The sequence below is a fragment of the Campylobacter suis genome, assembly GCF_905120475.1.
GTDB lineage: Bacteria > Campylobacterota > Campylobacteria > Campylobacterales > Campylobacteraceae > Campylobacter_A > Campylobacter_A suis.
This window is the reverse complement of record NZ_CAJHOE010000001.1, coordinates 115344-230686: the sequence shown is the minus strand read 5'-3', so window position 1 is coordinate 230686 and position 115343 is coordinate 115344. Positions and strand designations below refer to the sequence as shown.

Annotated in this window: 120 protein-coding genes and 1 pseudogene (2 of these 121 cut by a window edge); 64 read left to right on the top strand and 57 right to left on the bottom strand. The window is 37.6% G+C overall.

Annotation, left to right across the window (positions count from 1 at the left end):
* The 3 genes in view from tupC to LQV35_RS01175 are tightly spaced (at most 30 nt apart) and all read left to right on the top strand, a layout consistent with a single transcriptional unit that may run on beyond the window.
* A protein-coding gene (gene tupC / locus LQV35_RS01185) for a tungstate ABC transporter ATP-binding protein TupC (protein ID WP_230056044.1) crosses the window boundary here: on the top strand, positions 1-788 show its 3' portion. It extends 175 nt beyond the left edge of the window; only the last 788 of its 963 coding nucleotides appear in the window; its start codon lies off the left edge, out of view; the stop codon is at positions 786-788.
* 30 nt (positions 789-818) lie between these two features.
* Complete coding sequence (galU, locus tag LQV35_RS01180; RefSeq protein ID WP_230056043.1) at positions 819-1649, top strand: UTP--glucose-1-phosphate uridylyltransferase GalU; 831 nt, start codon at positions 819-821, stop codon at positions 1647-1649.
* A complete protein-coding gene (locus LQV35_RS01175; RefSeq protein WP_230056723.1) occupies positions 1636-2850 on the top strand; it encodes a glucose-6-phosphate isomerase in 1215 nt (404 codons plus the stop codon). Before galU ends, LQV35_RS01175 begins: the two co-directional genes overlap by 14 nt.
* 26 nt (positions 2851-2876) lie before the next feature.
* On the opposite strand, the gene mnmC is transcribed toward LQV35_RS01175, so the two are convergent.
* From mnmC to LQV35_RS01105, 14 genes and pseudogenes are all read right to left on the bottom strand, one after another.
* Positions 2877-4760: a bifunctional tRNA (5-methylaminomethyl-2-thiouridine)(34)-methyltransferase MnmC2/FAD-dependent 5-carboxymethylaminomethyl-2-thiouridine(34) oxidoreductase MnmC1 gene (gene mnmC / locus LQV35_RS01170; protein ID WP_230056042.1), complete on the bottom strand. Its 1884-nt coding sequence runs from the start codon at positions 4758-4760 to the stop codon at positions 2877-2879.
* Between the two features lie 8 nt (positions 4761-4768).
* Positions 4769-5566, bottom strand: a pseudogene (locus tag LQV35_RS09185) (N-acetylmuramoyl-L-alanine amidase family protein); the annotation flags it as partial.
* Between the two features lie 607 nt (positions 5567-6173).
* Positions 6174-7271, bottom strand: a complete 1098-nt coding sequence (locus LQV35_RS01160) for a nitronate monooxygenase (RefSeq protein WP_230056040.1) — start codon at positions 7269-7271, stop codon at positions 6174-6176.
* Positions 7271-8476: a tyrosine--tRNA ligase gene (gene tyrS, locus LQV35_RS01155; RefSeq protein ID WP_230056039.1), complete on the bottom strand. Its 1206-nt coding sequence runs from the start codon at positions 8474-8476 to the stop codon at positions 7271-7273. Before tyrS ends, LQV35_RS01160 begins: the two co-directional genes overlap by 1 nt.
* Before the next feature lie 11 nt (positions 8477-8487).
* Entirely contained in the window at positions 8488-10677 is a 2190-nt protein-coding gene (locus LQV35_RS01150) for a RelA/SpoT family protein (RefSeq protein WP_230056038.1), read from the bottom strand.
* Positions 10664-10879 carry a DNA-directed RNA polymerase subunit omega gene (locus LQV35_RS01145; RefSeq protein WP_230056037.1) on the bottom strand — a complete coding sequence of 72 codons (216 nt, stop codon included), beginning with the start codon at positions 10877-10879 and terminating at the stop codon, positions 10664-10666. The genes LQV35_RS01150 and LQV35_RS01145 overlap by 14 nt, the downstream gene beginning before the upstream one ends.
* A 17-nt stretch (positions 10880-10896) precedes the next feature.
* Positions 10897-11613, bottom strand: coding sequence for a UMP kinase (gene pyrH / locus LQV35_RS01140; RefSeq protein WP_230056036.1), 717 nt, complete (start codon positions 11611-11613; stop codon positions 10897-10899).
* Positions 11614-11673: 60 nt separating this feature from the next.
* The gene (locus tag LQV35_RS01135) at positions 11674-12912 is read right to left on the bottom strand and encodes a murein hydrolase activator EnvC family protein (protein ID WP_230056035.1); all 1239 of its coding nucleotides are present in this window, start codon (positions 12910-12912) and stop codon (positions 11674-11676) included.
* A 1-nt stretch (position 12913) separates the two neighbouring features.
* Complete coding sequence (locus LQV35_RS01130) at positions 12914-13714, bottom strand: cell division FtsX domain-containing protein (RefSeq protein ID WP_230056034.1); 801 nt, start codon at positions 13712-13714, stop codon at positions 12914-12916.
* The gene (locus LQV35_RS01125; RefSeq protein WP_230056033.1) at positions 13701-14372 is read right to left on the bottom strand and encodes a cell division ATP-binding protein FtsE; all 672 of its coding nucleotides are present in this window, start codon (positions 14370-14372) and stop codon (positions 13701-13703) included. Before LQV35_RS01125 ends, LQV35_RS01130 begins: the two co-directional genes overlap by 14 nt.
* The gene (trmB, locus tag LQV35_RS01120; protein ID WP_230056032.1) at positions 14360-15544 is read right to left on the bottom strand and encodes a tRNA (guanosine(46)-N7)-methyltransferase TrmB; all 1185 of its coding nucleotides are present in this window, start codon (positions 15542-15544) and stop codon (positions 14360-14362) included. The genes LQV35_RS01125 and trmB overlap by 13 nt, the downstream gene beginning before the upstream one ends.
* Positions 15544-16014 carry a fibronectin type III domain-containing protein gene (locus LQV35_RS01115; protein ID WP_230056031.1) on the bottom strand — a complete coding sequence of 157 codons (471 nt, stop codon included), beginning with the start codon at positions 16012-16014 and terminating at the stop codon, positions 15544-15546. The genes trmB and LQV35_RS01115 overlap by 1 nt, the downstream gene beginning before the upstream one ends.
* Before the next feature lie 64 nt (positions 16015-16078).
* The gene (locus LQV35_RS01110; RefSeq protein WP_230056030.1) at positions 16079-16747 is read right to left on the bottom strand and encodes a fibronectin type III domain-containing protein; all 669 of its coding nucleotides are present in this window, start codon (positions 16745-16747) and stop codon (positions 16079-16081) included.
* Positions 16638-17651, bottom strand: coding sequence for an RluA family pseudouridine synthase (locus LQV35_RS01105; RefSeq protein ID WP_230056029.1), 1014 nt, complete (start codon positions 17649-17651; stop codon positions 16638-16640). The genes LQV35_RS01110 and LQV35_RS01105 overlap by 110 nt, the downstream gene beginning before the upstream one ends.
* A 49-nt stretch (positions 17652-17700) precedes the next feature.
* On the opposite strand from LQV35_RS01105, the gene LQV35_RS01100 reads away from it, so the two are divergent.
* The gene (locus tag LQV35_RS01100; RefSeq protein WP_230056028.1) at positions 17701-18807 is read left to right on the top strand and encodes an FtsW/RodA/SpoVE family cell cycle protein; all 1107 of its coding nucleotides are present in this window, start codon (positions 17701-17703) and stop codon (positions 18805-18807) included.
* A gap of 36 nt (positions 18808-18843) precedes the next feature.
* On the opposite strand, the gene LQV35_RS01095 is transcribed toward LQV35_RS01100, so the two are convergent.
* From LQV35_RS01095 to LQV35_RS01050, 10 genes are all read right to left on the bottom strand, one after another.
* Positions 18844-20496 carry a formate--tetrahydrofolate ligase gene (locus LQV35_RS01095; protein ID WP_230056027.1) on the bottom strand — a complete coding sequence of 551 codons (1653 nt, stop codon included), beginning with the start codon at positions 20494-20496 and terminating at the stop codon, positions 18844-18846.
* 1 nt (position 20497) lies between these two features.
* Entirely contained in the window at positions 20498-20914 is a 417-nt protein-coding gene (gene rimP / locus LQV35_RS01090; protein ID WP_230056026.1) for a ribosome maturation factor RimP, read from the bottom strand.
* Positions 20907-21272: a 30S ribosome-binding factor RbfA gene (gene rbfA, locus LQV35_RS01085; RefSeq protein WP_230056025.1), complete on the bottom strand. Its 366-nt coding sequence runs from the start codon at positions 21270-21272 to the stop codon at positions 20907-20909. The genes rimP and rbfA overlap by 8 nt, the downstream gene beginning before the upstream one ends.
* Positions 21269-23911 carry a translation initiation factor IF-2 gene (infB, locus tag LQV35_RS01080; RefSeq protein ID WP_230056024.1) on the bottom strand — a complete coding sequence of 881 codons (2643 nt, stop codon included), beginning with the start codon at positions 23909-23911 and terminating at the stop codon, positions 21269-21271. The genes rbfA and infB overlap by 4 nt, the downstream gene beginning before the upstream one ends.
* The gene (locus LQV35_RS01075) at positions 23898-24149 is read right to left on the bottom strand and encodes a DUF448 domain-containing protein (protein ID WP_230056023.1); all 252 of its coding nucleotides are present in this window, start codon (positions 24147-24149) and stop codon (positions 23898-23900) included. Before LQV35_RS01075 ends, infB begins: the two co-directional genes overlap by 14 nt.
* 22 nt (positions 24150-24171) lie before the next feature.
* On the bottom strand, positions 24172-25056 hold the full coding sequence (gene thrB, locus LQV35_RS01070) for a homoserine kinase (RefSeq protein ID WP_230056022.1): 885 nt from the start codon (positions 25054-25056) through the stop codon (positions 24172-24174).
* 8 nt (positions 25057-25064) lie between these two features.
* Positions 25065-25319, bottom strand: a complete 255-nt coding sequence (locus LQV35_RS01065; RefSeq protein WP_230056021.1) for a glycoprotease — start codon at positions 25317-25319, stop codon at positions 25065-25067.
* A 188-nt stretch (positions 25320-25507) separates the two neighbouring features.
* Positions 25508-26392 (bottom strand): UDP-3-O-acyl-N-acetylglucosamine deacetylase, encoded by an 885-nt coding sequence (gene lpxC, locus LQV35_RS01060; protein WP_230056020.1) that lies wholly within the window; start codon positions 26390-26392, stop codon positions 25508-25510.
* A 26-nt stretch (positions 26393-26418) separates the two neighbouring features.
* Complete coding sequence (gene pgp6 / locus LQV35_RS01055; RefSeq protein ID WP_230056722.1) at positions 26419-27792, bottom strand: peptidoglycan metallopeptidase Pgp6; 1374 nt, start codon at positions 27790-27792, stop codon at positions 26419-26421.
* A gap of 68 nt (positions 27793-27860) precedes the next feature.
* Entirely contained in the window at positions 27861-28691 is an 831-nt protein-coding gene (locus tag LQV35_RS01050; RefSeq protein ID WP_230056019.1) for a prephenate dehydrogenase, read from the bottom strand.
* An 81-nt stretch (positions 28692-28772) separates the two neighbouring features.
* Here LQV35_RS01050 and bamA point away from each other — a divergent pair, with 81 nt between their 5' ends.
* Together bamA and polA are read left to right on the top strand one after the other, a co-directional pair.
* The gene (bamA, locus tag LQV35_RS01045) at positions 28773-31010 is read left to right on the top strand and encodes an outer membrane protein assembly factor BamA (protein ID WP_230056018.1); all 2238 of its coding nucleotides are present in this window, start codon (positions 28773-28775) and stop codon (positions 31008-31010) included.
* A gap of 75 nt (positions 31011-31085) precedes the next feature.
* On the top strand, positions 31086-33725 hold the full coding sequence (gene polA, locus LQV35_RS01040) for a DNA polymerase I (RefSeq protein WP_230056017.1): 2640 nt from the start codon (positions 31086-31088) through the stop codon (positions 33723-33725).
* Positions 33726-33729: 4 nt separating this feature from the next.
* Here the strand turns inward: polA and flhB are convergent, their stop codons facing one another.
* The gene (gene flhB, locus LQV35_RS01035; protein WP_230056016.1) at positions 33730-34803 is read right to left on the bottom strand and encodes a flagellar biosynthesis protein FlhB; all 1074 of its coding nucleotides are present in this window, start codon (positions 34801-34803) and stop codon (positions 33730-33732) included.
* 175 nt (positions 34804-34978) lie between these two features.
* Here flhB and LQV35_RS01030 point away from each other — a divergent pair, with 175 nt between their 5' ends.
* From LQV35_RS01030 to LQV35_RS00905, 26 genes are all read left to right on the top strand, one after another.
* Positions 34979-36013 (top strand): cytochrome-c peroxidase, encoded by a 1035-nt coding sequence (locus tag LQV35_RS01030; protein ID WP_230056015.1) that lies wholly within the window; start codon positions 34979-34981, stop codon positions 36011-36013.
* Between the two features lie 147 nt (positions 36014-36160).
* Positions 36161-36472 (top strand): 50S ribosomal protein L21, encoded by a 312-nt coding sequence (rplU, locus tag LQV35_RS01025; RefSeq protein ID WP_230056014.1) that lies wholly within the window; start codon positions 36161-36163, stop codon positions 36470-36472.
* A gap of 10 nt (positions 36473-36482) precedes the next feature.
* Complete coding sequence (gene rpmA / locus LQV35_RS01020; protein ID WP_230056013.1) at positions 36483-36743, top strand: 50S ribosomal protein L27; 261 nt, start codon at positions 36483-36485, stop codon at positions 36741-36743.
* 165 nt (positions 36744-36908) lie between these two features.
* Positions 36909-37958: a GTPase ObgE gene (obgE, locus tag LQV35_RS01015; RefSeq protein WP_230056012.1), complete on the top strand. Its 1050-nt coding sequence runs from the start codon at positions 36909-36911 to the stop codon at positions 37956-37958.
* Positions 37959-38052: 94 nt separating this feature from the next.
* Complete coding sequence (locus LQV35_RS01010) at positions 38053-38883, top strand: hypothetical protein (RefSeq protein WP_230056011.1); 831 nt, start codon at positions 38053-38055, stop codon at positions 38881-38883.
* Positions 38880-39791, top strand: coding sequence for a methionyl-tRNA formyltransferase (gene fmt / locus LQV35_RS01005; protein WP_230056010.1), 912 nt, complete (start codon positions 38880-38882; stop codon positions 39789-39791). The genes LQV35_RS01010 and fmt overlap by 4 nt, the downstream gene beginning before the upstream one ends.
* Positions 39775-40407, top strand: coding sequence for a biotin--[acetyl-CoA-carboxylase] ligase (locus LQV35_RS01000; protein WP_336245975.1), 633 nt, complete (start codon positions 39775-39777; stop codon positions 40405-40407). The genes fmt and LQV35_RS01000 overlap by 17 nt, the downstream gene beginning before the upstream one ends.
* Positions 40404-41183, top strand: coding sequence for a ParA family protein (locus tag LQV35_RS00995; protein ID WP_230056009.1), 780 nt, complete (start codon positions 40404-40406; stop codon positions 41181-41183). The genes LQV35_RS01000 and LQV35_RS00995 overlap by 4 nt, the downstream gene beginning before the upstream one ends.
* An 8-nt stretch (positions 41184-41191) precedes the next feature.
* Positions 41192-42061: a ParB/RepB/Spo0J family partition protein gene (locus tag LQV35_RS00990; protein ID WP_230056008.1), complete on the top strand. Its 870-nt coding sequence runs from the start codon at positions 41192-41194 to the stop codon at positions 42059-42061.
* Between the two features lie 92 nt (positions 42062-42153).
* Positions 42154-42576 carry a FoF1 ATP synthase subunit B' gene (locus tag LQV35_RS00985; protein WP_230056007.1) on the top strand — a complete coding sequence of 141 codons (423 nt, stop codon included), beginning with the start codon at positions 42154-42156 and terminating at the stop codon, positions 42574-42576.
* A gap of 8 nt (positions 42577-42584) precedes the next feature.
* Complete coding sequence (locus LQV35_RS00980) at positions 42585-43091, top strand: F0F1 ATP synthase subunit B (RefSeq protein ID WP_230056006.1); 507 nt, start codon at positions 42585-42587, stop codon at positions 43089-43091.
* Positions 43091-43621, top strand: a complete 531-nt coding sequence (locus LQV35_RS00975; RefSeq protein WP_230056005.1) for a F0F1 ATP synthase subunit delta — start codon at positions 43091-43093, stop codon at positions 43619-43621. Before LQV35_RS00980 ends, LQV35_RS00975 begins: the two co-directional genes overlap by 1 nt.
* A 13-nt stretch (positions 43622-43634) precedes the next feature.
* Entirely contained in the window at positions 43635-45152 is a 1518-nt protein-coding gene (atpA, locus tag LQV35_RS00970; protein ID WP_230056004.1) for a F0F1 ATP synthase subunit alpha, read from the top strand.
* 9 nt (positions 45153-45161) lie between these two features.
* Positions 45162-46049 (top strand): ATP synthase F1 subunit gamma, encoded by an 888-nt coding sequence (gene atpG / locus LQV35_RS00965; RefSeq protein ID WP_230056003.1) that lies wholly within the window; start codon positions 45162-45164, stop codon positions 46047-46049.
* A gap of 17 nt (positions 46050-46066) precedes the next feature.
* Entirely contained in the window at positions 46067-47464 is a 1398-nt protein-coding gene (gene atpD, locus LQV35_RS00960; protein WP_230056002.1) for a F0F1 ATP synthase subunit beta, read from the top strand.
* An 18-nt stretch (positions 47465-47482) separates the two neighbouring features.
* The gene (gene atpC, locus LQV35_RS00955; protein WP_230056001.1) at positions 47483-47872 is read left to right on the top strand and encodes an ATP synthase F1 subunit epsilon; all 390 of its coding nucleotides are present in this window, start codon (positions 47483-47485) and stop codon (positions 47870-47872) included.
* Positions 47873-48442: a MotA/TolQ/ExbB proton channel family protein gene (locus LQV35_RS00950; protein ID WP_230056000.1), complete on the top strand. Its 570-nt coding sequence runs from the start codon at positions 47873-47875 to the stop codon at positions 48440-48442.
* A gap of 10 nt (positions 48443-48452) precedes the next feature.
* Entirely contained in the window at positions 48453-48845 is a 393-nt protein-coding gene (locus tag LQV35_RS00945) for a biopolymer transporter ExbD (RefSeq protein WP_230055999.1), read from the top strand.
* A gap of 1 nt (position 48846) precedes the next feature.
* A complete protein-coding gene (locus LQV35_RS00940) occupies positions 48847-49764 on the top strand; it encodes a TonB C-terminal domain-containing protein (protein ID WP_230055998.1) in 918 nt (305 codons plus the stop codon).
* A gap of 17 nt (positions 49765-49781) precedes the next feature.
* The gene (tolB, locus tag LQV35_RS00935) at positions 49782-51047 is read left to right on the top strand and encodes a Tol-Pal system protein TolB (protein WP_230055997.1); all 1266 of its coding nucleotides are present in this window, start codon (positions 49782-49784) and stop codon (positions 51045-51047) included.
* A 52-nt stretch (positions 51048-51099) separates the two neighbouring features.
* Positions 51100-51606: an OmpA family protein gene (locus LQV35_RS00930; protein WP_230055996.1), complete on the top strand. Its 507-nt coding sequence runs from the start codon at positions 51100-51102 to the stop codon at positions 51604-51606.
* A gap of 5 nt (positions 51607-51611) precedes the next feature.
* A complete protein-coding gene (locus LQV35_RS00925; protein WP_230055995.1) occupies positions 51612-52481 on the top strand; it encodes a tetratricopeptide repeat protein in 870 nt (289 codons plus the stop codon).
* A gap of 57 nt (positions 52482-52538) precedes the next feature.
* Positions 52539-53201 carry an FKBP-type peptidyl-prolyl cis-trans isomerase gene (locus LQV35_RS00920; protein WP_336245974.1) on the top strand — a complete coding sequence of 221 codons (663 nt, stop codon included), beginning with the start codon at positions 52539-52541 and terminating at the stop codon, positions 53199-53201.
* A gap of 8 nt (positions 53202-53209) precedes the next feature.
* A complete protein-coding gene (fabD, locus tag LQV35_RS00915) occupies positions 53210-54133 on the top strand; it encodes an ACP S-malonyltransferase (RefSeq protein ID WP_230055994.1) in 924 nt (307 codons plus the stop codon).
* Positions 54130-54813: a 5'-methylthioadenosine/adenosylhomocysteine nucleosidase gene (locus LQV35_RS00910; RefSeq protein WP_230055993.1), complete on the top strand. Its 684-nt coding sequence runs from the start codon at positions 54130-54132 to the stop codon at positions 54811-54813. Before fabD ends, LQV35_RS00910 begins: the two co-directional genes overlap by 4 nt.
* A complete protein-coding gene (locus tag LQV35_RS00905; RefSeq protein ID WP_230055992.1) occupies positions 54810-55580 on the top strand; it encodes a tRNA 2-thiocytidine biosynthesis TtcA family protein in 771 nt (256 codons plus the stop codon). Before LQV35_RS00910 ends, LQV35_RS00905 begins: the two co-directional genes overlap by 4 nt.
* Before the next feature lie 21 nt (positions 55581-55601).
* Here LQV35_RS00905 and LQV35_RS00900 read toward each other — a convergent pair whose 3' ends face one another.
* From LQV35_RS00900 to uvrA, 4 genes are read right to left on the bottom strand one after another with little or no spacing between them, the layout of a single operon-like run.
* Positions 55602-56054, bottom strand: coding sequence for a pyrimidine dimer DNA glycosylase/endonuclease V (locus LQV35_RS00900; protein ID WP_230055991.1), 453 nt, complete (start codon positions 56052-56054; stop codon positions 55602-55604).
* Positions 56054-56815: a DNA-methyltransferase gene (locus LQV35_RS00895; protein ID WP_230055990.1), complete on the bottom strand. Its 762-nt coding sequence runs from the start codon at positions 56813-56815 to the stop codon at positions 56054-56056. Before LQV35_RS00895 ends, LQV35_RS00900 begins: the two co-directional genes overlap by 1 nt.
* A complete protein-coding gene (locus LQV35_RS00890) occupies positions 56812-57510 on the bottom strand; it encodes a BsaWI family type II restriction enzyme (protein WP_230055989.1) in 699 nt (232 codons plus the stop codon). The genes LQV35_RS00895 and LQV35_RS00890 overlap by 4 nt, the downstream gene beginning before the upstream one ends.
* Positions 57507-60347, bottom strand: a complete 2841-nt coding sequence (uvrA, locus tag LQV35_RS00885) for an excinuclease ABC subunit UvrA (protein WP_230055988.1) — start codon at positions 60345-60347, stop codon at positions 57507-57509. Before uvrA ends, LQV35_RS00890 begins: the two co-directional genes overlap by 4 nt.
* 139 nt (positions 60348-60486) lie before the next feature.
* Here uvrA and LQV35_RS00880 point away from each other — a divergent pair, with 139 nt between their 5' ends.
* The 6 genes from LQV35_RS00880 to LQV35_RS00855 all read left to right on the top strand — a co-directional run bounded on the left by LQV35_RS00880 (position 60487) and on the right by LQV35_RS00855 (position 63814).
* A complete protein-coding gene (locus LQV35_RS00880) occupies positions 60487-60771 on the top strand; it encodes a 4Fe-4S binding protein (RefSeq protein ID WP_230055987.1) in 285 nt (94 codons plus the stop codon).
* A gap of 99 nt (positions 60772-60870) precedes the next feature.
* Complete coding sequence (ndk, locus tag LQV35_RS00875) at positions 60871-61284, top strand: nucleoside-diphosphate kinase (protein WP_230055986.1); 414 nt, start codon at positions 60871-60873, stop codon at positions 61282-61284.
* Positions 61285-61298: 14 nt separating this feature from the next.
* The gene (locus LQV35_RS00870) at positions 61299-61655 is read left to right on the top strand and encodes a hypothetical protein (RefSeq protein ID WP_230055985.1); all 357 of its coding nucleotides are present in this window, start codon (positions 61299-61301) and stop codon (positions 61653-61655) included.
* A 12-nt stretch (positions 61656-61667) separates the two neighbouring features.
* Positions 61668-61814: a 50S ribosomal protein L32 gene (gene rpmF, locus LQV35_RS00865; protein ID WP_212140143.1), complete on the top strand. Its 147-nt coding sequence runs from the start codon at positions 61668-61670 to the stop codon at positions 61812-61814.
* Between the two features lies 1 nt (position 61815).
* Entirely contained in the window at positions 61816-62805 is a 990-nt protein-coding gene (gene plsX, locus LQV35_RS00860) for a phosphate acyltransferase PlsX (protein ID WP_230055984.1), read from the top strand.
* 4 nt (positions 62806-62809) lie between these two features.
* On the top strand, positions 62810-63814 hold the full coding sequence (locus LQV35_RS00855) for a beta-ketoacyl-ACP synthase III (RefSeq protein ID WP_230055983.1): 1005 nt from the start codon (positions 62810-62812) through the stop codon (positions 63812-63814).
* Between the two features lie 76 nt (positions 63815-63890).
* Here the strand turns inward: LQV35_RS00855 and LQV35_RS00850 are convergent, their stop codons facing one another.
* Positions 63891-64691, bottom strand: a complete 801-nt coding sequence (locus LQV35_RS00850) for a M48 family metallopeptidase (RefSeq protein ID WP_230055982.1) — start codon at positions 64689-64691, stop codon at positions 63891-63893.
* A gap of 102 nt (positions 64692-64793) precedes the next feature.
* Here LQV35_RS00850 and LQV35_RS00845 point away from each other — a divergent pair, with 102 nt between their 5' ends.
* From LQV35_RS00845 to LQV35_RS00825, 5 genes are read left to right on the top strand one after another with little or no spacing between them, the layout of a single operon-like run.
* Positions 64794-65249: a DUF411 domain-containing protein gene (locus tag LQV35_RS00845; protein WP_230055981.1), complete on the top strand. Its 456-nt coding sequence runs from the start codon at positions 64794-64796 to the stop codon at positions 65247-65249.
* A 4-nt stretch (positions 65250-65253) separates the two neighbouring features.
* Positions 65254-66051, top strand: coding sequence for an ABC transporter substrate-binding protein (locus tag LQV35_RS00840; protein ID WP_230055980.1), 798 nt, complete (start codon positions 65254-65256; stop codon positions 66049-66051).
* Positions 66052-66055: 4 nt separating this feature from the next.
* The gene (locus LQV35_RS00835; RefSeq protein ID WP_230055979.1) at positions 66056-66667 is read left to right on the top strand and encodes a riboflavin synthase; all 612 of its coding nucleotides are present in this window, start codon (positions 66056-66058) and stop codon (positions 66665-66667) included.
* Positions 66668-66669: 2 nt separating this feature from the next.
* Positions 66670-67362 (top strand): peptidoglycan editing factor PgeF, encoded by a 693-nt coding sequence (pgeF, locus tag LQV35_RS00830; protein ID WP_230055978.1) that lies wholly within the window; start codon positions 66670-66672, stop codon positions 67360-67362.
* A 9-nt stretch (positions 67363-67371) separates the two neighbouring features.
* Positions 67372-67587: an acetyltransferase gene (locus LQV35_RS00825; RefSeq protein ID WP_230055977.1), complete on the top strand. Its 216-nt coding sequence runs from the start codon at positions 67372-67374 to the stop codon at positions 67585-67587.
* 1 nt (position 67588) lies between these two features.
* Here LQV35_RS00825 and recO read toward each other — a convergent pair whose 3' ends face one another.
* From recO to LQV35_RS00790, 7 genes are all read right to left on the bottom strand, one after another.
* Positions 67589-68203 (bottom strand): recombination protein RecO, encoded by a 615-nt coding sequence (gene recO, locus LQV35_RS00820; RefSeq protein ID WP_230055976.1) that lies wholly within the window; start codon positions 68201-68203, stop codon positions 67589-67591.
* Positions 68203-69123 carry a tRNA dihydrouridine synthase gene (locus LQV35_RS00815; protein WP_230055975.1) on the bottom strand — a complete coding sequence of 307 codons (921 nt, stop codon included), beginning with the start codon at positions 69121-69123 and terminating at the stop codon, positions 68203-68205. The genes recO and LQV35_RS00815 overlap by 1 nt, the downstream gene beginning before the upstream one ends.
* A complete protein-coding gene (locus LQV35_RS00810) occupies positions 69120-70121 on the bottom strand; it encodes a LapA family protein (RefSeq protein WP_230055974.1) in 1002 nt (333 codons plus the stop codon). Before LQV35_RS00810 ends, LQV35_RS00815 begins: the two co-directional genes overlap by 4 nt.
* A 10-nt stretch (positions 70122-70131) precedes the next feature.
* Positions 70132-70488, bottom strand: a complete 357-nt coding sequence (dksA, locus tag LQV35_RS00805) for an RNA polymerase-binding protein DksA (RefSeq protein ID WP_230055973.1) — start codon at positions 70486-70488, stop codon at positions 70132-70134.
* Positions 70489-70496: 8 nt separating this feature from the next.
* Entirely contained in the window at positions 70497-70955 is a 459-nt protein-coding gene (locus LQV35_RS00800; protein WP_230055972.1) for a 23S rRNA (pseudouridine(1915)-N(3))-methyltransferase RlmH, read from the bottom strand.
* Between the two features lie 9 nt (positions 70956-70964).
* Positions 70965-71807, bottom strand: coding sequence for an acetyl-CoA carboxylase, carboxyltransferase subunit beta (gene accD, locus LQV35_RS00795; RefSeq protein ID WP_230055971.1), 843 nt, complete (start codon positions 71805-71807; stop codon positions 70965-70967).
* A gap of 127 nt (positions 71808-71934) precedes the next feature.
* Positions 71935-73605 (bottom strand): 4Fe-4S binding protein, encoded by a 1671-nt coding sequence (locus tag LQV35_RS00790; protein ID WP_230055970.1) that lies wholly within the window; start codon positions 73603-73605, stop codon positions 71935-71937.
* A gap of 124 nt (positions 73606-73729) precedes the next feature.
* Here LQV35_RS00790 and selA point away from each other — a divergent pair, with 124 nt between their 5' ends.
* From selA to nspC, 4 genes are all read left to right on the top strand, one after another.
* Positions 73730-75067, top strand: coding sequence for an L-seryl-tRNA(Sec) selenium transferase (selA, locus tag LQV35_RS00785; protein WP_230055969.1), 1338 nt, complete (start codon positions 73730-73732; stop codon positions 75065-75067).
* Positions 75058-76875: a selenocysteine-specific translation elongation factor gene (gene selB, locus LQV35_RS00780; RefSeq protein WP_230055968.1), complete on the top strand. Its 1818-nt coding sequence runs from the start codon at positions 75058-75060 to the stop codon at positions 76873-76875. Before selA ends, selB begins: the two co-directional genes overlap by 10 nt.
* 62 nt (positions 76876-76937) lie before the next feature.
* Positions 76938-77651 carry a thioredoxin fold domain-containing protein gene (locus tag LQV35_RS00775; protein ID WP_230055967.1) on the top strand — a complete coding sequence of 238 codons (714 nt, stop codon included), beginning with the start codon at positions 76938-76940 and terminating at the stop codon, positions 77649-77651.
* Positions 77652-77737: 86 nt separating this feature from the next.
* Positions 77738-78871, top strand: a complete 1134-nt coding sequence (nspC, locus tag LQV35_RS00770) for a carboxynorspermidine decarboxylase (protein WP_230055966.1) — start codon at positions 77738-77740, stop codon at positions 78869-78871.
* Positions 78872-78891: 20 nt separating this feature from the next.
* On the opposite strand, the gene LQV35_RS00765 is transcribed toward nspC, so the two are convergent.
* Positions 78892-80187 carry an MFS transporter gene (locus LQV35_RS00765; protein WP_230055965.1) on the bottom strand — a complete coding sequence of 432 codons (1296 nt, stop codon included), beginning with the start codon at positions 80185-80187 and terminating at the stop codon, positions 78892-78894.
* A 96-nt stretch (positions 80188-80283) separates the two neighbouring features.
* On the opposite strand from LQV35_RS00765, the gene LQV35_RS00760 reads away from it, so the two are divergent.
* The 6 genes from LQV35_RS00760 (at position 80284) to LQV35_RS00735 (ending at position 84183) form a co-directional block, all read left to right on the top strand.
* Positions 80284-80898 carry a non-canonical purine NTP pyrophosphatase gene (locus LQV35_RS00760; protein WP_230055964.1) on the top strand — a complete coding sequence of 205 codons (615 nt, stop codon included), beginning with the start codon at positions 80284-80286 and terminating at the stop codon, positions 80896-80898.
* A complete protein-coding gene (locus tag LQV35_RS00755; RefSeq protein WP_230055963.1) occupies positions 80895-82052 on the top strand; it encodes a BaiN/RdsA family NAD(P)/FAD-dependent oxidoreductase in 1158 nt (385 codons plus the stop codon). Before LQV35_RS00760 ends, LQV35_RS00755 begins: the two co-directional genes overlap by 4 nt.
* Positions 82053-82130: 78 nt before the next feature.
* Positions 82131-82274 carry a hypothetical protein gene (locus LQV35_RS00750; RefSeq protein ID WP_230055962.1) on the top strand — a complete coding sequence of 48 codons (144 nt, stop codon included), beginning with the start codon at positions 82131-82133 and terminating at the stop codon, positions 82272-82274.
* Between the two features lie 174 nt (positions 82275-82448).
* Positions 82449-82940, top strand: coding sequence for a ribonuclease domain-containing protein (locus tag LQV35_RS00745; RefSeq protein ID WP_230055961.1), 492 nt, complete (start codon positions 82449-82451; stop codon positions 82938-82940).
* Positions 82937-83560 carry a barstar family protein gene (locus LQV35_RS00740; RefSeq protein WP_230055960.1) on the top strand — a complete coding sequence of 208 codons (624 nt, stop codon included), beginning with the start codon at positions 82937-82939 and terminating at the stop codon, positions 83558-83560. The genes LQV35_RS00745 and LQV35_RS00740 overlap by 4 nt, the downstream gene beginning before the upstream one ends.
* A gap of 2 nt (positions 83561-83562) precedes the next feature.
* Positions 83563-84183, top strand: a complete 621-nt coding sequence (locus LQV35_RS00735) for a LysE/ArgO family amino acid transporter (RefSeq protein WP_230055959.1) — start codon at positions 83563-83565, stop codon at positions 84181-84183.
* A 5-nt stretch (positions 84184-84188) separates the two neighbouring features.
* Here the strand turns inward: LQV35_RS00735 and LQV35_RS00730 are convergent, their stop codons facing one another.
* A complete protein-coding gene (locus LQV35_RS00730; RefSeq protein ID WP_230055958.1) occupies positions 84189-85388 on the bottom strand; it encodes a molybdopterin molybdotransferase MoeA in 1200 nt (399 codons plus the stop codon).
* A 148-nt stretch (positions 85389-85536) separates the two neighbouring features.
* On the opposite strand from LQV35_RS00730, the gene yedE reads away from it, so the two are divergent.
* Positions 85537-86598: a YedE family putative selenium transporter gene (gene yedE / locus LQV35_RS00725; RefSeq protein WP_230055957.1), complete on the top strand. Its 1062-nt coding sequence runs from the start codon at positions 85537-85539 to the stop codon at positions 86596-86598.
* A gap of 59 nt (positions 86599-86657) precedes the next feature.
* Here the strand turns inward: yedE and LQV35_RS00720 are convergent, their stop codons facing one another.
* Genes LQV35_RS00720 through LQV35_RS00710 form a run of 3 tightly spaced genes read right to left on the bottom strand, consistent with a single transcriptional unit; the run spans position 86658 to position 88155 of the window.
* Complete coding sequence (locus tag LQV35_RS00720; RefSeq protein WP_230055956.1) at positions 86658-87092, bottom strand: molybdopterin synthase catalytic subunit; 435 nt, start codon at positions 87090-87092, stop codon at positions 86658-86660.
* 1 nt (position 87093) lies between these two features.
* Positions 87094-87321 (bottom strand): MoaD/ThiS family protein, encoded by a 228-nt coding sequence (locus LQV35_RS00715; RefSeq protein ID WP_230055955.1) that lies wholly within the window; start codon positions 87319-87321, stop codon positions 87094-87096.
* A 3-nt stretch (positions 87322-87324) separates the two neighbouring features.
* Complete coding sequence (locus tag LQV35_RS00710; protein WP_230055954.1) at positions 87325-88155, bottom strand: peptidyl-prolyl cis-trans isomerase; 831 nt, start codon at positions 88153-88155, stop codon at positions 87325-87327.
* Between the two features lie 72 nt (positions 88156-88227).
* Here LQV35_RS00710 and gltX point away from each other — a divergent pair, with 72 nt between their 5' ends.
* The 4 genes from gltX (at position 88228) to luxS (ending at position 92222) form a co-directional block, all read left to right on the top strand.
* Positions 88228-89607, top strand: a complete 1380-nt coding sequence (gene gltX, locus LQV35_RS00705) for a glutamate--tRNA ligase (RefSeq protein WP_230055953.1) — start codon at positions 88228-88230, stop codon at positions 89605-89607.
* Positions 89604-90857 carry a malic enzyme-like NAD(P)-binding protein gene (locus tag LQV35_RS00700; protein ID WP_230055952.1) on the top strand — a complete coding sequence of 418 codons (1254 nt, stop codon included), beginning with the start codon at positions 89604-89606 and terminating at the stop codon, positions 90855-90857. The genes gltX and LQV35_RS00700 overlap by 4 nt, the downstream gene beginning before the upstream one ends.
* 150 nt (positions 90858-91007) lie before the next feature.
* Positions 91008-91637 carry a uracil phosphoribosyltransferase gene (upp, locus tag LQV35_RS00695; RefSeq protein WP_230056719.1) on the top strand — a complete coding sequence of 210 codons (630 nt, stop codon included), beginning with the start codon at positions 91008-91010 and terminating at the stop codon, positions 91635-91637.
* 72 nt (positions 91638-91709) lie between these two features.
* On the top strand, positions 91710-92222 hold the full coding sequence (luxS, locus tag LQV35_RS00690) for an S-ribosylhomocysteine lyase (protein ID WP_230055951.1): 513 nt from the start codon (positions 91710-91712) through the stop codon (positions 92220-92222).
* Between the two features lie 10 nt (positions 92223-92232).
* Here luxS and thiE read toward each other — a convergent pair whose 3' ends face one another.
* The 6 genes from thiE to LQV35_RS00660 form a co-directional block, all read right to left on the bottom strand.
* Positions 92233-92841 carry a thiamine phosphate synthase gene (gene thiE, locus LQV35_RS00685; RefSeq protein WP_230055950.1) on the bottom strand — a complete coding sequence of 203 codons (609 nt, stop codon included), beginning with the start codon at positions 92839-92841 and terminating at the stop codon, positions 92233-92235.
* Positions 92834-93577 (bottom strand): bifunctional hydroxymethylpyrimidine kinase/phosphomethylpyrimidine kinase, encoded by a 744-nt coding sequence (gene thiD, locus LQV35_RS00680; protein ID WP_230055949.1) that lies wholly within the window; start codon positions 93575-93577, stop codon positions 92834-92836. Before thiD ends, thiE begins: the two co-directional genes overlap by 8 nt.
* 65 nt (positions 93578-93642) lie before the next feature.
* Positions 93643-94359: a basic amino acid ABC transporter substrate-binding protein gene (locus tag LQV35_RS00675; RefSeq protein ID WP_230055948.1), complete on the bottom strand. Its 717-nt coding sequence runs from the start codon at positions 94357-94359 to the stop codon at positions 93643-93645.
* A gap of 18 nt (positions 94360-94377) precedes the next feature.
* Positions 94378-95094, bottom strand: coding sequence for a transporter substrate-binding domain-containing protein (locus LQV35_RS00670; RefSeq protein WP_230055947.1), 717 nt, complete (start codon positions 95092-95094; stop codon positions 94378-94380).
* A 43-nt stretch (positions 95095-95137) separates the two neighbouring features.
* Positions 95138-95866, bottom strand: coding sequence for an amino acid ABC transporter ATP-binding protein (locus tag LQV35_RS00665; protein WP_230055946.1), 729 nt, complete (start codon positions 95864-95866; stop codon positions 95138-95140).
* Positions 95859-96527 (bottom strand): amino acid ABC transporter permease, encoded by a 669-nt coding sequence (locus tag LQV35_RS00660; RefSeq protein WP_230056718.1) that lies wholly within the window; start codon positions 96525-96527, stop codon positions 95859-95861. The genes LQV35_RS00665 and LQV35_RS00660 overlap by 8 nt, the downstream gene beginning before the upstream one ends.
* Before the next feature lie 204 nt (positions 96528-96731).
* On the opposite strand from LQV35_RS00660, the gene putP reads away from it, so the two are divergent.
* The 6 genes from putP to LQV35_RS00630 all read left to right on the top strand — a co-directional run bounded on the left by putP (position 96732) and on the right by LQV35_RS00630 (position 102195).
* Positions 96732-98219, top strand: coding sequence for a sodium/proline symporter PutP (gene putP, locus LQV35_RS00655; protein ID WP_230055945.1), 1488 nt, complete (start codon positions 96732-96734; stop codon positions 98217-98219).
* Between the two features lie 445 nt (positions 98220-98664).
* Positions 98665-99582, top strand: a complete 918-nt coding sequence (locus LQV35_RS00650; protein WP_230055944.1) for an SIR2 family NAD-dependent protein deacylase — start codon at positions 98665-98667, stop codon at positions 99580-99582.
* 9 nt (positions 99583-99591) lie between these two features.
* Positions 99592-100392 (top strand): SIR2 family NAD-dependent protein deacylase, encoded by an 801-nt coding sequence (locus tag LQV35_RS00645; RefSeq protein WP_230055943.1) that lies wholly within the window; start codon positions 99592-99594, stop codon positions 100390-100392.
* Positions 100393-100420: 28 nt separating this feature from the next.
* Positions 100421-100855, top strand: coding sequence for an Rrf2 family transcriptional regulator (locus LQV35_RS00640; protein ID WP_230055942.1), 435 nt, complete (start codon positions 100421-100423; stop codon positions 100853-100855).
* Between the two features lie 381 nt (positions 100856-101236).
* Positions 101237-101857: an AzlC family ABC transporter permease gene (locus LQV35_RS00635; protein WP_418884437.1), complete on the top strand. Its 621-nt coding sequence runs from the start codon at positions 101237-101239 to the stop codon at positions 101855-101857.
* Positions 101854-102195 carry a branched-chain amino acid transporter permease gene (locus LQV35_RS00630; protein WP_230055940.1) on the top strand — a complete coding sequence of 114 codons (342 nt, stop codon included), beginning with the start codon at positions 101854-101856 and terminating at the stop codon, positions 102193-102195. The genes LQV35_RS00635 and LQV35_RS00630 overlap by 4 nt, the downstream gene beginning before the upstream one ends.
* On the opposite strand, the gene LQV35_RS00625 is transcribed toward LQV35_RS00630, so the two are convergent.
* From LQV35_RS00625 to LQV35_RS00585, 9 genes are all read right to left on the bottom strand, one after another.
* Positions 102192-103202, bottom strand: coding sequence for an oxidoreductase (locus tag LQV35_RS00625; RefSeq protein WP_230055939.1), 1011 nt, complete (start codon positions 103200-103202; stop codon positions 102192-102194). The two genes, LQV35_RS00630 and LQV35_RS00625, sit on opposite strands and share 4 nt — an antisense overlap.
* A 156-nt stretch (positions 103203-103358) precedes the next feature.
* The gene (nifJ, locus tag LQV35_RS00620; protein ID WP_230055938.1) at positions 103359-106937 is read right to left on the bottom strand and encodes a pyruvate:ferredoxin (flavodoxin) oxidoreductase; all 3579 of its coding nucleotides are present in this window, start codon (positions 106935-106937) and stop codon (positions 103359-103361) included.
* 108 nt (positions 106938-107045) lie between these two features.
* Complete coding sequence (locus LQV35_RS00615) at positions 107046-107693, bottom strand: HAD family hydrolase (RefSeq protein ID WP_230055937.1); 648 nt, start codon at positions 107691-107693, stop codon at positions 107046-107048.
* A 67-nt stretch (positions 107694-107760) separates the two neighbouring features.
* Entirely contained in the window at positions 107761-108771 is a 1011-nt protein-coding gene (locus LQV35_RS00610) for an OmpA family protein (RefSeq protein WP_230055936.1), read from the bottom strand.
* A gap of 267 nt (positions 108772-109038) precedes the next feature.
* Positions 109039-109428, bottom strand: a complete 390-nt coding sequence (rpsI, locus tag LQV35_RS00605) for a 30S ribosomal protein S9 (RefSeq protein WP_230055935.1) — start codon at positions 109426-109428, stop codon at positions 109039-109041.
* Between the two features lie 2 nt (positions 109429-109430).
* Complete coding sequence (rplM, locus tag LQV35_RS00600; RefSeq protein ID WP_230055934.1) at positions 109431-109856, bottom strand: 50S ribosomal protein L13; 426 nt, start codon at positions 109854-109856, stop codon at positions 109431-109433.
* A gap of 113 nt (positions 109857-109969) precedes the next feature.
* A complete protein-coding gene (locus LQV35_RS00595; protein ID WP_230055933.1) occupies positions 109970-112741 on the bottom strand; it encodes a RecB-like helicase in 2772 nt (923 codons plus the stop codon).
* Entirely contained in the window at positions 112738-115095 is a 2358-nt protein-coding gene (locus LQV35_RS00590) for a PD-(D/E)XK nuclease family protein (protein WP_230055932.1), read from the bottom strand. The genes LQV35_RS00595 and LQV35_RS00590 overlap by 4 nt, the downstream gene beginning before the upstream one ends.
* A protein-coding gene (locus LQV35_RS00585) for a FixH family protein (RefSeq protein WP_230055931.1) crosses the window boundary here: on the bottom strand, positions 115092-115343 show its 3' portion. Its footprint extends 234 nt past the window's final position; 252 of the gene's 486 nt are visible here — the last part of the coding sequence; its start codon lies beyond the right edge, outside the window; it ends in the stop codon at positions 115092-115094. Before LQV35_RS00585 ends, LQV35_RS00590 begins: the two co-directional genes overlap by 4 nt.

Below are 115343 nucleotides of genomic sequence, written 5' to 3'. Positions count from 1 at the left end.
AAATTTGGGGTAAACCTGTATCTAAAATGAGTCAAAATGAGCTAAAAAGCATAGCCATCATGCTACCAGAGCCAAGCCTTTTAAAAAGAAGTGTGAGAGAAAATTTTAAATTTGCCCTAAAAAGCGCAGGAGCACAGGATAAATTTAATGAGAGAACGCAAGAAACGCTATCGCTTGTAGGGCTTGATGAGAGTTTTTTAGACAAGAGGCACTTTGAGCTAAGCTCAGGGCAAAATAAACGCGTGGCATTTGCTCTGCTTTTAAGCCTAAGAGCAAGATTGAATTTACTTGACGAGCCTACAAATGCCGTTGACCTAAGCACGGCTCGTCTTTTTAGTAAAGCCATCGAATACGCTAAAAAGGAGTGGGGGTCAAATTTCATCATCGCGAGCCATGATGAAAAGTGGTTAAGTGCGATAAGTGATGAGAGTGTATTTTTACACAATGGGCGGGTTAGTGAATTTGAGTTAAAAAATATCTATGAAGCAAGCAATGGTGTTATAAATTTTGGCGAATTTAGCCTTGTTTTGCCACAAAATTTACAAAATTCAAAAAAGGTTGCCATAAATCAAAATTTAGTCCACATAAACCAACCAAATGCAAATTTTAGCGGTATATTACATTCAGTATCTCTTTACTACGGCAAAAACGCCCTTGTTAAGATAAAGGCTGGCGACTTTTTGATTAAATGTGTTATAGAGGCTACTCGTATCAAAAAAGAGGAGCTTACAACTGGTAAAATAGTAAATTTTAACATCGATGAGCGGGCTTTTTTAAGCATAGAATAGTAAAATAATAAAAAACAAATAAGGATAAAAATGATACAAACTTGCCTTTTCCCAGCCGCAGGATATGGCACTCGCTTCTTGCCAGCGACTAAATCTTTACCAAAAGAGATGCTTCCTATACTCACAAAACCTTTAGTGCATTACGGTGTTGATGAGGCTCGCGAGGCTGGCATGGATAGTATGGCATTTGTTGTTGGGCGTGGCAAGAGAGCTTTGGAGGATTATTTTGACATTAGCTATGAGCTTGAACACCAAATAGCTGGCACAAGCAAAGACCCACTACTTGCTGATATTCGCGCCCTTATGGATAGCTGCAAATTTTCATTTACTAGACAAAATGAGATGAGAGGTCTTGGGCATGCTATATATACTGGAAAAACACTTGTGCGTGACGAAGCCTTTGGTGTGATACTAGCAGATGATCTTTGCATAAATGAACACGGGGAAAATGTCCTTTCTCAGATGGTTAAAATTTATGAGCGCTACCGATGTAGTATAGTTGCAGTAATGGAAGTTCCTATGGAAGCAACAAAAAGTTACGGAGTTATAAGTGGGCGAAATATCGAGAATGATCTTATGATGGTTGATGATATGGTTGAAAAGCCTGAGCCCGCTAATGCTCCAAGCAACTTAGCGATAATTGGCAGATATATCTTAACACCAGATATTTTTGATATATTAGAAAGAACAGAGCCAGGAAAAAATGGCGAAATTCAAATCACTGACGCACTAAAAATACAGGCAAAACAGGGTATGGTTTTAGCATACAAATTTAAAGGTAGGAGATTTGACTGTGGCTCTATAGAGGGCTTTATAGAGGCAACAAATTATTTTTATGAGAGAGAATATGGTAAAAAATAACTTTTTCTTTAACCTTGCTAAAAGTGCTGACATATCAGCTTTTGCTACTCGCATAAACGATGAGTTTGCAAGTGGTGAGGTTGGATACTATCATCTTCCATCAATCGCAGCTGAAATTTTAGAACAGACAAAAAAGTATGAAAAAAACCTTTATAATATAAAAAATATCGTACTTGTAGGCATTGGCGGAAGTAGCCTTGGAGTAAAAGCTATACATACTATGCTTGATGTAAAAGAGCCAAAAAGAGAGCTTTTTTTTCTTGATAATGTAGATCCACATACATTTTTAAGCGTTACTAGCAAGATTAATTTTAGTGAAACTCTATTTATCATAAGCTCAAAATCAGGCACCACAATAGAAACCATAAGTTTGTTTAAATGTCTACTAGAGCTTTATAAGCCAAGCGATATGTCTAAAAATTTTATGGTCATAACAGATCCAAATACAAGCCTAGAAGCTTACGCAAAAAGTAAAAACTTACCAGTTTTTAACATCCCAGAAAATGTTGGTGGTCGCTTTAGTGTGCTAAGCGCGATTGGCATAGTGCCACTTATGCTTTGTGGATATGATGTAAGGGCTATTTTAGATGGTGCAAAGGCATGTCAAACACGCTATATAGAGCAAGGTGATGATAGTCTAGTCGCAAAGGCTTATCACTACGCTATACACCGAAATGCTGATATAAATGTCATCTTTAGCTACTCTGATCGCTTTTTTGAATTTAATGACTGGTATGTCCAGCTTTGGGCAGAAAGCCTGGGCAAGAAAAAGGGATATAAGCGTATTGGACGAACTCCTATTGGGCTTATTGGGAGTCGCGACCAGCATAGCTTTTTGCAACTCATAATGGACGGAATGAAAGATAAAACAATAACTTTTATAAAAATAGCACAAAATGAGGCTATAAAAATTCCAAATATCTCACTTTCTGGACTTGAAAGCTGTGACTTTGTGGCTGGACTTGAGCTTGCAAAGCTACTTAATATGCAGTGCGATTCGACTATAAAAGCTCTTGTACAAGAGGGTTTAAGTGTCGATGTTATAGAGCTTGACAGGCTTGATGAGTGGCACATAGGATATCTCATCTACTACTATGAGCTACTAACTTCAGCTACTGGAATAATGCTAGGCATAAACACCTACGATCAGCCAGGTGTTGAGATTGGTAAACGCATTTTAAAAACAATGCTTTTAAAGTAATTTTTCTTAAAAGTAAGGTGGTAAATTTACCCCTTTATCCCTTTTTTTAACTTTCGCACTAAAAATCTAGCCGAGTGTAGCTCGTTAAATAGGGACTTTTCTATGCAAAGAGGTCTACCGGTTATTAGATCGCAAAGCAGTGTCGCCCCAAGAACAGCCGTGCCAAGCCCTCTTGAACCATGAGCAAAATTTACAAAAACATTTGGCTCATAGCTAGCTCTTAAGGCACTTGGTTTTTTCTTGCTCCAAAAAAGATCACCAAAATCACGCATATAAGCTGCTTCATCATGCAATGCTCCTATGATAGGAAAACGATCTGAACTATAGCTTCTATACCCTACTCTTGAGCCTAAAATCTCTACTTTGCTAAGGTCGTTTTTTTGTATTTTTTGGGATAAATCTTGAATTAAAAGCTCGCTTATTTTTTCTAAATTTTCAGTATCATCACTATCTCTTGGCAGGTCATAAATTTCATTTCTAGAGTATGTTGCGCCTACTACTTGAATGCCATCTTTAGCTGGCGTGATATAACCTTTTGCACTCAGTGCAGCCGATATATCAAGTATCTTATCAACATGAGTTACTTGACCTCGCACCGAGCTTATGGGTAGGTTTTTGAAAATTTGCACACTATGACTACCTGTTGCAAAGATCAAAATATCTGTTTGCACGCTTTTTTGTCCATCAAACTTAACGCTTATTTTACCACTTTTAAGGTGTTTATGGCTTATGTATCGGTGCTTAAAAAGTATATTTTGCCCGCGGGCTGCTTTTTTGCACATCTTTTTAGGGCGAGCAGTCGCTCCATCTTTTATAAATACCGCTGGATAGGGTCTTGCCATCATATCAAAAGAAAAAATTTCATCATTGATGCCCTTATGTAAAAAATATCTACCTTTTAGCATATCATCAAAAGCAAATTCCCAAGCGCCGCTAAATTCTATCTCTTTTTTACTCATCGTATTTTTATAAAAATTTACGGCTTGCAAAAAGGCATTTATATGCATACGACCAAGATTTACATCTGGTTTTGTTAAAAGCGGAACAAGTATGCCGCAGTGATTACCAGAGCCGTTTGTAGCTAGCTCTTCATGCATCTCTGCGATAGTAGTTTTAAAACCAAGAGCACTAAGCATAAACGCGCTCACACACCCAGCAACACCAGCGCCTATTATCAGTACATTTTTACCATTTGAAGGCTTAGGGCGGCTAAAATACGGCTCTTTGATAAGCTCGCTCTTTTCATTTAACACAGCATGACTCATCTGACGCTTTTTGGCATAACCTTTACGAAGCTCTAATAAAAAACCAGATAAGGCAAAATTTTCACGCACGATTTTTGCACAAGAGTATGTTCTGGCAATAGCTTTTAATCTACTAAGGCGAGCTATCTGATTAAAAATTTCAGTGCTCCACATAGTTTCATTTTTACTTGGTGCAAATCCATCTAAAAACCAAACATCAGCTTGAAAATCAAGCTCATTAAGCATTAAGCTTGCATCGCCAAGGCAAAGATCAAGTGTTATATTTGAAGCAAAATTTATACGATGTATGCCAGCAACACGAGGTGGTAAAAGTTTTGCAAGGCGAGTTGCATCTTGTTTTAGCGTGCCAAGTTTAGCATAGATTTTAACCATATCCTTAGCATCCATTAAAAATGCCTCTACGCTTACAAAGTGTAGCTTTTTAGAGCTATTTTTAAATTTTTGACAAAGATTTAAAAAATTTAGTCCAGCCCCAAAGCCAAGCTCAGCTACAATAAAGCTATCTTGGTTATCCCAAATTTCATCAACTGCACTAGCAAAGACATATTCACTCTCAGCCCTTGCGCCGTCAGTATTAAAATAAATGTCGTTAAAATCCTCACTATAAGCTGTATCGCCCTTAAAACTTAGCCGTGGCTTTTTCATCTTTGTGTCTAAAATTTGTTGTTTCTAAAATATGCCGCTACACCGTCAGCTATACCCTTTGCAAGGGCATTTTGATATGCATCCTCATACAACCTAGGTCCTTCAACTGGATGTGTGATATAGCCTATCTCTACTAAAACTGCCGGCATAAGCGCGCCCACAAGCACCCAAAAAGGCGCCTCTCTTACTCCACCATCACTCACGCCCTTATATCTTGCTCTAGTGTTTTTTAATAACTCACGCTGAACATCGATAGCCAGCTTATTTGAAGCGATAATCTTTTCACGGTTTAAGAAATTTAAAAATGTTTGTTGAGAGAAATAGTTCATCTCTTCGATATCAGATTTATTTTCAAGTGCGGCGGCATTTTTACTACGCTCAGAGCGTGCTGGTGATAGGAAAAATGTCTCGATACCATCCATAGTTTTAGCCTTAGCGGCATTTGGGGCGGCATTTGCATGTACTGAGATGAAAAGATCAGCCATTTTGTCATTTGCAAATTTTGTCCTTGAACGAAGATTTATAAAAATATCTGTGTTTCTAGTAAAATAGACCTTGTGTCCTTGCTTTTGAAGCTCCTTAGCAAGTTTTTTTGAAACTGCTAAGACGGCTATTTTTTCCTTTAAATTTCCATTTACTGCACCAGGATCATTGCCCCCATGCCCAGGGTCTATGACAACCACAAGAGAAGGTATCTTTTTGTTTGAATTTACGGCTAAAGGAGCTTGTTTTGTCTGGCTTTGCTGCTTTGGTTTTGTTGTAGCTTTGTCCTTTATGGAGCTGCTTTGCTTTGCGTTATTTACAAATTTTTTATTTGTTAAGATAAGCATATTTCCAGCAACTTGTATATCGATATTGCTTTGAGATGTATCACTAAATACTATACGAACCGTGCTTTTATCAAACTGACCTATGCGTATCTCATCAACTAAAAAATTTTTATAAGTAAGGCCCTTGCCATTTAAAACGCCTTTTATGTCTATGACATTTCGGTATTTATTGTTGTTATTTAGGGTAAAAATTTTAAGCTCATTTGAAGAAATTTCTTGATTGAATTTTAGGTTTAAAACATTATCACCTTTACTAGCGCTAAGTAAATAAAGCCGACTAGAGTTAGATGGCTTACTTTGGCTAGAGTTTTTTGTGCCACTTATGCGACCACCTAGTTTTTTTAGGTCATTTTCATATCCACTGGAGTTTAGCCCAAGTGCCTTTGAGCTTTGAATAAGGCGGGTAAGAGTTTGCATTTTTAAAGCATTATCACTCTTTAAAATGGCGTTCATATAAAGCTTTTTAAGATCCTCATGAATTTTTGTCTTTACATTTTTTGAGCCACCATCAAAACTAGTATCAAATCTCTCAATGGCAGAGCTAGCAAATAGCGACAAAGCCATTAGCAAAAGGATAAAAATTTTACGCATTTTCACCATGAGTAAGCTTTTTTATAAGCTCTTTTACGCTTATAATCTCTTTTAGTTTATATCCATTTGCCCCGGTAAAAAATAGCCCTGTTTCTTTTACGCCACTAAAAGCATCAAATAAGCGGTCCGCGATACAATACCCAACCTCTTTTGCCTCTTTGCCACGCTGGCATGGGGCTACGCAGTTGCTGATACATTGAATTTTTGGCGCTAGTTTCTTTTCTATAAGGGAAAATAAATTTGTATTTATACCACGAGCTGGGTAGCCAACTGGGCTTTTTATCAGCTTTATATCCTCTTGCTTTGCCTCTATTAGCATTTGTTTTAAATTTTCATGCGCATCACACTCATGTGTACCTATAAACCTTGTGCCCATTTGAACGCCATCTGCACCAAGCTCAATAGCCTTTTTGATATCTTCTTTATCCCAAATTCCACCCGCTGCAAACAATGGAAAGTCGCCCCACTCTTTTATCTCAGCTTTTACTTGAGGGATTAACTTTTCAAGCTGATACTCAGGATCTAGGCACTGTTCATATGTAAAGCCCTGATGACCGCCACTTAGCGGACCTTCAAGCACAACTGCATCTGGTAGGCGGTTATAGCGTTGCTGCCAGCGTTTGCAAATGATTTTAAGGGCTTTTGCAGAACTTACTATGGGGACTAGCGCTACATGTTTAAAATTTTGCGTAAATTCAGGTAAATTTGTAGGAAGACCTGCGCCTGAGATGATGATGTTAAAACCAGCCTCACAGGCATCTTTTACAACCCTTGCATAATCATTTGCCGCATACATGATATTTACTCCTAGCGGCATATCCCCACACTTTTTGCGAGCATTGTCTATGATAGCTTTTAAGCCTTCACGAGAGTAAAAATTTTCACTGCCTAGGGGTTTTAAGTTTAATTCTTTGCTGATATGAGCACGGTTTTCATAATGTCCAGTACCTACCGAGCTTATAACACCAAGCGCGCCTTCCATACTAACTGCTGAAGCAAGCTTGTCCCAGCTGATACCAAGCCCCATGCCACCTTGAATGATTGGAATTTTTATCTCGTATTGACCTATTTTTACTGGCTGAAGTTGCATTATTTTACCTTTAATTTTGCAAATTTTTTCTTGCCTACTTGCAAGACATATTCGCCTGCCTCAAGCTTAAGCTGCTCATCTTTTATCTTTTGTTGATCTATGCTAACGGCGTTTGCTGCGATATCTCTGCGAGCTTGTGAGTTTGTTGGAGCTAGCTTGCAAGTACTAAGAGCCTCCACTATCCAAGCAGGTGCGCTCATCTCAAAGCAAGGCATATCACTTGGCAATTCGCCACTTGCATGCACGCTGTTAAACTCATCTCTTGCCTTTTGAGCCGCCGCTTCATCATGATAGCGAGCTGTGATCTCAAAAGCAAGGTCTTCTTTTGCCTTTTTAGGATGATACTCGCCTTTTTCAACGGCTGTTTTAAGGGCTAAAATCTCATCATTTGACTTTGCACTAAGTAGCTCATACCAGCGCCACATAAGCTCATCTGATATGCTTAAGGTTTTAGCAAACATATCATTTGCATTATCTGTCACGCCGATATAATTACCTAGACTTTTACTCATCTTATTTACGCCATCAAGCCCTTCAAGAAGTGGCATCATGATGACAGCTTGCTCTTTGCCGACATTATAAACGCGCTGAAGGGTGCGCCCCATGAGAAGGTTAAATTTCTGATCCGTTCCGCCCATCTCGATATCGCACTTCATCGCGACACTATCATATCCTTGAAGTAGCGGATACATAAACTCGCTTATGCTTATCGGAGTGCCCGCTTTTAGTCGCTTTTCAAAATCATCGCGCTCTAGCATTCTAGCTACTGGAAAAGTGCTAGTAAGCTCTATAACGCCAGCAGCGCCTAGCTCGTTAGACCATGTTGAGTTAAACATTATCTTAGTTTTGCTTGGATCTAAAATTTTAAAAACCTGCTCTTCGTAAGTCTTGGCATTTTTCATAACAGTTTCGCGATCTAGCTTTTTTCTAGTTGCTGACTTGCCACTTGGATCACCGATCTGCCCTGTAAAATCGCCTATTAAAAACTGGATAATTGCTCCGTGCTTTTGCAAAAGTGCCATTTTAGCTAAAACAACAGAGTGCCCTAAATGAAGGTCTGGAGCCGTTGGGTCAAAGCCCGCTTTGACATAGAAATTCTCACCCTTTTCATAAAAATTTTTTATTAAATTTTCTACGCGTTCCTCATCTATCATCTCGGCAACACCGCGTTTTATCTCTTGCATTATCTTAGCCAAGTCAGCCATTTTCTCTCCTTTTAGTTATTATGATAGGGATCATTTAATGACACAAAGTCAATAACCTTAAAACGATCTCTAAGCTTATCGCGAACATCGTTTGCATCGATATTTTCAGCAATCTCAACACTCATTACAAAAAGCTCGCCAGCTACATCAGTACTCTCATTTAGCTTAATGGTCGCTAAATTTACATCAAGCCTTGCTAAGTAGGTTAAAAACTCAGCCAACGCACCCTTGCGATTTTCTAAATTTAAGATGATTTTGTAGCGATGTGGGGCATTTCTTGTCCATTTTACAAATATCATCGGTACGCGTTGCTCCATCAGTTTTGCTGAACGCTCACAAAGCTTATGATGTACGCTCACGCTATGTCCATACTGAAAACCTATGATACTGTCTCCCCTTTTTGGGTTGCAACAATAATCAAACTCGACACTAGAAATTTTATGGTTTGAGTATATCACAATATTTTCAAATTTTTGTTTTTTTACCTCATATTTATCACCAAGTCCTAGTAAAAATGGGCGTTCTTTACGCACATTTTTTTTAAGCATACTTACAACATCTTTTAAAAATACCGAATCCGTAGCTATCTTGTGCAATTTTTTAGTTAAATTTTCACTCTCACACCATTGCAAAACTTTTGCCTTTGGCACATCAAATATATTTACCAAAATATCAACGGCGGCATTGTGATTAATATCTTTTATCTTTTGCTTACAATACGAACGAATGGTAGCCCTAGCCTTTCCTGTGCGAACGCTACTTATCCACGAACATCGGTATTTTGGCTCATCATCAGTTACTATACGAACTATGTCGCCATTTTTTAGTTCAGTCAAAAGGGGCATTTTCACTCGGTTTATGTAAGCCTCTTTTGCATAAAGTCCAATCTGAGTATGCACCTCATAGGCATAATCAAGCGCAGTCGCACCTCTTGGCAGGGTAAATATCGTACCTTTTGGCGAATAAACAGCTATATCTTCTATATAAAGGCTATCTTTTGCATACTCATAAAGCTCTTCTGGGTTATTCTCAGCCTCATTTTGCATACTTATGTCGCTTAACCAGTCAAGCTTTGGATTTAACAAGCCCTCTTTTCCGTTTTTATACTTCCAGTGGGCGGCGACACCGTATTCTGCTGTTTTGTGCATATCATAGCTTCTGATTTGTACTTCAAATATACTTTTATCATCAAATATCGTTGTATGTATCGTCTGATAGCCGTTTTGCTTTGGAAGCGCCACATAGTCTTTAAATCTTGATATGAGAGGACTAAAATTTATATGCAAATTCCCAAGCGCAAGATAACAGCTTTGTGGGTCATTAACCAAAATTCTAATCGCCAACAAGTCAAGCACCTCTTCGATAGAGATACCCTTGCGTTGCATTTTTAGATAGATAGAGTAGTGGTGTTTTATGCGTTTTTGTATCTCAAAACTACCGTCACTAAAACCATTTTGTAGTAAAAGTACTGAGACTTTGTCGTAAAATGCGTTAAGTTTAAGTGCAAGTTGCTGCTTATGCTCATTTAAGTAACTATCTATTTTTTCATACTCTTGCGGCAAAACATATCTAAAACTCAGATCTTCAAGCAAATTTTTTATCGATGAAATTCCAAGTCTATGGGCTATGGGTGCATAAACCATGAGCGTCTCTTCGGCTATACGCTTTTGTTTTTCAGGTTTTAAAGCCTGAAGTGTTAGCATATTATGCAATCTATCACAAAGTTTTACGACTAAAACTCGTACATCTTCTATGGATATAAGAAGCATGCGACGAAAAGTTAGCGCCGAGTTTGCCAAGCGTTCGTTACTATCAGAACTTACGAGCTTATCCTCTCGGATACTAACAATCTTTGTAAGCCCTTCAACAAGCTTTGTTACCCCATCACCAAAATTAGCTCTAATATCAGATAGCTCTGTGCTCGTATCTTCAACAACATCGTGTAAGATAGCAGCCATAAGCATATCTTCATCACCGCCCATATAAGCGACGATCGATGAGACTAAGATGGGGTGTATAGCATAAGGCTCGCCACTCTTTCTATACTGTCCTGCATGCGAAGTAACACAATAATCTATCGCCTTTTCTACTTGAGCAGAAACAGGAAACAGTGAAAAAAGAAGCTCCTTAGCCGCCTGAACGCTACGACAAAGTCTTATCTCTTCGATCAGCTCATCTATAAAGATGTTATTTTTCTTCAACAAATGCCTCTAAGCCGATCTTGCCTTCAGCCACTTCAAGTAACGCAATGTCTGCAAATTTCATCTTGCTTGTATCAGCTGCAACCAAAACATTTGCGCCATTAGCAAGTGCTTCGGCACGCTTTGCAACGATAAGCGAAAGCTTATATCTGTCATCTCCAACTTGTTTTAGTGCTCTTGCTGTTATTTGTTCTGTTCTCATTTTTGTCCTTTAAATTTTTATTTTACGATTGAATAAGCTGCATTTTCTTCGTTTTGTATAATGCGTAAAAGGTTACCCTCTTTAAACATGTTACAAACTAAAATCGGCAGTGAATTGTCTTTTGCTAAAGCTATAGCGGTATCATCCATAACTTTTATATCATCTTGCATAGCCTGCTCATAACTTAGCGACTTTAGTAATTTTGCATCATCAAATTTATTTGGATCTCTATCATAAACTCCGTCTACTTTTGTAGCTTTAATAATCATATCTGAGCCGATCTCAATCGCTCGTAAAGTAGCTGCAGTATCTGTTGTGAAGAAAGGATTACCCGTACCAGCAGCAAATATCACAACTCTATTTTTTTCTAAATGACGGTTAGCTCTGCCAACTATAAATGTTTCACAGATAGCCTCCATCTTTATAGCACTTTGAACGCGTACATCAAGCCCGCTACGCTCCAAAGCTTCACGCATAGCTATTGAGTTTATGACGGTTGCTAGCATGCCCATGTGATCACCACTTGTTCGTCTTATGATTCCATCTTTTGCAGCACTTACGCCACGGATAATGTTGCCACCACCAATGACTATACCAACCTCTATGCCAGCTTCTATTAAACTTTTTATCTCATCAGCTATAAATTTTAGTATCAAGCTGTCTATACCAAAACCATTTGCACCAGCCAAAGCTTCACCTGAAAATTTTACCAAAACACGCTTTTTCTTGCCCATATCTTACTCCTTAAATTTTGCCAATTTTACCAAAAAAAGCTTTAAAAGCGGCTAATATCGTTACTTTCCGCCGATAAGTTCGAGTGGATCAATGTGGTAATTTTTTTGCGTAACTTCAAAAGTTAGCTCATCTCTAATGCGTCCTATTATCGCGCCCTTTTGCACTCTTGTACCGACTTTTATATTTGGCGCGATATGGCTAAGGTGAGCATAGATGGTGTGTATATTATTCTCATTTTCAACGATGACAACATTTTCAAGTAGTGGAGTTTGTTTAGCAAAAACAACTTTTCCATTTAAGACACTTTTTACCTTTTCGTCTGGGGTATTTGAGCGTAGGACAACGGACTCGTTAAAAATTTTGATATTATAAATCGGATCAACATAGTTGCCAAATTTTTGCTTTACTGTATAATTATCAAGCGGAGCGATAGTCTTTGCACCAGTATAACGCTTAACAGCACTTTTTTGATATCCAGAACCCACCTGCCTTACGCTATCAGAACTATCTTGTTTTTGATCTTTCTTTTTAGCTTTTTTGGCTGCAGCTGCTTGCTCTTTAGCTCTAGCAGCCTCTTCATCTTCACGCTTTGCGATGATAGAAAGCTCTTCAAGTGTCTTTCGTATCTCATCTTGTTGAGACTGAAGTTTTGCTAGCTTTTTAGTATAAATTTCCTTATCTCGGCGCAAATTTGCAAGAGTACTTTTTTGCTTATCGCTAAGACTTAGCAGCTCAGACTGCTTGCTTTTATACTCTTTTATGCTGTCTTCTATCTTGTTTATTTTGTCAGATTTATTTTTGATCAAATTTAATGTAGTCTCATAGTCTTTTGCCATCTTTTTAAAGTCATCTCTTAAGACATTGTTTAACTTAGCCAAAATTTGAGTTGCGACTATGCTCTCCTCGCTCTCACTAACCCCTTGATCATCTAAGATAAGATCGAGCGAAAAGTCCTCAGCTATGATACGAACGATGTTTTGTTCTATCTCTTTTTGTGTTTGCATAAGATCTTTGTTTTGTGATGTTAGCTCTTTAAGCTCTTTGTTTGCTTCAGTCGCATTACCTTCAAGAACTGAAATTTGAGTTTTGAGCTTAGCGATATCTGCATTTATATTTTTTAAATTTTTATCGCCATTTATGATGTCACTAGCAAGCTCGTCAAGCTTTTTATTTAGTTGCAAACTCATCTTTTCACTTGATCTTAGCGTCTTTTTTGAGTCGCTAATCTTTTCTTTTGTGCTAGGCGCGCCAAACAAGGCACAAGAAAGTAGAATGAGTGCTAGAAATTTCTTATTCAACTTACTTAGCCTTCGCCATTACTATACTAACAACAAACATACTAAGCAAAAAAGCCACACCAGCAAGCACAAACACCTCTTCAAGCATAATGGAAGGTAGCACAATGTCTATTTGTGAAACCATACTTGCTACTTGCGAGAAATTTGGTAAAAACTCAAACAAACAAACAACAGCAACGGTCGCAATGATAGCATCAAGCACAGCACTTTTATAAAGCACAGCACTTTTTAGCATAAAAGATGCTCCAAAAAGGCTCATAATCTCAATACGCTCCTTATTTTGATATATCCAAAGGCTTATCTGTCTTGCCATTAAAAGCGTGCCAATAACTGCTATAAGTCCCATAAATACATACGAAAGAGTGCGTGTTATGTTTAAAATTTTATAAACTTTATCGTGTGTTTTTGAAAAAGTCTCGATCTTTGTAATGCCATCTAGTTTTAAAAGCTTTGAGCGAATTTCTTTCATATACTCAGTACTTGGAAAGGAATTTAGTTTAAGGGAATAAAATTTTGGCAATGTGTTTTGTAGTATTGATAAATTTTTAGATGATATGTCGTTTGAAAGGCGCTCAATAATCTTTTGAGTTCCTAAATTTTCAAGCGATCTAAATGTTGGAACTATCGGTCGAATAAAATTTTCATCTATCTCTTTTGTTATTACTAACACGATATTATAGTCATTTGCCATGAGTTGCTCGTAGTTTTTAACCACCGTATTTGAAAGAAAACTAAATTGTATACTAGCTAAAATAGCAACCAGCGCCAGGATAAATCCAATGTTGTTTTTAAGCGATCTCATTAACATCTCCATCATTTATAACAAAATGGCGATAAGGTATGCGAAGCGTGGTTGGGATATGGTGCGTAACAACAACTATAGTAGTTCCAAGATACTCTTTTGCTGAGTTTAAAAGCGACCAAATAACATCGCTAGAGTACTCATCAAGGTTGCCCGTTGGCTCATCGCAAAGCAAGATATCTGGATTATGCGCTAAAGCCCTAGCCATGGCTACCCTCTGCTGCTCGCCACCACTTAGTTCAAGTGGATACTTGTGTGCTTTATGAAGCATATTTACATGATTTAGAAGCTTTGCAGCTTGTGCTTTGCAGGTGCTTTGAGAAATTCCTTTTATGATTAAGGGAAGCATAACATTTTTCTCTACGCTCCACTCATTTATAAGGCGGTAATTTTGAAAAATGATACCTATTTTTTGTCTGACTTTATTTAAATTTTTCTCACTAATGCCTATCAATGAGTTTAAGCAAACCTCAAGTGCACCAGCCCTAGGCACTATCTCTCCGTAAAGTGATTTTAAAAGCGTTGATTTACCACTTCCGCTTTTTCCAGTGATAAACACAAAGTCGTTTTTTCTAATATCAAAATTTGCATCTTTTATAATAATCTCTTCATGTTCGTATGAGAGCATCAAATTTCTGGCTTGTATTATGCTTTGCATTTTGCTAAAATTTCCTTTATTTTCTCGTGTGCTTGCAAATTTGTACGCGTTAAAAGCGGTTTTTTTATAAAATACTCACACTTTTTGTCTTCAAATTTTATAAAGCTATGCTCTGGTTTATTAAACGAGCCAAACGCAACCCTAATGACTACGATACCGTTTTTATTATGATAAATTTCTTCAAAATGGACAAAAAAATCATCATACTTTATCGTCTCATTTTTAAAGTTCTGTACTACTTTTTTAGTATCATAAGTATCTGTAAAAACCATATCATCAAGCGCAACTAACTCATCACTTTGGCTTTTAGCTGTATAAAATAGGTCAAAAATATCCTTATCTTGGCTCTTCCAGCGGTCTTCATATTTACTTGAGACTTCAAGATCGACATTTTTTTGTATTGAAATTTTTGAATTTCTTAGCTCCAAAAAAGTCGCACAAGTAAAATCAACATACATCTTACTGTCGCTTCTAAGCTCAAAAACACCGCCCACTTTTAGTACACGCTCACACTCTGTGGCAAACTCAGATGAAACCACACGGCGATGTGGGCTATCATCCCATGGCACTGGAAAATGCAGATAAATTCTATCTATGATATTTGAGCCAACAAGTGATAAAAATAGCCTTGCGTCAGTATTTAAAAGCTTGATATTTTGTAAATTTTGAACACTTGCAAGCTTACTTACTTGCTCTATGCTTGGCTTATAAACTTCTATGCCAATAAAAAGCGCATCTGGGTTATTTTTAGCCTGAAAAAGCAAATGCCTGCCAGAGCCAAAACCTATCTCTATAAAAATTTTATCGTAGTCTTTGATAAAATCCAAAAGCTCTAAAATTTTATCATCCTCAACAACACTTGCGAGCTTTTGAGGCTCTTTTTTACTCTTGTTTTGTATAGCTTCGCTAAGTATATCATCTGCTAGGTTGTCTTTATAAAAACAAAGTGCCTTTTGAAGAGATGAGATTCTTGCTGGCTTACTTAGTTTATCGCCCTTTACAACGAAATTTCCATCACTTTTTTGTTTTAAAGTTATAAAAAATGTCTCTCCCAAACTTTGGGTGCAAATAAGCTTTTCGCCTCTTCCTTGCACCTCCCAAAGCAACTCTACTTGATCTTTGACAAAAGGATATTTTACGGGTTTTAGTTTTTTTGCTATAAAATTTGGCATTATTTTGTGCTTACTTTTATGGTGTTTGAAGCTTTTGATGTGATACCATATTCATCAACCGCCATTATCTTATACTCATAACTTTGACCCTGCCGCAAAGCTGTATCTGTGTAGGTAGTTGCATTAATGCCATTTATCTTTTTATCCGCACCGCCACTTCGTACTATCGTATAAGAATTTGCTCTAGCAACTCCACTCCAAGAAAGATATATACTGCTTCCATCAAAATTTGCCGATGTTAGCACTGGTGCAGCTGGTTCGCCAAGCGTCATGCCAACAACACCCTCATCTTGCCTCAAGCTTTCAAGCTCATCTTTATCTACAACAGTTATTTTATAATACATCGTGGCGCCATTATCATTTACAAGGTCTTCATAGCTGTTGCCACTAACTTTTGCGATATGCGAATATGGTAAAAATTTACTCGAAGTCCTATAGATATTATAGTGCGAAAAGTCATCAAAACTCACACTATCCCAAGTTAGTATGATCTTTTTTGGGGCATTTTTGCTTGCTACGATATTTTTTACCCCCTTAGGGTAACTCCTTTGTTGTTGCTGTAACGATCTCGCTTGGTTTTGAGAGCGTTTTTTGTGCAGTTTTTACATGCACCGTGTATCTGTATGTATTGCCAGGCTTTACTTTTTGATCGATAAATTCGGCACTAAGTCTACCCTTAACCTCTGCAACTTCACTAAAATCACTTGACTTTGCGTCAGCTCTTTTTATCACATAGCTTATGACACTGTTATCTGGATGTGGGCGCCAGATCAGTTTTACTCTATTTGGAAGTCCGTTTATAGCTTGTACAAAGGGGACAGAATTTAAAAGTGGTTTTGTAGCAACCTTTACGGTTTGGCTAGCTGGCGAAACCGCATTGTCTGAGTAGCTTCTAATCTGATACGAATATGTAGTCTCTGGCGCCAAATCTCTATCGACATAGTGCGTTGCATAACGGTCATTTATATGTCCAACAACAAAAAATTTATTATCGCTTGGATTTAGTCTATAAAGATAGTAGCCAAGCACATTTTCATCGTTTGTCGGCGTCCATTCAAAGCCAATCTCGGTCGTGTCAGCTATGGTTAAAAGATTATTTATAGTTGGTAGCGACGCGCTTTGTTGAGTCGGAACTTTTGAGCCACAACCAGCTAGGATGATCGCAAAAAGCGGCGCTAAGAGAGCTAGGGCAAATTTTTTCATCAAGTAACTCCTTGGTTATTTTTTTCTCTAATAAATTTTTAAAATCTTCATACAAAGGCGCTACAAACTCAACCATCTCGCCACTTCTGGGATGAATGAAGTAGAGCATATAAGCATGAAGCATAACTCTATTTATTTTACCTTTTTCGCTCTTAAATCCGTATAAATCATCGCCCAAAATATAGCGATTTATCGAAGAAAGATGCACTCTTATCTGATGAGTTCTGCCAGTAAAAAGCTTTGCAGCTATTAAATTTACGCCATCATTTGAAATTAAATTTAAAAATGCGCTTTTTGCCTCTTTTGCTCCGCTAACGATAGCCCTTTTTAGCCTATTTGAGCTATTTCTTCCGATAGGACGATCAACTATACAATTTTCTTTAAGTGCTAAATTTGTGAGCGCAAGATAAATTCTCCCCATGCTTTTATCGCTTAACTGAGCGGATAGAGCGGCATGAGTAGCGTTGTTTTTGGCTACAACTATAGCTCCACTTGTGCCCTTATCAAGCCTATGAACTATACCAGCGCGCACATCTCCGTTTAAATTTGAGAGCATGCAACCCTTTTTCTCTAGCCACTCAACCATCGTAGCCTCTTTTACGCTTGGCGCACCGTGAACCACTACATGAGGTGGTTTGTTTAAAACAAGCAAATCTTCATCTTCATAAATAATGGGTATATCAAATTTGACTTCATATTGACTTACGCTCTCTTTTCTTTCGCCAAATTTTACGCAAATTTTATCGTCTGGCTCAATTTTTAGAGAAGCTTTTGTTGCTGGTTTTAAATTTACGCTTACAAGGCTATCTTTTATCAAATTTAGAGCTTGATTGCGTGAAATTTTAAGCTCATTTGCAACTGCAATATCAAGTCTTTGTGGATGTGTCGGAGAAAATTCAACCAAATTTTTACCTTTTCGTGTTATAATTAAGCTAAAAACAAGGTTAGCTCATTTGATAGTTTTTGATAGGCGTATTTTAACACATTTTGACTTTTTGCAGCCTTTGCTCGTTGTACCGATTATAGTTTTTTCACATATTTTGGTTTCAGAAGCAAGCCAAATGCTAGCAAATAAACAGCTTGTGTATTTTGGTGTTGGCTTTGTTGCTTTTTGTATATTTTTTATATTTCCCATTAGAAAACTTGAGTGGCTAATACCTAGTTTTTACTGGCTTTGTATCGGACTTTTAATTGCAGTTGAAATTTTTGGCGCAAGCAGACTTGGAGCACAAAGATGGCTTGAGATACCTTTTGTTCATTTTACCATTCAGCCATCTGAGTTCATGAAGCCAGCTCTTTTGCTAATGCTTGCCTATCTTATAAAAAAGCGACCACCACCAGAAGAGGGATATGGGATAAAAGAATTCTTACGCCTTAGTATATATATACTTTTGCCTTTTATTCTCATCATGAAAGAGCCTGATCTTGGGACTGCGCTGGTGCTTTTGCTGGTTGGATATGCTGTGCTTTTTGTTATAGGTGTTGATAAGAAAATTTGGATTACGATTTTTATTGCTATTGGTGTTTGCGCACCTTTAATATATGAAAATTTGCACGATTATCAGAAGAAACGCATTACAGACTTTCTCTCTGAAGAGCCAAGCTATCATGTAAAGCAAAGCATTATAGCCATAGGTAGCGGTGGACTTGTTGGTAAGCCAAAAGATGAAGCTACGCAGACGCATTTTAAATTTTTACCAATTGCTACAAGTGATTTTATATTTGCTTACAATATTGAGCGTTTTGGCTTTTTTGGAGCACTTGGTGTACTTGGAATTTATGCACTTTTAATTTTTCATCTATTAAGCCTAAACTACATACTCAAAAAGGACTTTTTTACGCAAGTTATCACAACTGGGCTTGCGATACTAATATTTATCTATGTTGGGGTAAATGTGTCTATGACGATAGGATACGCACCAGTTGTAGGGGTTCCTTTGCCATTTTTTAGCTACGGCGGAACTAGCTTTATAACATTTATGGTTCTTTTTGGAATTTTGCAAAATTTGCTTACATTCAGATTTGATTTTACTGGGAAATTTTTACAAATTCAAAAGTAAAATTAAAAAAGCGGGCTAATTTGCCCGCAAATATTTTTATGAAAGTCCTGAAATTTCTCCAGTTGTCGTATCTATCTTCATGCCACATGCAGCAGGAACTTTCGCAAGCCCTGGCATAAGCATTATCTTGCCACAAACAGCGACTATAAAGCCAGCTCCGGTACGAATTTCTAAATCTTTTACGCTAAATTTAAAATCCTTAGCCCTCCCTAAAAGAGTTGCATCATCACTAAAACTATACTGTGTTTTGGCTATACAAACTGGCATAGCTTCAAGTCCTAGCTCTTTTATCTTTGTAAGTGCTTTTTGCGCAGCTTCTTCAAAAACAACTTCATTTGCGCCATAAATTTTAGTAGCTATCTTTGTAATCTTAGTTGCAATGTCATCATCTAGCTCATAAGCAAAGTTTATTTTGCTTGGCTTTTCACACTCTTCAAGGACGAATTTTGCAAGCTCTATCGCACCCTCACCACCTTTTGCAAAATTCTCACAAACTGCCATTTTAACGCCATGTTGCTCACAGTAATCACAAACGATTTTAATCTCTTCATCAATATCAAAACCAAAGCGATTTAACGCTACGACTACATTTTGACCAAATTTATCTTTTAAATTTTCGATATGTCCGCCTAGATTTACTATGCCATTTTTTAGCGCCTCTTTATTTGCAACACTAAGCTGTGTCTTTTGTGCTCCACCATTATGCTTTAGTGAGCGGATAGTGGTTACCAAAACAACAGCATTTGGTACCAAATCAGCAACACGACACTTAATATCAAGAAATTTTTCAGCACCAAGCTCTGAGCCAAAACCAGCCTCAGTAACTACATAATCAGCTAAATTCAGTGCAGTTTTTGTAGCTACTATTGAATTACAACCATGTGCGATATTGGCAAATGGCCCACCATGAACCAGGGTTGGAGTTTGCTCGATAGTTTGAAACAAATTTGGCTTTATAGCATCTTTTAAAAGTATGCAAACAGCGTCCGCACAACCCAAATCTCGTACATAAATAGGCTTACCATCTTTATCATAAGCAACCATAATATTTGAAATTTTTTCTTTTAAGTCTGCAAGACTAGTTGCAAGGCAAAGTATCGCCATGATCTCACTTGCAGCAGTGATGTTAAACCCATCTTCGCGCTCTACACCATCAGCTTTACCACCCTGTCCAACGGTTATAAATCTAAGCGCACGGTCATTCATATCCATGCAGCGCTTCCATAAAATTTTATCAATATTTAGCGGATTGTCTTGATGTAAACTGTTATCAAGCATGGCTGAGATAAGGTTATTTGCCGATGTTATAGCATGAAAGTCGCCAGTAAAATGCAAATTTAGATCTTCCATCGGCGCAAGCTGTGAGTATCCACCACCAGCAGCTCCTCCTTTTATACCAAAAACTGGACCCAGAGATGGCTCACGAAGAGCTAGACAAACTTTTTTATTTAGCTTGCTTAATGCGTCTGCAAGCCCTACCGAAGTTGTTGTTTTGCCCTCTCCAAATGGGGTTGGGTTAGTTGCGGTAACTAAGATGAGTTTTGAGTTTGAAGCTTTAAGACGAGGGGAAATTTTACCTTTGTATTTTCCATAAAGCTCTATATCATCTTCACTAAGCCCTAGCTTTTGCCCTACTTTTGCGATATGTTCAAGCTTTGCTTGATGTGTTATCTCAATATCACTTAGCATTTTACCACTCCAAATATGTTTTTGCTTTTTTTATCTCTGAAATTTTTATCTCGCAAATTCCATCACTATTTTCAACAGCTATGCTCTCATCATCAGCTTTAACCAATCTGCCAGAAATTTTTAACTCTCCAGCCTGCAACTTTACAAGTTCGCCTATACTCAAAGCAAACTGTCTTGGGCTGCCTAGCTTTCTTTCTAGTCCTGGACTACTTACTTCAAGCACATAGTCTCCAGAAACTGGCGGAGTAACATCATATATAGGTGAGAGCAAACGGCTTACCTTTTCGCAATCATCAAGGCTTATACCATCTTTTTTTGTGATATAAACTCTATATATCGTTCTACCATTTTCGCTCACAATCTCAGTATCATAAAGCTCTACTCCACACTCTTTTACAAGTTTTTCTAGCTCATTCATCTTTTTTTAAATCCTTTGAAATTTTATCAAAAAGCTTATCCATATGATTTTGATACTCTAGTCTATCATCAAATTTAAAGTGAAAATTTGGTGCTTTATACCAGCCCTCAGCAGCCATACAATGGTTTTGTAAATGTTTTGAAACTCGCCTTAAGTGCGATAGTATATAATTTTGTTCATGTTCATCAAACGCCATCTTATCAAGATAAACAAAGGCATCATATCGACCCTTTTTGCACTCAACATCAGTAACACAAAGCCCTTTTAAAAGCCCATCTTCAAGTGTAGCAAGAGCCTCTGGGATAAGTTCTTTTAATACGCTTTCAGTTCTTAGTCGCTTGATCTCATGTGGATTCATAGCTTAGCTTGCTCCTCGATCTCCTTAAAGCTTTCGATATAGTCATTTTCACGAATGTCATTATATCCTTCTATGCCAACTCCACACTCATAGCCTTTTGCTACCTCTTTTACATCATCTTTAAAGCGCTTAAGCGAACTTACCTTGCCCTCATAAACTACGACACCTTCGCGTATAAGGCGAATTTTTGCACCTCTGTTAATGCTCCCCTCAGTAACCAAACAGCCAGCTATAGCGCCTATTTTTGGAACATTTATAACTTGACGAACCACAGCTTGACCCAACTGCTCTTCGCGTATAATAGGTGACATAAGTCCACCAAGCAGAGCTTTGACATCGTCTATTAAGTTATATATAACATTATATGTTTTTATCTCAACACCATTTTCTTTTGCTTTTTCTTTTATCTCTCCAGTTGGCCTAATGTTAAAGCCTAAAACTATGCAGTTTTCGCTCGCTGCCGCAAGAGCGATGTCACTTTGCGTGATACCACCAACACCAGAGTGTATGATATTTACCTTTACCTCTTCATTTGCTAGCTTTTCAAGGCTTGCTTTTAAAGCCTCCAGCGAACCGCCAACATCGGCTTTAATAATAACTGGAAGTGTTTTTAGCTCACCTTCTGCTATCTTAGCACTAAGCTCATCTATACTAACTTTAGTTGATTTACTAAGCTCTTTTTGGCGTAGATATTCAGCCTTTTTCTGAGCATACTCTCTAGCCTCTTTATCGGTTTTAACACTTATAAGAGTCTCTCCAGCTTCAGCCACCTCGCTAAGTCCAACTATAACACCGCATTCGCCTGGTTTTATCTCTTTTAAAGAACTACCTTGATCATCAAGCAAGCTCCTTATCTTTCCATATGCAACACCAGCCACTACTGTATCGCCGACCCTAAGAGTACCATTTTCAACTATAATAGTAGCAACAGAGCCTCTACCTTTTTGCTGTGAACTTTCAATAATAGTCGCCTTTGCGCTTGCTTTTGGATTTGCTTTTAGTTCCAAAATTTCAGCCTGCAAAAGCACAATGTCAAGTAAGTCATCTATGCCCATACCAGTTTTAGCTGATATGGGCACAAACTCATGACTACCGCCCCACTCTGTTGGCATTATATCAAGCTCAGCCAGACCAGTTTTAACCAAGTCTGGATTTGCCGACTCTTTATCCATTTTATTTATAGCTATAATGATAGGCACTCCAGCCGCTTTAGCGTGAGATACCGCCTCTTTTGTTTGAGGTTTTACCCCATCATCAGCAGCAACAACTACGATAACAATGTCAGTTACCCCCGCACCCCTTTGTCTCATAGCAGTAAATGCTTCGTGTCCTGGAGTGTCGATAAAAGTTATGTTTTTACCATTTTTATTAACCATGTATGCACCAACATGCTGAGTGATACCGCCAGCCTCACCAGCTGCTACACGCGACTTTCTTATATAATCAAGTAGCGATGTTTTTCCGTGGTCAACATGCCCCATGATCGTGATAACTGGAGCACGAATTTGCAGGTCTTCATCATCTTTCATCTCTTCTTCATATGCCGCAACATAGTCAAATTCTTTTTGATTATCTATGATATTTACTTCGACATTAAACTCATCGGCTAAAATTTCTATAGCATCTGGGTCAAGAAAGTCATTTTTAGTGGTCATCATACCAAGCATAAATAGTTTGCCGATTATCTCGCTTGGTTGTTTGTTTAGTTTTTCAGCAAACTCATAAACGCGAATTTCGCTTGGAATTTCAACCGATGTTACAGCCTCGTTATTTTGGCTCTTTTCTGGTTTTTTATGCTTTTTACGAGAGCGTCTTTGTATGCCACCTTCAAAAGGATTTACAGTTGTATTTTGTGCATTTTTATAGACGCTTGGCTGTTTTGCCTTTTGTGTTGGTTGTGGAGTTGGAGCTCTAAAAGTAAAGTCTGGAAGCACTACCACATCTTCATCTTCAAGAACAATATCAGCAAAGTCACTAGCACCCAAAAAGTCCATCTTTTCGCTGCTATCCTTTTTAGAATTTACAGGCTGTTTTTTAACATCTTTCTTCTTCTTTTTGGCATCATTGCCAACGCTTGAGAACATATTTTCCAAATTTTTTGGCACTATTGGTTCTGAGCTTGGAGCTCTTTCTGTGCGTTTTGGTGCACTTGCTTGCTCGTCACTCTTTTTCTTTACAATAACAAGACCTCTTCGCTTTTGGCTAATCTCAGCAAGACTCTCTTTAGCAACTTGTTTTTCTGGCTCTTTTGGCTCTATTTTTTCTTGTACCTTAGTAATGACTGGCTCTTTTTTAGGCTCAGCTTGTAAGACTTCAGCCACCTTTTCTTTTTTTGCTGGCTCTTTTTCACTCTTAGTTTCTTTTAGCTTTTCATCTTTTACTGACTTTTTATCAGCTTCATCTTTTATCTCAGCCTTTTTTGCAGGCTCTTTTTTTGCCTTAGGTTCAGCTTTTTTCTTTTTAAATATCTCTGGAATTTCGCCAGTCGTTATATATTCATAAATCGCCTCAGCATCCTCTGGGCTGACCGCATTTGAGTGAGTTTTAACCTTTAGTCCAAGCTCTTGTGCCTTCTCTAGTACCTCTTTGGCTGGATAGCCAATCTCATTTGCGATTTCTGAAATTCTAATGTTTGCCATTTAAGAGCATCTCCTTTAAACTTAAACCTTCCAAATTTACGCCCTTTGCGTATCTGTCAAGTATCTTTTTTAAAATTTTTTCATCTTTTTTAATACATTCATCACATAGGTAAAAGCTGCGTCCATTTCCAGCGCCAAACTCAATATTGCCGTTGCTAACTCGGTATCTAAAAAGCTTGTACTGTGATAGTTTGATTTTACAAGCTACGCAGGTTCTTATGGGATTATTTTTGTTCATTATATCTTTTTTTAGCTTTTTTTTAGCTTTGCAGGATAATAAATCCATCATTGTCAAACTCAAGTATGCAAACTTTAAAATTTACAAATCTCTCAGCCAGCTTTTTTTGTAAATTTTGAGTATCTGTGGCATAAGCTATGTTTAAAAAAGTTGAGCCTGAGCCAGAAAGAGTGCTCATCAATGAGCCATTTTCATAAGCAACTTTTCTAACCTCAAAAAGCTCGCTAAGTTCGCTCATTCTGCGATCTTCATGCATCATGTCGGTGGCTGCTATCTTTAACATATCATAGTTTTTACTAGCAAAACAAGATGTTAAAAAAGCGGCATGAGAGAGATTATTTACACACTCTTTCATTGAATAAGTTTTAGGCAAAACGCTACGAGAATGATGTGTGCTCATGGGCATATCAGGTATCACAACGACCGCTTTTAGGCTTGTGTCTATCTCAAATTTATTTGCAAAAACACTGTCATTATGAACCACGGCACTTATAAACCCGCCATGAACGGCTGGGGCGATGTTGTCTGGATGGTTTTCATAAAAAAGTGCTTTATTTAAAATAACACTTTTTTGAGCCTTAAATCCAGCCATAGCGTATGCGCTAGCGATAGCTGATATGATAACAGCTGATGAACTTCCAAGTCCTCTTGAAAATGGGATTTTATTATCAAAAATCATCCTAAAATTTGCACTTTTGCCAACAAGTTCAGAAAAAATTTCGTTAAAAACGCTTACAAAAAGGTTATTTCGTTTTAAGCTAGCATTCTGACTTCCCTCACCATTTATCGAAACCGATGAAAAGCTTGCTGGCTCGATACTAACTTCATTATAAAGCTTTAAACTAAGCCCAAGCGCATCAAAACCAGGACCTAAATTTGCACTCGTGGCTGGAACTAAAATTTTCAATCTTCCCCCTAAACTGCCGCTATAACATATTCTGGCAGTGTTTCATTGTTTAAATTTAAACTATACAAATTATTTGGTAAAACAAATGGTGATGGCTCAGCTTTTTTTAAAACAACGCCCTCTTTTTCTCTCACAAAACTAAGCGATTTGTTTGCCTTGACTGCTCCGCCATTATTTAGCTCAAAGCCACTAACTGACATAAACTCACACCCTTTTACTAGACAAAATGTCTTTAAAATAATATAAGCAACCTTTAACCCCATAAAGCTTCCAGGTGTGTTTGCATAGACTATTTTTGTAATAGTATAGTTTTTACTAAGTTCATCAAGAATTCCAACAAGCGCCTCACTAGTATGCTCATCACTACTTATATCTTGAAATTTTTTACCACTTTCATAAAGTCCAACAAGAAGTAGCGAGCTAAGAGAGATGATTAAAATTTCAATACTTTTTATGCAAAAACCCTCTCATACTCTTTTAGAAGTTTCGCGTCAAGAGTTGCCAGCTCGTAGTTTTTAGCATCGGCAAATATCGCAAGGGTTAGCTTATGATTTAGATCATGGCTTCCAGCAAATGCAAAATAATCTCCCATCAAGGGCGCTTTAAGCAACGCCAAATCACCGATAGCGTCAAGAATTTTATGCCTTACAAACTCATTTTCAAATCTCAAACCCTCAGGATTTAATATGCGATTATCATCAATAGCAACGGCATTATCAAGCGACGCGCCAAGTGCTAAATTTTGGGACTGCAACTTTTGCAAATCTTTTAAAAAACCAAAGGTTCTAGCCCTTGCTATCTCTTTTATAAAATTTGTTTTACTAAATTCAAAAACATGTCTTTGCTCACCGATAACTGGATGGTCAAATTTTATAGTATAGTCAAATTTGGGCTCTTTCGAGGGAACAGCACGAACAAATTTATCGCCCTCTCTTACCTCAACTTCGCGTCTTATAATAAGCACTTTTTTACCCTCATCAAGCTGTCTAATTCCAGCCTCATCAAGTAGCATACAAAAACTTATAGCGCTTCCATCCATTACAGGAACTTCGTTTGCGTCAAGTAAAATTCTAATATTATCTATCCCGTATCCATTTATGGCAGCCAAAAGATGCTCAATGGTGCTTATAAATCCATTTTGGTTGCCTATAACCGTTGCCATTTGCGTATTTATAACGCTTTGTGGCTCGGCACGAAAGCTAATACCAAGATCTGTACGAGTAAAAACTATACCCATATTTGCTTCAAGTGGCTCAAGTATCAGCCTTATAGGCTCGCCCTTGTGAAGCCCGATACCAACGGCTTCAACTCGTCTTGCTATGGTTGTTTGTTTCACTATATTTTCCTTTAAATTTACCACTTTTAGTTTTTATCTATCATGGCTTTTGCTGCGTCTAACACGCTAGTTACATTATCTTTTATCCACTTTTTATCCATCCACTGTTGTGGCCTTACCTCTTCACCTTGCACGATGATACCAAAATGAAGGTGATCTCCAAGTGCGAGACCAGAGATACCAGTGGTGCCTATTTGCTGACCTGAAGTAACCCTATCCCCAACTTTTGCGCTCATACTTGAGCAGTGTGCATAAAGCGAGTAAAGACCAAAACCGTGATCAATAACTATATTTTGTCCATAAATCCCATTTTCTTGAGCAAACACAACCTCGCCGTCATTGCTCGAGACTATCGGAGCTTGAGCCACTGAAGCAAAATCTATTCCCATATGCCATGACTCGCTTATTTGCTCGCCATTATAAGTATAAAATCTATGATCAGCAAAGTCAGCAACCTTCTTGCCGTTGCGTAGTGGGTAGAATGTTTGCAGGCTAAAATTTGATATTTGATCTGTTGGGATCTTTGATGTTACAGCTGCGATACTTTGTTCGTTTGAGTCGCGCAAAGTTTCGTTTATAAAACGCATTTTTTCAAGTCGTCCTAAGCTTTGAGGATCTTTTGCGTAAAGTTCGGTAAGCTCGGTAACTTTACCATCTATAAAGCTATCTCTTAATTCTATCGTTGAGCTTTTGTATTTAAAATTTTGTAAGAAATATCTTATATAAGATCTATTTTCATTGCCTGCACTATCCCTTGCTACAACTTCAGCACGAAAATTTTCCCTAGCTGCAGGCCAAGCCACAAGAGCAGCATAATATCCATCTTTATAAAACGGCGTTACTGCAAATTTCTTTCCATAGTCGGCTTGAACATAGACCTCTTTTAGATCATTATCTGTTGCTTTAAACACAACAACAGCACTGCCGCCCTTTGTTATAGCGTAAGAATTTGAAAGTATGTAAAGGTCTGGTTTTGTAGTATCAACTATCACTTTTACATTTTTTTTCTCTTTGTTTCCGCTGAAAAAATTCCACTTACTTATATCTACAACCTCTATACTCATATCGTAGCTGTCTTTTTTGTTACCAAAAAATCCAGTCTTTGGAAATGTTAAATTCAAGTCAAAATTTTTAAGCGGAGTCTCTAGAATTTGGTTTAGCATATTTATCTCATTTTGCCCATCACTCATGCTAACACGAACAAATTTTACACCACTATCATCTTGTATATTTATCTGAACTGGTGAGCGCAAATTCCAATAAATAGTATCATTTATAGCTATAACTGGTTTGTTTCTCTCAAAATTTTCAGATGTGTACAAAAACCACAATCCAGCAAAAATAACTACCAAGAGCCCAAAAAGCGCAAGGGCAGACGTACTAATACCTCTTCTCAAAATAAAAATCCTAAAAATTTAAAATAAAATCGTCTCCATTTTACTAAAAAATCAATAAATTTTAAGTTAATCTATAAAATTTCTCGTATCTTTCTAGCGTCACCCATCCAGCTATTTAACTCTTCCCAGTGCTCATTTTCTATGAGATTTTCACACTTACTAAGTTCATCTTTAAACACTCTTATAGCCTCTAAAATATTATCTTTATTTTGTTTAAAAATATCTCCCCACATTATAGGCGAAGACTTTGCAACACGGATCATACCGCGAAAAGTTGGACCACCAAGAGCCATGATATGTCGCCTATCCTCCTCTTTTAAAACCCCACTCGCAAGTGAAAACGCTATAGCATGCGGTAAATGCGAGATAAGTCCAACATGATGATCATGCTCGGCTGCGCTCATAAAAACTATCTTCATGCCAAGATGAGAGAAAAGTTCAACAGAGCGTTTTACATGCTTTTCATGACTCTCTTCAAAGTCACAAACCACAACAACGGCATCCCTATAAAGCTCTTTTACAGCAGCCTGAGGACCTGAGTACTCGGTACCAGCCATTGGGTGAGCAGGGATAAAATTTGGACGAATTTTTTGAGGTACGGCTTCAATTATCTTTTGTTTTGTTGAACCAAGATCGATAATAGTAGTGTTTTGTGCTATATCTTCGAGCTCTTTTACTATTTTTATTATACCTTCAACTGGGATTGCCAAAAATATAATATCACACTTTTTTTTCATCTCATCAAAACTTAAAATTTCATGGACAAGTCCTAGCTCAAGCGCCTTTTCTTCATGTGCTTTATTTAAATCATAACCACTTACGCATGAGATTAATTTTTGCTCCTTAAGAGATAGTCCAAGCGAGCCGCCTATCAAACCAAGCCCTATAATGCCTACTTTCATACAAAACCTTTTTTAAATTTGTTAATTTTAAAAATAAATATGCTATTATACGACATTTATACTCAAATTTTAGGTTAAATGATGAAAAAAAATTTATTTTTGCTACTTTTAGCATTTTCGGCAGCCAATGCTGAGCAAATTCAATCTGTAAATTTTAACGGACTCATACACATCTCACCAGATGTTGCTCGTGAGATAAGCGGTCTTAAAATAGGCTCACAGCTAACAAGTGAAAATAGCGACAAGGCTATCACAAACCTCTTTAAACAAGGATATTTTGAAGATATTTATCTTACTAGTGATGGCGCTGGAAATGTTGTTGTAAATTTAAAAGAAAAGCCAAGCATAGCCAGGGTTGATCTAAAAGGTGTTGTTACAAACGATAAAACCGCTATCGAGTCTTTAATAAACATAAAACCAGGAAATATGTATGATGAGCTTAGTATCGAAAAAACAAAAGAGCGTATACGCCAGTATTACGAGTCAAAAGGCTACTTTGACACTGTCGTAGATGTTGAGAAAAAGCCAGTTGCCGACAATGAAAGCTCGCTATTTTTAACACTAAATATAAACCGTGGCGAAAATATGATAATAGAAAATGTAAATTTAGTCGGGGCAAAGAAATTTGACTATGGCGATGTTGAGCCAATCATAGCAAATAAAAGCCGCGAGTGGGCAGGCTGGATGTGGGGTCGAAATGATGGCAAAGTAAGGCTCTTTGAGCTTGAAAATGATCCACTTCGCATACAAGATAAATATTTTCAAAAAGGCTACCTAGACGCTACTGTCTCAGCGCCTTACCTAAATGCCTCTTTTGATAACTATACAGCAGATCTTACATACTATATAAAAGAGGGCGAACCATACGATGTTTCAAGTGTAAGTATTGAAGCGCCTGAGTATTTGGAACTTGATAAAGATGACCTTATAAGTGACTTTAAACTTGAAGCTGGTGATAGAATGAACTCAGAACGCCTAAGACGCGACATGAAAAAGCTTGATGACTTAGTGGCTGATAAGGGATATGCCTTTGTAAAAGTCGCACCAAATACACAAAAGTATGATGATAACCACACAGTTGATATAACTTACGAGGTTAATCCTGGCGAGCAAGTGTACATAAGAAATGTTAAAATTTCAGGCAACGAGCGCACTGTTGATCGAGTTATACGCCGTGAGCTTTACCTAACAGAAGGCAGTTTATATAGTAGGACGGATTTGCAAGATTCAACTGACGCACTAAAACGCACAAGCTACTTTGATGATGTTGAGATAAAAGAAGAAAGAGTTGATGCAAATACGGTTGATCTAATAGTTGATGTAAAAGAGGCATCTACCGGAACTATAAGTGGCGGTATCGGCTACGGAAGCTCTGATGGACTACTTCTAAATGCCAGCCTTTCAGACTCAAATATCTTTGGCTCTGGCATGAGGGGCACGATAAGTGTTGACAAGAGCGATGATGAGCTTTCTGGACAAATAGGCATCACAAATCCAAGAATTTTTGACAGCGAGTACAGTCTTGGTGGTACGATATATGCAAATGACTATGATTGGGATAACTACGAAGAGAAATCATACGGCTTTAACTTAACCGTTGGCCGAAAAATTACTAGAAATTTAAGCGCTTCTTTAAGCTATGTTATAGAACAAAGTGACATTTCAGGGCTAAATAAAGTACTACAAGAGGTTGGATATAAAGAGGGCAAAAATCTAAAAAGCTCACTTATACCTGCTATAAGCTACAATAGCACGGATGATTATTACCTACCACGACGCGGTATCTTAGCGTCAACATCGTTTGAGTTTGCAGGCATTGGCGGAGATGAAAAATTTGTAAAAAATAGAACCGACTTTAACTACTACTTAGGTCTTAGAGAGTATATTGATTATGACTTGATATTAAGATATAAATCTAGCTTTGGCAAAGTTTGGGATAATGGCTATGTGCCTATCAACGAAAAGCTATATCTTGGCGGTATAAGAAATTTGCGTGGTTATGAGAGCAGATCTGTTTCACCAAAAGTACTTGCTTCAAATGGTCAGTGGTATGAAACTGGCGGTGAAATTTCGTTTAATAACTCAGCTGAGATCAGCTTTCCTTTAATCGACCGTGTAAAAATGCGTGGTATGATTTTTTATGATTATGGTATGATAGGAGAAAAAAGCATAAGTGAGATAAAACGCTCAAGCTACGGTGCAGGCATTGAGTGGATAACACCTATTGGTCCACTTCAGTTGATATTTGCAAAAGCACTTAATAAAGCCCACAATGACGATACAAACTCATTTGAATTTACGATAGGTCGTCGCTTCTAAAACAAAGAGAGCTTTGGCTCTCTTTTAAAATTTAGCTCAAATTTGATACAATTTTCTTTTTTAAAAGGAAATTTTATGAAAACTTTAACGATTATTGATACATTTGGATTTTTCTTTCGTCTTTACTACGCTATGAGTGGGCTAAAAAACAAAGATGGCAAACCAAGCGGAATGGTAAGTGGATTTGCAAATTTTATATTAAATTTAAAAGAAGAGTATCAAAGTGACTACATCATCTTTGCCCTTGATAGCAAAGGGAAAACACTTCGTCACGAGCTCGCAGGAGAGTATAAAGCAAACAGAAGCGAGCCACCAGCAGAGCTAAAAGCACAGCTTCCAGTTTGTATAAAAATGATAGAAAAAATGGGTCTTTGTGCCATATCACGCGAAGGATACGAGGCCGATGATATAATAGCTAGCGTAGTTAAAGAGTGCAAAAAAGAGGGAATTTTTACTCGTATAGTAACTCACGACAAAGATCTTTACCAACTTATAGAAGATGGTAAAGTGAGCATATATAGCCCACAAAGCAAAGTAGAACATGACACTCAAAGCTGTATCGAAAAATATGGAGTAAAACCTGAGTTTATACGCGACTATCTAGCGCTTACTGGAGATAGCTCTGATAATATCCCAGGCGTTAAAGGCATAGGGAGTAAAGGGGCAAAAAAGCTCATAGATGAGTTTGGTGGTATCGAGCAAATTTATGAAAATTTAGCACTCATATCAAATGAACGAGTTAGAAATATGCTTATAGATGGTCGAGATAGTGCATTTTTAAGCAAAAAACTTGCAACACTTTTTGATAATATTGATGTAAAAAAAGAGCTTAGTAAGGCTGAGTTTCCACAGACAAACCCTCTTTTAAATATCATAGAAATTTTAAGAGAGTATGACCTAAACCGCATTTTAAAACATATCGAAAATGACGCAAAAAGTGAAAATATCTCACTTGGGTTTGGGCCAGTTTTACTTACTAAAAAAGATGAGTTAGAGACCTTGCTTTCAGATATAACAAACCAAACTATCGTGGCTTTTGATACCGAAACAACAAGCATAGACGCGCAAAGTGCAAAGATAGTGGGTTTTAGCTTTTGCTTTAACGAACAAAAAGCCTACTATGTCCCAATCGCCCATAATTATTTAGGCGTTGGCGAGCAGATAGAGCAAAGCGTTGCAAAATGGGCGATAGAGCAAATTTTTAAAGGTTGCGTGGTTGGTCAAAATTTAAAATATGACCTGCAAATAGTTGCCAAAAACTATGGCATAAAACCACCCAAAAATCTAAAAGATACAATGATACTAGCTTGGCTTAGTGAGCCTGGAACTGCAGTTGGCATGGACGCTTTGGCAAAGCGACTTTATAACTATGAGACTATAAAATTTGAAGATGTTGTAAAAAAGGGCGAAACTTTTGCTAATGTAGCTCTTGAAAATGCCGTTAAGTACGCAGCTGAAGATGCTTGGATAACACTTAAGTTTTACAACACCTTTTTAAACACCTTAGATAAAGAGCTTTTACAAGTAGCAGATAAGCTAGAATTTGACTTCGTTAAAACGCTTTTTGAAGTTGAAAGTAACGGCATAAAGCTAGATACTAAGAAAATGAGCGAGCTATTAAACTCGCTAAATTCTCGCCTAAAAACACTAAGTGGCGAAATTTATGAACTAAGTGGCGAAAGCTTTAATATAAACTCAGTCAAACAGCTTGGAGAAGTACTTTTTGAGCGTCTAAAACTTCCAGTCAAAAAAAAGACAAAAACAGGATATAGCACCGATGAGAGCGTTTTAAATGAGCTAATAAACGAACATCCAGTGATAGAAAAACTACTAGAATACAGAGAGCTTTACAAACTAGTTAGCACCTACTGCGAACCACTTTTATCGCTTGCTAGGAAAGATGAGAGCTCAAGAATTTACACAAGCTTTTTACAAACTGGCACAAGCACTGGCAGGCTTTCAAGCAAAAATCCAAATTTACAAAATATACCAGCTCGTGGAAGGCTTGCCAAAGATGTCAGGTCAGCATTTATAGCAAGAGATGGCTTTAGTCTCGTTGGACTTGATTATAGTCAAATAGAGCTAAGGCTTTTGGCACATTTTAGCCGTGATACTGCGCTACTTGATGCTTTTAAAAATGATGAGGATATACACACAAGAACGGCTATTAGTATATTTGGCAGCACTGATGAGCAAAAAAGAGCGGTTGCAAAAAGTATAAATTTTGGTCTTATTTATGGCATGGGAGCAAATAAACTAAGCGATCAAATAGATATCTCGCGCGCAGAAGCAAAGGAGTATATAGAGCGCTATTTTAGGGCTTTTCCTAGCATAAAAGGCTTTTTAGAAAGCCTTAAAATTTCAGCTAAAAATGATGGTTTTATAACCACGCTTATTGGCAGAAAGCGATTTTTTAACTTTAGCAACGCAAGTCCTATGCAAGTAGCCATGCAAGAAAGAGAAGCGGTAAATACAAAATTTCAAGGCTCAGCGGCGGATCTTATAAAAATGGCAATGGTTAAAATTTCAGCCATCACAGACGAGCGTGCAAAGATGCTTTTACAAATTCACGATGAGTTGATATTTGAAGTAAAAGATGAGTATGCGCAAGAATTTGCAGAGCATGCAAGGCAGATAATGCAAAACATTTATACCCTTAATGTCCCGCTTAAATGCTCGCTAAATATCGCAAAAAACTGGGGTGAGCTAAAGTAGTGCGCTAGAGCTTATCTTTAAATTTTTGCTGATTGCCCATATAAACAAAGCTTAGCACCTCAGCAACCGCACGAAATAGCTTTTCAGGTATGGCGTCATTAACCTCGCAAATTTTATAAAGCTCTCTAGCAAGTGGCGGATTTTCCACGATCTCAACGCTATTTTCAGCCGCTATCTTTCGTATTTGCAAAGCTATGAGATCCACGCCTTTTGCAACTACAACAGGTGCATTATCTTGCGTTTTATCATAACGGATAGCCACAGCGTAGTGAGTTGGGTTTGTTATAACAACATCAGCGGCTGGGATTTGCTGCATCATACGCTTACGGCTAGCCTCCATCTGAACGCGACGAATTCTAGCCTTTACCTGCGGGTCACCGTCCATTTGTTTATACTCGTCTTTTATCTCTTGCTTACTCATCCTAAGACCCTTAAAGTACTGAAAACGAGTTATCATAAGATCAGCAAGACCTATAACCATAAGAACGATAAGCATTACTCCAACCAAAATAAGCATCTTATCCATCAGCCAACTAAGCTGATCAAACATACCAAAAAACAGCACATGTGGTAGCTCTTTAATAAACTGCAAAAAAAAGTAAAATCCAACACCAAATACAGCTGCAACCTTGACTGTTATCTTGACACTTTCAATAGCCTTTTTCATTGAAAATAAATTCTTTAACCCCTTAATTGGGTTTATCTTATTAAGATCGGGAGTGATAGGTTTTGTTGTGAAAATCAAGCCAAACTGCATAACATTTGCTATAACGCCAGCAATAGCTACACAAACGCAAATAGGTAGTATCATTAGCAAAAATCGCCACATGGTATTCATCGCGATTAGGTGGATAGTTTTTAGCGTAAGCTCAACGCCAATAAATTTCGCATAGTACTCATAAAGCAAAACAACTTGATTTTTTATAAAACCTATCATGCCTATAAGCACACCTATGCCTATGCAAAGTGTGATAAAGCCCGCCATATCTTGACTTTTAGGAACATTACCGTCCTTTTTGGCGTCTTCTATCTTTTTGGAGGTGGGTTCTTCTGTTTTTTCTTCGTCTTCGCCAGCCATTATTTCTCACTAAATTTTTCTGGCATTATAGCGGATTTTTGCTATTTTTACCACCTAAAAAGAGAAATTTTGTCTTAAATGCTTAAAAATATCTAATAATAAAATTTATTAAAAATTTAGAAAAGTTATATTATCATTACATTTTTATAATTTATCTTAAATAAAAGGAGTAGTTATGAAAACTAAGTTTTTTATACTAAGTTCAGTTGCTCTTGCTAGCTCATTATTTGCAAACGATCTTGCAAAACAAGCACTTGATTTTGGCATTATACCTCTTCCAAGTGATGAAAAAGCACTAAATAAAATGATAAATGAAGCTGCACCAGACGCCAAAGAGTATCCAAGCACTAAAGCTAGATATGAACTTGGCAAACGCCTATATTTTGACCCTCGCCTTTCAAAGTCGGGCATTATCAGCTGTAATACCTGTCACAACCTAGGACTTGGCGGAACTGATGGCGTGCCAGCCTCAACAGGCCACAAATGGACTCCAAACCCACATCACATAAACGCTCCTACTGTTTATAACTCAGTCTTTAACTCAGTTCAGTTTTGGGACGGAAGGGCTGCTCATCTTTCAGCACAAGCTGCAGGGCCAATGACTGCTGCACCTGAAATGGCAGCAACTCCAGAACTAGTCGTGGAGCGCTTAAAGTCTATCCCAGCCTATGTAAATGAGTTTAAAACGGCTTTTAATAGTGAAGTAACCTTTGACCTAGTAAATGCTGCCATAGGCATCTTTGAGCGAACTCTTGTAACTCCATCAAGATTTGATAAATTTCTACTTGGAGATAAAAAAACACTAAATGACACAGAAAAACAAGGACTAAAAACATTCCTAGACAAAGGATGTGCAAGCTGTCATAATGGTGTAAATTTAGGTGGCACACTTCAGCCATTTGAAGTGGCTGCAAAGTATCAGTTTGCAAATGTTGGCGACTTTAAAGGCGATGCAAATGGGATGGTAAAAACCCCAACTCTTCGCAATGTTGAGCTAACGACACCTTATTTTCACAATGGCGCGATTTGGTCACTAAAAGAGGCGGTTCAAACCATGGGTAGCGTACAACTTGGCATAGAGATAAACGACAAAGAAGCAAATGAGATAGTAACATTTTTAAAATCACTAACAGGCGATATGCCAAAGGTTGAGTATCCGATGTTCCCTGCTTCAACTGACAAAACTTCAAGACCAGAGCTTGATTATTAAAAATTTGGGGCGGCATACGCCCCATAAACTACTTAAAATTTAGCTTAAATTTATAATATTTTAGATATAATCCCAGCCTTAACCAACAAAGCTCCATAAACTTTTAAATAAGTGCTTTTTGGTCTTACCAAATTTAGAAAGGATAGCATGAAATACGCTATTATCAAGAACGGCGGTAAGCAGTATAAGGTGAGTGAAGGTCAGTATCTTAACCTTGATCACTTTGCAGCCCAGCCAAAATCAACCGTTGAAGTTACAGAAGTTTTAGCTGTAAATGACGGCGAAGTAAAGGTAGGTGCGCCATTTGTTAAGGGTGCAAAAGTTGTCTTAGAAGTTGTAACAGAAGGTAAAGACAAGAAAGTCGTTATCTACAAAAAACGTAGAAGAAAAGACTCAAAACTCAAACGCGGTTTTAGAAGACAATATACTCGCGTAAAAGTTGTAAGTATCGCAGGCTAAGGAGTAAGATATGGCACACAAAAAAGGTCAAGGTTCAACCCAGAATAACCGTGATAGTATAGGTCGCCGTTTAGGTGTTAAGAAATTCGGTAGCGAGTTCGTTCGTGCTGGAAATATCATCATCCGCCAGCGTGGCACAGCTACTCATCCTGGCTCAAATGTAGGTATAGGCAAAGACCACACTATATTTGCGCTTATCGATGGATATGTAAAATTTGAGCGTAAAGATAAAAATAGAAAAAAAGTTTCTGTTTATCCAGCAAATGCATAAAACTTTGGGGCTTTTGCCCCATCTCTCTTTAAAAATTTCATAAAATTAAACTTTAATCAACAAATTGATATAATTCAACTTTTAAAAATTTGCATATAAAATAAAATTTTATTTTTTAGATAATTTATCTAAGATACTATAAAATGGCGATATTAAGGAAAAAATATGTTTATAGATAGTGTAAAATTTTCAGTCTCATCTGGACATGGAGGCGCTGGTGCTGCATCATTTCGCCGTGAAAAACATGTTATCATGGGTGGTCCAGATGGTGGCGATGGTGGCGATGGTGGCGATGTTTATTTTATCGTAGATAACAACTCTCACACTTTGGCAGCGTATAAGGGCAAACGCTCATTAAAAGCCAAAAACGGCGAACCTGGCATGGGAAAGCTAATGAATGGCAAAAAGGGTGAGAGTTTAAATTTAGTCGTACCTCCTGGCACAGCAGTTTATGATGATGATAGTGGTGAGTTGCTTTGTGATTTGACAGAGCAGGGACAAAAAGTGCTATTTTTAAAGGGCGGTAAGGGCGGTCTTGGAAATGTACATTTTAAAAACTCTGTTAATCAAGCCCCAGAATACGCCCAAAAAGGACTTCCAGAAGAGAGCAAAAATATCCGCTTAGAGCTAAAACTTATCGCAGATGTTGGGCTTGTTGGTTTTCCAAATGTTGGCAAATCAACACTCATTTCAACCGTTTCAAACGCCAAACCACAGATAGCAAACTATGAATTTACAACCCTTACTCCAAAACTAGGACTTGTCGAAGTTGATGAGTATAGTGGCTTTGTGATGGCTGATATACCAGGCATCATCGAGGGAGCTAGCGATGGACGCGGGCTTGGGCTTAAATTTTTACAGCATATCGAGCGAACAAAGGTGCTTTTGTATATGATTGATTTAGCAAATTACAGAGAGCTAAACGAGCAGTTTTTTACTCTAAAAAGCGAAGTGGCTAAATTCTCGCCAGAGCTTGCCAGCCGTGCCTACGCCATAGCTCTTACTCGCCTTGATGCTTGCGATGATGAGAGTAAAATTTCAGCCTTTATCTCTGATCTTGGACTTGGCGATACTAAGCAAGATTTCAAACAAAATTTAGATGAGTTTGACATCACAAAACCTTACTTTGTCATGCCAATAAGCTCAGCAACGAATGAAAATATCAAGGAGTTAAAATTTAACCTTCTTGAGCTAATTCAAAAAGATAAAAAGTAAAATTTATGTATTTTGTGAGTGTGATTTAAATACTTTTTAGTTATGTTTATCACAGCAAACAAACTAATCTAAATAAAAAATAAAAGGAGAGAAAATGAAAAAATTTCTAAATTTTAGCCTATTTTTCGCACTTTTTGCAACATCAGTACTAGCAAGCGAGCTAAGCAAATTTAAGCAACAAAGTGGCTGGAGCGAGTTTGAGCTAAATGGAAAAGTAAAAAGCATGGAGCTAACGCAAACTTGGCACGATGGCAAAAATAAAAATGAAAAAACAACTGTATTTTTTAACGAGCAAGGCTATATCACAAAAGAGATAGTAAAGGTTGATGGCAAAAAAGAGCATAGTGTAGAATACAAGCTAAACGCTCAAAATTTCAGACTCTTAGCAAATGCAAATGATGGCACAAGTACAAAATTTAGCTACGAATTTGGCGATGAAGTACTTTATCAAACTGCAGAGGAATTTGTTAATGGCAAAAAACCGATACAGGCAAAAACAGTAGTTAAGAAATTTAGCAAAGATGGAAAAATTCTAACAGAGCAAATACGAAGTGGCGGCTATACTATCGCCGAGTTTCACACCATATATGATGAAAAAGGCAACAAGGTAAAAGAGCAAGATGGTAGCGGTATGGTGATATTTGACATTAGCTACATTTATGATGAAAATGGAAATTTAAAGCAAAAATCACTCCTTAGCCCAATCGAATCAAAAGTACAGTACATTCTTTACGACAATACTCATGTGACTCTGATACAAAATACCGAGATGCAAAAACCAGATGGTAGCGAGCCCGCACTTCTTGAGAGCTGGACATATAAAAATACGGTTGATAAAAACAACAACTTAACCAATGTCAAAATTTATAGCGATGATGGCAAACTGCTTCGTGAAGATAGCTACAAGTATGAGTACTACAAATGAAAAACATCGTTTTCATGGGCACTCCAGAATATGCTACAGATATTTTATCTGAAATTTTAGAAGCTGGCTTTAATGTTACAGGAGTTTTTACACAGCCCGATAAGCCCGTGGGTAGAAAGCAAATTTTAACACCACCACATGTCAAGGCTTTTTTACAAGAAAAATATCCAGATATAAAAATTTTTCAGCCAGAAAACTTAAAAAGTGAAGCGACACACAAGCAAATTCAGGCGCTAAAGCCTGAGTTTATCGTTGTTGCAGCTTATGGACAAATTTTGCCAAAAGAGGTTTTAGGTATAGCAACTTGTATAAATTTACACGCTTCTATTTTGCCAAAATACCGCGGTGCAAGTCCTATCCAGTCAGCACTTTTAAACGACGAAAAACAAACTGGCGTTACTGCCATGCTTATGGATGAAGGGCTGGATACTGGGGCGATGCTCGATTTTGCCTACACAAACTGCGAGCATAAAACTGCGGGTGAGCTTTTTAGCGAACTTGGAAAGATGGCAGGCACTCTCATCGTTTCTGTTCTTAAAAATTTTACCTCACTAAAACCGATTGCTCAAAATGATAATGAAGCAAGCATTTGCAAAAAGATAAAAAAACAAAGCGGACTTTTTAGCTTTGATGAAAATGCAAACGAAATTTACAACAAATTTCGTGCTTATACGCCGTGGCCTGGTCTATTTTTAGAGAGCGGTCTTAAAATTTTATCGCTTAAAATATCAGAGAATTTCTCTGGCGATGCTGGTAAAATTTTAAAAATAGAAAAAGATGGCTTTATCGTCTCGTGTGGCACCAAGGCAGTAAAAATTCTTTCCATACAAGAGCCAAGCAAAAAAGCCGTGAGCGCAAGCGCTTACATAAATGGAAAAAGGCTTAGCGTTGGTGATAGAATTTCTTGATGAGTGTGGCTCTACGCATGTTGAAATTTGCGAGCGTATAAAGCTAGGCGTACAAAAACCTCCATTTGCGATCTGTGCAAAAAGGCAAAGCTCTGGCGTTGGAAGTCGTGGAAATGAGTGGGTCGGGCTTGATGGAAATTTATTTTTATCATTTTGTATGCATAGAAATGACCTTTCTCAAGACATCTGCGATGCTTCGATATCTATATATTTTTCGATGATAATGAAAAATTTTTTAGAAAATTTAGGGTCAAAAGCCTGGGTAAAATGGCCAAATGACTTTTACATAAATGACCGAAAAATAGGCGGGACTATAAGCACAAAAATTAGTGAAACTTATATTGGCTCGATAGGTTTAAATTTAGCTCAAGCACCCGAAAATGCGGGCATTTTAGACATAAACATTAGTCCAAATAACCTAGCCTTGGGCTTTATAGATGAGCTTGGCAAAAAAATTTCATGGAAGCAGATTTTTAGCAAATTTAGTGTAGAATTTGTCAAATCAAAAAACTTCATCACACATATCGGCGAAAGTAGCGTAAATTTAGCAGATGCTACACTTTGTGACGATGGAGCCATTTTTCTAAATAACAAAAAGGTGTATTCTTTAAGATGAGCGAAGTTATAACCATTGCGAACCAAAAAGGTGGTGTCGGAAAGACGACGACAGCCGTAAATTTAGCTGCGTCACTTGCTGTGGCTGAGAAAAAAGTCCTGCTTATAGATATCGATCCGCAGGCAAATGCAACAACTGGCATGGGTTTTAAAAGAAGTGACTATGAGTTTAATATCTATCATGTTTTAACAGGCTCTAAAAAGCTATCGCAAATCGTCCTTCCAACCCAAATTCCAACCCTATTTCTAGCTCCATCAAACATAGGGCTTGTAAGTATTGAGCGTGAATTTAATGATAAAGACAAAGAGCTAAAGCTTATCCTTCGTAAAAAACTAGAAGAGGTTAAGGATGATTATGACTTTGTCATTATTGATAGCCCACCCGCGCTTGGTGGCATAACAGTAAATGCACTTAGCGCAAGCGATAGTGTTATCATACCGATACAGTGTGAATTTTACGCACTTGATGGCGTTGCACTTATACTAAACACTGTAAAATATATCAAAAAAACGATTAATCCAAAACTAAGTGTGCGTGGCTTTTTACCGACTATGTTTAGCTCACAAAACAATCTCTCAAAAGAGGCGGTCAATAACCTAAAAGAGAATTTCAAAAGTAAGCTTTTTGCTATCAAAGACGCTGATGATTTTGTTATCATACCGCGAAACATCAAACTAGCCGAAAGCCCTAGTTTTGGAAAGCCAGTCATACTTTATGATATAAAATCACCGGGCTCGATCGCATATCAAAATTTGGCGCATTCGATACTAAGTTAAGGGAAAATATGGCAAAAGAAAAAGTAAAAATAAATTTTGGAAATATGCTCTCAGAAGCAAAATCAGCGTACGAAGATGATGAGATACTAGACTATTTTGGTGTAAGCTCAGATACGGTTGAAGAGCTTGAAATTTCACTTATCACACCAAACCCCTATCAACCGCGCAAAAATTTCGATGCCGAGGCACTAAAAGAGCTTAGCGAAAGCATAAAAAGACATGGGCTTATTCAGCCTATTATTGTAATTAAAAAAGATAATGGCTATATGCTTATCGCTGGTGAGCGCAGATACAGAGCAACAAAAATGCTTGGTGAGGACAAGATAAAGGCTATAGTAGCAGATCTTGGCTCAAAAAATTTACGCGAAATAGCCCTGATAGAAAACATACAGCGCGAAAATTTAAACCCTATTGAACTTGCAAATTCCTACCAAGAGCTAATAAATGAGTATAAAATCACTCAAGACGCACTGGCAAATATCATTCACAAAAGTCGCACACAAATAACCAACACACTTCGCCTACTTACCTTATCAAAGCAAACTCAGTCTCTTTTAATGGACGAAAAGATAACGCAAGGACATGCAAAAGTTTTAGTTGGGCTTAATCAAGATGATGAAAAAACAGTAGTTGATACAATAATAGGACAAAAATTAAATGTGCGAGAAACTGAAATTTTAGTTAAAAAACTAAAAGACAAAACAGCACCCAAAAAGCAAATTCTTGAACTTAGTAAAGAGTATAAAGATGAGCTTAATAGGCTTGAAAATAAGCTAAAAAAACTAAATTTAAATACAAAAATAAAAAACAAAAATCTAATAATTGAATTTAAAGATACTACAGATATTAAAAATTTTATTGAAAAAATATCTCAGTAATATTTAAATTTAATCTAATTTTTTACTTATTTATAGTAAAATCGGCTTTATTTTTGTTTTCACAAGATTAATAAAAACTTTAAGGAGAGTTAATGTTAGAGATAAATCCATCTCTTGTTATCTTGACGGCAGTCGTTTTTCTAGGGCTTATAGCGATTTTAAACCCTATGCTTTACAAACCGATGCTGAAATTTATAGACGAGCGTAACGCCTCTATAAAAAATGACGAGGAGAGCGCAAGCAAAAATGTTAGCGATCTAAGCGTATATCAAGCAGAAGCTGAAAGCATCATACAAAACGCAAGAAACGAAGCCAACAAAATAAGACAAGAGGCATTAAATGCAGCAAAAGGTGTTGCACTTAAAGAGGTTGAAGCCAAGAGATCTGCGCTTGAGGCTGACTATAACGCATTTTTGAGCACATTAAATGCCCAAAAAGATGAACTAAAAGCAAGTTTAAGCTCAAAACTTCCTGAGCTAAAATCTGTCTTGAATGACAAATTAGTAAGAATTTAGGGGGAGAGATGAAATTTATTCTACCTTTACTGATTTTGCCAGCACTTGCTTTTGCTAGCAGTCATGGCACAAACTATGATATAGTCGAAAGAACTCTAAACTTTTTACTATTTTTTGGAATTCTTATATATTTTATAGCCAAGCCACTTAAACAAATGTATCTTGACAGGATTAACAAGATAGCAAGCAAGCTTAAAAGCATAGAAGAAAAACTAAATTCTTCAAAAAGCCAAAAAGATGAGGCTATAAAAAAAGTCGAAGAGGCAAAGATAAATGCTGCTAGCCTTATAGAAACTGCTCAAAAAGAGGCTTTAAATTTAGCTCAAAAAGTTAAAAAAGATACAGAGCAAGACATTATAAATATCGAAAAAAGCTTCAAAGAGCAAAAAGAATTTGAAGAACGAAAGATGACAAAATCTGTCGTAAATGAAATTTTAAATGAAATTTTTGCAAATGATAGTCTAAAGATAGATCAAAAAGAGCTTGTAAATATCGTTCTTAAGAAGGTTAGCTAATGAATGAGATAACAGCAAAAAAATATGTAAAAGCCATTTTAAATGGCACAGACAAGAGTGAGCTTGATGGATTTTTGGCAAATTTACAAAAAATATCAGACGCGTTTGCTTTACCTAAATTTCAAAGTATAATCAGCATACCTACTCTTAAAATAGCATCAAAGGTTGATTTCATACTTTCATTGGTTGAAAACCCAAATGTAAAGTTTAAAAATTTTATCAAACTACTTGGCGAAAACAAGAGACTAGAGCTATTACCAACGATATACAAAGAGCTAAAAGCACAAAAGGCAATTATAGAAAATGTATATTTGGGTGAAATTTATGGCGATTTAAATTTAAGCGAAAATGACATAAAAGCACTTGAAGATAAATTTTCAAAGCGTTTTAATGCTCAAATCAAACTCGAAAGTACAAAAGATAACTATAAAGGTATAAAAATCGAGCTTAAAGATTTGGGTGTAGAGGTAAGCTTCTCAGTCGATAGACTTAGAGCACAGTTGAGCGAATATATATTAAAAGCAATATAAAAGGAGTAAAAGCGTGAGCGTAAAAAATAGAGCTGATGAGATCAGTGCGATCATCAAAGAGAGAATCGAAAATTTTGATTTAAATGTTGATGTTGAAGAGACTGGCAAGGTTATTTCTGTTGCAGATGGCGTTGCAAATGTTTATGGTCTTAAAAACATTATGGCTGGCGAAATGGTCGAGTTTGAGAGTGGCGAAAAAGGTATGGCTCTTAACCTTGAAGAAAGTAGCGTTGGTATCGTTATCCTAGGTAAAACAAGTAATATCACAGAAGGAAGTTCGGTTAAACGCCTTAAAAAGCTTCTTCGTGTTCCAGTTGGCGATGCACTAATAGGTCGTATTGTAAATTCACTTGGCGAGCCAATTGACGCAAAAGGTCCAATCGAAACTACAGAAACTCGTTTCGTTGAAGAAAAAGCAAAAGGCATTATGGCTAGAAAATCAGTTCATGAGCCACTTCAAACAGGTATCAAGGCTATCGACGCACTAGTTCCGATTGGTAGAGGTCAGCGTGAGCTTATCATTGGCGACCGCCAAACAGGTAAAACAACAGTTGCGATAGATACTATCATCAACCAAAAAGGTCAAGATGTTGTTTGCATCTATGTTGCTATCGGTCAAAAACAATCAACCGTTGCACAAGTTGTTAAAAAACTAGAAGAGTACGGAGCTATGGACTATACCATAGTTGTAAATGCGGGTGCTTCTGATACCGCCGCCCTTCAATACCTTGCTCCTTATGCTGGCGTAACTATGGGTGAATATTTCCGTGATAACTCACGCCATGCACTTATTATTTACGATGATCTTTCAAAACATGCCGTGGCTTATCGTGAGATGTCTTTGATTTTACGCCGTCCTCCAGGTCGTGAGGCTTATCCAGGTGATGTATTTTACCTTCACTCAAGACTACTTGAAAGAGCAAGTAAGCTAAACGACGCACTTGGTGCTGGCTCACTTACAGCGCTTCCTATCATTGAAACACAAGCTGGCGATGTTTCTGCTTATATCCCAACGAATGTTATTTCTATTACTGATGGTCAAATTTTCCTTGAAACAGACCTATTTAACTCAGGTATCCGCCCTGCGATAAATGTTGGTCTTTCAGTTTCTCGCGTTGGTGGTGCAGCACAGATTAAAGCTACAAAACAAGTTTCTGGAAATTTAAGACTTGACTTGGCTCAATACCGAGAGCTTCAAGCTTTTGCACAATTTGCAAGTGATCTTGATGAGAGCTCAAGAAAGCAACTAGAGCGTGGTCAAAAAATGGTTGAAGTACTAAAGCAGCCACCTTATAGCCCGCTTCCAGTTGAAAATCAAGTTTTAATCATCTTTGCAGGCGCAAAAGGCTATCTTGACGATATCGCAACATCAAGTGTAACAAAATTTGAAGCTGAACTTTATCCTTATGTTGAGGCTAAGTATCCTGAAATTTTTGAACAAATCAGAACTAAAAAAGCTCTTGATAAAGAGGCAGAGGAGCTTTTACATAAAGCATTGAAAGATTTTAAAGCGACTTTCTCTGCTAACTAAGGCTAGAATATGGCAAATTTAAAAGATATAAAACGAAATATCAAGAGCGTTCAAAACACACAAAAGACTACTCGTGCAATGAAGCTTGTCTCAACAGCAAAGCTTCGCAAAGCCGAAGAGGCAGCAAGAAAGTCTCGCGTGTATGCTCAAAAGATAGATGAAGTTCTTTCTGAAATTGCTTATAAGATCAACCAATATGGCTCCGTAGCAAATGAGAGCAAATTCTTTGAGAAAAAAGATAAGATTGAAAAGGTAGATATTATATTTGTAACCGCAGATAAAGGGCTTTGTGGAGGATTTAATGTATCAACTATTAAAAGCGTTAGAAAGTTAATAGATGAGTTTAAATCAAAAAAGATAAAAGTTAGATTGCGTGCAGTTGGTAAAAAGGGTATTGAGTTTTTCAACTTCCAAGGCATAGATATGCTAGAAACCTATATAGGTATAAGCTCATCACCAAATTATGAAAAAGCTCAAGAGATTATCCAAGATGCCATTAAAGACTTTAACGCTGGAACGACAGATAAAGTTATAGTGGTTCACAATGGCTATAAAAATATGATCTCACAAGAGATAAAGATAAATCATCTAGTGCCTATAGAACCGCCTGTTTCAGAGCAAACTGAGACAAATTCTTTGATGGAGTTTGAACCAGAAGATAACAATGCTCAAATTTTAGATGAGTTGCTTAAAAAATATCTTGAGTACAGCATGTATTACTCTCTTATTGACAGCTTAGCGGCTGAACATAGTGCCAGAATGCAAGCGATGGATAATGCAACAAACAATGCAAAAGAGCGTGTAAAACAACTAAATCTTGCTTATAATAAGGCAAGACAACAATCTATAACCACTGAGCTTATTGAGATTATCAGTGGCGTTGAATCGATGAAATAAGAAGAAAAGGAGTATAAATGAAAGGTATTATCAGCCAAGTTATGGGACCTGTCGTTGATGTTGATTTTAACGACTATCTTCCAAAAATTAACGAAGCTATTGAAGTATTTTTTGAAGTTGAGGGCAAGAAAAATAAACTTGTTCTTGAAGTTGCCGCTCACCTTGGAGATAACCGCGTAAGAACGATAGCTATGGATATGAGCGAGGGTCTTACTCGTGGTCTTACAGCAACAGCACTTGGGGCACCTATTAGCGTTCCAGTTGGTGAGAAAGTTTTGGGTAGAATTTTTAATGTTGTTGGTGATTTGATTGATGAGGGAGAAAATATAAGCTTTGATAAACACTGGTCAATCCATCGCGACCCTCCTCCGTTTGAAGAACAAAGTACAAAGTCTGAAATTTTTGAAACAGGTATCAAAGTAGTTGATCTTCTTGCTCCTTATGCTAAGGGAGGTAAAGTTGGACTATTTGGCGGTGCTGGTGTTGGTAAGACAGTTATTATTATGGAGCTTATCCACAATGTTGCATTTAAGCACAGCGGTTACTCAGTATTTGCTGGTGTTGGTGAAAGAACTCGTGAAGGAAACGACCTTTATCACGAGATGAAAGAGTCTAATGTCTTGGATAAAGTTGCCCTATGCTACGGTCAGATGAACGAGCCACCAGGGGCAAGAAATCGTATCGCTCTAACTGGTCTTACAATGGCTGAGTATTTCCGTGATGAGATGGGACTTGATGTTTTGATGTTTATCGACAATATCTTCCGTTTCTCTCAGTCAGGCTCTGAGATGTCAGCTCTACTTGGTCGCATCCCATCAGCGGTTGGTTATCAGCCAACATTGGCAAGTGAAATGGGTAAATTCCAAGAGCGTATCACATCAACTAAAAAAGGCTCAATCACATCAGTTCAAGCTGTTTATGTTCCTGCTGACGACCTTACTGACCCAGCTCCTGCGACTGTTTTTGCTCACCTTGACGCAACTACAGTTCTTAACCGTGCTATCGCTGAGAAAGGTATCTATCCTGCAGTTGATCCACTTGATTCAACATCAAGAATGCTAGATCCACAAATTCTAGGTGCAGATCACTATAAAGTAGCTCGCGGCGTTCAAGCTGTTCTTCAAAAGTATAAAGACCTTCAAGATATTATCGCGATTCTTGGTATGGATGAGCTTAGCGAAGAGGATAAAGTTACCGTTGATAGAGCTAGAAAGATAGAAAGATTCTTATCTCAGCCATTCTTCGTTGCAGAGGTTTTCACAGGTAGCCCTGGTAAATATGTAACACTTGAAGAGAGTATTGCTGGATTTAAAGGAATTTTAGAGGGCAAATACGATCACCTTCCAGAAGCAGCGTTTTATATGGTGGGTGGCATAGATGAGGCGATTGCAAAAGCAGAGAAACTAAAAGGCTAAAAATTTAAAGGAAGCGTAATGGATAAATTACATTTGGAAATAGTAACTCCACATGGTCAGATATTTTCTGATGAAGTGGCTAGCGTAGTGCTTCCTGGTAGTGATGGTGAGTTTGGTGTTTTGCCAAACCACGCCTCACTCATCTCTCTTTTAAGCTCTGGTATTATAGACATTGAAGGCAAAGATAAGAGTCGAGATGTAGTAGCCATAAACTGGGGATATGCAAAAATAGATGAAGGCAAAGTAGTTGTTTTAGCTGACGGTGCTGTCTATGTTGCTGGAAATAACGAGAGTGACTTAGCAAATAAACTAAACGAAGCACGCGAACTTATTGAGAGTATGAGCAGTGATACAAATGCATTTGCAAGCACTATAGCAAAAATGGAAAATATAGTGAGAGCCAAATAAGTGGGTGGTATCGATCTTTTTTTAAACTACCTATCAAGAAGTAGTTTTATAACAATAGTTGTTTTGGTATGGCTATCTATATATTTTATTATCAGCTTTACGATACTTTTTTCACGCATGGCAGGTCTTAGTAAGTGGCAAAAGCGTGAGCAGTCAGCATTAGAGTCTCTTTTAATGGGTTCAAAAATTTTACCAACTGACGCCTCTTTAAGAAAATGTGCCACAGGAGAAGTGACTCGTGCAAAGCTAAATGTATGCTTAAGTTTAGCTGAGAAAAATGCTACAAGCGGCCTTGCTTGGCTTAGCATTATAGCTTCTACTTCGCCTTTTATAGGACTATTTGGCACAGTTATATCCATACTAGAAACATTTTCAGGTCTTGGGAATGGTAGCAATGCATCGCTTGGTATCATCGCGCCAGCCATCTCGGAGGCACTTGTTGCAACGGGAGCTGGAATTTTTGTAGCAATACCAGCATATACATTTAACTTGCTTATAAAAAGGCGTTCTTATGAACTAATGGGAACACTAGAAAGACAAGCTGATGTTTTAATAAGCATGAAAGAATAGTCTAGTGTCTATGAAATTTCAAGATGATAGCCCAGAGCTAAACATTACCCCTCTTGTTGATATTATGCTGGTTTTGCTGGCTATTTTGATGGTTACCATGCCAACTATAACATATCAAGAGGATATAGCTTTACCAGAAGGCTCAAAAACAAAAACATCAGCAGTCGAAAAAAAAGATCTTGTTGTTTTTGTAAATGAAAAGCGTCAAGTTCGTATAGAACAAAGTCTTATGAGCCTTGAAGAGTTCCCTGACAACATTGTTTTGATGGGTTCAAAATACGATAAATCTACGCCGATTTATATTAAAGCTGATAAAAATTTAAAATACGATGATGTTATGTTTGTTTTAAAAAGCTTAAAAAATGTAGGTTTTACAAAAGTTGCACTTCAAACAAACGGATAAAATGCTACAAAAGACAAAATTCCCAACGATAAGCTCGTTTTTTGTAGCTTTATCTATATATTTAATTATTATCCTTATACTTTTTTTTCAGCTAACAGCCTTTGTTGAGCCAGCAAAACGCTATACTGATGACAAAGATGCTTATATAGATGTATTAGTTCCTGAGCCCCTAAAAGAGGAGCAGGAGTTAAAAGCTCCGGAGCAAAAACAAGAGATCAAAAAACAAGAACAAAAAAAAGAGGAAGAGCCAAAAGAAGAGCCGAAGGAAAAAACCACAAATAAGCCAGTTGTACCAGAAGAACCTCTTCCTACTCCAACCCTTCCAGTAAAGCAGCCTGAGCCAAAACAGCAAGAACAAAAAGAAGAGCCAAAACCAGAACCAGTAGTAACACCAAGTATAACAGAGACTGCAAAAGAGATAAAAAAAGAGGAAATTCCTGAAACAAAACCAAATTTAAAAAATTTATTTAGCGATATCGACACAAGCAAATTAAAAACAGAAGAAAAACCAAGAGAACAAAAGGTTCAATCAAGACAAAAAAGCGAAAAACCAGCCTCAAAACCAAGTAGTGATGCAAGCGACATAGTAAAAAGCCTAAAACTTGATAAAACAGCATCAGCCCCAAAAGAGCAAAAAACTGGAACATATGATCCGCTTCGTGGGGCTATATCAAAGCAGATTGAAAGACGGTGGCGAGCATATAAGGCAAACTCAAATAACTTTGCCGAAGTTACAGTAACGATAGACGGATATGGAAATTTTAATTACAACATCACAAAACTCCCATACGATGAAGCATTTAATAAAAAAGTAAAAGAGTGCCTTGAAATTTTAAAGAGTGAGAAATTTCCATTTTCACCAAATGGCACGACAATTACTTTAAATTTAAAATTAGAAGATAAACTAGACACACAATAAATCCACGGAGGATATTAATGAAAAAGATCATTTTGATTTTTACCTTTGCTCTTAGCCTTTTTGGCGCAGATGCAACTATATCGGTTATAAATCAAGGCATTGCACTGCCAAAAATAGTGCTTCAAGACGCAACTACGGCCATTACCGACCCTGCTTTTAAAGAGAAATTTTTTAAGATTATGATGGGTGATTTAAAGGTCAGTTCCGATTTTGAGGTTGTTGATGAGTACATCACATCAACTTATGATGGCGACTCATACACAAATGTAATGAGCGATAAAAATACAGAGCTTATCTTAAGATACGCGCTTGAAGGCTCACAAAATTCACAGTTAAATCTCAAGGTAAAGCTGATTGATGCTAGAAAAGCCAGCACAAGATATGAAAAAATCTACACAATGAATGGCGATAAATATCCATTTTTGGCACATAAAAGCATTGTTGAACTAACAAATGAGCTAAATTTACCACCAGTAGGCTGGATGGAAAAATATATCATATTTGCAAAATACACCTCGGCTCGTGAAAGTGTTATCTCTGTTGCAGACTACACTCTAACATATCAAAAACCTATAATCAAGGGCGGGCTAAATATATTTCCAAAATGGGGTGGTGCAGACCAAAAAACATTTTACTACACATCTTATATCAATAACAAGCCAACGCTTTTTAGGTACAACCTAGAGACTGGCGCAAAAAGTAAGATTATAGATAGTAACGGAATGCTAATCGCTTCTGATGTTAGTAAAAACGGACAAAAAGTACTTTTGACTATGGCGCCAAAAGACCAACCAGATATATATATTTATGACACTATATCAAAAAATTTAACCCAAGTAACTAACTATCCAGGCATCGATGTGAATGGAAATTTCGTAGATAACGATACTCGCGTGGTTTTTGTGTCAGACAGACTTGGCTATCCAAATATCTTTGCAACAGGCATAAATAACTCAGCAAGTGTTGAGCAGATGGTATATCATGGCAGAAATAATAACTCCGTTAGTACTTTTGAAAACTACATAGTGTATTCAAGTCGTGAGGGAAGTGGCGATGCTACAAATACATTTAACATTTATCTTATCTCAACTCAGACAAACTTTATCCGCCAGCTAACTGCAAGTGGGAAAAATAACTATCCAAGATTTTCTAGTGATGGTCAAAGTGTTGTTTATATAAAAGAACATTCTGGACAGAGCAATTTAGGCATTATAAGACTTAATGAAAATAAAAGTTTTCAATTTCCATTAAAAATTGGCAAAATTCAATCCATAGACTGGTAAAAAACTAAAATTTTATGGTATAATTGCACGAAATTTTTAAAAAAGGATTCGTATGACAAAAGTTGTATTATCAAGTATTGCTCTTGCAGCATTGGTTTTTAGTGGTTGTAGCTCAAAAGCTCCAGAAGTAGATATGAGTGCAAGCAGCGACTCAACAATGAAATCTGGCGACATGATGAGTGATGCAGATAGATTAAATGCTCTTATTAATAGCCTTAACTCACAAGTTAAAAGTGTATATTTTGCGTTTGATAAATTTAATATTCAACCAAGTGAGCAAGGTGTTATCAGCTCAAATGCTTCACTATTTAACCAAGCTGACGCACAAGCTCTTTCTATCAAAATTGAAGGCAACTGCGATGAGTGGGGAACAGACGAGTATAACTACGCACTTGGTCTTAAGCGCGCTAAGAGTGCAAAAGACGCTCTTGTAAGAAATGGCGTTTCAGCTGACAGAATCGCTGTTGTAAGCTTTGGCGAAAGCAACCCGGTTTGTTCAGATAAGACTAAGGCTTGCGACGCTCAAAATAGACGCGCTGACTTTAAAGTTCTTCCATAATTTATATGAAAAAAACTCTAAAATTTGTGGCTGTTTTTATAGCAGCCACTATACCGCTTTTTGCTGAAGTATCTGCTTTTGGAGCTGGAAATTTAAATGCTGAAAACCCTTACGGACTTACAGAAAACGAAAAAGAGCTCTTAAAAAACAAAAGAAGCGTTGCGACCATACAAGACAACCTCGGCTCAGTTTCAGAGCAAATTCAAGGGTTACAAAGCATTATAGAGGGTATGAATGCCCGTATGGCTAGACTAGAGCAAAGAATGAATGAGATAGAGCTTAGGGTAAATGGCGATGATGTAAATGCTTCCGCATCTAATCTATCCCTTCAATCTCTAAAAAAAGAGATCGATCAAACTCGCGCTATCCAAGAAAGCAACTATCAAAAAATCACAAAGACTCTAAACCAGCTTGGCACTTTGATAGATAAGAAGTCAAGCGCTCCAGCCCCATCAACAAAAGGCGCAAAACCGCAGGCTGATAACTCAAATACAAAAAGTAATGGTATAAATTTATCAAAAAAAGACAACAAAACCATTATGAATAATGCTGTTAATCTTTTTAATTCCAATAAAAACGACGAGGCAAGAGAGCATTTTGAACACCTTGTGAGTAAAAAATACCAGCCTGCAGCATCAAATTTCTACCTTGGAGAGATTGCATATAAGCAAAAATCATACTCTCAAGCTATCAAATACTATCAAAAAAGTATCGAGCAAAGTGATAGTGGCTCACATGTGCCAAAACTCCTATATCATACAGCAATCAGTTTTGATAAAGTAGGCGATACAGCAAGTGCAAACAAATTCTACAAAGCCTTAAAAGTAGGCTACCCTGAAAGCAAAGAGGCACAAGCCTCACCAAATAGAAACTAAAAATTTATCTTTTTTCGCTATAATCTCGCATTATTTTAAATCATCTAAGGAGATAATGTGAGTAAAGAGATAGTCATATCTATGTTTTATGAATTGCGAGATGCAAATAACGGTGAAATTTTAGAGTCAAATATGCAAGGCGGAAGACAAATTTCCTTCTTAACTGGTCGTGGTCATGTGATTGAAAAGCTAGAAGAAGAAGTTCTAGCGCTTAAAGAAGGCGACCGAAAAGAGATTCGTATACCAGCCGCACAAGCTTGCGGTGAGTATGACAATTCGGCAGTTCAAAGCCTACCAAAAGAGCAGTTTGCTGGTATTGAACTAAAAGAGGGCATGGAACTTTTTGGTCAAAATGAAGATGGCTCTAGCGTTCGTGTTATAGTTAAGGCTGTTGGCGCAGAAGAGGTTATGGTTGATTTTAACCATCCTTATGCGGGTAAAGATCTATTATTTAATGTAGAAATTTTAGAAATGAGAGAACCTACCGAGGATGAAAAAGCCACTGGCATAGTTGGTGGTGGTGCGCACTCTTGTGGTTGCGGAAGTCATGGGCATGAACATGGTGGTGGCGGATGTTGCGGTGGGCATGAACATGGTGGTGGCGGATGTTGCGGTGGGCATGGACATGGTGGTGGATGTGGCTGCAGTGGCGGAGGTCATCACGATGATGATGACGATCACGGACATGGCGGCGGATGTTGCGGTGGACATCATCACTGAGAAACCAAATGAAATATGCATTTATATTCCCAGGTCAAGGCTCACAGAGCTTTGGCATGGGGCAGGACTTTTATAATAACAGTAAAGGCGCAAAAGAGCTTTTAGATCGTGCCAGTAATGAGCTTAATATCGACTTTGCTACCCTGCTTTTTACTGAAAATGATAAACTATCTATAAGCGAATTTACACAGCCAGCCATTGTTTTAAACTCGCTCATGGCATATAAAGCATTTTGTGAGCAGATAAATTTGACTCCGGATTTTAGCCTTGGGCACTCACTTGGTGAGTTTAGTGCTCTAGCTATAAGTGGTGCATTTGATTTTATTTCGGCACTAAAAATAGTAAATCTGCGTGGTAAATTTATGCAACAAGACTGCGATGGCAAAGGCGCTGGTATGATGGTAGTTCTTGGTCTTGGTGATGAAGCCGTAAATGAAATTTGCGCTAATGCTCAAGCACAAGGAAAACAAGCTTATGGAGCAAATTTTAACTGCGATGGACAAGTAGTTGTGGCTGGCTTAAGCGCTGATTTGTCCGAGCTTGAAAGTAAATTTAAAGAAGCTGGTGCTAAAAGAGCCATGCTGTTAAATATGTCAGTCGCTAGCCACTGCCCTATTTTAGAAAATGCTAGCCAAAGACTAGTCAAAGAGCTTGAAGGACATTTAGCACAAAATTTTACGCCAGTTATATCAAATGCAACAGCCAAGCCATACACAGACAGATCAAGCGCTCTCGAGCTTTTAAAGGCTCAGCTAACAAGTCCAGTGCTTTATAAACAAAGCATAGTGCAAAACCCAGCTAAGCTTTATATAGAATTTGGGGCTAATGTCCTAAAAGGTATAAATAAAAAAATAACCGATACTCCAACGCTTAGCATTACAGATATGGCAAGCCTTGAAGAGGCAATAAAATTTATAAAGGATAAAGCATGATAGCTATCTTGGGCGCAATGCAAGAGGAGATAACCCCCCTGCTTCAGATGATTGGAAAATACGAGATAACTGAGTTTGCGGGAAATAAATTTTATACTGCAAAAGTTGCCGATAAAGATGTTGTTATCGCATATTCAAAGATAGGCAAAGTAAACTCAGCCCTTACAGCTAGTATCTTGGTACAAAAATTTGGCGCTACGAAGCTACTTTTTACTGGAGTTGCTGGTTCTCTAAATGAAAATTTACATATCGGCGACATACTCTATGCAACAAGTCTAGTTCAGCATGATCTTGATATTACGGCTTTTGGACATCCTCACGGATATGTGCCTGGTATTGAAATTTTTAGCAAAACTGATAAGCAACTAAACAAGATCGCACAAGATGTGGCAAACGATAAAAACATAAAACTTATCGGGGGCGTTATAGCTACTGGGGATCAATTTGTCTGTGAAAAAGATAAAAAAGAGTGGATAAAAACTACATTTAAAGCCGATGCTGTGGAGATGGAAGGGGCGTCGGTTGCTCAAGTTTGCACACAGCTAAATGTGCCATTTTTTATGCTTCGTGCCATTAGTGATGAGGCTAGCGGTGGAGCGGAGTTTGACTTTGACGAATTTTTACACACATCAGCAAAAGTAAGTGCAGATTTTGTTTTAGGCATGGTTGAAAAACTATGATCGAGCTTAGCAAAAAGCTCCTTCGTATCGTTGGGCAGACAAATGCAAAATATAAAATGTTTGAAGAAAATGACAAAATTTTACTAGCCCTTAGTGGTGGCAAAGACAGCATGAGTCTAGCTCATACATTAAAGCATTTTTGCTCTGTTAGTCCATTAAATTGGAGCTTTAAAGCCGTTACTATAGGTTATGGCATTGGTGAAAATTTTGCACCCATAAAAGAGCATTTTAAAGAACATGAGATAGATTACGAGGTCATTGAAACAAAAATTTTTGAATTTGGGCAAGAAAAAATTCGCACAAATACAACATTTTGCAGCTTTTGCTCAAGAATGAGGCGCGGATATCTTTATACCTACGCTTTAGAAAACGGCTTTAACAAAATAGCCATCGCTCACCACTTAGATGATGCGGCTGAAAGTTTTTTTATGAACTTTACTTACAACGGCGCCCTAAGGACGCTAGCGCCTAAATACACAGCCCAAAACGGACTTGTAGTAATCAGACCGCTAATCCTTGCAAGAGAACGCCAAATAAGGGATTTCGCACAAAAAAATGAACTTCCGATAATGAATGAAGAAGAGGCTTGTCCGGCAAAACAGTATGGAGGCAAAGAACCTTTTGCTAGAGCCGATACAAAGGCGATATTGGTAGATCTTGAGCTTAAAAATCCAAAATTTTTCGTTAGTCTAAAGTCTGCTTTTGGAAATATCCATTCAGATACTTTTTTTGCAAATTCTACTCAAGATTATAATGATGATGAGTGAGCCTATATTGCGCTCACTGATTTAAATTTTAACCTTCTCCCACGGCTCTATGTCGCCCTGTCTTATTTCAAAAAGACTCATCGCCCTTGGCTGTTTTATACTTTTATTTTGTTTAAATTTTAGCTCATCGCGCGTTTTTAGCTTTGTTTGTAAAAACTCAAACTCATAGCAAATTTGCCCGCTTGTGACTGCTATTTTACCTACACTTGCAAGACTTTTTAGATAGTTTTCATCGCCTATCTTTAAAAGATCAAACTTATACCCTCGCTTTGTGGCTTCTAGCCAAATTTGATATAAATACGCGTCTATGGCTAAAATTGGCTTTTCGTGAGCGTAAAATCTATCAAGCTGCGGATGATTTTTATATCCTTTTGTAAGTCCTAAAATCACATGCTTTGCAAGCAAAGTCTCACGCCAAAGTGCCACCAAACCCTTAGCATCCAAATAAGCAAAATCAACCGACCACAGACGCATTAAAAAAGCCTCTTATCGCTTAAAATTCTCTTTTTTGATAATTCACAATAATTCTCATCAAGCTCTAATCCATAAGCTATACGCCCTAAATTTTGAGCTTCCAATATAGTCGTGCCGCTTCCAGAAAATGGGTCAAGCACAACATCACCAACAAAACTAAAAAGCTTAATACACCTTTTAGGAAGTTCTCTTGGAAATGGAGCGGGATGCCCTATGCGTTTTTTACTCTCGCCGTTAAAACTCCAAAGTCCATTTGTCCAAGCCATAAATTCATCTTTGAGTATATCGCTTTGTCCTCTATTTTTCTTTTTCCATTCATCTTTATAAAAGACCAAAATAAGCTCAACGGGTGCTATTACATACGGAGCAGAAGCCGAAAGCCACGACCCCCACGCTGTCCTACGAGATATATTTCCCTCATTCCAAACAATAGTTGAGTGATATTTAAAGCCAATATTTTTAGCTAAATTCGTAAAATCAGCACCGATTGATTGCTGCCCACCACGATTTTTATCGAGCGGAATGTTTAAGCATAATCTACCGCTTGGTTTTAACCAAAAATAAGCATTTTTTAGCCACTTTTTGCTCCACAATAAATACTCGCTGTAGTCCAAGTTATCATTGTTTGAGCCATATTCTATATCAAGATTATAAGGCGGTGAAGTTACAATTAAATCACAAAAACTTGACTTAAAATTCGACTTTTCAGTAGCATCGCCTTGCTTTAAAAAAACATTATCATCGCTAAAGTAAAAACTCATAGAATACTCTTTAAAACACTAAAAATTTCAGCTATATTTCGAACCTTATCGCTCTCATCAAAATCATCTTTTGCAAGAAAAATTCCATCAAGTTCATACTCCATTACTACTCTCGCCTTTCTTATACCACGAGATGAATTTACAAAGCTTATTTCATCATCGTTATCAGGGGTAAGCATATATATTTTGATATGATTTGTATTTGGGTTTTGACTAAGCTTTAGCTTCCAGTAAGGCGTTTCTGTATAGCGCTCACGAAATGAATTTTTAACAGACAAAATAGCTAAAATTTTAATCTCTTTTTGAAATTTATAGATAATAATGTCACCATCTGGTAAAACGCTATATTCACCAAAATGAACAAGAATTTTACGCTTTACTTCATCAAGCTCTACATTCAGATTGGCTCTTTTTAAAATTTTATCATTTGTTATTTTAAGACTATTTTCATCGCAAAATTTTTGCAAATACAAAATTACAATCTCTTCAAGTGTGCCACCTATTGCCGTAACCCAACTTTGACGAGTTTTTATAACCGCTTCATCGTGGCTGATGCCTGCATTTTCTAAATCACGAGTATTTTCGTTATAATATTTTTCTTTTTCAGCACTAAAAAAATCATTTAATTTATTTATCGCATTTGGCTCATTTTTTATAAAAATTTTAAAATTTTCAAGCAATTTTACCTTTTTCACTTTCTCTCCTTTTTTAATTTGCTATCCACAAGCTCCTCAGCTAAAAATTTCCCCGTATAACTGCCTGTTTTTTTGTGATTTTTAGCTACATCTTTAACCGAGCCTTGCGCGATCACTAGCCCGCCACCAGCTCCGCCCTCAGGCCCCATGTCGATGATATAGTCGCAGTTTTTGATAACATCAAGGTTATGTTCTATCACAAAGACCGAGTTGCCAAGCTCGACTAGATGATGAAGCACGCGCGTTAGCCTATCCACATCGGCAAAATGTAGACCAGTGGTCGGCTCATCGAGGATATATAGCGTATTTCCCGTGTCGCTTCTGCTTAGCTCCTTGGCAAGCTTCACGCGCTGTGCCTCCCCGCCACTTAGCGTCGTGGCGTTTTGCCCAAGTGTCACATATCCTAGCCCCACATCTTGCAGGGTCGTGAGCTTTTGATTTATCTTTGGCACAGCTTTAAAAAACTCCACCGCTTCATCGATACTCATATTTAGCACATCGGCGATTGACTTGCCTTTGTATAAAATTTCAAGCGTTTGTTCGTTGTATCTTGAGCCATGACAAGCGTCACAGACGACCATGACATCGGGCAAAAAGTGCATTTCTATCTTTATCTCGCCCTCTCCTTGGCACTTCTCGCACCGCCCGCCTTTGACATTGAAGCTAAATCGCCCGATTTTATAGCCTCTTAGCTTTGCTTCTTTGGTTTGCGCAAATAAATTTCTTATCTCATCCATCACGCCTGTATAAGTGGCTGGATTTGAGCGCGGGGTGCGACCTATCGGGCTTTGATCAAGATAGATAACCTTATCAAGATTTTCAAGTCCGGCTAAATTTACACCGGCTACTTTTTTTACTTTTTTGGCTCTATTTAGGGCTTCTTGTGCTTCTGGCAAGAGTGTTTGAAGCACGAGCGAGCTTTTGCCAGAGCCTGAAACGCCCGTAATGCCGACTAAATTTCTAAGAGGAAATTTCACGCTTAAATTTTTTATGTTATTGATATTTACATTTGAGATTTCTAGCCATTTTTCTTGGGCTCTGTTTTGCTGATAGTTTATGTTTTTTTTGCCATTTATATACTGAGCCGTTTGAGTTTTGCTTTTTAGTAAGCCCTTTACATCTCCGGCAAATACTATCTCCCCGCCAAATTTCCCAGCCCCAGGACCGATATCTACCACAAAGTCAGCTTGCTCTATCGTCTTTTTATCGTGCTCGACTACGATTACGGAGTTGCCCTTTTGTTGCAGGTTTTGCAATGTTTTTATGAGTTTTAGCGTATCTCTTTCATGAAGTCCGATGCTGGGCTCATCTAGCACATACATGACCCCGCTTAGCCCGCTTCCTATCTGGCTTGCGATACGGATACGTTGAGCCTCTCCGCCGCTTATCGTGCGTGCGTCACGACCCAGCGAGAGATAGCCAAGCCCCACATCATATAAAAAGAAAAGTCGCTCATTTATCTCTTTTAAGATAGGCGAAGCGATTAGCTTGTCTTGCTCGCTTAAATAGGCAAAATTTTCAGCCTCACTAAAAAATGCCGTGACATTTTCGATACTCATATCTAAAATTTCTCCTATGCCAAGCCCTGCGACTTTGACTGCCAAGGACTGCGGTTTTAGACGGTGCCCGCCACACTCTGAGCATTTTTTCTCAGTCATATACTCATCAAAGTCCTTGTAGTCTTTTAAAAGTCCGTGAGAAATTTTTATCACGCCCTCAAATACACGCTCAAGCTTGTGCCTTTTCCAAAAAAACGCGACTGGCTTTACATTGCCATACATCACAAGGCGCCTTTCATCATCATCTAGTTCGTAAAATGGCTTTTTGATATCTATGCCGTTTTGCTCGCAAAATGCAAGGATAAATTTATAATAATAGCTCATATTGTAGCCATAAAGTAGCTTTACGGCGCCATTTTCTATGCTTTTTTCATCATCTATAACCTTGCTTACATCAAGACTATAACGAATGCCAAGCCCATCACAGCTCTCGCATGCGCCTTTCGGGGAGTTAAAGCTAAAAGTGAGTGGCTCAAGCGGAGTGAATGAAATTTTGCAGTCAAAGCACGCCAAATGCTCGCTGTAATGTATAAATTTCTCAGCCACTCCAAGCTCATCAGCGTTTAAAATTTCAACCTCTACCTCACCGTAGCTCTCTTTTAGTGCTTTTTCCACATCTTGGGCTAGGCGTGCCTTGTTATCGGCATTTACAACAAGTCTATCGATGACTACTTTTATCGTGTGTTTTTTGGTTTTTGCTAGCTCTATCTCCTCGTCAAGTCGCACCATCACGCCATCGATTTGAGCTCTGACATAGCCTTTTTGGCGTAAATTTTCTATCAGATCCGCCCAGGTGCCCTTTTTCTCACGAACGAGCGGTGCGTAAAGCACGAGCTTTGCCTCATCTGGGAGCTTTGAAATTTCATTTATGATATCTTGCGCGCTCATTTTTGAGATGGGTTTGCCACACTTATGGCAGTGCTGAGTGCCAACGCGTGCGTAAAGTAGCCTTAGATAGTCATAAATTTCAGTGATAGTGCCTACCGTTGAGCGCGGGTTTTTAGATGTAGTTTTTTGATCTATGGCGATAGCTGGCGTAAGACCATCTATCTTATCGACATCTGGCTTGCCAACTCGGTCTAAAAACTGCCTTGCGTAGCTACTAAGGCTCTCCATATAGCGCCTTTGCCCCTCGGCATATAGCGTGTCAAAAGCTAGCGTGCTCTTGCCACTTCCGCTAAGTCCAGTAAAGACTACGAGCTTGTTTTTTGGGATTTGTAGGTTGATATTTTTTAGGTTATGCTCGCGTGCGCCGGTGATTTTTATGGTGTCGTTCATTTTGGCTTCTTTTTTAAAAATTTAACCAAATATCATAGCTAAAAAGCGGTAAAAATTTTATTAATTAAATAAATTGATTTATATCATTTTTAGGCTTATTTTGATATTCTAACCAGACAAAAATTAGCAAGGAGAAAATATGTCAGTAAAAATAACAGATATTTGCATAAGCTGTGGCTCGTGCATTGATGAGTGCCCAGTTTCAGCTATTGTAGATGATAGCGATAACCCAACTGGCGCAGACGCATACTATGTTTATGCAGATAAATGCGTTGAGTGCGTAGGTCATAACAACGAACCAGCCTGTGCTTCAGCCTGTCCAACTGATGGCTGTATAGTATGGGATGCTCCATACGAGGGTCAGCCGTCTCGTACAGAAATCGGTGCAGAACTAAGAAATGGCTCAACGGCAGTTATTAGCTAAGCCCTAAATTTGGGCTAAATCCAGCCCAAATTTTGATTTTTTAATTTTTTTTGATATAATTGCCAACTTTTAAAAGATTGAGCAATTAAGGAAAAAACTATGCAACAAACACTTTCTATTATTAAGCCAGATGCTGTTAAAAAGGGCGTTATCGGTAAGATTGTCGATAGATTTGAGAGTAACAGACTTAGAGTTGCTGCGATGAAAAAAGTTAGGCTAAGCAAATGCGATGCAAAGGCTTTTTATGCAGTTCATAGCGAAAGACCATTTTTTAATGATTTAGTTGATTTTATGGTTAGCGGACCAGTTGTGGTTATGGTTCTTGAAGGCGAAAATGCAGTTGCTAAAAATCGTGACCTTATGGGTGCAACCAACCCAAAAGAGGCTGCTCCTGGAACTATCAGAGCAGATTTTGCTGATAGCATTGACGCCAATGCAGTGCATGGCAGTGATAGCCTTGAAAATGCTAAAAACGAGATAGCATTTTTCTTTGCTACAAGAGAAATTTGCTAATTTAGGCTAAAATTTTGAAGCTTTCTTTTAACAAAGTCACAAAACAGCCTAGTAACTTTGAACTTTTGAAAGATGGCTTAAATTTTAGTGGTTTTTTGGTTAGTCAAAACCAAAAGATTGTAAAATGTCAAGGTAAAATTTCAGGCTCTACTCCACACTTTTGTGATAGATGCGGAGTTGAAATTTCACTTTTTATAAACCAAGATGTAGACTTGCTACTAAGCGATGGTATTTACAAAGATGTAGATAATGAATTTAGTGATGTGGTCGAGTTTTTTAGTGGTGAAATAGATTTAGATGAAGTTTTTATAAGCGAAGTTGAGGCTTATAAGAGCGATTATTTTTATTGTGAAAATTGTAAAAATTTATAAAAGGAGATCAAAATGGCAGTACCAAAGCGAAGAGTGAGCCACACGCGTGCAGCAAAACGCAGAACACACTATAAAGTAACACTTCCTGTGCCTGTTAAAGACAAAGACGGATCGTGGAAAATGCCACACCGTATTAACAAAACAACTGGCGAATATTAATATGGTTCGCATTGCTATTGATGCTATGGGTGGGGACTTTGGTCCCGAGCCTATTGTAACTGGCGTCATAGAGGCGCTAAAAGAGAGAAAATTTACAGCTCTACTCGTAGGCGATAGCAATGCTATCAAACCCCTTATACCAGAAAATTTACTTAAAAATGTCGAATTTATAGAGGCTAAAGAGGTTGTTTTGATGGGTGATGGTGCTACCGATGCGCTAAAACGCAAGGAAAGCACTATCTATAAGGCGGTTGAATTAGTTAAAGAAAAAAATGCCGATGCCGTTGTTTCAGCTGGTCATAGCGGAGCAACAATGAGTCTTGCAACACTTAGGCTTGGTAGATTAAAAGGTATCGCTCGTCCAGCCATAGCTACACTTATGCCAAACTCAAATGGTACTAGCACACTTGTGCTTGATGTGGGTGCAAATGTTGATTGCAAGGCGGAACATCTGTTTCAGTTTGCCATTATGGGCGAAGCATATGCAAAAGAAATTCTAGGTCGCAAAGCCCCAAAGATAGGGCTTTTATCAAATGGCGAAGAAAAAAGCAAAGGAAATGAAGTAAGCAAAGAGGCTTATGAACTCATCTCAAAACTAAAAAGCTTTAATGGAAATGCCGAGGGTGGGCAGGTTTTTGATGGAAGCGTAGATGTGGTTATTTGTGATGGTTTTATAGGAAATATCCTTTTAAAAACTAGCGAAGGTGTAGCAGAAGCTATCACAAAGATCATAAAAAAAGAGGTTAAGCGCTCCCCTGTTGCAATAGCTGGGTCAGTACTTATGAAAAAGGTATTTTCAACCCTCAAAAAGCAAATAAGCTACGATGAGTATGGCGGTGCACCACTCCTGGGCGTAAATGGCTGCGTTATCATTAGCCATGGCAAGAGTAACGCAAAAGCTATAAAAAATGCCATATTTCAAGCCATAAATTTTGCTGACTCAAAAATAAATAGCGTTATAGAACAAGAGATTTTAAATTTTACAAAGTAAAAAAATGACAAAAGCCTCGCTTATATCTATCGCATCTTATGTTCCAGATGATGTTCTTACAAATTTTGACCTTGAAAAAATGGTTGAAACAAGCGATGAGTGGATAGTAAAACGCACAGGAATTAAAGAGCGTCACATCGCAACAAGCGAAATCACAAGTGATCTTGGCTCAAAAGCTGGGAGACTGGCTATATCTCGAGCAGGACTTCAAGCCTCACAAATAGACGCTATAATATGCGCTACGATAAGCCCCGATCACCTTTGTATGCCATCAACTGCATGTAAGATAGCTTCAAATTTGGGCTTAAATTTTGGCATTACAGCATTTGATATAAGTGCTGCTTGCACAGGCTTTATCTATCTTCTTGAGCTAGCAAAAGCGCTGGTTGAAAGTGGCGCAAAGAAAAATGTATTAATAATTGGGGCAGAAAAGCTTAGTAGCATTGTTAATTATGAAGATAGAGGTACTTGTATACTATTTGGCGATGGTGCTGGTGCGGCGGTTATCAGCGCAAGCAATGAGAATGAAATTTTAGATGTTCATACTGCAAGCGATGGCACACAAGGCGAGCTTTTGATCACTCCAGGATGTGGAAGTGCCTACCCAGCAAATGAAAAAATGCTACATGATAAGCTAAATTTTATCCACATGGCTGGCAACGAAGTATTTAAAATAGCTGTTCAAACGCTAACAAAAAGCGTGATTGAAATTTTAGAGCATAATAATCTAACAAGTCAAGATATTGACTTTTTTATCCCACATCAAGCAAATATCCGTATCATAGAAGCAGTTAAGCAACGCCTTGACTTTAGTGACGAACAATGTGTGTTGACAGTTGCAAAATACGGCAACACAAGCTCAGCATCTATACCTATGGCGCTAAATGATGCCTATGAAGATGGGCGTATAAAAACTGGGTCTGTTTTACTACTTGACGCATTTGGTGGTGGTTTTACTTGGGGGTCTGCTATACTAAAATTTGGTGGCAAAAATTTTAACGAACTTTAAAAATTTAATTTTTAAAAATATATTTTGATTAAATTTTTACCATTATAAGAAAATTTCGCCCACAAGAAGACAAATTCTACCCCTTACTTTTTTCATAAAGTGGCATAACCTTTTTAGCAACCTCTTGTAAATCAGCTATCCTGCTTTCATTTGATGGATGCGTGCTCATAAACTCAGGTACACTTGAGCCACTAACTTGCTTCATCTTAACCCAAACATTTATAGCCTCTCTTGGATCATATCCAGCTCTTGCCATGAGCTCCGTTCCTATGCGGTCAGCTTGTGCTTCATGCTCTCTAGAAAATGGTAGGCTTATGCCGTACTGTGCAAGTTGATTAAGTAGTGAGACACCCTCATTACCTATACCAGTAGCAGCCGCTATCGCAAAAATACCAATACCCTTTACCTGGTCAGCACTCGCTTGCTCACGGCTATGCTCCCTTAACGCATGTGCTATCTCGTGTCCGATAATGGCTGCCAGTTCGCCATCAGTAAGCTTTAAGCGCTCAATTATCCCGCTATAAACTACGATGCGACCGCCTGGCATGCACCAAGCATTTAGGGTATTTTCATTTATGACATTAACTTGCCAGCCCCATTTTAACGCATCTTCCCTAAATACACCAACCTGTTTTATCAGTTTTGCCGATATTGCTTGAACCCGCTTTGTCATCTCTTTATTAACATTTAGTGTACCCTTGCTTTTTGCCCCCATAACAGTTTTGGCATAAGACAGCCTTGCACTTTCATTCATGCTTTCAGATGAAACCAAAAGTAGCTGACGGTTATCAACACCAACAAGCCCACCACTTGTCGTACTCATAAAACAACCTACAAAAAATAGTGCACAGACAGCAAAGAGTAAAAATTTTTTCATATTTTTTCCTAAGAAATTTATATATTTTTTGTATAAGTCTATCATATTAATTTTAAATTTAAATCTATAGTGTATCATCTTTTTAAATTTTAAAGGATGAACATGAAAAATTTCAACAAAATCATAGCCAGTGTTTTGCTACTTAGTGCATCTTGTTTTGCGGCAAATTTAGTCGAGGTTTATAAGTCTCCAAGCTGTGGTTGTTGCAGTAAATGGGAAGAAAAGATGCGTGAAGCTGGCTTTGAGACAAAAACTATCATGAGTGATGAACAGATAAAAGTCAAAGCAAATTTTAGCGTTCCGCTTGAGCTAACAAGCTGCCATACTGGAGTGGTTGAAGGCTATGTTGTTGAAGGTCATGTCCCACCAGCAGAAGTTAAGCGCTTACTTGAGCTAAAGCCAACTGGTGTCGTTGGCATTAGTGTGCCTGGTATGCCTCTTGAAAGCCCTGGGATGGAGCAAGGTAGCACGCCAGAGCAGTATGATGTTGTTTTGTTTAAAAAAGATGGCTCATATGAAATTTTTGCAACCTATATCGGCAGCAAAAAGATAAAGTAGGTCTATGAAAAAAACAGTCATCTTGCTCCTTTGCTTGTTAAATTTTTCCTTCGCAAGGATAATAGCACTTGAACCAAGCGGAGTTGAGATACTCTACTCTCTTGAGGCGCAAGATGAGATAATGGCAATAGCGCCGCTTAGCAACTCCCAAATTTGGCCACATGAAAAGACATCAAAGCTAAAAACGGTAGGTAGCTATATTTCGCCTGATATAGATAAAATTTTAGAGCTTAAACCTAAGCTGGTGCTAACAAATATTTTTCACGAAAATGGACTTTCAGATACTCTAAACTCACTTGGCATAAAAACACTTTTATTAAATGCCAACAGTGTAGATGAAATTTATGAAAATATCAATGCCCTTGCCACCATAACTGAAAAAAAAGAACGCGCAGAAGTTTTGATAGACGAACTTGAGCAAAGTTTTGCGAAATTTAACAATAAGCCATTTGCAGATAAAAAAGTAGCGATAGTTTTTGCGATAAGTCCTATATCGCTACTAAACGAAAATACGCTAGCAGGTGATATTTTAAAACGGCTTGGTTTTAAAAATGTAGCAAATTTTTCAACCCAATCAAATATAAGCATAAGCGATGAACAAATGATAAAGCTCAATCCCGACTTTATCGTCATAATCGATGGCATGGGTGTTTTAGCAGAGGATTTTACACAAAATCAAAATTTTAAAGAGCTAAATGCCGTAAAAAATAGCAAGGTGATTGCCATAAACTCGCCGCTTCTTTTGCGCGCAACACCTCGCATAAAAGTCGCAATAGATGAAATTTACAAAGCTTTAAAGTAACAAAATGTTTAATGGACTAATAAGAGAGCTAGCAACCGTAATAAGTTATACAAATAATACACTAAGACTAAAGGCTAACCATAGGCCAAATTTAGGCGATAGTATTGCAGTAAATGGCGCTTGCCTTAGCGTCACAGAGATCTTTACAGATGGTTTTAGCGTAGAGCTCTCAGCCGAAACTCGCAATAATATCGCAACAGAAAACCTAAAAGGCAAGGTGCATATAGAGCCAGCGATGTGTCTTGGTGATCGCATAGATGGGCATTTAGTGCAAGGCCATATCGATGCTATTGGCAAGATAAAACAGATAAACAGACATGAAAATGGCGTTGATGTTTTAATAGAGTTACCAGATGAAGTGATGGCACTTATGGCAAATAAAGGCAGCGTGTGCATAGATGGCGTAAGTCTTACCATAAATGAGGTTTTTAAAAACACCATTCGGCTAACTATCATACCGATAACTTTTAAAGAGAGTCTTTTTAGAGAGTTTAAAGTCGGAAGGCGAGTAAATGTTGAAAGTGATCTTTTGGCTAGATATGTCGCGCACCAGCTTGGTTTTTCTAAAAAAAATATGAGCTGGGATGAGGCACAGCATATTGCAAGCTTGTATTAACGATGTTTGAGTTTAAGCTTAATGATAAATTTGTCACAGCTGGCTTTAGCGATCGCTTTAATGGAGTAAGCAAGCCGCCTTATCAAAGTCTAAATTTAGGCGATCATGTAGGCGATGATAGTGCAAATGTAGCGCACAATCGCAAAAATTTAGCAAATTTTATCGGAGCAAAAAAGATAAAATTTATGAATCAAACACACTCTGACATAGTAAAAATTATACAACACGAAGACGATGAGCCAAAAGAGTGTGACGGTGTCATCACAAACTTAAAAGGTGTTGCACTTTGCGTCATGGTCGCAGACTGCTCGCCAGTGCTAATATATGACGCCTCCCACCAAGTCATAGCAGCTTTACACGCTGGTAGAGCTGGCGTAATGGCTAAAATTTGCACGAAAGCCGTAACCATGATGCAAAGCGTATTTGGCTCACACCCAAAAGACCTCATCGTTTTTGTTGGACCAAATATCAAAAGTAGCTGCTATGAGATAGGCAAGCTAGACATAGGAGAATTTGAACGCTTTAAAGTTGGTGAAAATTTTGATATGAATGCAGCTTTAAAAGATGAGTTTAGTAAGCTTGATATAAAAAACTTATACTTTGACCCTACCTGCACACACTGCGATAAGCGCTACTTTTCATACCGCAAAGAGGGCATAACTGGACGCTTTGCTGGTGTTATAATGCTAAAATAAAGGCAAAAAATGGGCTATGAAAATTTTAAACATCAAGACTTACGAGCGTTAAAAATAGTAGAAAACGCTAAAAAATTTGGTATTGAAACCCTACAAAATGAAGCATTAGTAAGCCAATTTTTAAAAGCACCAAAACTACATTTAAGTGATGATGAGCGTGCAAATATTGAAGAAATTTTTATGAATTTAATGCAAATCGAACAAGATGTGCAGCTAAGCAAATAGACTAAAAACCTTCAAGCAAAATTTGATAAAGTCGTTCTACATCGATATCATCAAGCCATGTAGTGCTTTTAGTGTTAAATAGTTTTTCTATCTTTTCATGCGAAAAACCAGCTTGGTTCAAGCAGCTATCATGAGCTGGTAAAAAACCGCGCACAAGGCAAATTTCACCGCTTATGCGCTCATCACAGACAAAGCATTCAAGCTCGCTATGAAGCCTGCCTTCATGCTCTAAAATTCTTACATAGCTTTCGATGATTAGGCGTTTTGGGTTTTGTTTTTCAAATTTTTGAGCACAGTTTTCAAGCTGGGCAAAATAAACACTCTCAACCTCATCTACATCTTTTAGATGAGTAAAAACTAGCCGCATAAACTGCTGCCAGATAAGAAGTCGCTCGCGATTAAGCTGCCAGATAAAGCCAAGATGTATGACATTTCTAAGATGTGGCAGAAATTTTATATTTTCAACAAGTTCAAAGTCGATCTTATGTCCAAGCATTATATTTGGGTGTCTTGCACCATAAAATCTATAGCTTTTTACAAGATATTCTTGCGTCAAAATAAAGACAAGCAGATCCTCGTCTTTAACTTTTTGTGTATGTAAAATATAGCCTTGCATTAAGCAAAAAATACAGAAATTTTCTCTCGCATTAGCGATATGTCGGTTATGCGATTAATCTCATCACGAAAGCTACTAGCCTCGCTCATACCCTTGCTATACTGGTGTAAATGTTTGCGAAAGATATAAGCGCCCTGCGTGCCATAGTGCTCTATCATCGCGTCAAAATGAGCCAAGATGATCTCTTTTTTTAGCTCACTACTTACACTCTTGCCACTTTTTATCTCGCTAAATATCCAAGGCTTGCCAATACTTGCTCGACCTATCATTAGTGCGTCTGCACCAGTTTTAGCTAGCGCATCCGCCGCATTTGTGGCATCTATATCGCCGTTTGCGATTAGTGGAATTTTTATGGCATCTTTTGCTGCTTTTATCGCCGAATAATCAACATCAGCACTATATCCTCCAGCTCTAGTTCGTCCATGTACAGCTATATAATCAACCCCAGCCTCTTCGCAAGCCTTGGCGATAGCCTCTGGGATCTTTTCATCAAAACCAAGCCTTACTTTGGCACTTAGTAGTTTTTTGTTTGAAGTTTTTTTTATAGTTTCAAGTAAAATTTTAAGCAGATCAAGATCTTTTAAGAGTGCAGAGCCAGAGCATTGGCGAACAACTTTTGGAACTGGGCAACCACAGTTTAGATCTATGCCATCTATACCATCAAATTTATTTATGATACCAACTGCTTTTTTGATATTTTCTTTATCATTACCAGCGATTTGAACTATATAAGGTGTCTCATTTGGGGATTTTTTAAGCATATCAATACTTTTAGCACTATCATAAACAAGCGCATTTGCGCTTATCATCTCGCTCACACTTACATCGCAACCAAAACGCTTAACAACACTTCTTAATGGCAGGTCAGAAAAACCTGCCAAAGGGGCAAGAAATAGAGGTTTTTTACTAAAGTCTATCATTTAAAAAAGAGCGAACTAGGGACACTTTTGCCATTTTCACGCAGATAAAGCAGGGTTTTTATCTCGACAAACTCATCAACATCGCTATTTGCGATAGCCTCCCTAACATCATCAAGCATAACAAGCTCATAAAGCGCGTATATATAGGCTTCATCAGCGTCTGCGTGAGAATTTCTAAGTTTTTCAAATATCGCTTTATAAGTATCTGGCTTGAGTTTATCTTTTAACATGATAGCAGCACACAAATACTGCTCACGACTTATCTTATCATCATCTAAAAGTTCAAAAATTTCATCATAATTTATGCTTATACTGTCATTTTTATAGCGTTCAAGCAAGCCCATAACCTCATCTGAACTAAGTGTACCTGCGTAGCGTTTTATGTCAGCAAATTCTGCCTTAGCCAAAAGTTTAAGTCTAGCACACTCTTTTAAGCTTTCATGCGCCATAGCATCTTTTAAGATCTCTATGTAGTAGTTTGGCTGTGTATTTATCTTATTTTTTTCATTTTGCAAAAATAAAGCATTATCCTTTGGAAGTTTAAATTTCTTTAGATCTACAACATTACCATTTTTAACGCTATTTACCACATTTACAACATTTGCAATATCTTCATCACCTATGCTTATATCTTTATATAGTCCCCAAGGTGATAGTATGCGAGTAGCTGCAGCTGGGGTTTTGAAAATATCAGTTTTAAACTCTTTGTTACTTGCAAGACCAAGAAAGATCTCCTTTAACATGTCCTTATAAAGCGACCTATCGCGTTTTATGTCTCGCTTATATTTATAAACTCCAAGGCTATGAAAAAAGATATGAAGTATCGCCAGTATAGCAAATACCGCAACTGGGATAGCAAACCAAACGGCAAGTGGTAAATTTATCTCATAACCAAGCAAATTTAACGAGTATGAGCCCGCATCTGTTATCATAAATGCACAAAATGCAACAATAGCAACATATATAATAGAATAGATAACAAACCGTCTAGTTTTCATACTTTCTCCTTTAATTTTTTGCTGTTTTTTCGACTATCTCACGACAAGTTATGCAGTATCTTGCATGTGGCTTGGCTTTTAGGCGCGCAGGGGCTATATCCTCTTCACACATCTCGCAAATTCCATAAGTTTTGTTTGATATTTTTACCAAAGAACGCTCTATCTCAGATAGCTCATTTTGCTGCTGCACACTTATAGACTGCTCTATAAGTTGATCAGCATTTATGCTTGCTATGTCTATCTCATCGCTTGCGCCACTATCCCTAAGCCCACTAACTTCGTTTGCTGAGTCTAAAATATTTTTTTTAATCTGAATTTTTCGCTCCTCAAGAAGCTTTTTAAAAAATTCCAAGTCGTTATTTGTCATCAATTTCCTTATTTGTGATATGGGTGGCCTGCATTTATGCAAAGACCTCTAAAAATTTGTTCAAAAAGCACAAGTTTTGCTATCTTATGAGCCATGGTTAGAGCGCTCAAACTTACAAGCTTGTCTGCCTTTTTTTTAAAATTTTCACTTAATCCATAAGCTCCGCCTATGAAAAAATTTATATTTGCATTTTTACGAAAAAGCTCAGCAAATTCTTTACTATCAAGTGCCTTACCGCACTCATCAAGCACGATATTATAGCCATTTTTCATCTTTGGCTCATAAATCTCATCATACGCCCTAAGCGCTTCATCTTTACTTGCACTTTGGGCTTTTGCTATCTTGTCATTAAATATTGTATTATCCGTGATGTTAGCAAATTTTAGTGACATCTTTGTATAGCTTTTTATCTCATTTTCAAAGCTATCTACTGATGATTTTTGTATGCTAAAGACATTTATATTCAAGCCACTACCTTAGTTATTCATAAAAATTTTAAGTGTATCGCTGATAAATTTTTTATGCTCATTGCGTGGCACAATCGCATCTATAAGCCCATGCTCTAGCAAAAACTCAGCCTTTTGAAATCCCTCTGGCAAGTCTGCGCCAATAGTTTGTTTTATAACTCTCTGACCAGCAAAACCGATAAGTGCTCCAGGTTCGGCAATGATTAAGTCGCCAAGCCATGCAAAACTAGCACTTACGCCACCCATCGTTGGGTCAGTAAGCACTGAAATGTATGGGAGTTTAGCCTCCGCTAACATCTTTAATGCTGCTGAAGTTTTTGACATTTGCATAAGAGAAAATGTGCTTTCTTGCATTCTCGCACCACCAGAAGCACTCACGATAACAACTGCTTGTTGTTTTTCTATAGCTCGTTTTATCGCACGAACTATCTTTTCGCCCTCTACTGACGCTAACGAACCGCCCATAAAGCCAAAGTCAAAGACCACTAGCTGTATCTGCACTCCATCACAAGTTGCCTCTCCGCACACCACAGCACTCGTTCTGCCAGTTTTTTCTTCGCTTTCAGATATTCGTTTTTTATATGATTTTTTATCCACAAATTTTAAAGGATCGACTGGCTTTAGCTTTGCATCATACTCAACAAAACTACCTTCATCGCAAAGCATCGCAATACGGTCATGTGGCTTTAAGCGCATGTGGTAAGCGCATTTTGGACAGACATTAAAATTCGCCTCAACCTCTTTGTAGTACATCAAAGAGTGGCAACTATCACACTTCACCCAGTGTGCCGGCGCCTCATTTGGTGCTGGCTGACTCTTTCTTATCTTGGAAAATATATCAATAAAACTCATTTTTCTGCCTATCTTTCTAAGAAAATTGGCTGATTATACCTAAAAGTTGCTTGATTTTTCTTATAATAAGGAAATTTGTAGTGAAAAATTTAGGGTAAATTTAGAAATTTACCCCTTATTTATAGTCTTAATCGTAGAATTTTTCGCTTTGCTGGGCCGCTATCTGAGCTTTTATCATAACTTTTGCTTTACAGTCAGAGCAACAATAAAGCGTTTTTATCTTATCTGGCTGGTTTGCAAAGCGTGGTAGCATAAGCGTTGCTATCTTTTCAACCGCTTTTTTGGTTGCAAATTCTTTACCGCACTCAACGCACTTAAAAAGCTCATCTTTAGCAAGCTCATTATATGTAAAATACTCTGGTTTTAGCTCTATTTTACCTCTGGTTAGTTTTATCGTGTCCTTTTCGGCACAGCTTAACTCGCAGTATCCGCACGCCGTACAAACACTTGGGTTAAATTTGATAGAGTTATCGCTCTTATCAGCAACAAGAGCACTTACATTACAAGCACCAACACAGCTTAGACAAAGAGTACAGGTGTCTTGATTTATCTCCACTTTGCCATATTCTATCGCACCATCTGCATAAACTACGCCTAAATTTTCATCTCCAACCAAATAGCTAAGGCGTTTTGCAAAAACCTCTCGTTTTGGTAAAGCGTACGAGCTAGTTGTTTTTTGTGAACCATCGATAAGTTTTGCTTTATTTAGCATATCTTTAAGCTCACTTTCATTTTTTGCTACAAAAATGGCTGTTTTGTTAAATTTTAACTCATAAATTTGATTTAGCATATCTATGGCTGAGCTCATCGCTCTAGAGCGTTTTGCTGGATATATAACAAGACTTGAGCCGCTCTCTTGTAGTAGTGATATAAGGTGCGTTTCATTTAGAAATTTTTCACTTCTTACAGCAAATGGCAAGACATTTTCTGGTAGCTCAATATTTAAGTTTTCAAGCTCATCAGTTAGCAAAACAAGTGGGATTTTGTCTTTATAAAGCTTGGCATTTGCATAAAAGCTCTCACGAGGCATTAGAGAACTATCAAGAGCACCACTAGGACAAACACTTATGCATTCGCCACAGTTTATGCAATCTATATGAGAAAATATAAGATGTTTTGTCTCGTCCTCTTTTAGTATCGCAACAGTTGGACAAACCTCGCTACATTTAGCACAAATTTCATGTCTTCTTTCGTGATACTGGCAAATACTACTATCATAAGTCGTGAAACTTTTATATGCGTAAGTTGGCGAGCTGGCATTTAAAAGTGTCAAAATTTCTTCATCGCTCTTACCAAAAATCTCAATACAGCCACTTTGTCTAAGCATATAATCACGCGCATTTTCAACAAGCACAAAGTCTGCATCTACCTCAAACTCGCCCTGCTCATTTAGCACTATAACGCTTAGCTCACCGACCGCGCCATAAAGAAATTTTATCTCAAAATGACTAAGCTCAATAACCTTAAACCCACCATCTTTTAGACTTTGTGCTAGCTCTGCACGACCGCCGTTACTTATGATAACTACATTTTTTCCGACATTTTTTTGATAATCAATGTCCTTTGCGCTATCAAAAACATTTGCACGAGCCTCGTATAGCAAAAGTGCATTTTTTGACTTTTCTAAAACGCTATCTTTTGAGTTTTTAAGATAAAAACTTATCTCAGGAGCATAAATTTCAGCTTTTAGTTTTCGTGAGTTTGCTACTAAAAACTCAGCATTTTCATCGCTTGAAATTTCTATTTGTTCATTTAGCATAACTCCGCCAACATCATCATAAAAACCAAATTCTTTCATAGTTTTCCTTTAAACAATTCTCATGCAACATATTACTCTTATACACTTTAAATCATAATTAAGTGTGAAATTTAATTTTCATGCTAAAATAACGCCTAGTAAAACAAAATTACTTGGAGGAAAAATGAGCTTTCAAAATCTCCCGCAAGTGGATAAAATTTTAAACCTCGAGTGCTTTGCTAATGAGCTAAAACCCGTTATAGCAAATATCGCAAGAGAAATTTTAAACACTGAGCGAAACAAGATAAAACAAGGGCTATCTAGTAAAAACTCGGATGAGATTATCTCTGAAATTTGCCAAAGTTACGAGAATTTTAAGGCAAAAGAGCTAAAAAGAGTGATAAATGCAACTGGTGTCGTCATGCACACAAATCTGGCTCGTAGCGTGATAGATGAGCAAATTTTAAACCGAGCCAAAGAGATTATAACTTCATATTCAACACTTGAATATAACTTAAAAGATGGTAAACGCGGCAACAGATACGAGTATGTAGGCACACTACTTGCCGCACTTTTTGGCTGCGAGGATGCACTGGTGGTAAATAATAACGCAAGTGCTGTTTTTTTAATGCTAAACACCTTTGCAAAAGGCGGCGAAACGGTAGTTAGTAGGGGCGAGCTGGTTGAGATAGGCGGAAGTTTTCGGGTGCCTGATGTTATGAGTGCTTCTGGCACAATCTTGCGTGAAGTAGGCACTACGAACAAAACACATCTTTATGACTATGAAAATGCCATAAACGAAAACACAAAGATGCTTTTAAAAGTACATCGCTCAAATTTTGACATCGTGGGCTTTTGCGAAAGCGTTGATACAGCTGAGCTATCATCGCTAGCCAAGGAGCGAAATTTGATTGATTATTACGATCTTGGTAGCGGATATGTTGGTGAACTGGCACATAAGCTTGGAAAAGATGAGCCAAGCATTGCTAAAATAATGCAAAGTGGCGTAAGTCTTATGAGTTTTAGTGGCGACAAGCTTTTTGGTAGCGTACAATCTGGTATCATTCTTGGTAAGCGTGAGCTCATCGCAAAACTACGAAAAAACCAGCTGCTTCGTATGTTGCGCGTCGATAAGATAACCATCGCGGTACTATGCGAAAGCATAAAAGCTTATTTAAATAAAGAATTTGAGCTTTTAAGCACACCAAAACATATAAATAAAAGCGTTGCCGAGCTTGAAAATTTAGCAAATTTTATCAACAAAAGGCTAAAAAAATCACTTGAAATTTATCAAACACAAACATTTGTTGGAGGTGGCAGCTTACCAAATAAAACCTACCCAAGTCTTGCGTTAAAAATAAAAGGCGACGCCATTACAAATGAAGAGTTGTACAGAAAAAATGGCGTTATAGGACGGATAGAAAATGGTGCTTTTTTGCTTGACTTAAGAAGCATTTTAGACAAAGATATAGAAATTTTAATAGAAAAAATAGATCAGATCGAGAGTGAAAAATGGGTTTAATAATCGGCACAGCAGGTCATATCGACCACGGTAAAACAGCGCTTATTAAAGCACTAAACGGCTTTGAAGGCGATAGAATGGAGCAAGAAAAAGAGCGTGGTATAACTATTGACCTTAGCTTTTCAAATTTGCAAAGAGGTCATGAAAATATAGCTTTTATAGATGTTCCAGGTCATGAAAATTTGGTTAAAACAATGATTTCAGGGGCGTTTGGCTTTGATGCTTGTATGTTAGTCGTGGCTGCAAATGATGGTATCATGCCTCAAACAAAAGAGCATATAAGCGTCTTAAGCTTACTTGATGCAAAAAGTATAATCTTAGTCATCTCAAAATCTGACTTAGTTGATAAAAGTCACCTAAAACAAGTCGAGCAAGAACTACTTGAATATATCAAAAATTTTAAAAATTTAGATGTTTTACAGAGCTTTTTTGTAAGCATAAAAGATGATGAGAGTATAGTAAATCTTAGAGATTATCTTTTTACACTACGACCTAAAAAACGCGATGATGATGGAATCTTTCGCTACTACATTGATAGAGCTTTTAGCGTAAAAGGTATCGGCGTAGTTGTGACTGGTTCGGTTTTAAGCGGAAGTGTAAAGATAGGCGAAAAACTCTTTAACTATGACATCGCAAAAGAGGTTGGTGTACGAAATATACAAACCCACGATGCTGATGCAAAAAGCGCTGGCACAAGCTCGCGTGTGGCTTTAAATTTAACAGGAGTTGAGCTAAGCGAGTTAAAAAAAGGACAGCTACTTAGCAAAAAAGGGTTTTTCCGTGGCTTTCGTGAAGCTGATACTGTAGTATTTTCTAGCATATTAACACATAATCAAAGCGTGACATTTTGTGTAGGCGCAAAACAAATAGCAGCAAAAGCCATAGTTTTAAGCGAACAAAATGAGAGCAAATTTGTAACATTTAAATTTGAAAAAGATATGTTTTTAAAATTTAATGAGCCATTTGTGCTTATAGCAAATGGTAGAGTTATAGGTGGCGGACGAGTGTTAAATCCTATAAGCGAACCACTAAAAAAACAGAGCAAAATAAGCTTTTTAAATGCACTAAACCATAGCGACTTCAAAAGTGTTTTTGAAATTTTGAAAGATACTCATAAAAATGGCTTTGGACTTATAAGCTCGGTTCAGCGCTTTGATCTAGCCCATGAAAAGGCGCTAGAAGTAGCAAAAAGTCTATCAAATGTCTTTGTTGATGACACAGCGCTTAATGTATATGATCAAAGTGCGCTGGCTAGAATAAAAGAATTTGTCAAATTTATGCTTGAAAAGAATAAATTTGCCATATTTTCAGCAAGCTCTATAAGCCTTAAACTTACCTGGGCTAGTCAGAATTTAGTCCAAAAAGCCATTGATGAGCTTGAAACAAGTGGTATCATAAGCAAAAAAGAGGGCGTTTATACAAAAACTGGTATTGCCCTAAGCGAGCTAAAAGTAAGACTAGAAGATGAAATTTATAAAATTCTAGACACTGCAAATCTAGCCCCAGACGCACCGTATAACATCTATGATGAACTTGAGATAGACCGTGCTAGCGGTGATAATGCACTAAAAAAGCTAACGGCACAAGGTCGTGTGATAAGGCTTGCTCATAATCTTTTCATAACATCAAAAGCCCTAAATGAAGCACTTAGCAAGCTAAAAGAGCTCATAAAAACACAAGGGGCGGTAAATGTGCATAACGCAAAAGACGCGCTAGGACTTAGCAGAAAGTACATCATCGCCTATCTTGAGCGACTTGACCTTGACACAAATATAATAAAAGATGGTCTTGATAGAAAATTTAAATAAGCATTAAAGCGGCGTTTAAACTTAGCCGTTATAATCAGCGAAAATTTTTAAAAAGGTAAAAAATGAAAAAAATTCTACTCCTAAGTGCAGTTGCTGCAAGCTCGCTATTTGCCTTAACAAATGAGCAAATTTTAGACTTTTATAAGCAAATTGTCCCTTCAAATGTCAAAATAGAGGTTGCATCAAGACAAAAAGTTGAAAACAACACAGCATACGAAGCTGTGATACTAAAGGTAACAGAGGGTGATCAAAGCAACGATATGGTTGTTTTTACACGCGACGATCTTATATTTAACGATATTTTAGACCTAAAAAATATGACAAATTACAAACAAGTTATACTTGATAAAATGCTAGCCAGCAAGCTAAAAGATGTCTATAAAAAAGAGGATAAAAAATATATCATTAGCCTTGGCGATGACGCAAAAAAGCCAACAACTGTTATATTTACCGATCCTGAATGCCCTTACTGTAGACTTGAGCTAGCAAATATAGAAAAAAGGCTAGTAAATGAAAATGTCAAGATGATACTTACGCCAGTTCATGATAAAAGTGCACTTGAAAAATCACATCTTATCTATAAGGAGATCGCTTCAGCAAAATCAGATAGCGAAAAGGTAAAGATAATGCGTAAATACTACGACCAAAATGCCGTAGTTCCTGAAAAGTCAGTATCTGAAGCAGAGGTTAAAAAGATGGATGATTTACGCAAAAAATATTTTAACGCAGGTGTAAATAGCGTACCAAAAATCATCAGCGAAGATAGTTTAAAATAACCACAAAATGGGCTCAACCGAGCCCTACTTCTTAAAATTTTATCATTTTTTTGTATAATTACTCCAAATTTTCATAAGGAAAAAAGATGAAAGACAGCGAGATAAAAACCCCAGCCTATGTATGTGAAGAGGCAAAAGTAAGAAAAAATTTAGAACTTTTAAAATATGTTAAAGATGAAAGTAAGGCAGAAATTTTAGTTGCACTAAAAGGTTTTGCGTTTAGTGGCGTGATGGGTCTTGTTAGTAAATATCTTGACGGTGCAACTTGTAGCGGCTTACATGAAGCAAAATTTGCAGCAAAGCACCTAAACGGCGAAGTTTGTACATATTCACCTGCATACAAAGATGATGAGATAGATGAAGTTTTAGAAATTTCAAGCCATGTTATCTTTAATAGCTTTAATCAGTGGGAAAAATTTAAAGAAAAGGCGCTGAAAAGTGGCGTATCTTGCGGTCTAAGGGTCAATCCCGAAATTTCAGTCTCACCAGTTGAAGCCTATAATCCATGTGGTCGTTTTAGCCGACTAGGTATCACAAAAGCAAACTTTCGCCCAGACTTACTTGATGGTATAAAAGGTCTTCATTTTCACGCACTTTGTGAAGAGAGCGCGCAGAGTTTAGAGCTAGTTTTAGCAGAATTTGAGAAAAAATTTGGCGAGTTTATCCCGCAAATGGAGTGGATAAATTTTGGAGGTGGTCATCACATCACAAAAGAGGGTTATGATGTAAATCTTCTTATAAAACTTATAAAAAATTTCCGAGAAAAATACGGCGTAAAAGTATTTCTTGAGCCGGGAGAGGCTGTTGGTTGGCAGACTGGCTACTTAGTTGGTAGTGTACTTGACATAGTTAAAAATGAAAAAAACATCGCCATACTTGATGTCTCAGCCGAAGCACACATGCCAGACACCGTGCTGATGCCATACAGACCAGCAGTGCGTGGCGAGAGTAAAAATGGAAAATTTGAGTATCTTTTTGGCGGTAGCACCTGCTTGGCTGGAGATATAGTGGGGCTTGAAGCTGGCGATAGTGTGTATAAATTTGATAGCGAGTTAAAGATTGGTGATAGGGTCATATTTGAAGATCAAATCCACTACACTATCGTAAAAAATACAACTTTTAATGGAGTCAAACTACCAGATTTAGTCCTTTTAAAAGAAAATGGCGAGACAGTCATGGTACGTGAATTTGGGTTTGATGAGTTTGAAAGAAGAAACTAAAAGCACGATATTTTGTGCTTTTAGCTCTTTAAAATTTCCTTTATCTTATCTTCACTTATAAGGGTTGAGTCAAATTTCACGACTGCACCCTTTGCATTTTGCGTCCTATCAAAAATACCCCTAATGCCATCAAGTGCACTTAGATCTATATCATTTTCAAAATACAAATTTTTAAACACTCTTGGATCTTTTAATCTAGCAAGACCAAAGAGCCATATAACGCACAAAACAACACATATAACAGCTAGCTCAAACATACTTTTAGTATGAAGTATGTAACCACCAAAAACCCCGCCTATAAAGCTACCAAAGTAGCCAAATGCGTTAAAGACGCCAAGAGCCGCACCCTTTTGTTTTGCTTTTACAAATTTTGTCGCACAGCTTTGCATAATGGGCTCATGTAGATTAAATCCAACAAAAAATACAACAACACCAACCACAAAGATAAATACCGAATTTGAAGCAGCAAAGAGCGAGTATGCAGCCACAAAAAGCACTACACCAACTAGCAAGATAGCCTTACTAAGTCCCTTGCCATCACCCAAAAATCCTCCAAGCCCCATCGCTATAAACCCAAAAACCGTACTTGTAGCATAGACTTTCCAAAGTTCTGCCTGAGCATATCCAAGCTCATTTACCAAGATGATAGGGATAGCCAAAAAAGCGATACTTGTAAGCATCTTTTGCATTAAATTTGTAAGGCTTATTAGCAAGAAATCCTTTTCAAAGATAAGCTTTAAAAATGGTACTTTTTCTTCAACATGAACGACTTTTACCTCTTTTGGGACAACCGTAAAAAGCAAAATAAGACAAAAGATACTAAGTGCACCACTTAGGTAAAAAAGCCCACTAAGACCCCAGCTTTTACTCAAAACAGGGCTTAAAACCATAGAAAGTGAGAACGCAAGACCTATAAAAGCCCCCATTATAGCCATCGCTTTTGAGCGGTTTTCCTCTTTTGTATAATCACTTATCATAGCCGTTGCTACAGCCCCTATAGCGCCAACACCTTGAAGCAAACGCCCAAATATCATCATGTATATTCCACTAGCCTGAGCACATATAAAACTTCCGATAACAAAAACTATAAGTCCGATACAAAGGGTCTTTTTTCGCCCTATTTTATCAGAAAGCGCACCAAATGGCACCTGAAATATCATCTGTGTTATTGCATAACCACCTATCAAAACCCCCACCAAAAACTCATTTGCCCCATCTAACTTTAATGCATACAAACTAAGAACGGGTAAGACCACAAAAATACCAAAAAATCTATTTCCTATTATAAAACTAAGTGGCAAAACACCTTTTGACATGATTTTCCTTAAAATTTTTCCTAGATTTTAACATAATATTTATAAATTAATCTCTTTTTTGATAAAATGTAAGTTAAATTTACAAAAGGCAAAAACATGAAAATCGTCTTAGCAACATCAAATAAAGATAAAGTAAAAGAGATAAAAGAATTTTTACAAGAGTATGAAATTTACGCTCTTAGTGAGATTATGAAGCCATTTGAAATTATAGAAAATGGCACAAGCTTTAAAACAAATGCACTTATAAAAGCACAAGCCGTTTATGATAAAATTTGTGAGCTAAATCTACAAGATGAGTTTGTGGCTCTTAGTGATGATAGTGGCATTAGTGTAGATGTTTTAGATGGTGCGCCAGGTATTTACTCAGCTAGATATAGTGGAGAAAATGCCACAGATGCGAGCAACCGAACTAAGCTAATCTCAGAACTAAAAGCCAAAAATCTAACAAGTACAAACGCACACTATACCGCCTGTATCGCAGTTTCAAGTAAATTTGGTAGCTACACTACGCATGGCTTTATGCACGGTAAGGCCATTAGCGAAGAAAGGGGTGAAAATGGTTTTGGATATGACTTTATGTTTATCCCAAATGGCTTTTCAAAGACCATAAGCGAACTTGACACTCAGATAAAGCTTGAAATTTCACACCGCTCAAAAGGGCTTGAACTCTCACGATATATCCTAAAAGCATTGAAACGAAAATTTAAATGATATATGACGCTATCATTGTTGGCGGCGGGGCTAGCGGTCTTTTTTTAGCAGCAAATTTAAAAGAGTTAAATGTCTTAGTTCTTGAAAAAAATAGATCCGCAGGCAATAAAATCTTAGCCAGTGGTGGCGGTAGATGCAATATCACAAACAAAAACATAAGCCCTAAAAACTATCTTGGTGATGAAAATTTTATCTCAAACTCGCTTAATAGCTTAAACTATCAAGATGTCTTAAATTTCTTTGGTGAGTTAAGTTTTAGCGAGCAAAAAAGTTCGCAGTTTTTTTGTGATAGCGGAGCAAAAGCTGTTTTAAAGGTGTTACTATCAAAAATTAGGGCAGAAATTTTATATAACCACGAAGTTATATCAGCTAATAAAAATGGTGAAATTTTTGAAATTTCGTGCCAAAATGAAACAATCTTTAAAAGTAAAAAGCTCATCATAGCAAGCGGAGGCATAAGCTATAAAACGCTTGGAGTAAGCGATATAGGACTAAATATAGCCCATAAGTTTGGGCTAAAAAGCGTAGCATTTGCTCCAGCTCTTGTTGGCTTTACGGTGCAAAAAGATGAATTTTGGTTTAAAAACTTAAGTGGAGTTAGCGTAAAGGCCGAAATTTCACTTACAACAAAAGTGAATAAAGACAAGTTTTGTGAGAGAAAATTTAGTGGAGATATACTTTTTACACACAAAGGTATCAGTGGTCCAGTGATCTTAAACGCATCTTTATTTTGGCAAAAGGGACAACTAAGCTTAAATTTCTTGCCAAATTTTAGCAAAAAACAGCTAGTTCAAGGTAAAAAGCAGCTAAGTAGCGTCTTGCCTTTGCCAAAAAGTTTTGTGCTAGAATTTTTAAGCGTAAATGGTCTAAAAGACGCACCTTACGAGAGTTTTAGCCAGGAGCAAAAGGATAAAATTTTAAAGCTTTTTGATTATAGCTTTGCACCAGCTGGAACATTTGGATTTGAGCGCGCAGAGGTTTGCAATGGCGGAGTTTTAACCAGTGGGCTTGATAAAAATTTTCAAGCAAAAGGTGTTAGTGGACTTTACTTTGTGGGCGAAGTTTTGGATGTCACAGGAATGCTTGGTGGCTTTAATATCCACTTTGCATTTGCTAGTGCAAAATCCGTTGCACATGATATATTAAGAACTTAATAGATAAAAACTTGTCTATGTAAAATAGCACTATAAGTAAATTTTTGTTAAAATCCATAAAATCAAAAGGAGACACGCATGAAGCCAGGTAATATTTTAGCCAAAATGGCTAGTGTGGGTGAATTTATCTGGCAAAAAGTAAATGATAATGGGCTACAAATAATGACTTATAGCGCGCTTTTGGTACTGCTTATTAATAGCATTTTTGCAGAGTGTTTATAGCTTTTGATAAAGTCGCTACTAATATCTTGCCCCATAAAAAACTTTATAAAAATATATTGCATAATTTTAGACTGCTTTGCATTGTAGCTATTAACAAAAGCTTGCACAACTACAAAAATCGTAAAACAAAACACGATCTTTTTATGATAAAATCTATAAACAAAGGGGCTATAAATGTCTAAAAACCAGCAAAGACTGCTACTTTCTCTCATTTTTATAGTTATAGCAGCTATAAATTTTCTCTTTTTTGATGGGAAAAATAGTGATGATAAAAGTATCAAAACCCAGCAAACTAGCACAAAAACACAGCCCTCAAGCATAACCCAAAATGGCTCATACACAAGTAAAAATGATGTGGCAAGCTATATTTTTACCTACAAAAAACTTCCTCAAAATTTTATCACAAAAAAACAAGCCATACAGCTTGGCTGGGAAGCTAGCAAAGGAAATTTATGGTCGGTTGCGCCTGGTAAGAGTATCGGCGGAGATAGGTTTGGTAACTTTGAAAAAAAGCTACCAACCGCAAAAGGTCGCCACTATATCGAGGCAGACATAGAGTATAAAGGTGGAAAACGCGGAGCAAAGCGTATAGTTTTCTCAAACGATGGATTGGTTTTTTATACAGCTGATCACTATGAAAATTTTGAGAAATTGGAGCAAAAATGAGATATGAGATAGACCTAAATGCAATGCGAGAATTTGCTCAAATTTCAGAGTTCTTGCGTGCTATTTTTTCGCCTATTTGCGATGATGCTGGACTAAATTTAGATGCCATTTATGACTCACTAAGTAGCGATAAAAATGGTGGAAAGATCGTACTAAAAAACACGCATGTCTTAACAAGTTTTGGCAAAATGGGTGAAGCACTAGAAGATATGCTTAAAACTCTTGATAGCGAGTGCGAACAGTGGAGCCTGGATATAGAGCCAAGCTTTCTTGGGACGCTAAGGAGCGTGCAAATAAACATACAAAGTGGTGCAATAAGTGAATTATTTTTACAGATAAATGAGCGCTTGATAGCTATTTTAAACGAAAATAATAATCTAAAAATAAGTCAAGGTAAAATTTCAACCAAAAATGCCCTAAATTTAGCACTCTGTAATGAGTTTTTGGGTAAGCAAATTTGCTCTAAAAATGACATCAGCGAGCTTTTTGGTAAAAATGGTATCGAGATAAAATTTGCAGACACAAGCAAGACGATATTTATATCAGCAACAAAACAGATCCCGCAAATGCTTGATGAGTGCTTGTTTATCGGTATCGCGAATTTACAAGTAAGTAAATAAAAATGGCTGAAATTTTTATCAATGGTGCGCTTTTATGCTTTTCACTGATAATCGCCATCGGCGCACAAAATCTTTTCATAATCCAGCAAGGACTATCTAAAAACCATATCTTTTGGGTCTGTTTGGTCTCGTTTTTTGGAGACTGTCTTGTGTTTGGACTTGGTATATTTGGCGTTGGAGGGCTGGCGGCTAGGAGCGAAAATTTTGCTATTTTGCTTGGGATAAGTGGTATTTTATTTTTACTTTGGTATGGGATAAATTGCTTAATCTCAGCACTCCGTGGCACTAGTTTTGCCAAAATTTCAAACGCACAGCCAAAGCCACTAAAAGTCACTATAGCAAAGACCATCGCCGTAAGCCTGCTAAACCCTCATGTTTGGATAGATGCGTTTATCGTAGTTGGCGGCTTTGGAGCAAGTATGGCAAGCTATGAACGACCTTGGTTTTTTGCTGGGACGGTATCAGCTTCGCTTATTTGGTTTTTTAGCCTTGGATACGCAGCGGCTGGGCTATCTAAATTTTTTAAAAATGCGAGAGCATGGCAAATTTTAGATAGCCTAATAGCGGCAATGATGTTTTATATGGTTTATCTGCTAGCTATATTTGTTTTAGATAAATTTTAGATATCTTAAACCATAAGCAAAATATCAACCAGCTCACCCTTAGATATAAGCTCAGTCTCTTTTGGCACGACTAAAAGAGCAGCGCCACTTGTTAGGTTGTTTACTATTGCTGAACTACCTAACTTTTTGCCACTTAAATTTACATGGCTTACTCCATCTTTTTGCACCAAATTTACAGCTGTAAATTCCAAAAATGGCGAGCGCTTGGTATAGTTCTCGTCAATTATCGCTTTTAGCATTCTTGGTGTTTGCTCATGTAGCCACGCATCAAGCAATACGCGTACATAAAGCACACACATAACCATAGCCGAATATGGAAATCCCGGCAAGGCAAAGATATACTTCTCTCCGGACTTTGCCACTTTGATGTGCCTGCCTGGCTTTATACCAGCGCCATCGATGATGATACTAAAATTTTCATTTAATGTAGTTTTTACAAAGTCATAATCCCCCATACTAACTCCACCCGTAGTCACTAGCACATCGGCTGTTTTTAGGGCATTTGTGATGGCTTCTTTGACAAGCTCTGGTTTATCTTTAACAATCTCACAAACCACTGGCTCAGCGCCCATTTTACGCATCATCATCGCAAGAGCGATATGGTTTGAGCTATGAATTTGTGCTGGATTTTCTAATGCCTCGCCAAGGTCTCTTATCTCGCTTCCAGTCGCAAGTATCGCAACTCTTGGGCGTACAAAAACACTGATATGAAAGTAGCCAAGCTCAGCTAAAAGTGCTATCTCAGCATAATTTAGACGAGTGCCTTTTTTTATCAAAATTTCACCCTTTTTATAACTTTCACCAACTTCTCGCACAGAAAACCCTTTGGCTACTGGTTTTTTAATGATAACTTTCGTACCCACAACCTCAACATTTTCAACTGGTATAAGAGTATCAGTACCTTCGCTCATAAGCGAGCCAGTAAATGTTTTAACGCACTTTGTGCCGCTTACCACAAGCCCTTTATCGCTACCAGCAGGCAAATCAGTCATTAACTCTAGCTCGCTTAAACCATCTTGCCACTTAAACGCATAGCCATCCATAGCTGAAAGCTCTTGTGCTGGGTAGTTTTGCTCTGCTATGACATCGTGTGCGATATGTCTATCAAGCACCTCAGTTATAGCTACTTTTTGCACTCTATCCCACGAATTTATGGTACTTTTTAAAACATCTAGCGTATCTTGATAGCTTGCCCACTCTTTCATTTTTTATCCTTTTTAATATTAATTTTTGGCATATTTTACCATTTTGCATTAAATAGCTGGTGAAATTTTATTTATTTTTTATTATTTTAACGCTAAAATTTGCGTTTTAGAAGCTAGTTTAGCTTGACTTAAACATTCAGGAAACTTCATGGATACTATAAAATGGTATGTTGCTGCTGGTGCAGCTCTTGGTGGACTTGGTGCCCTCTTAGTCTTTCTTGGTAACCCAGCAAATATGGGTATATGCGCTGCTTGCTTTTTGCGCGACTCGGCTGGAGCGCTTGGTCTTCATAATGTTGGCGCACTTCAATATCTTCGCCCAGAGATCATCGGGCTAATGGTTGGAGGTTTTTTATCAAGCATTTTTTGGACAAAAGAATTCTTACCATCAACTGGCTCATCGCCGTTTGTGCGCTTTTTTCTAGGTGTTTTTGCGATGATAGGCTGCCTTGTATTTTTAGGCTGCCCGTGGCGAGCATTTTTACGACTTGGTGGCGGCGATATGAGTGCAATCGCTGGTGTGGCTGGACTTGTTGTTGGTGTTTTTGCTGGATTTAATTTTAAAAAGCTAGGATACGGCTTAACTAAGCCAAGCCAAATTTCAGCTGGAGTTGGAATTTTGCCTGTGGCTATAGGAGTTTTGCTACTTTTAGCTCTTATTTTCGGGCTTAAAGCAGGCGAAAATGGCGCACTTTTTAGCTCTACAAAAGGTCCTGGCTCTATGCATGCTAGCATATTTGCATCATTTGGGATCGCTGTCATTGTTGGTATCTTAATGCAAAAGAGTAAATTTTGCAGCACTGGAGCGTTTGGTTCGATGTTTAAAGGCGAGTTTAAGATGTTTAGCGGAGTGCTTAGTATCATAGTTTTTGCAAGTATCGTAAATTTAGCACTTGGTCAGTATAAATTTGGTTTTGAAGACCAGCCCATAGCACACAATCAAACCATCTGGAATTTCCTTGGTATGGTACTAGCTGGACTTTGCTTTAGTCTTAGTGAGGGTTGCCCTGGAAAGCACTTGGTTCAAATGGGTACAGGAAATTTAAGCTCGGCTATATTTGTTATAGGCATGACTGCTGGCGCTGCGTTTGCGCATAACTTTATGCTGGCTAGCTCACCAAAAGGTATCACGCCTTTTGCGCCTTACGCGCTTGCTGTTGGTTTTATATTTGCAGTTTATGTGGGAGTATTTAACAAGAAAAGAGAGTAAGCGAATTTGCTCTTAAAACAAGACTTTAGGCTAGAGCCTATCTAGCCTAAATTTAAAAACTACGCTAAAATTCCTGCACCATTTATAGTATGGCTTCGCTCTTTAGCATAAATTCTCTTACCATCAATGACATCGTATTTCCATATAGGTGCACTAGCCTTAAAGTCCTCGACAAATTCATTTATTAGCTTTAAAGCAACCTTTCTCTGTGGGCTTACTACGCCTGCTATATATGAGCTAGTATGCACAGCAACATCACCGCGAGAGTGAGCAAAAAGAACAAATGCCCCCTCTTTTTTAGCTCTCTGGCTCCAGCCATCAAGCCATTTTTTAAGTATAGGTTCATAAATATCAAAACTAAGCGCTGAAATTCCGCCCTCTTCTCGCACGATACCCACAAATGTTATAAGCGCTCCACAGTTTTTATCGCAAACATCGTTATACCAACGATTTTGTATCTCACAGATATCTAAACTTCCATTATAAATTTCCATCTTAACCTCCACAAACTGGTGGTAAGATACAAACCCTATCGCCATCTTTTAAAGGCGTTTCAAGCTCGGTAACAACCTCATCATTTACAGCAACAGCACAAATTTGAAGCCACTCTTTTAACGCAAGCTCATCATACTCATTTAGTCTATCTTTTAGCTCGCCAAGACTTGAAACTTCAAGTTTTACATCATCAAATTCTATCGGTCCTAAAAAAGATACTGTTACCATATTTTACTGCCTTATCATATTAATTTTTGCTTTTGCACGAAGTTTATCAAAATAATCCCTCGCTACCTTCTCTTGCTCAGCCTGATACATCGAGTTTATAACATCATTTTTTATCTCATCAAAGCTTGGTTCATAAACGCCGTTTTTAGTATTGATATAAAACATATCATAGCCATTTTGCGACTGCAAAGGCTGAGTAAAACTGCCTTCAGGCGTAGCAGCTATCAAGACTACAAGGCGTGGACTTATATTTTCTCGGTTTAAATTTAGCGTTTGTGCCTTTACGCCACTAAGAGCCTTTATGCCAAAGCTTTTTTGCTCCATTAACTTTTCTACATCAGCGGAACTAAAGACTGTTATAGAAGCGCTTTCAAAGCTACTAAACTGACTTTTGTTGTTTTGATAATATCTTTTTGCAGCACTTTCATTAACATTTCTTCCCACATCAGCAAAAATTTGCTTATATAGTTTTTCTTGCAGTATCGCCTTTTCTATATCGCTCTTAAAGTCTATAAATTTCGTGCCTTGGCTTTCTATTTGCGAACGAAATTCTGATACACTCATGCCATTTTGTTTGGCTAAATTTGCAACTCTATCATTTATCTCAAAAGGTGTTGTATGAATACCTAGTGATTTGATTTGAGCTTGTTCTAGGCGGTCACGGATAAGCAAATCAAGCGCTCTGACATTATCGATTTTTAATTGCTCTTTAACTTTGGCTACTTCAAAAAGTGTTATCGGCTCGTTTTCAACGATCGCAGCTATGCCATTTACCATCTGAGCATTTAGGCAAATTCCACACATAAGTGAAGCAAAAATAGCTTTTTTTATCACAATGAAACCTTTATTTAAGTATTTTCTAAATATAATTTGAGCCATTATAACATAAAAATTTTAAGGACAGAGATGATAGTTACAAGATTTGCGCCAAGTCCTACTGGATATTTGCATGTCGGTGGGCTTAGAACTGCGCTATACAGCTATCTTTACGCAAGAGCTAATGGTGGAAAATTTCTACTACGCATCGAAGACACTGACCTAAAACGCAACTCAGAAGAGGCAGTCATAGCGATAAGAGAGGCATTTGAATGGTGTGGGCTAGCATATGATGGCGAAGTAGCGTATCAATCAAAGCGTTTTGACATATACAAAGAGTATGTTCAAAAGCTTTTAGCAGAGGACAAAGCATATAAATGTTATATGTCAAAAGAAGAGCTTGATGAGTTAAGGGCTGAGCAAGAAGCCAGAAAAGAGCGACCAAAGTATGATAACAGATATAGAAATTTCACTGGCACTCCTCCAGAGGGTATCGAGCCAGTCATACGCATAAAAGCCCCAGAAAGTGGCGAAATTCGCTTTAAAGACGGGATAAAGGGCGATATGAAATTTAACTGTACAGATATACTTGATGACTTTATCATCGCACGCTCAGATGGCACTCCTACATATAACTTTGTTGTTGTAGTAGATGACGCACTGATGGGCATTACTCATGTTATCCGAGGAGATGATCATCTAAGCAACACTCCAAAGCAGATCGTACTTTATGAAGCACTTGGCTTTAAGATACCTGAATTTTTCCATGTAGCGATGATCAATGGCGCAGATGGTAGCAAACTTAGCAAACGCCATGGTGCAACCGATGTAATGGAGTATAAGCGCATGGGCTACTTGCCTGAAGCACTTTTAAATTTCTTAGTAAGGCTTGGTTGGAGTCATGGAGATGATGAAATTTTTAGTATGGATGATATGTTGCGTTATTTTGATCCGCACGATATAAATAAATCAGCAAGCACCTACAACCCAAGCAAGCTTGAGTGGCTAAATGCCCACTATATAAAGAGCCTGCCTTATGAGAGATTAGCAAAAGATATGTTAGAGTTTGGAGTTGATTTTAATGCGCACCCAAAAGGCGAGTTGCTTTTAAACATCTTAAGAGAACGCGCAAAAACGCTTATAGATATGGCAACAGCAGCAAACTCTATCATCAACGCACCGCAAACATACGATGAAAAAGCTTGTGCAAAATTTATAACTCCATCAGCACTTGAAATCTTGGCAAAATATGCTGAAATTTTGACGCTAAATTTAGATGCTGCAGGATATGAAAAGATAACAAATGAATTTTTAGAGTTAAACGGACTAAAGTTAAAAGATCTAGCACAGGCACTAAGAGTAACACTGACTGGAAATAGCGTAAGTCCGAGTATATTTGAGGTGCTTGAGGTACTTGGTAGTAGCGAGATAAAAAGCAGGATAAGTAAAATTTTAAAGGAGAAAAGATGAGTAAGATTACAAAAGAAGAGGCATTAGAATATCATATCGGGGGGAAAATAGAGATTGCTGTAAAAACCTCATGTGAAACAGCACGAGATCTATCTATGGCTTATACACCAGGCGTTGCTGAACCATGCAAGGCTATAGAGGCTGATAACGAACTAGCCTATACATATACAAACAAAGCAAACCTAGTTGCCGTCATCACTGATGGTACAGCGGTGCTTGGTCTAGGAGATATCGGCGCAGTAGCTGGTAAGCCAGTCATGGAAGGTAAGGCGGTTTTATTTAAGAAATTTGCAAATGTCGATGCCTTTGATATCGAGCTAGATGAGCATGATCCTGATAAGATCGTTGAAATTTGCAAAGCTCTTGCACCGACATTTGGTGGCATAAACCTAGAAGACATACGCGCACCGAAGTGTTTTGAGATAGAAAGAAAGCTTCAAGAAGCAGTCGATATCCCTGTAATGCACGATGATCAGCACGGAACAGCCATGATAACAAGTGCTGGCATGATAAATGCTATGGAAATTTCAGGCAAAGACATAAGCAAGATAAAGATAGTAGTAAGTGGCGCGGGTGCTGCTGGTATAGCATGCGCGAAGATGTATAAAGCACTTGGTGCAAAAAATATAGTCATGGTAGACAGCAAGGGTGTTATACATAGCGAGCGCACCGACCTAACACCTGAAAAAGTAGAATTTGCCATAAAAACAGATGATCGCACACTTGAAGATGCGATGAATGGTGCTGATATGTTCCTTGGTCTTTCAAAGCCTGGCGTAGTAACAAAAGAGATGGTAAAGTCTATGAATGCTGAGCCTATCATCTTTGCTCTTTCAAACCCAACACCTGAAATTTTCCCAGAAGAGGTAGCAGAAGTTCGCTCTGATGTAATGATGGGAACTGGTAGAAGCGACTATCCAAACCAAGTAAATAATGTCCTTGGCTTTCCATTTATCTTCCGCGGAGCACTTGATGTAAGGGCAAAAAAGATCACTGAAAATATGAAAATGGCAGCAGCCAAGGCACTTGCCAAGCTTGCAAAAGAGCCAGTCCCAGCTGAAGTTTGCAAGGCATTTGGTGTAAGCGAGCTAAAATTTGGCAAAGACTACATTATACCAAAGCCATTTGATAGCCGTGTCCTAGCGGCTGTAGCTCCTGCAGTGGCAAAAGCAGCCATACAAGACGGGGTAGCTCGCATTAAAGACTTTGACATAAAAGCCTACACAGAAAAACTTTCAAAAGGACTTTAATAATTTTGGGGGAGGCTTATCCCCCTTTTTTTAAATCCTAAATTTTGGGTTTAATATAAAAATATGCAACTTTATACTATAATAAAAACTTTAAAAGTATGAAAATTTTAAAGGAAAAGTATGCATATAGACCGTGAAATGGCAATAAATTTGCCAAATGTCCGCCTTATATCCCACCCTCTTATAGAACACAAACTTAGCATTTTACGAGATAAAAACACTCAGTCTTTTCAGTTTCGAATGGTAGTTGATGAGATTAGTCACCTAATGATATTTGAAGCCACAAGGAAACTAGCCTTGCGTGATGTTAGCGTGCAAACTCCTGTGGCAAAAACAACTGCTAAAAAACTAGCTACAAAGATTATGATATGTCCTATTTTAAGAGCTGCACTTGGTATGCTTGATAGTGTTTTTACCATTATTCCAGATGCAGCGGTGGGATTTTTGGGATTTCAAAGAAATGAAGCTACAGCACAAGCTGAATTTTTCTACGCAAAACTACCACCAGACGCCTCTTCACGCACAGCCATCATTATAGATCCTATGTTTGCCACTGGGGGAACAGCCATAGATGCGGTAAAATTTCTAAAAGAAAAGGGCGTTAAAGAGATAAAGTTTATATCTATCATAGCGGCTCCAGAAGGACTAAAGCGTTTTAGTGAAATTTACCCAGATGTTGATGTGTATACGGCTGCTATTGATGAAAGGCTAGATGAGAAAAACTACATAGTGCCTGGTCTTGGAGATGCTGGAGATAGGGTTTTTAACACACTTGACTAATTATATTGACTCTTTCACGCCTAGAATATGGCGTGAAATTTTTGCTATTAAAATAAATTTTAAGGAGAGATAATGCCATTACTTGACAGCTTTTGCGTTGATCACACGATCATGAATGCCCCAGGAGTACGCTTAGCAAAGACCATGAAAACACCAAAGGGCGATGACATCAGCGTTTTTGACCTACGCTTTTGCAAACCAAATAAGAATATATTACCAGAGCGTGGTATACATACTCTCGAGCACCTTTTTGCTGGTTTTATGAGAGATCATCTAAACACAACAGGCGTTGAGATTATCGATATATCGCCTATGGGCTGTCGGACTGGCTTTTATATGAGCCTTATAGGAGTTCCTAGCATTAAAGCCATACAAGATGCGTGGAGCGCAAGTATGAATGATATTTTGGCAGTAAAAGATCAGAGTAAAATTCCTGAGCTAAATGAGTATCAGTGCGGTACATATAAGATGCATTCGCTTGATGAGGCACACACTATCGCACGCAAAATTTTAGACGCTGGTATCGGCTACATCGACAATGAAGCAATAAAGCTTGATGTTGATGCCAAAGGTCTAAAACACTAACCTAAGCCGCTTAAATGCGGCTTGCTTTTTGCAAATTTTCTATATTTTTAGTTATTGTATTTGGCTCATAAATTGCTCTAACAATAGCGATATAATCCACCTTTAACTCTATGAGTTGCGCGATATTTGAAGCATTTATGCCACCTATGACACATACTGGGATTTTTAAAATTTGCTTTGCTTTTTTTATAGTTTCTAGGCTCACTGAAGTTGTATTTGGCTTTGTAAGGCTTGGAAAAACTGCACCAAAGGCTACATAACTAGCTCCATTTTGTTCTGCTTTTAATGCCAAATCCAAATCATCATAGCAGCTAACCCCTATAAAAGCATCTTTGCCTAAAATTTCACGGGCTTTTATAAGTGAGTCATCATCTTTGCCGATATGAACAGAATTTGCGCCTATTTTCTTGGCAAACTCTACATCGTCATTTATTATAAATTTTGCACCAAATTCTTGACAAAGCGATAAAAGTTCTAGCGCTATTTTTTCGTTTTTATTTTCTTTTTTACATCTATATTGATAGAGTTTTATGCCTGATTTCAAAATTTCTCTTGCATGATTTATAATAAACTCATCTGGACTTAAAATATCATCACTCAAGGCATAAATTTCACTCATAAATACCCTTTTTATGATTTAACAACCTTACGCCAAAGTTTGTTTTATAAGCATACTTTATAGAATTTGTAATGAATTTTTTTGCATTTTTAATAGAATTTTCTAGCTCATTTTTTAATGCCAAACCACAAGCTATCGCACTTGAAAAGCTACAACCAGCTCCGTGCATTATATTTGGCTCCAAAAGTGTCTCTTGAAATTTTACAATCTTTCCATCTTTATAAAAAAGCGAATCTTCACAAATTTCACTAAGGTTCGTTCTTTTTAACAAAATATCGCAAGGCAAATTATTAAAATCAAGATTTAAAATTTTTGCCTCATCAAGGTTTGGTGTAGCGATAGTAGCAAATTTTAAAAGCTCTTTTAACTCGTTAAGTGCGTCATCTTGCAACAGCTTTGCTCCAGATTTTGCTACACAAACTGGATCAATCACGATGGGCACACGAGAGCTTACACGCTCCAGCCAAGTCTTTACAACCTTTATAAGCTCGGCATTAAAAAGCATACCGATTTTTACGGCATCTATACAAAGCTCATCATCTATCATCTTTAATTGAGCGTCTAAAATTTCAGGCGCTACAGCCAAAACACCACTTACACCATTTGTATTTTGCGCAGTGATTGCCGTAATAGCAGTTGCGCAGTAGCAACCAAATGCCTCGCAAGTCTTTATATCAGCCTGCATGCCAGCACCACCAACGCTATCACTTCCAGCTATGATAAGGATATTTTTCATGTCTTGTTTTTTGTAGTTGTAAGGCAAGAAATTTTAGGCTTTCGCCCAAAATTTCAAGCTATATTTTACTTAAGGTCGTATTTTTCTAGCAACTTATCGTATGTGCCGTCTTTTTTTATCTCAGCAAGAGCAGCATTTATCTTTGCGATAAGTTCAGTGTTTTTGTCTTTATCAAAGGCTATAGCAAAGCCGTCACTTCCATCTGGCTCTTTTAGAAATTCTTCCAGATCAGGATTTTTCTTTAAAAAGCCATATCCAACCGAAGTATCAACTATCATAGCATCGATTTTACCAGCTTTTAGGCTAGTGGCAACAGTTACTGAATTTTCAAAAGGTAGTACTTTTGCGCCAGCAACAGCATTTGCAGCAATCTCTTGTATAGAGCCTTGTTGTGCACCTAGGCGTTTTCCTTTTAGGCTCTCTTTACTTGAAATTTCAGTATTTCCTTTTTTGCGTAAAAACAAATTTTCAGTTGCAAAGTAAGAGTCTGTAAAGTCAACCGATTTTCTTCTTGCGTCAGTAGCACTCATACCGCTTACTATCGCATTTATCTTTCCAGCCTTTAAAGCAGATATAAGCCCATCAAAGTTCATCTGAACAAACTCATAGCTAAAGCCAGCTCTTTTAGCAAGCTCATCAACAAGATCAACATCAAAGCCGACAATCTTGTTGTGATCATCAAGATACTCAAACGGAGGGAATGTAGGCTCTGTACCTATTCTTAAATCAGCCGCACCAAGTGTAACAAAACACGCCAAAACGAATGCAAAAATTTTTTTCATTTTTTTCCTTTTTTAAATTTACTTTAAATCATATTTTTCAAGTAGCTTATCATAGCTACCATCTTTTTTCATCTCTTCAAAAGCTGCATTTATCTTTGCGATAAGTTCAGTATTTTTGCCCTTATCAAACGCCATTGAAAAGCCCTCGCTACCATCTGACTCTTTGTAAAATTCTTCCAAATCTGGATTTTTCTTCAAGTAGCCATAACCTATTGAACTATCAAAGATAAGTGCTGCAAATTTGCCAGCCTTAAGACCCATAACAAGCGGAGCAGTATCCTCTGCTAGAACAACTTTTGCGCCTGCTATTGCATTTGCTGCTAGCTCTTGGACTGTGCCTTGTTGCACACCAACTCTCTTACCGTTAAGGCTTTCTTTATCTTTAACTTCAGCATTGTTAGCTTTGCGGATATAGATATTTTCGGTTATATAATACGAATTTGTAAAATCTATCGACTTTCTTCTATCATCAGTCGCACTCATCGCACTTGCGATAACATCTATCTTGCCAGCTTTTAGTGCTGGGATAAGTCCGTCAAAGCTCATATTTACTATCTTAAATTTAAAGTCCAAGCGCCTTGAAAGTTCATCAACAAGATCTATATCAAAGCCAGTTATCTTGTTTTGCTCATCGATATACTCAAATGGTGGATAGTTAGCAGCTGTGCCTATCTTAAGTTCTGTCGCAAAAAGACTAATACTAGCCGCTGCAAATAGTGCTAAAAATTTTTTCATCTTATCTCCTTTAAAAAATTTTGTCTATTATAATGTAAAATGTTTAATGATTTAATACTTTTCCTAAAAATTCTCTAAGTCTTGGATTTTGTGGGTTCTCAAATACATTTTTTGGTGTATCATCAACGGCTATTTTTCCGCCATCCATAAAGAAAATTCTACTTGCTACATTGCGAGCAAAGCCCATCTCATGGGTTACTACAAGCATAGTAAGTCCCCTAGCCGCTACATCTTTCATTATATCAAGAACCTCGCCTATCATCTCAGGATCAAGTGCAGATGTTGGCTCATCAAAAAGTATAGCGTCTGGATTCATCGCTAAGCTTCTAGCTATTGCTATACGCTGTTTTTGACCCCCTGAAAGCTTATGTGGAAAAGCAAACTTTTTATCACTTAAGCCCACACTTTTTAGCAGCTCTTCTGCTTTTTTTTCAGCCTCATCTTTGCTAAAAACACCTGATTTTATAGGTGCTAAAGTTAGGTTTTGCATAACATTTTTATTGGCAAACAGGTTAAAATGCTGAAAAACCATACTGATTTTTTGACGAATTTTATTTATATCAACATCTTTACTTACTATATCTTCACCATTTATCTTTATATGTCCACTACTTGGCTCTTCTAGACGATTTATACAGCGTAAAAATGTGCTTTTGCCACCACCACTTGGTCCTATAATAGCGATTATCTCGCCTTGTTTTATATCAACACTAATGTCTTTTAAAACCTGCAAATCACCGTAGTTTTTGCATAAATTTCTAATCTCAATCATGGCGATTTAATCTCCTTTCAAGCAACTTCACAAGCAGTGTGAGAAATTTGATACTAACATAATACACAACGCCCGCAAAAATAACTGGCTCGGGACTATAAAACACCGCTTGAAGGCTCTTGCTTTGCATGGTTATATCAACGACGCTGATGTAGCCTACAACTGAGGTCTCTTTAAAAAGAGAGATAAACTCATTGCCAAGTGCTGGCAGTATGTTTTTAGTAGCTTGTGGCATTACTATCTCTCGCATTGATGTGCCATACCCTAGACCCATCGCGCGCGCTGCCTCCATTTGACCTTTATCAACGCTATTTATACCGCTTCGTACGATCTCTGCAACATAGGCAGAGCTATTTAGCCCAAGTGCAATGAGTGCAACATAAAAGTTGTCCTCCCAAGTGGCAAAAATAACCACTGAAAATATCAAAAGTTGAAGAATTATCGGTGTTCCACGAAGCATATCGATATATTCGTCTATGATAAAATTTAAAGGCTTTATCTGTAAAAATTTCAAAAACGCCAAGGTAAATCCAAGCACCATACCAATAGCGATACCGCCCACTGTAAGCCCAAGTGTCACACCATAGCTTTTTATGTACGCAGCTTGCTGGGCTGGTGTCATATCGCGCGGATAGAAGTAGTACGAGATCACGCCAACAATGGCAATGAAAAACAAAATTCTGTAAAATTTCTCACTGAGAAAAAAATTGTAACTTTTTTCGTTCAACTCAAAGACCCTTTATAGTGTTTTGTAAATTTAAGAATATACTGAAAATTTGGTATTTTTTTGCTTAAATTTTTATAATCTATGGAATTTTTAAACAAATTTATAATATTATGGTAAAAATTGTAAAAAGGAAATTTTGTGGATTTTACTTCGTATATCGCTATTGCTTTATATTTTGGTTTTTTACTTGTTATCGGTAAAATTTCATATAACAAAAATGCAAATATGAACGAGTATTTGCTAGACAATCGCAAGCTAGGGCCAGTAGTTACCGCACTAAGCGCTGGAGCAAGCGACATGAGTGGCTGGATGTTACTTGGTGTACCGGGCGCACTTTATGCGACTGGTATAGCAACTGCATGGATGGCGATAGGACTGACTATAGGGGCGTATTGCAACTACTTATTTCTGGCAAAACGCTTACGAGTTTATACGGAAGTTGCGAGCGATAGTATCACGATACCAGACTTTTTAGAAAATCGCTTTAAAGACCGCACGAAGGTTTTACGCATTATATCTGGGCTTTTTATACTTATATTTTTTACCCTTTATGTTAGTAGTGGCATAATCGCTGGTGGAAAGAGTTTTGAGAGTTTTTTTGGCTTGCCATTTTCCTATGGAGCTATTTTTACGCTAACTATCGTTGTATTTTACACATTTTTTGGCGGTTTTAAAGCGGTGGCTATAACAGACGCATTTCAAGGCACTTTGATGTTTATCGTACTTATCGCAATCCCTGCTGTAGCGTATTTTAATATAAATTTAGAAGGAACATCTCTTTTAAGCGAGATAAAAAAAATAGATCCCGAGCACCTAAATATTTTTCGAGATCTAAATTTTTGGGCTATTTTAGGTCTAATGTCTTGGGGGCTTGGTTACTTTGGGCAACCACACATCATCGTGAGATTTATGGCTATACGAAGTTCAGCTGAGTTAGCTCAAGCTCGGCGTATAGGCATCGGTTGGATGGCGATAGGGCTGATCGGAGCTATGATTAGCGGGCTTATGGGGCTTGTATTTTTTACGCAGTCTGGCGTTACACTTAGCGATCCTGAGATAGTATTTTTAAAGCTTGGCGAGACTTTGTTTCATCCGTTTTTTGTTGGCATTATAGTTTCTGCCGTACTTGCTGCGATTATGAGTACTATATCAAGTCAGCTTTTAGTCAGCGCAAGCTCGGTGACAAAAGATTTTATACTTGCATTTTACAAACATGAAATTTCAAATAATGCTCAAGTAGCCATAGGTAGATACGCCGTAGTAGCAGTTGCCATCATAGCAACCGTCTTAGCCTTTGGGCAAAAAGAGAGCGTGCTAAATGTTGTTGGCAATGCTTGGGCTGGGTTTGGAGCATGTTTTGGTCCGGTTTTACTTTTTAGTCTTTACCTAAAAAGAATGAGCGCATTAGCCGCACTTCTTGGCATGATAAGCGGAGGAGTTAGTGTTATAGCTTGGATAGTACTTGAACTAAACAAAGAGGTTTATGAGCTACTTCCTGGTTTTGTGGTCTCAAGTATTGTTATTTTAGCGGTAAGTTTTTGGGGAGACGCTTTAAATAAAATGAGCGATGAGCCAAACGAGCAAGTCATAAAAGATGAATTTGATAAGATGAAAACTAGGCTTTAAAAGCAAAGCTATGCTGTTAAGTGGTAAACTTAACAGCTAGTTAAGCGCATATCTTCATATAAAATTTATCAAAGCTCTGGTATTTTACTTTACTTATAAATTTTAGCAACGCCAAAAACAAAGCCAAAAAGACAAAATTTAAACTAATCAAATATTTTGTGTGACAAAATTTTTAAAATTTACTGCATTATCTGTCTTGTCGCGTTTTAATAAAATTTTACCACATCGTATATTTTAATGCTAGATTTTAGCCACGCTACTATACAAAACCCGATAAATCTCATTTCTTTGTTGTTAAGATGAATTGTATCTAAGAAATAAAGTGTGTTAAATTTAGTTATTAGCATTTAAAATATTAGAGAACTATTTTTTATCTATAGCCTGTTAATTATAAATTAACACTACTTTTTATATAATTTTCAAAAATCAAATTTAAAGAGTTAAAATGTCAAACGAGTATAAAGAAAAAGTGGCAAAATTTTTACAAATGCTAGATGACGCAGATGCTGTGTGTATCGGCATAGCAAGCGGAATGTCTGCTAGTTGCGGATATACATTTTACTATCAGCCAGATAGATATTTTAAGCGAGAGTTTGGTGAGTTTGAGCGTAAATATGGCTGGAGTAATGCATTTGATGGGCTTTACTATCCATATAAGACGCGCGAGGAAAGGTGGGCGTTTTTGGCTACCATGGTGCACTTAGTGCTATCTTTGCCTGTGGGACAAAACTATTTTGATCTTAAAAATTTGCTTGCAAAAAAGCCATTTATCGCAGTCACGACAAATCAAGACCGCCAACTTTACGGTGTTTTTGATGAAAGAGATGTGGTCGAGCTTCAGGGGGATTGGAAGCTTATGCAGTGCGATAGGCAGTGTTGCGATGAGGTCTGGGATGGTGAGGAAATGTATGAAAATATGTATGCAAACATCAATGAGTGCAAAATCCCATCCGAACTAGTGCCAAAATGCCCAAACTGCGGTGGCGAGCTAAATCACTGGGTCAGATCGCGGACATTTTTACAAGGCACACGCTATGCAAATGAGTATAAAAAATGGCGTAAATTTTTAGATAAGCATAGTGGTAAAAAGGTGCTGTTTTTGGAGCTTGGAGTGGGGCGAATGACACCGATGTTTATCCAAGAGCCGTTTTGGCAGCTTGTTTTTAGCACTCCAAAAGCAACCTATGTCACGATAAATCCAAAAGATGCGATCGTGCCACGCGAGATAAAAAGTCGCTCGCTTGCTATTGGCGCGGATATTAGCAAGGTATTTAGGGACGCTTTAAAACTACGCGAAAACAAAAATGCAAAAATAGTTGCTGAAGAATTTGATGGCACTTTTGCTCCAGCTAGAATTTACTAAGGATAGATGATGGGTTATGAAAATTTGGCTTTGAAATTTAAAAAAGCAAAGGCGGTGATCGTTGTAGTAAGCAATGGCTTTAGTATCACTGAAGGGCTGAATATCTTTGCGAGTGATGAGAAATTTGAGCGTTATTTTGGTGAGTTTAGACAGAAATTTGGCGTGCGAAATGTGCTTGAGTGCTTTAGCTGTAACTACCCAGATAAAGCTAGTAAATGGGAGTTTTACGCTACATTTGCTAGGCATTATATCTTATCATATAAGATAAGTCAGGCGATGAGTGATTTACGTGAATTGCTTAGCATAAAGCCTTATTTTATCGTGACTTCAAATATCGAAGGGCATTTTGGTTTAGCAGGATTTAAAAATGTTTTCGAAGTAGAGGGAAATGCGATAAATTTTCAGTGCGAAAATGCCTGTTGTGATGAGATAAAAGATGGCTTAGATGTGCTTAAAAATATGGCAAATGAGCCAAAAAATGCGATTAATTTTCTACCAAAATGCCAAAAATGTGGCTTAGATATGGATGCGCATAATATCTTTGCGAAAAGATTTATCGGTGCAAAAAATGGAGAGCGATTTAACGCATTTTTAGAGCAAAATTTTAATGAAAATGTCCTTTTTTTAGAGCTTGGAGTGGGAGCTAGAAATCAGCTCATAAAAGCACCATTAATGCGTGTATCATCACAAATGCCAAACGCAACATATGTGAGTGTAAATTTAAGTGAGCCATATGCACCAAATGGCATGGAGTTTCATGCTAAAATAGATGAGTTTTTGCTAAATTTAAAAACTTCATTGAAATTTTGATACAATTAAGCAAAAACGGGGAATTTTCGTGAAGTATCCGACCAAACTAGCTGATGCCATCCATATCCTAGCGCTCATTGCCTTAAACCCAAACGATAGCCCAAGCTCTGCTGTCATCGCAAAAAGCGTGCATACAAATCCCTCCTACGTTCGCCAGCTTATTTCAGCACTTAGAAAGGGTGGGATTTTGCTAACTGAGCCTGGTAAAACGGGAGCCGTGCTATCAAAAAAGGCTGAAAGTATCACGCTTTTTGAGATATATACAGCCATCTTGGGTGAGGCGCCTTTGCTTCATCAAGATACACATACAAATCCAAAATGCGGTGTCGGGGTAAATATACAGCACGCTATAAAAGATGCATATGACATCGTGCAAAAGAACGCTGAAAATACGATGAAAGAGATAAGTTTAGCACAAATTTTAAAAAATTATGAAATAAAAATTTCTAATATTTCTAAGTAAGATGGCATACTGCTGGGCAAGTAAAATCCAAATAAGTTAAAATTTTATAGCAGCTAAGCAGTTGGTAAAATTATCAAATTTATAAATTTTAGTAACGCCAAAAACAAAGCCAAAAGGACAAAATTTAACTAGGCAGATATCTTGTTTTTTAAATTTTTAAAATTTACTGCATCATCTGTCTTGTCATATTTTAATAAAATTTTACAACATTGTATATTTTAATGCTAGTTCTAAATCAATGCTTTTATGTAATTTTAGCCACACATAGCTACACAAAACAGCCTTTAAGCACCTTTTTGATAAGATAAGCGACTTTATCTAGCGCACATAAGGCATTTTTTGAGTAATTTAGAAATTTTTAAGCTCTCTATCCCTATTTTTATGGGCTACTTTCCGCTTGGCATGGCTTTTGGCATTTTGGCTATTGGCGTGGGTGTGAGCGCATTTATAGCCATCTCGCTAAGCTTTCTTACATACGCAGGAGCCGCGCAGTTTATGATGGTGGGGCTGTTTGCTAGCGGGACTGGGCTAGTGGAGGCGTTTGTGGTGAGCTATCTTGTAAATTTACGTCACACTTTTTACGGGCTTGCTTTGCTTAAAGAGTATGAAAATTTGCGCTTTCGTTTGTTTAATGTCGCGACCTTAACAGATGAGACATTTGCCGTGTTTAAAATGCTAAAGATAGAGGATGTGAGCGAGCGAAGCCGTGTGTTTACAGCGCTAAATTTTCTTTGCTGGTTTTACTGGCTGACTGGCACGGCACTAGGGTGCTTTGCGGGTGCGCTTATAAGCGCTGATATGAGCGGGCTTGAGTTTAGCCTAACCGCACTTTTTATCGCCATCGTGATTGAAATGTTTAAAAGCGATAGAAATTTTATCGTGTTAGGTGCTGCCGTGCTGTTTGGCGTCATCGGTGTTACGCTAATGCCGGCTAAGTTTATGCTGGTGGGCTCGATGGGGCTTTGCTTCGTGTTTTTATCCCTGTTTAAGGATAAGTTATGATAAACGTAAGCTCGCCTGAGTGGCTTTTGTTTGTGGCGGTTTTGCTAGCAGCGGTGGCGACTTTTATCACACGTGCGACGCCGTTTTATCTGATGAAGAGCAAAGGCGAGAGCAAGCTTATGAGCGTCATACAAAAGCACATGGGGCTTATGATAATGGTTATCTTAGTAAGCTATGGCTTAAAGGATGTGAAATTTAGCGTGTATCCGTATGGGGCGGCGGAAATTTTAGCATTTCTTACCGCCATAATCATTCACTTAAAGCTTAAAAATATGCTTTTAACCATCTCTATCTCAACGGCTGTTTATATGAGTTTGCTACGCTTTTTTACCGCTTAGTAAGCCCTACGGTATGTAAAGTCGATATTTTCAGGCTCTTTTAGCTCGCTTGCAAGAGTAAATGCCAAATTTGCATTATCCAGCATGGCTCTACCATATGCGACGGCGTCACATGTCTCACCAAGTAGTAGCGCTTCGCCCTCGCTAGCCTTTGTTATAAATCCTACAGCTATGACTGGCACGCTTACAGCTTGTTTTATCTGCTTGGCATATCCTGCTTGATAAAGTGGTGCGATAGTTGGCATGTCATCACAAATTTCATGCACACCGCCACTTGATACATGGATAAACTGGGCTCCAGCGTCCTCAAGCACCTTAGCATAGTTCGCGCACTCACTCACGCTATAATCATCCTTGCGCCACGCCGATGCGCTTAGGCGCACGCCTACTACAAGTGATGTTTGGGTTTTTATATCAGCCACTATCTCGCACACCAGCCTTGCTCTATCCCTAGAGTAAATATCATCTCTATTGTTTAAAACTTTACTTAAAAATGTATTTAGTAAGTATCCATGCGCTGCGTGAATTTCAACAAATTCATACCCAGCCATCTGGGCTCTTTTTGCAGCTTTTACAAAGTCTTGCTTAAGTGATAAAATTTCATCAAGACTAAGTTTTTTAGGGGTTTTATAACTTTTTGAAAATGCCTCATCGCTAACGCTCACACTCCCATCTACCTCAGACTTTCTGCCTGCATGTGCTAGCTGGATACCAGCTCTTGCACCGTAAGATTTTATGATATTTACTAGCTCTTTGTGACCTGGTATTTGCCTATCATCCCAAAGCCCAAGATCCCTTTGTGTGATCCTGCCAACCGCCTGCACTGCTGTAGCTTCAACGATGATGGCACCAGTCCCGCCAAGTGCTCTTGCGCCGTAGTGGATTTTGTGAAATTCCTGCACCATACCTGAGTCATCTGGCACTTTATAAGTGCACATAGGTGGCATTATGACACGATTTTTAAGCGTAATGTTGCCGAAATTTATTGGGCTAAAAAGTTTTGACATATTTTCTCCTTGATTTTTAGTCTATTTTACCATCTTTTTTATACCAAAATTTTACGCAACAATCCCTCAGATAACATTTAAATTTAAAAAGATGATAATAATAAGAGTAAAAATTTCATTTTTTAAAAGAGCTTTAGGGTGAAAAACACCCTAAAATTACTCAGCCAAAGTCTCACTTGAAGTAGTTTCAAGCTCATCACTAAAATCAGCCATAGCAAAGCGTTTTAGCTGGCGATAGCGGCGTTGCGCGTCTTTTTTGTTATGAGTAAAAAGCTCGTCAGCGTGCTCTGGATTACTCTTTTTAAGAGCATTGTATCGAACTTCATTCATTAAAAACTGCTCGTAAAGTGCCCAGTCTGGCTCTTTTGATGTGATTTTTAGTGGATTTTTGCCCTCTTTTACAAGCGCAGGATCATAGATATAAGTTGGCCAATAACCGCATTTTGTAGCAAGTTCTGCTTGGTTGCCCGAATATGTCAAACCACCTTTTATGCCATGTGCTATACACGGTGAGTAAGCTATAACTAAGCTTGGTCCATCATACGCTTCAGCTGCGGCAATAGCCTTAATAACATTTGCCTGGCTTGCATTTGAGTTAATCTGTGCAACAAAAATGTTTCCATAAGTCATAGCGATATAGCCAAGATCTTTTTTCTGCACTGGCTTGCCTGTTGCGGTAAATTGTGCTATTGAGCCTGTGCGACTTGATTTTGAGCTTTGACCGCCAGTATTTGAATACACCTCCGTATCAAGCACCAAGACATTGACATTTTCTCCGCTTGCTAAAACATGGTCAAGTCCGCCAAAACCAATATCATACGCCCAGCCATCACCGCCTATTATCCACTGTGATTTTGCTGTTAAATACTGTTTTAGCTCTAAAATTTCTTTTACGCCTTCAACCTGTATGTTTTGCTCTAATATAGGCACTAACATCTTAGTTATCTCAGCTGTTTTTGCTCCATCTTTTTTAAATTTAAGCCAGTCAGTATAAAGCGCACTAAGTGCGTTAGGAGCGCTATCTTTGGTGCGTAGCATAATATCAGCTATGCGATGGCGGATAGTTTCAGTCGCAACCTTCATACCCATACCAAATTCTGCATTATCCTCAAAAAGTGAATTTGCCCACGCAACACCGTGTCCGTCGGAATTTTTAGTATACGGAGTAGATGGGGCTGAGCCGCCGTAAATAGAGCTACAACCAGTCGCATTTGCAACTATCATCCGCTCACCAAAAAGCCTTGTAACAAGCGTTATGTAAGGTGTCTCACCACATCCTGGGCAAGCAGCGTGAAATTCAAACAAAGGCTGCGCAAAGCTTGAGCCTTTTACGCTCTCCTTACTCATAAGGTCATCTTTATAAGTTACATTTTTAAATAAATAATCAGCATTTACCTGCTCATTTTTATCAAGCTCTTCTTGTAGCGGAACCATAACAAGAGACTTCTCTTTACTTGGGCAGTTTTGCGCACAAAGCTCGCAACCAGTACAATCAAGTGGAGAGACTTGAATTTTATACTTTAACTCCTTAACCTCTTTACCTTTTGCATCTAAAACATGCTCTTTAACACTTTGCGGTGCAGCTTCAAGCTCGGTATCATTTATCAAAAACGGTCTTATAACTGCGTGAGGACACACAAAGGCGCACTGGTTACATTGAATACAGTTTTCCTCTATCCATTTTGGCACCAAAACACCAACACCGCGCTTCTCATACGCTGTTGTGCCAGCCTCAAAACTACCATCCTCATAGCCCGCAAACGCGGATACTGGTAAGCTATCGCCTTTGGCTGCATTTATAGGCTTAACGATACTTTCTACAAATTTTGTTCCCTCATAAGCTACGGCTTTAGCGCTGTCATCGCAAAGATTAGCCCACTCTGGATCTACAGTAACTTTAACAAGCCCGCTTGCACCCACATCAATGGCTTTATAGTTCATCTCTACGATAGCTTCGCCCTTTTTGCCATAAGTTTTCTTTGCATACTCTTTCATATACTCTTGAGCATCATCAAAGGCAATAATATCAGCAAGTTTAAAAAATGCAGACTGCATGATGGTGTTAGTACGGTTTTTAAGTCCTATCTCATGAGCTAATTTTGTAGCATTTATAATATAAAAATTTACTTGCTTTTGAGCCAAAATTCTCTTTACTCGATTTGGAATTTTAGCCACTGTCTCAGCCTCATCCCAGATAGAATTTAGAAGAAATGTTCCACCTTGTCTTATACCATCTATCACATCGTAAATTTCAAGATAAGCAGCAACCGAGCAAGCAACAAAATGTGGGTTTGAAACTAGATATGTCGAGCGGATAGGTTTTTTACCAAATCTTAAATGACTTCTTGTATAGCCGCCTGACTTTTTACTATCGTAGGCAAAATATGCCTGAGCGTAAAGATCTGTCTTATCTCCAATAATTTTGATCGAGTTTTTATTTGCGCCCACAGTTCCATCAGCACCAAGCCCGTAAAAAAGACACTCTTTCACACTATCATCACTTAGTGAAATTCTCTCTCCCAATGGCAGTGATGTAAAGGTCACATCATCTACTATACCAACGGTAAAACCATCTTTTGGTTGGTCTTGTTTTAAATTTTCAAATACAGCTATCATCTGTGCAGGATCTACATCTTTTGAGCTAAGTCCATAGCGCCCACCAACAATGACTGGAGCATTAGACATACCATAAAATGCTGCTTTTATATCAAGATAAAGTGGCTCACCAAGACTTCCTGGCTCCTTTGTACGATCAAGAACAGCGATCTTTTTAACACTTTTTGGCATAACATCCATTAGATATTTCACACTAAAAGGTCTGTATAGATGAACCTTTACAACGCCCACCTTTTCGCCCTTTGCTCGCAAATGATCAATAACCTCTTCAAGTACTTGAGTAACCGAACCCATCGCAACTATGATATGAGTAGCATCTGGGTCGCCGTAGTAGTTAAATGGCTTATAGTCGCGTCCAGTTATTTTTGAAATTTCAGCTAAATACTCGGCGACTATATCAGGTATGGCATCATAATAGCGATTAACTAATTCACGAGTTTGAAAGTAAATGTCATCATTTTGTGCGGTACCCCTTGTTTTTGGATTTTCTGGGTTGATAGCGTCGGCTCTAAATTTTGCAAGCGCCTCCCTATCAAGCAATCTATCAAAATGCTCGTAGTCCATGACCTCTATTTTTTGAATTTCATGACTTGTTCTAAAGCCATCAAAAAAGTGCAAAAATGGCACCCTACCCTTGATCGCTGCAAGGTGCGCCACGCCAGCTATATCCATAACCTCTTGAACAGAGCCACTTGCAAGCATAGCAAAGCCTGTTTGGCGACAGGCATAGATATCTTGATGATCACCAAAGATAGAAAGTGCCTGCGCTGCGATACTTCTAGCGCTTACATGAATGACGCCTGGCAAGAGCTGACCCGCGATTTTATACATATTTGGGATTTTAAGCAAAAGACCTTGAGAGGCTGTGTAAGTAGTTGTAAGTGCGCCAACCTGAAGTGAACCGTGCACCGTTCCAGCCGCTCCAGCCTCACTTTGCATCTCCACCAATTTAACTGGCATGCCAAACAAATTTTTCTTACCCTGTGCCGCCCAAAGATCGGTATAATCAGCCATCGGAGAGCTTGGTGTGATAGGATAAATACCTGCAACTTCAGTAAATGCGTATGCTGCGTGCGCAGCAGCCTCATTACCATCCATAGTTTTCATAAATTTTGCCATAATCTACCTTTTTAGAATTTTATATATTATACAAAGAATTTACTAAATTTGTATTGATTAATTTATTTTAGCACTGTAAGTTTAATAATGAATTTACGGGGGTTGGTTTTAGAAATTTTTGGCGAATTTCACTGCTTCAAGGGTATTTGCAAAAATTTTATCGTTATACTCTTTAAGCTCTTTTTCACTTGAGTACCCACAAAGAACACTGAGTGCATGAATTCCCGCATTTTTAGCAGCCAAACAGTCAAATTTCGTATCACCTATCATAAAGGCATTTTGACGCTGTATATCGTTGGCATTTAGGCGCGAAAGTGCCAAATTTACAGGTTCTGCATTTGGCTTTGGGTTTACTACATCATTTAAACCCACTATGGCATCAAAATACTTTAAAACACCCAAATGACGCATAAGCACAGGTATGGAAGCTGAGCCTTTTGTTGTAACTATACCAAGCTTTGCAAATTTTGCAGCTTGCTCAATAGTCTCTTTGGCATACGGTAAAAGAGTTGTCTGTGGTAAGTAAATTTGTGTGTAAATTTCTTTATATTTTGACCTAATAAAGGCAACATCCTCTTTTTTTGCACCAAGTGAAACAAACATATCATCAAGCGTATGTCCTATGAGCGACTTTACCTTTTCATGGTCTGGCTTTGTGCCATTATATGCCATAAATGCTCCGTCAAATCCATCAAGTATAGCAGATGTTGAGTCTATAAGAGTTCCATCAAGGTCAAAAAGGATAATTTTTTTCAAATTTTGCTCTTTTGTGTGTAAATAAAAAAGGGCTTAGCTCTCGCCAAGCCCTAGGGGAATTTTTGAATTACTTGTTAAAAGTAGCTTCAACGCGTCTATTTTCAGCGCGACCTTCTTTTGTTTTATTATCAGCAACTGGTCTAGTTTCACCATAACCAACTGTTGAAATTTTAGCAGCGTCTACACCAAAGCCCTCAAGAGCTTTAGCAACAGCGTTTGCTCTCTTCTCAGATAGTTTTTGGTTATAAGCTTCTTTGCCTACGCTATCAGTGTGACCAGCAAGAACCACTCTATAGTCTGGATGCTCACCCATAAAGTCAGCTACTTTTTTAATCTCAGCAGCATAAGTTGGGCTAACTTTATAGCTATCAAATGCAAAATTTACACCAAGATCGCGAAGAACGATAACTTTTTCACAACCGTGCTCATCAACTACAACGCCAGCTGGAGTATTAGGGCACTTATCAACATCGTTTAAAACACCATCATTATCATCATCAAGTGATACTGGAGCAGCAGCTACAACTGGAGCAGCAGCTACAACAGCAGCTGGAGCTTTTGAGTCAAGACCTATACCAAAGCCTAGTGAGTAGAATAGGTTGTGATCGCCGTGGTCAAATTTTATAGCATCACGAGCTTCTGCTTTAAGAGCAAAAACATCAGTTACTTGGTAGCGGATACCGAGACCATACTGACCAAAGCCACCATCTTCATTATCAACAAATTTAGCTGGAACATCCTCGTATCCTGCACCGATCAAGCCGTAAAGCTCAAATGGTCCAAAACCAACAATATCTTTTGTAAGGTTCGCGAAATATCTAGCAACGCGGCCTTCTCTTTTTACTCCATCAACTTTCTCTGTTGCTTTGTGTGTATAGTCAGTACCTAGTTCAAACTGATCAAAAAACATACCCTCTAGGTTTCTAGCAGCTCTAATACCAACAGTCAAATGCTCGTCGATACCCAAGTTACCTTCTGGATGTACACCACCAACAGTTGGAGTGATCTCGTAGTTGTATGCTGCATTTGACGCAAATAAAGCAGAAGCAGCAACCATAGCTAAAGCAATCTTTTTCATGTAAAGACTTCCTTTCTTTATGTAATTTTTGTTTTAAAAACACACCCATTATAGCATAAATTTTTAAATTTTAGTAAAAATATAGTAAATAAGCTAGAAAATTTAATAAAAAGATACAAATTTGCAGTCAAAACAATAAAATTAAATTTATAGATAAAAAAGAGAAATTTTGCGAGAAATTCTCGCAAAATTTTAAATTTTGGTAGAATGCTATTTCTTTTACAAAAGATATTAATCTCTTGAAAGAAAATAGCGTTTTTATAGAAATTAGCGTTTTGAGAACTGAGGGCTTCTTCTTGCTTTTCTGCGACCAAATTTCTTTCTCTCGACCGTTCTTGAGTCGCGAGTTAGTAAGCCTTTTGGCTTTAAAGCCGCTCTAAAGTCAGCATCCATAGCAGCTAGTGCACGAGAAATTCCATGCCTTAATGCTTCTGCTTGAGCAGAATAGCCACCACCAAGCGTTGTAGCTGTAACATCAATCAAGCTATCTTGTTTCGTTACAAGAAGAGGTTGTATAACTTTTAGCTTGATAGCCTCATGACCGCCAAGCCAAGTGTTAAGATCCATTCCATTTACTAAAATTTTACCGCTACCAGATTTTACCCAAACCTTAGCAACCGCAGTTTTTCTTTTACCTGTTGCATAAATTTTTGCCATAATTATTTTCCTTCTTTAGCGATCTGTGCGGTGTGTGGGTGCTCGCTACCCTCATACACTTTTAGTTTTTTTATCATCTCTTTGCCAAGTTTTGTCTTTGGAAGCATTCCGCGAACAGCAAGTTTATAAAGCTTAACTGGGTTATTTGCTAGCAAATCGCCAAATTTTTCACTCTTTGTGCTACCAAAATAGCCAGAGTGGCGATGATAAAGCTTTTGCTCAGCCTTGTTTGCACCCGTAAATTCAGCTTTTGATGCGTTTATAATGATAACATAATCACCACAATCAACATTTGGAGTATAGCTTGGTTTGTGTTTGCCACGAAGCAGAGTCGCAACTTCAGTAAGTAGTCTACCAAAGCGTTTGCCTGTCGCATCAAGTACGATCCAGTCGCGTTTTACTTCGTTTGGCTTTGTTATTTTTGTCATTTTTTACCTTTGCCAAATAAATTAAAAGGGGATTTTACAAAAAATAAACTTATAAAAACCTGAATTTAAGTAAAATTTAATTAAAAATAGAGCTATTTTTTATCTTTGTGGTTTTATAGAGAAATTTCTATAAATTTTATCCTATCCTTAAGCAGATAAAACAAAACACCCCTAACTCTCTTACCTTGAAAAATCTGCCCTAAAATTTGCACATACTCCTTAACTTGCTCTATATTTTTATCTACCGCAAACTCTGAGCTTTTATAATCAACAACGATTATCTCACCCTCTTTTTCGCAAAGTAGGTCAAGCTGTTTTTGAACCCCCTCAAAGACCAAAGGCTGCTCTTTATAAACCTTAGCCTTGTCTAAAATTTCTATAAATTTAGGATCAGCTACAAAGCGTAAAGCACGCAAAAGCACATCATCCATACTCTCTTTAGGTAAAAATTTAGCAAATTTATTTCTCATGATGATAGCTGCTTTTTTTACAGAATTTTCGCTAAAATCTTCACACATTTCAAGCAAAAAGTGAAGCGCATTTCCAAAATATATCGCAGGCAAATTCTGCCCGCTAGTATCGTTTTCGCCTACACTTTCATCTTTTTTTACCGCTAAAATTTCTATTTTTTTGCCTACCTTTGGCAAAATTTCTGCTTTTGGGCTTGGAGCTATCTTGCCATCGCTAAAACAATCAAGGTCAAGATACTTTATCTCTTCGCCACTTTTTAATGAGTATTTCGTAAAATAGCTTGGATTTGTTCCGCTTGGATTTTGCTTTTTGATAATAACAAGTGAGTTTTTAGCCCTTGTCATCGCAACATAAAGTTTATTTATCTCATCGTCCCTATCAAGCTCTTGACTTTTTGCTTTTATGGCTTTATATGAAGAATCAAAATTTTCACGATTTGCAAGCTTTAAGCTTATCTGCCAACCATCTTGCTGGTCGTATTCGCAGATAAAGCCGCTAGTATCAGACTGAGCCTTGCCAATCCTATCACACAAAATAACATGCAAAAACTCAAGCCCCTTTGACTTATGCACCGTCATTACACGCACGCCTATGTGTGAATTTTGCGCTATAAGCGTATCTGAATGTTCAAATTCAAATATAAACTTTATAAGAGAGCTTTGCTCGCTTGCTAGCTCAAAAAGGCGAAGTAAATTTGCGTTACTTATCTCCATATTTACCTGTTTTGCAAGATAATAAAGGCTACTTGCGGCACTTTTTTTAGGATCTAAGTTAAGTTTTACAAGCTTGGTATCAAGATAGCTTTTTGTGTTTTGAAAGTAAATTTTATCGCCAAAAAGGCAAAATTTAGCATAGTTTATAAGAGCAAATACGCTAGCATCATTTTTAAGTAGCATTCCACCCTCGTCTCTTGCCTCAATACCTTCTTTGCGTAACTGCTCACATATCTTACGAACATCACTGTTTTTCCAACAAAGCACGCTTATGTCGCTCATATTTACGCCACTATCCATAAGAAATCGTACCTTTTTCATGCACTCTAAAACGAGCTCATCACTTTGGCAAACTTCAATATAGCCATCATCTTTACTAGCTGGAATTTGTGCTTCACTATCATCAAAAAGCCCTATGCCAGTACTTTTTTGAAAGACAAAATTTACATACTCGACTAGCTTTTTAGCGCTTCGGTAGTTGTGCGTAAGACTCTGACTTTGTATCTGCGAAAACTCTGTTTTTAGTTTATCAAAAAGCTCTTTTTTACCGCCGCGAAAACGATAAATACTCTGTTTTATATCTCCCACATAAAAAAAACTTCCGATACCGTTTTGACCACTACCAGCAAGAATTTCTTCAATAAGCGGCCTCATGATGTCGTATTGATCAACATTAGTATCTTGGAACTCATCTATGAGTAGATGTGTGATAGTCGCATCAAGCCTAAAATAAAGCATCTGCTTGTTATTTGCGTCATCACACAAAAGCTCATGTACTCGCTTTGTTACATCACAAAAGCTTAGCTCATTAAGCTTCGCTCCAAAATTTTCACGCACACTTTTATAAATTTTTAAAAACTTTGCTATCTCGCCTTTTTTATATGCTTCAAGCTCGTTTGCATAAGCTCTTAGCTCATCTTTTAGCTGGGCAAATTTTATATCAAATTCATCTTCATAGACCTTGCCAAGCGTTCTATAACCATCAAGACTCTCGCGCGAAAGAAAGTTTTTTTGCAAAAGCTCATCAACATCTTTTATATCAAAAAGTTTTTTGGCACTATCAGAAGCACCCTCTTTAGAGCAAATTTTATCTCTAAACCAATGCACTATACTCATGACTTTACTCTGGCTAGGAAAATTAGTCTTTGACTCTTTTATCTCGCCAAAATTTTCATAAAAGCTCTCTAAAAGCTGGAAAAAACTGCTGTTTGACTTTAAAAATCCTATGATATACATAGCCAAAACCAAAAGTAAATTTTTATCTTTACTGACCTCTTTTACAAACTGCACATTTATGGCACTATTTACGCTACTTACGCTCTTATAGTCTGGGCTAAGCCCTAAATTTAGACTAAAAAGTCGTAAAATCAATCCAAAAAATGAATCAAATGTCATTATCTTTAAATTTGCGCCCAAAAAACTATCTTTTAAAGCATCTCGCCTTCTTAAAACTTCACTTTCATCTATATCTAAAAGTCTTGCTATCTCGGCTAGCTCGGATTGTTTGTGGTTTAAATTTAAAAAAGTTGAGATGATCCTTGAGCTCATCTCGCTTGCTGCTTTTTTGGTAAAAGTGAGTGCCATTATGCTGTTTGGATTTGCTGGTTTATCCGCTAGCAAAAGTGCTATATAACGCACGCTCAGCGCAAATGTCTTACCGCTTCCTGCACTTGCTTTTAGTGCGACATATGGCTGCATCATGCTATATCTCCAGTACAAATGGCATAATATGCGCAATACTCACAAGCCGCGCCTACTTTTGGCTCTAAATCTACATGCTTTGAAAAGTACTCTTGTGCCTCTTTAAGCTTATTGCTAAGCTCGCTAAGGTCTGTATTTTTAGGCATGATAAGCTTCATTTCACTCTTTAAATCATAAAAATAACACTCGCATTCAGCACCCAAAAGTGCCTTGTAAAATAAAAGTTGCAGGCTATCAGTCACGATCTTACCAGTTTTATAGTCAATCACACAAAGCCTACCGTCATCATTTACATCAATACGGTCAATCTTTCCTTCAAGTTTTACTCCGCAAAATTCTCCATTTTTTTCTACTTCGCACTCTTTTACATGCCATCCAGAGGCAAAACGGTCATTTTCATTTGTTTCAAAAATTTTAAACTTTTGTCTTGAAATTTCAAGTTCCAAAGCATCCAAATCCTTTGTGCTTAAAATCTGCATAAACGGCTCAAGCATAAATTTTTCATACTTTTTATAATACTCAAAAAGTGCTTCATGAACGGCATTTCCATAACCGCTAGCACCTGCCTTATCTAAAAAGCGTTCTTCAGAAAGCTCTTTGATATAGCGATAAAAATACTTCCTAGGGCAGGTTAAAAATGTATCTAGCCTTGAAAAAGATAGTGGTTTTTCAAAAAAATCATGCTTAACATTAATGTGCTCTGGTATAAATTTCGCCGTTTTTACATAAGGCGTATCTCTTAAAAAAAGCCTAAAATAGGCATCATCATCGTAGTTTTTATCTGCTATACAGCTAAATTCGCTTAAAAATCTAGACTCGATACGGCCTTCATCACCAACATAAGATATGGCTACTTTTTTGGCTGAACCTATAAGACACTCATAGTAAAATCGCTGCAAATTCTCACGCTCAAAGTAGCTTATAAGACCCGCTTTTTCACGAACTTTTGAACTTAAAAACATCTCATTTACACTTCTTTTTGGAACCAAATCATCATTAAAATCAACAATAATCACGCCATCATAAGCTAGTCCGCGGCTTTCTAAAACCCCCATGACACGGACAGCACCACCACCAACATCATCAATACTAAGAGCTGATAAGCGAAGTAACAAAAACTCGCATAGTTCACTAAATTTTAGCCTTGCATGAGTGGATAAATTCTGCAAGAAAAAAAGCTCTTCATAAAGTATTTGGCTAAGTTTTTCATCATTTATTTTTAGCAAAAGTGCATTTATGGCGCTATAAAATAACTCAAAACTAGAGTATTTTTCAAAATTTTGCCTAAAAAGCTCAAAAATTTCACTGTCTATGCCATTTATATTTAAAAAACTCTCATCACAGCGTAAATTTCTATTTTTTAACTCAAAATAATCATCTTTTAAACAAGGATTTTTTTGTTCTTTTAAAATATCAACGATATCACTTAAAATACAGTAAAATAGACTATCTTTTACACTTTTTCCCATCGCAAAGCTAAGCATTTTGTCTCTATCATAAAGACGCAAAACTCTAGCAAAATTCTCATCTGGCAATATCACTGCTATACGCTCAGGCTCGATACCCTCACTCATAAATGTTGAAATTTTTTCAAAGACAAAAGCAGCTTGCAAGCTAGAAAGAGAAAATGCTCTTACAAGGGCGCTTCTATTTTGTGCATTATTTTGTTTTTTGGTTAGTAAAAGTGTATTTAAATCAAGCTCATAAGTACAATAAAGTTCAAATTTATCAGTATCGCTGGCTAAAATTTCAGAAATTTTTCGTAAAAGCTTTTGGTTTAGTTTTGAGGTCTTAAAGGTGATTTTTACATTTGAAAATTTTGCAGCTCTTAGTAAAACTTCCCACTCAAATTCGCTCAAAAGTCCGTCTATTTGAATGTTTATATGCTCATAAGCCTTTAAAAAAGCTTCGTTAATCTCATAAACTTCTGGCAAAATAATGTTATCATAAAGAGAGTTTTTTATCAAAATTTCTTTGTAGTTTTTAAAAACTTCATTTAAAATTTCGATATGCTCATCAAAATGTGCATAAATATCGCTAAATTTAAGTGCTAAAATACTCTTTTTTTGATGGGTTATCTCTTTAAAAAAAGAAAACAGATAGTCGTTATTTTTTAAAAATGCAAAAAATTCAGTCGGTATATGTAGTTTTAAATTTGCATTTTTACAGGAATTACAAGCATCTCTCATATAGATAAGGCACTCACTTTGACCTGCCTCGTTTAAGCCATCAACATAAACAACCTTACTAAAAAAGTCGCCTATGCTTATAGCTTTAGGAAGAAGCTGGTTAGAAAAATTTTGAGTGAAGTTGCGTATCTGCCTAATGCTTGAAAATACAAAAAGCTCTCTCATTTAAAAGCCAAGAACTCCATTTTGTAAAATCCAACCAGATCATTATCTTTTAACTTTAGCATAACCTGCCATCTGCCCTCAAGTGCCAAATCAACCTCAGATGTGGTAAGCGTATTGTTTATTAAAGTAGCATTTGGATTAATGTTGTACGCATTTGTATCTGGTCTGGTAAGCAAAATTTCATACTTTAGACTAGATGATGTATTATCATTTTTTGGGATTATAGAAATGTTTATATTTTTATCACT

Excerpts from the sequence above, each read along its gene's own strand:
- galU (WP_230056043.1), top strand. The coding sequence starts at position 819 with ATGATACAAACTTGCCTTTTCCCAGCCGCAGGATATGGCACTCGCTTC.
- LQV35_RS01175 (WP_230056723.1), top strand. The coding sequence starts at position 1,636 with ATGGTAAAAAATAACTTTTTCTTTAACCTTGCTAAAAGTGCTGACATA.
- mnmC (WP_230056042.1), bottom strand. The coding sequence starts at position 4,760 with ATGAAAAAGCCACGGCTAAGTTTTAAGGGCGATACAGCTTATAGTGAG.
- LQV35_RS01160 (WP_230056040.1), bottom strand. The coding sequence starts at position 7,271 with ATGCAACTTCAGCCAGTAAAAATAGGTCAATACGAGATAAAAATTCCA.
- tyrS (WP_230056039.1), bottom strand. The coding sequence starts at position 8,476 with ATGGCTGACTTGGCTAAGATAATGCAAGAGATAAAACGCGGTGTTGCC.
- LQV35_RS01145 (WP_230056037.1), bottom strand. The coding sequence starts at position 10,879 with ATGAGAACAGAACAAATAACAGCAAGAGCACTAAAACAAGTTGGAGAT.
- pyrH (WP_230056036.1), bottom strand. The coding sequence starts at position 11,613 with ATGGGCAAGAAAAAGCGTGTTTTGGTAAAATTTTCAGGTGAAGCTTTG.
- LQV35_RS01130 (WP_230056034.1), bottom strand. The coding sequence starts at position 13,714 with ATGAGATCGCTTAAAAACAACATTGGATTTATCCTGGCGCTGGTTGCT.
- LQV35_RS01125 (WP_230056033.1), bottom strand. The coding sequence starts at position 14,372 with ATGCAAAGCATAATACAAGCCAGAAATTTGATGCTCTCATACGAACAT.
- trmB (WP_230056032.1), bottom strand. The coding sequence starts at position 15,544 with ATGCCAAATTTTATAGCAAAAAAACTAAAACCCGTAAAATATCCTTTT.
- LQV35_RS01110 (WP_230056030.1), bottom strand. The coding sequence starts at position 16,747 with ATGAAAAAATTTGCCCTAGCTCTCTTAGCGCCGCTTTTTGCGATCATC.
- LQV35_RS01095 (WP_230056027.1), bottom strand. The coding sequence starts at position 20,496 with ATGCTAAGTGATATTGAGATAACACATCAAGCAAAGCTTGAACATATC.
- rimP (WP_230056026.1), bottom strand. The coding sequence starts at position 20,914 with ATGAATGAGCTAGAAAAACTTGTAAAAGAGTGTGGAGTAGAGCTTTAT.
- rbfA (WP_230056025.1), bottom strand. The coding sequence starts at position 21,272 with ATGAATCCACATGAGATCAAGCGACTAAGAACTGAAAGCGTATTAAAA.
- infB (WP_230056024.1), bottom strand. The coding sequence starts at position 23,911 with ATGGCAAACATTAGAATTTCAGAAATCGCAAATGAGATTGGCTATCCA.
- LQV35_RS01075 (WP_230056023.1), bottom strand. The coding sequence starts at position 24,149 with ATGAACAAAAATAATCCCATAAGAACCTGCGTAGCTTGTAAAATCAAA.
- LQV35_RS01065 (WP_230056021.1), bottom strand. The coding sequence starts at position 25,319 with ATGGGGTTAAAGGTTGCTTATATTATTTTAAAGACATTTTGTCTAGTA.
- LQV35_RS01050 (WP_230056019.1), bottom strand. The coding sequence starts at position 28,691 with ATGAAAGTAGGCATTATAGGGCTTGGTTTGATAGGCGGCTCGCTTGGA.
- bamA (WP_230056018.1), top strand. The coding sequence starts at position 28,773 with ATGAAAAAAAATTTATTTTTGCTACTTTTAGCATTTTCGGCAGCCAAT.
- polA (WP_230056017.1), top strand. The coding sequence starts at position 31,086 with ATGAAAACTTTAACGATTATTGATACATTTGGATTTTTCTTTCGTCTT.
- flhB (WP_230056016.1), bottom strand. The coding sequence starts at position 34,803 with ATGGCTGGCGAAGACGAAGAAAAAACAGAAGAACCCACCTCCAAAAAG.
- LQV35_RS01030 (WP_230056015.1), top strand. The coding sequence starts at position 34,979 with ATGAAAACTAAGTTTTTTATACTAAGTTCAGTTGCTCTTGCTAGCTCA.
- rplU (WP_230056014.1), top strand. The coding sequence starts at position 36,161 with ATGAAATACGCTATTATCAAGAACGGCGGTAAGCAGTATAAGGTGAGT.
- rpmA (WP_230056013.1), top strand. The coding sequence starts at position 36,483 with ATGGCACACAAAAAAGGTCAAGGTTCAACCCAGAATAACCGTGATAGT.
- obgE (WP_230056012.1), top strand. The coding sequence starts at position 36,909 with ATGTTTATAGATAGTGTAAAATTTTCAGTCTCATCTGGACATGGAGGC.
- LQV35_RS01010 (WP_230056011.1), top strand. The coding sequence starts at position 38,053 with ATGAAAAAATTTCTAAATTTTAGCCTATTTTTCGCACTTTTTGCAACA.
- fmt (WP_230056010.1), top strand. The coding sequence starts at position 38,880 with ATGAAAAACATCGTTTTCATGGGCACTCCAGAATATGCTACAGATATT.
- LQV35_RS00995 (WP_230056009.1), top strand. The coding sequence starts at position 40,404 with ATGAGCGAAGTTATAACCATTGCGAACCAAAAAGGTGGTGTCGGAAAG.
- LQV35_RS00990 (WP_230056008.1), top strand. The coding sequence starts at position 41,192 with ATGGCAAAAGAAAAAGTAAAAATAAATTTTGGAAATATGCTCTCAGAA.
- LQV35_RS00985 (WP_230056007.1), top strand. The coding sequence starts at position 42,154 with ATGTTAGAGATAAATCCATCTCTTGTTATCTTGACGGCAGTCGTTTTT.
- LQV35_RS00980 (WP_230056006.1), top strand. The coding sequence starts at position 42,585 with ATGAAATTTATTCTACCTTTACTGATTTTGCCAGCACTTGCTTTTGCT.
- LQV35_RS00975 (WP_230056005.1), top strand. The coding sequence starts at position 43,091 with ATGAATGAGATAACAGCAAAAAAATATGTAAAAGCCATTTTAAATGGC.
- atpG (WP_230056003.1), top strand. The coding sequence starts at position 45,162 with ATGGCAAATTTAAAAGATATAAAACGAAATATCAAGAGCGTTCAAAAC.
- atpD (WP_230056002.1), top strand. The coding sequence starts at position 46,067 with ATGAAAGGTATTATCAGCCAAGTTATGGGACCTGTCGTTGATGTTGAT.
- atpC (WP_230056001.1), top strand. The coding sequence starts at position 47,483 with ATGGATAAATTACATTTGGAAATAGTAACTCCACATGGTCAGATATTT.
- LQV35_RS00945 (WP_230055999.1), top strand. The coding sequence starts at position 48,453 with ATGAAATTTCAAGATGATAGCCCAGAGCTAAACATTACCCCTCTTGTT.
- LQV35_RS00940 (WP_230055998.1), top strand. The coding sequence starts at position 48,847 with ATGCTACAAAAGACAAAATTCCCAACGATAAGCTCGTTTTTTGTAGCT.
- tolB (WP_230055997.1), top strand. The coding sequence starts at position 49,782 with ATGAAAAAGATCATTTTGATTTTTACCTTTGCTCTTAGCCTTTTTGGC.
- LQV35_RS00930 (WP_230055996.1), top strand. The coding sequence starts at position 51,100 with ATGACAAAAGTTGTATTATCAAGTATTGCTCTTGCAGCATTGGTTTTT.
- LQV35_RS00925 (WP_230055995.1), top strand. The coding sequence starts at position 51,612 with ATGAAAAAAACTCTAAAATTTGTGGCTGTTTTTATAGCAGCCACTATA.
- fabD (WP_230055994.1), top strand. The coding sequence starts at position 53,210 with ATGAAATATGCATTTATATTCCCAGGTCAAGGCTCACAGAGCTTTGGC.
- LQV35_RS00910 (WP_230055993.1), top strand. The coding sequence starts at position 54,130 with ATGATAGCTATCTTGGGCGCAATGCAAGAGGAGATAACCCCCCTGCTT.
- LQV35_RS00905 (WP_230055992.1), top strand. The coding sequence starts at position 54,810 with ATGATCGAGCTTAGCAAAAAGCTCCTTCGTATCGTTGGGCAGACAAAT.
- LQV35_RS00900 (WP_230055991.1), bottom strand. The coding sequence starts at position 56,054 with ATGCGTCTGTGGTCGGTTGATTTTGCTTATTTGGATGCTAAGGGTTTG.
- LQV35_RS00895 (WP_230055990.1), bottom strand. The coding sequence starts at position 56,815 with ATGAGTTTTTACTTTAGCGATGATAATGTTTTTTTAAAGCAAGGCGAT.
- uvrA (WP_230055988.1), bottom strand. The coding sequence starts at position 60,347 with ATGAACGACACCATAAAAATCACCGGCGCACGCGAGCATAACCTAAAA.
- LQV35_RS00880 (WP_230055987.1), top strand. The coding sequence starts at position 60,487 with ATGTCAGTAAAAATAACAGATATTTGCATAAGCTGTGGCTCGTGCATT.
- ndk (WP_230055986.1), top strand. The coding sequence starts at position 60,871 with ATGCAACAAACACTTTCTATTATTAAGCCAGATGCTGTTAAAAAGGGC.
- rpmF (WP_212140143.1), top strand. The coding sequence starts at position 61,668 with ATGGCAGTACCAAAGCGAAGAGTGAGCCACACGCGTGCAGCAAAACGC.
- plsX (WP_230055984.1), top strand. The coding sequence starts at position 61,816 with ATGGTTCGCATTGCTATTGATGCTATGGGTGGGGACTTTGGTCCCGAG.
- LQV35_RS00855 (WP_230055983.1), top strand. The coding sequence starts at position 62,810 with ATGACAAAAGCCTCGCTTATATCTATCGCATCTTATGTTCCAGATGAT.
- LQV35_RS00850 (WP_230055982.1), bottom strand. The coding sequence starts at position 64,691 with ATGAAAAAATTTTTACTCTTTGCTGTCTGTGCACTATTTTTTGTAGGT.
- LQV35_RS00845 (WP_230055981.1), top strand. The coding sequence starts at position 64,794 with ATGAAAAATTTCAACAAAATCATAGCCAGTGTTTTGCTACTTAGTGCA.
- LQV35_RS00840 (WP_230055980.1), top strand. The coding sequence starts at position 65,254 with ATGAAAAAAACAGTCATCTTGCTCCTTTGCTTGTTAAATTTTTCCTTC.
- LQV35_RS00835 (WP_230055979.1), top strand. The coding sequence starts at position 66,056 with ATGTTTAATGGACTAATAAGAGAGCTAGCAACCGTAATAAGTTATACA.
- pgeF (WP_230055978.1), top strand. The coding sequence starts at position 66,670 with ATGTTTGAGTTTAAGCTTAATGATAAATTTGTCACAGCTGGCTTTAGC.
- LQV35_RS00825 (WP_230055977.1), top strand. The coding sequence starts at position 67,372 with ATGGGCTATGAAAATTTTAAACATCAAGACTTACGAGCGTTAAAAATA.
- recO (WP_230055976.1), bottom strand. The coding sequence starts at position 68,203 with ATGCAAGGCTATATTTTACATACACAAAAAGTTAAAGACGAGGATCTG.
- LQV35_RS00815 (WP_230055975.1), bottom strand. The coding sequence starts at position 69,123 with ATGATAGACTTTAGTAAAAAACCTCTATTTCTTGCCCCTTTGGCAGGT.
- LQV35_RS00810 (WP_230055974.1), bottom strand. The coding sequence starts at position 70,121 with ATGAAAACTAGACGGTTTGTTATCTATTCTATTATATATGTTGCTATT.
- dksA (WP_230055973.1), bottom strand. The coding sequence starts at position 70,488 with ATGACAAATAACGACTTGGAATTTTTTAAAAAGCTTCTTGAGGAGCGA.
- accD (WP_230055971.1), bottom strand. The coding sequence starts at position 71,807 with ATGAGTTTTATTGATATATTTTCCAAGATAAGAAAGAGTCAGCCAGCA.
- LQV35_RS00790 (WP_230055970.1), bottom strand. The coding sequence starts at position 73,605 with ATGAAAGAATTTGGTTTTTATGATGATGTTGGCGGAGTTATGCTAAAT.
- selA (WP_230055969.1), top strand. The coding sequence starts at position 73,730 with ATGAGCTTTCAAAATCTCCCGCAAGTGGATAAAATTTTAAACCTCGAG.
- selB (WP_230055968.1), top strand. The coding sequence starts at position 75,058 with ATGGGTTTAATAATCGGCACAGCAGGTCATATCGACCACGGTAAAACA.
- LQV35_RS00775 (WP_230055967.1), top strand. The coding sequence starts at position 76,938 with ATGAAAAAAATTCTACTCCTAAGTGCAGTTGCTGCAAGCTCGCTATTT.
- nspC (WP_230055966.1), top strand. The coding sequence starts at position 77,738 with ATGAAAGACAGCGAGATAAAAACCCCAGCCTATGTATGTGAAGAGGCA.
- LQV35_RS00765 (WP_230055965.1), bottom strand. The coding sequence starts at position 80,187 with ATGTCAAAAGGTGTTTTGCCACTTAGTTTTATAATAGGAAATAGATTT.
- LQV35_RS00760 (WP_230055964.1), top strand. The coding sequence starts at position 80,284 with ATGAAAATCGTCTTAGCAACATCAAATAAAGATAAAGTAAAAGAGATA.
- LQV35_RS00755 (WP_230055963.1), top strand. The coding sequence starts at position 80,895 with ATGATATATGACGCTATCATTGTTGGCGGCGGGGCTAGCGGTCTTTTT.
- LQV35_RS00750 (WP_230055962.1), top strand. The coding sequence starts at position 82,131 with ATGAAGCCAGGTAATATTTTAGCCAAAATGGCTAGTGTGGGTGAATTT.
- LQV35_RS00745 (WP_230055961.1), top strand. The coding sequence starts at position 82,449 with ATGTCTAAAAACCAGCAAAGACTGCTACTTTCTCTCATTTTTATAGTT.
- LQV35_RS00740 (WP_230055960.1), top strand. The coding sequence starts at position 82,937 with ATGAGATATGAGATAGACCTAAATGCAATGCGAGAATTTGCTCAAATT.
- LQV35_RS00735 (WP_230055959.1), top strand. The coding sequence starts at position 83,563 with ATGGCTGAAATTTTTATCAATGGTGCGCTTTTATGCTTTTCACTGATA.
- LQV35_RS00730 (WP_230055958.1), bottom strand. The coding sequence starts at position 85,388 with ATGAAAGAGTGGGCAAGCTATCAAGATACGCTAGATGTTTTAAAAAGT.
- yedE (WP_230055957.1), top strand. The coding sequence starts at position 85,537 with ATGGATACTATAAAATGGTATGTTGCTGCTGGTGCAGCTCTTGGTGGA.
- LQV35_RS00720 (WP_230055956.1), bottom strand. The coding sequence starts at position 87,092 with ATGGAAATTTATAATGGAAGTTTAGATATCTGTGAGATACAAAATCGT.
- LQV35_RS00715 (WP_230055955.1), bottom strand. The coding sequence starts at position 87,321 with ATGGTAACAGTATCTTTTTTAGGACCGATAGAATTTGATGATGTAAAA.
- gltX (WP_230055953.1), top strand. The coding sequence starts at position 88,228 with ATGATAGTTACAAGATTTGCGCCAAGTCCTACTGGATATTTGCATGTC.
- LQV35_RS00700 (WP_230055952.1), top strand. The coding sequence starts at position 89,604 with ATGAGTAAGATTACAAAAGAAGAGGCATTAGAATATCATATCGGGGGG.
- luxS (WP_230055951.1), top strand. The coding sequence starts at position 91,710 with ATGCCATTACTTGACAGCTTTTGCGTTGATCACACGATCATGAATGCC.
- thiE (WP_230055950.1), bottom strand. The coding sequence starts at position 92,841 with ATGAGTGAAATTTATGCCTTGAGTGATGATATTTTAAGTCCAGATGAG.
- thiD (WP_230055949.1), bottom strand. The coding sequence starts at position 93,577 with ATGAAAAATATCCTTATCATAGCTGGAAGTGATAGCGTTGGTGGTGCT.
- LQV35_RS00675 (WP_230055948.1), bottom strand. The coding sequence starts at position 94,359 with ATGAAAAAAATTTTTGCATTCGTTTTGGCGTGTTTTGTTACACTTGGT.
- LQV35_RS00670 (WP_230055947.1), bottom strand. The coding sequence starts at position 95,094 with ATGAAAAAATTTTTAGCACTATTTGCAGCGGCTAGTATTAGTCTTTTT.
- LQV35_RS00665 (WP_230055946.1), bottom strand. The coding sequence starts at position 95,866 with ATGATTGAGATTAGAAATTTATGCAAAAACTACGGTGATTTGCAGGTT.
- LQV35_RS00650 (WP_230055944.1), top strand. The coding sequence starts at position 98,665 with ATGTCAAACGAGTATAAAGAAAAAGTGGCAAAATTTTTACAAATGCTA.
- LQV35_RS00645 (WP_230055943.1), top strand. The coding sequence starts at position 99,592 with ATGGGTTATGAAAATTTGGCTTTGAAATTTAAAAAAGCAAAGGCGGTG.
- LQV35_RS00635 (WP_418884437.1), top strand. The coding sequence starts at position 101,237 with ATGGGCTACTTTCCGCTTGGCATGGCTTTTGGCATTTTGGCTATTGGC.
- LQV35_RS00630 (WP_230055940.1), top strand. The coding sequence starts at position 101,854 with ATGATAAACGTAAGCTCGCCTGAGTGGCTTTTGTTTGTGGCGGTTTTG.
- LQV35_RS00625 (WP_230055939.1), bottom strand. The coding sequence starts at position 103,202 with ATGTCAAAACTTTTTAGCCCAATAAATTTCGGCAACATTACGCTTAAA.
- nifJ (WP_230055938.1), bottom strand. The coding sequence starts at position 106,937 with ATGGCAAAATTTATGAAAACTATGGATGGTAATGAGGCTGCTGCGCAC.
- LQV35_RS00610 (WP_230055936.1), bottom strand. The coding sequence starts at position 108,771 with ATGAAAAAGATTGCTTTAGCTATGGTTGCTGCTTCTGCTTTATTTGCG.
- rpsI (WP_230055935.1), bottom strand. The coding sequence starts at position 109,428 with ATGGCAAAAATTTATGCAACAGGTAAAAGAAAAACTGCGGTTGCTAAG.
- rplM (WP_230055934.1), bottom strand. The coding sequence starts at position 109,856 with ATGACAAAAATAACAAAGCCAAACGAAGTAAAACGCGACTGGATCGTA.
- LQV35_RS00595 (WP_230055933.1), bottom strand. The coding sequence starts at position 112,741 with ATGATGCAGCCATATGTCGCACTAAAAGCAAGTGCAGGAAGCGGTAAG.
- LQV35_RS00590 (WP_230055932.1), bottom strand. The coding sequence starts at position 115,095 with ATGAGAGAGCTTTTTGTATTTTCAAGCATTAGGCAGATACGCAACTTC.